We start from the raw sequence: 115343 nt of genomic DNA on the forward strand, positions 1-115343 counted from the left end.
GGTGAAGCTATAAATAACTATAGTAGTGCTCAGATCATAGCGACTAATGATTGGATGAATCACTATCCACGAGCTATGTTTAATGGACATTCGTCAATGGATATCTATCGTAAGGCCTTCTACCAAGAGATATCACAGCTCCATCAACCAATAATCAATTGGTCAGTATTATTTATTTGAGTCCAGTGGCTAACTTATTCTTGAAATTTAGGATTATTTTTCCTTATTTATTTCCCTTAAAATGATCATAATTAAGAGGACGAGATTTATTGATGAGGAGATTTACATTATGAATAAAGTTTCTAAGGGCCTTGTACTCACTCTTGCTAGTATTACTGTTGGAACTAGTACTGGACTTAGCACTACCCTTTTTCAATCAACCAGTGTTGCCTATGCTGCTGAGATGACAAAGGAAAAGAATGATTTAGCTAATCGTTATATTGCTGATTATTTAGGCAACTGTCAATAGTACGAGCAGAATGATAAAACATTCAAAGGCTTTTCTTCAATCAAGGATATTACCTATTCGCGGGACAATAAGATTAAAATTGACGTTAATGATGACATTTATCAATTATCTAAAGCCCGCCGTTCACTTTTGATTCAAGATTTGCAAAATGGTGTGTATGGCACATTAGCAGACAACGACCTTAAGAAGTTATCTGAAAAAGACATTCAAAAGGGCTGTCCAACTACTGTTTACTTGAATGGAAAAGTAATTGGCCACACTGCCAAGAATGATAACCACCACATTATTTGGGATAAATAACAAAATAAGAAATTTGGGACAAAGCTGGTGTTCCAAATCTCTTATTTTCATTTAAAGATCAATTTCTAGAATAATTGGTGTATGATCGCGGCGTACTCCACTATCGATCATTCCCGCTTCTGTAATCTTATCAGCAAGCCGATCACTGACTAACCAGTAATCAATCCGCCAGCCAGAGTTATTTTGTTTACTAGTAACCACCCGTTGTGCCCACCAGGAATAAACTCCCTTTTCGTCGGGGTGAAGGTGTCGGAAACTATCAGTAAAGCCAGCAGCTAATAGTTTTGAGAAATGCGTACGTTCTTCATCAGTAAATCCAGCTGAATGATGGTTGGTTGCTGGATGAGCTAAATCAATCTCTTCATGAGCCACATTAAAGTCACCACTAGCAATTACCGGTTTTTGCTGGTCAAGTTCATGCAGGTAGTCTCGGTAACAATCATCCCACGTTTTCCGCTCATCTAACCGTTTAAGCCCATTGCCGGAATTTGGTGTATACACTTCCGTAACATAGAAGTCCGGAAATTCAAGGGTAATGATTCTTCCTTCATCATCCATTGGTTCTGGCGCATTAATTTTAGGATAAGTTACTTTCGGCTCATATTGGGCTAAATAAAGGTACATGGTCCCAGCATACCCTTTCCGTGCTGGCTCAACGGAACTTCGCCATGCCACTTCATAATTGGGGAATAATTCTTGTAAAACCGTTAAATGCTTCTTAGTTGGCCCATTCTTTGACAACTTGGTCTCTTGAATGGCGATGACATCTGGCTTCATCGCTGCAATCTTTTTTAATACTTCCCGCGTTTCCCCTGCCCGTACGGAAGTTCCAGTTAGTGCTGCATTAATTGAATCAATGTTCCACGAAATAAATTTCACAGCTATTTCTCCTTTTTATTTCTTGATTTAAGGTCGCTTTCTTTGATGAATACCCCATCGGCAGTTGTCTTACCCGTTCGCTTTGCAATTTCTTGATAAGCTGCGGTAAGTGCTTGTTGATGGTCAACACCCACTAATTTACAAAAGATTAGCAATGCAATCTGTAAATCCCCGATGCTATCGATAAGCTTAGTCCGATTTTCCTTATTATACGCACTCGAAAGTTCGCCAAGCTCTTCAGCCATCTTCATAAATTCGACACGTGGATCCGCGTGGTCAATCCCACGTTCATGCGCCCACTTATCAATTTTTTGAAATAGCTCCTCGTAATTCATCAAATGTCACCTCATCAAGTGATAATTCTAGTCTTAACTATAAAATAAAAGAACTAGCTACGCAATAAGAAAATTTCACGCAAGCCTTCTTAACAGTATTTATCAATCACCGCTGTTATAATTATTGCTAAGGGAAGGAAGTGAAAGAAATGGACTTAACCAATTATCGAATCGATCCTGCTAAGTTTGCTTTAGCTTGCGTGCAAAGTTCACCTGATCTTACCACTGAAGACAAATTAAGGGTTTACAAGGAAGTATATGAAGAAGCGCTTACTTTCTATCACCAAATTCAAACAGCCGTTATTAATAAAGGTCGTTCAAAGGAAGATCGCAGCCTTAAGGAAATGGGAGACTTTTTCGATTTAAAGAACTAAACCAATCACCGAAATCACTACCTATCAAAATCTCCCGTACTACATTGATGAAAAATGTTTTTTAAAATTAATTTACTTTGACTAGGGACTGTGACATAAGTTAAGTTACTTTCATAAAAAGCAAATACGCAGTACAACAATGGCCTCTAACGTCCGGCAAAACCGAACGTTAAAGGCCTATTGTTGCTTACGGGGGCTCGAAAACGAAGTCACAAGTGACTTTTATCTCGCTCCCCTTTAATTTAAAACAAAAAAGAACCCTTGATACACAAGGGTTCTGCACTACTAGTTGTCGCGACGACGTTCAGCGATACGAGTAGCCTTACCAGTACGTTCACGTAAGTAGTAAAGCTTAGCACGACGTACACGACCGTAACGAAGAACATCAATCTTGTCAACACGTGGTGAGTGAACTGGGAAAGTACGTTCAACACCTACACCGTTACTGATCTTACGTACAGTGTAAGTAGCACTGATACCAGCACCGTGGCGCTTGATAACAACACCTTCGAACATCTGGATACGTTCACGTGAACCTTCAACAATCCGAGCGTGAACACGAATAGTATCACCGGCACGGAATTCTGGAATATCATCCCGTAATTGACTAGCAGTAATCTTTTCGATTAACTTGTTTTGACGCATAATATATTTCTTTCCTTTCGCCGACATTCATGTCCTGTATGACGGGCAGCGGAATACCGTTATTCACAGCTAAACAGCCAATAACTACTATACATTGTTTTCAGCTGTCTTTCAAGGGTAAATTAGTGGTTTTCTTTATTAATGATTGAATGACGAATTCCATAGATAAAGTAAATTAACAAACCGATCACGAACCAACCAACCATTAAAATTTTTGCATCAGTATTTAGGCCCCAGAAGATCACGGCCGAAAAGATCGCCGAAATTGCTGGAAGTACTGGATATAACGGTATCTTGAACTGAGCTTCAGGCAAATCTACCCCTTCCCGCGGACGCAAGGCATAAATTCCCAGAGAAACAAAGATAAATGCGACCAGGGTTCCCGCAGAAACAAGGGTTGCTAAGAACGTAAATGGGAAAACAGAACCCAAGATCATAGCCAAGAAAGTAATCATCCATAATGCGTGATTAGGGACGTGCTTATCATCGATTTGGCCGAGTGATTTTGGTAGTAACCCATCTCGTCCAAAAGCATAAATTAGTCGAGAGGAAGCTAAAAGGATTGCGATTAACGCAGAGAAAATACCAACAATCGCTACAACGGAAAGCAAGTTCGCCGTAATATAGTGTCCAGACTGTCTTAAAGCCCAGGCTGCTGGTTCTGCATTATTTGCATAACGGCTATATTTAAACATCCCCACTAATACGAGCGAAACCGCAATAAAAAAGCCTGTTCCTAGTAATAGTGTCCCGATCAATCCTCGTGGCATTGTCTTTTGCGGGTTAATCGTTTCAGCTGTATTAGCCGCAATCGCATCAAAGCCGACATAGGCAATAAAGATTTGTGCAGTCCCAGCTAATATTCCCTGCCAGCCCCCAAAAGTGGTACCTGGTTGATGAGCAGGGAGAAATGGGACATAGTTTTGCGGATGGATTGCAGTTACGCCCACAACAATAAACATTAAAATTACTAATAACTTTACACTAACAATAATATTTTCAATCCGGCTAACCTGATGGACGCCGCGGGAAATTAAAACTCCAACAATTAGAATTGCAAAGGCTGCCAGAATATCAATATAAGACCCTGTATGTGGATCAAACCCACCAGTTAAGGCATGCGGTAATTTAATCCCAAAACTCCCAAGAAATCCTTGCATATAGGCTGACCACCCAGACGCAACAAAAGCGACTGAAATAAAATACTCAGCTAAAAGGGCCCAGCCAGCAATCCAACCAAAGAATTCACCAAACAAAACATTGATCCAGGAAAAAGCGGAACCAGCAAAAGGCAGGACTGAGGATGTTTCTGCATAGGCTAATGCCGATAATCCTGCGCCAATTGCGGCTACAATGAAGGCTAATGGAACGGCAGGACCAGTATGCTCAGCTGCCACAATCCCTGGCAAAGTAAAGATAGCCGTTCCCACTACCATCCCAGTTCCTAATCCAATTAAGTCTCTTGTTCGCAAACTAGGGGTTAATTGTGCATCCTTTTCTTCATAAACGCGGGGGTTCTGCTTAAGAAATAATCGTTTAATTAATTTTTTCATTCGCGTCACCTTAGTCTGGAACAGTTGGATCTTCATCCAGCTTAATATCTTCTAAGATTAATTGCTGTTCCCGACTTAGCTTAGCAGTTTTTAAAAGATCTGGTCGGCGGTGAAGAGTCCGTCGTAGTGATTCACGCATCCGCCATTCTTTAATTTTCTGATGATTACCACTCGTAAGAACTTCCGGTACTTTCATCCCCCGAAAATCTGCTGGACGTGTATATTGAGGATATTCTAGTAAACCGTTACTAAATGAATCTCCCATTGGTGAAGACATGTTGCCAAGGACACCAGGAACAAAGCGGACAGTCGCATCAATCATCACCATCGCTGCTAATTCCCCGCCTGTTAACACATAGTCGCCAAGAGACGCTTCATCGGTAACTAAATTACGGATTCGTTCATCATATCCCTCATAATGACCGCAGATAAATGTTAAGTGGTCTTCCTGGGCTAACTCTTTGGCATAGGATTGATCAAACTTTCGACCAGCGGGATCCATTAAAATAACCCGTCCCTTTGAATACTGATCTTTAGTTTGTTCATGAATTGCATCCATAGCGTCAAAAATTGGTTGCGCTTGAAGGAGCATCCCCGCTCCCCCACCAAATGGCGCATCGTCAACATGGTTATGCTTATCGGTAGTATATTGACGAAAATCGGTCACATTAATATCGATAAATCCATTATCTTGCGCCTTACCGATAATGGATTCCCCCATTGTTGCTTGAAACATATTGGGGAATAAGCTTAAAATATCAATCCTCATTATTCAAGTCCTTCCATTAATTCGACTGTTACAAGATTTTTATCAAGGTCAACGTTTTTAACAACATCATCAATCACTGGTAATAATAAATCTCTTTTTTCTGGACGTTCAACAACCCACACATCATTCGCACCAGGAGATAAAATTTCCTTAATTTTCCCCAGATGACGACCATCTGTTGTTTCAACGTCTAATCCAATAATCTGGTGGTAGTAATATTGACCATCGTCTAATGGCTGTTGATCATCAGCACTGACCATTAATTCATGATCACGGAATTGTTCAACACCATTAATATTATCGTAGCCGACAAACTTAACAAGAACAAATCCCTTATGTTGCCGCGTACTTTCAATCGTCAATGGTAAAGGCTCGCCTGATTGTTGTAGGTACAAGGTATTTCCCTTGGCAAATCGTTCATCAATAAAATCAGTAGTTGCTAATACGCGCACTTCTCCGCGAACACCATGAGTATTTACAATTTTACCAACATTATAATATTCCATAAATTCCTCCTGAAAAGACAAAAACTCCCACAGATTAGTGTGGGAGTTTTAAATTTAGTGACGATGGTCATTAATTAATAACCGGACTCGCTTAGAGTTAGCCCGTCGAGATTGAGTACCCTCGACTATTGTTCGCAATGCTGCGGCAACGTGTCCCTGTCGACCAATTAGACGGCCAACATCATTGGGAGCAACATCAATTATATAACGATGGTAACGTCTATCATCTTTTTGGGTAATTGACAATGCCTGTGGCTGCTTCAATAGCGGAATAACTAAACTACGAATTAACGACTCAATATCTGTCTCAGCCATGACTGATTATCACTACTTCTTAGCGTACTTTGCTTCATGGTACTTCTTCATAACGCCAGCTGCTTGAAGCATGTTACGAACAGTATCTGAAGGTTGAGCACCCTTTTGTAACCATTCCATAACAGCGTCTTCATCAAACTTGACTTCCTTAGGAGTAGTCAATGGGTTGTAAGTACCTACTGAAGTAATAAAACGACCATCACGTGGGGCACGTGAGTCAGCTACAACGATCCGGTAGAATGGACGCTTCTTTGAACCCATGCGCTTTAAACGAATTTTAACAGACATTCTTTGCACCTCCCTGATTTCTTTTAACAGATAATAATATACCAGTGTTCAAATAGAATGTAAAGTATTTTTTCTTGACAGGCTTAAATTTTTTAAATTATTTTTTCTTTCGTAATTTACGAAGCTTTTTAATGCGTTTTTGCTTGTCTTTTTTCATTTTTCGCGCCATGCGGTTCATTGCCATTTGTCCCATCTTGCCACCTGGCATTTGTCCACCAAACATATTTTGCATTCCATTGAAATTACCGTTTGTAACCTGCTTCATCATCTTACGCATTTGATTAAATTGCTTAATCATCCGGTTAACTTCAACAATTGGCCGTCCCGCACCAGCTGCTAAACGACGACGACGACTAGGATTCATTAGATCAGGGTTTTCACGTTCTTCTGGCGTCATTGAAAGAACAATGGCCCGGATATGAGCAAATTGCTTGGGATCCAAATTAAGATTCTTCAAGGCAGGATTATTAGCCATCCCTGGCATCATCTTAATAATGTTTTCCAATGGTCCCATCTTGGTAACTTGATCCATTTGTGCCAAGAAATCATTGTAGTCAAATGTGTTTTCACGCATTTTATCCATTGTTTCTTGAGCTTGCTCTTCATCAAAATTCTTCTGGGCTTTTTCAATTAGGGTCATCATGTCCCCCATACCCAGAATCCGTGAAGCCATCCGGTCAGGGTGAAAGACATCAAGATCCTCCATCTTTTCCCCTTCACCGACAAACTTAATCGGCTTACCTGTGACTGCCCGGATTGACATGGCGGCCCCACCACGGGTATCACCATCTAACTTGGTTAAAACAACCCCAGTAATGTCAAGCTTATCATCGAAGCCTTGAGCTGTATTTACTGCGTTTTGACCAGTCATCGAATCAATAACAAGCAAAATTTCATTTGGATTTACTAGTTCTTTAATGTTTGCAAGCTCATCCATTAATTGTTTATCAATCTGAAGCCGACCAGCAGTATCAATAATGACATAATCATTATGATTTTTCTTGGCTACTTCCATCCCTTCGCGAACAATTTCCACCGGGTCAACATCTGTCCCCTTTTCAAAAACAGGAACATCGATCTGGTCAGCAACTTGTTGTAACTGAGTAATAGCGGCGGGACGGTAAACGTCGGCAGCAATAAACATTGGCCGCGCATGATTTTCATTCTTTAATCGTAATGCCAATTTACCGGCAGTGGTCGTCTTACCTGCCCCTTGAAGACCAACCATCATAATAACAGTTGGAATGTGCGGTGCTTTGTTAAGAGGAACCGCTTCTTCCCCCATCAGTTTTGTCAATTCATCATTAACAATTTTAACGATTTGTTGGGCTGGATTTAACCCTTTCAGTACTTCCGCTCCGGCTGCTTTTTCCCGAACGGTCTTTACAAAGTCTTTTACAACTTTAAAGTTAACATCGGCCTCTAAAAGGGCGAGCCGAATCTCACGCATCGTTTCCCGAAGATCAGCTTCCGTAACTTTGGGCTTGCGTCGTAATTTTTCCATCGCCTTTTGCAGACGATCTGTTAAACCTTCAAATGCCATTTTATTCTTCCTCCAAGCTTTCCAGATGATTTACTAAGTGATTGAGCGTTGCATCGTCTGGATAGTTTTCTCGGACGTATCGTTGAATTCGATCCGCCTGTTGATTACGAACTTGAAATTCAGCATACAAATGCAATTTGGCCTCGTAATCTTCTAATATGCTTTCTGTGCGCTTTATATTATCATATACGGCTTGACGACTAACATGGAAATTCTCGGCAATTTCGCCCAATGAGTAGTCATCCCCGTAATAAAGCTCTAAATAATCATTTTGTTTTTTGGTTAATAAGGGTTGGTAAAACTCAAATAATGAATTTATCCGATAATTCTTTTCAATTTCCATATCGTCATACCTGCCTAGTCAACTTCGACTAATCCCTTGAACAGGCCATAAACAAAGTCGCCAGCATCAAACTTCTGGAGGTCATCTACCTTTTCACCGAGCCCCACATACTTAACCGGTAAGTGGAGTTCATTACGGATAGCAAGGACAATTCCCCCACGAGCAGTTCCGTCTAGTTTTGTTAAAACAATCCCTGTTACATCGGTACTTTCCTTAAATAGTTTAGCCTGATTAAGAGCGTTTTGACCAGTTGTTGCATCCAAGACTAACAATACTTCATGAGGAGCATCTGGAATTTCACGAGTAAGAATGCGTTTCATCTTAGCTAACTCATTCATCAAGTTAACCTTGTTTTGGAGCCGACCAGCAGTATCAACGAACAAGATATCATAGTTTTCATCTTTTGCCCGTTTTACTGCATCAAAGACGACAGCCGCTGGATCACCGTTTTCTGGTCCGGTAACGATGTCAACACCATCACGTTTTGCCCATACATCTAATTGCTCAGTGGCCCCCGCCCGGAACGTATCAGCAGCCGCTAGAAGAACTTTCTTACCTTGCTTCTTAAAGAGGGCGGCCATCTTACCAATTGTTGTTGTCTTTCCGGCTCCATTAACACCGACAAACATAATAACAGTTGGTCCTTCTTTTGCCATGGTTAAGTCAGGATTTTCGTCTTGACCAGCTTCATCGTAAAGTTCGACCATTTTTTCAATAATGACGTTGGAAACATCCTGCTTGCTCTTAGCGTTTTGCAGTTTTACTTCTTCTCGCAATTCATCACTGAGCTTCATTGCCATATCATAGCCGACATCAGATTCAATTAACATATCTTCAAGATCATCAAAGAAGTCTTCATCAACATGCCGGAAATTAGCCAAGAACTTATTTAACCGTGCCCCGAAGCCTGTCCGGGACTTCTCAAGCCCGCGATCGTATTTCTTAACTGTTTCAGATTCTTGATCCTCTTCTGGTTCAGGAGAAGGTTGTTGTTCCTCATCACCATCATTTTCTTCAGAATTATCAGTCTCATTTGATTCTTCAGTAGCTGAGGAATCTTCTGCCACTTCTTCTTTAGTTGGCATTACTGGTTCTTCAACTGTTTTTTCTTCTTCTGCAACGGGTTCGGTTGGTTCAACGGCTGTTTCAGTTTCAGCAGAATTAGAAGATGGTTCTTCTGCAGAAATAGTTTCTTCCGGAGTACTAGACGACGGTACTTCTTCTTCAGAAACACTTGAGGCTGCTACCTCTTCTGAGTGACTTTTCTCGCTAGTATCCTCTTCTTTTTCTTCTTTAACCCTGTTATGAAGTATTTCGTGAGTTCCATCCGGGTTAATCTTTTCCTCATAGCTATCGGCAGGAGGAATATTTACCGGTTCCGGATGAATTGGTGCAGAAGCTGGTGTCGCACTCGTCGTATCTGCTGCTTCATCTTCATGCGCGGTTTCAGATTGAACAACTGCGCTTGAACTATCAGGCGTTTTTTCCTCTTCTTTTTTCTTATGCCGGCGAAAAATATCAAATAATCCCATACTCGAAGCCTCCTAAATTAGTTAATTGTCACTCTCTTGTAAAGTATCAACAACGTCCACTGATACCATCTTTGAAACTCCTGATTCTTGCATTGTAACCCCGTACAGTACATCAGCGTCCATCATTGTTCCCTTGCGGTGGGTAATGACGATAAATTGTGGACCTTCAGTACCAAATTTGCTGAGGTAGTGTGCAAAACGTTGTACATTGACCTCATCCAAGGCTGCCTCTGGTTCATCAAGAATTGCAAATGGAACTGGGCGGACTTTTAAAATAGCGAATAGTAAGGTAATCGCCGTTAATGCTCGCTCCCCACCGGATAACAATGAAAGATGTTGATTTTTCTTTCCCGGTGGCTGGGCCATAATATCGACTCCGGTTGTTAATAAGTCATGGGGATCGGTTAAGACGAGTTTAGCATGACCACCAGAGAAAATTTGTTGGAACGTCTCATCAAACTTTTGTGAAACCTGATTAAAGGTTGTAATAAACCGTTTCTTGACTTGGGCATCCATCTCACCCATCGTCTGATTAAGCTGAGCTCGAGAGGCGAACAAGTCGTCTTGTTGTCCCTTCAAGAAATCGTACCGTTCACGAACACGCTCATATTCTTCAATCGCTCCAACATTAACTTGACCAAGATCATCTAATCCCCGCTTTAATAGCTTCAATCGGGTCGCTAAGGTCTCTTCGTCCAAGTCACTCATCTGTTGGCGAGCTTCATCAATGGTCATGGAATATTGCTCAGATAATCGATTAAGAGCTTGCTCAACCATTGATTCATACTTCACGCGCTCTTCATTTAAGTTATTACGATCATCAAGGGCTGCCCGCTGAAGTTCTTGCAGACGATTATAATGTGCTTCGGCTTGTGACAGCTTTTGCTCAAGTTCTTCAAGAGCAACTGAATTATCTTCCAGTTGCACCTTAGCTTTTGCCTGCTCTTCTTTAGCATCTTTTAAGGCTGTCTGTGTCGATTTTTCACTTGTTGATTGACTAGCTGATTGAGTCGTTAACTCAGCGATTGCAACCGTGACCTTTTCTAAACTCTCCTCAACTTCTCGCCGTTGCCGGTTATACTCTTGACTTTGGCGTTGATATTGTTGAAGTCGTTCTTCGGCCACTGCAATTTTTTGTTGCATTTGTGATAATTGTCGTGCCTGAGTCGACTCATCATTCTGTAATTCATCGATCTGGGTAAGAATTTGCTTAATCTTTGCCACAACTTGCGTCAATTTCTGGTTTACTTTATCAGCTTGTTTATTATTTTGTTGAACTTGTGATTCGTAATCCTGATGTTGAGTGTCTTGCTGTTTATTTTGGGTTTCTAAAATCTGTACCCGATTAGTAAGCGTCTCATGCTTACTTGAAATCAACTGGCAATTACTTTCTTGCTCATGAAACTTATCTTGTAAAGTCTGAACTTGTTGCTGATAATCAGCTACTACTTGTTCGTTCGCTTTTTGCGCTTGTTGTAGTTTAGCAATTTCTTGCTCTAAGTTTGCTGCAAGCTGTTCCTGTTTTTTTAGCTCTTCTTCCAGTTGCTTAGCCATTTGCTTTTGACTTAAAAGTCCTGTTCGTTGACTACGGGTGGCTCCCCCAGTCATCGCTCCACTAGCATTGATCAACTGACCGTCAAGAGTTACCACCCGTACCATATGACGACCTGCACGAGCAATCTCAGTGGCATGATCAAGGTTGTCAGCAATAACCGTTGTTCCTAGTAAGTGATCAGCAATAATCTGAAACTTTTGATCAAACTTAATAAGTTCTGTTGCTCGACCCAAAAAGCCAGGGAGACCAGTTAGTTGTGGCCAAATGTTTAATGGTCGCCGGTGGCTAAGCGTATCAAGCGGCAAAATAGTTACCCGGCCAGCGCGAGTCTTAATCAAGAAGTTAATAATTGCTTTGGCAGTAGCTTGCCGGTCAACAACCAATTGCTGAAGCTGGCTTCCTAATACTGTTTCAACCGCTTGCGTGTACTTGGCAGGAACATCAAATAATTCACTGACTGCTCCCGCCAATCCAGGAAATTGCTGCCGTTGCCGAAGGACTTCTTGAACTCCCCGGTAATAGCCGCTATATTCATCGGCCATTGACTGATAAGCGTTAATTCGCGACTTAAGCGACCGCACATCTCCTAATGCTACATACCAATCACGTTGTTTTGTTTGGTACCCGTAATTAAGTTTTTCACGGTGATCTTGAGCTGCTTTTAGTTTTTCACTGACAGTCTGTAGGCTTCCCTTAGTAATGGCTGCTTCTTGTTGGTAGCGGTCATATTCTTGATTAATTTCTGCAAGCTGGTTCTTAGTAGCGTCAAGTTCCTCGACATTCTGACGTTGAAGACTCATCGCCTGTTCATGATTACGTGACAAGAAAGATTGCTGATTATGAATCGTTGTTCTTTCCTGCATCAAGCTAACTTGTTGGTTACGTAAATCCTCCACTTGCTGTTTTAGGGTCGCGATCCGCTCACTGCTACTCATCTTTCTGGCTGTTTCAAACTCAGCTTGCTGACCATTAATCAACGCTTTTTGTTCAGCCAATTGCTCGTCATTTGCCTGTTGGTTTGCCTTAACCTCTTTTAAACGTGCATTGAGTTCAGCCTGTTGGGTAGTTAACCGCCGTTGCTCATTTTCACGTTGTTCACGACGAACACTAGAAACAGATTGCTGATTCTCATACTTAGCAATTGCCTCCGTCTGATTTAAGATAATCGCTTGGAGACGATCTTTAGTTGCGTTTAGTTGTTGGCGCTTTCGCTTCAAATTATCAAGCTGTTGCTGATCACGGCCTGCTTGTCCTTGATAGTCCTTTACCATCGCTTCTGCTTGATCGAGCTTGGCACCTAATTTGGTTAACTTTTCATAGTACTCATCATAATGACGAACTGTTTGTGTCCGATCAAGCACATCAAATTGTTTCTTTTGTTCCAAGTAATCTTGGGCAATTGCACTTTGCTCTTCTAAAGGTTTGATCTGCTTTTCTAACTCACTAATAATGTCATTTACCCGGTTAAGGTTTTCCATCGTCGTAGTAAGTCGCTTTTCAGCTGTTTCTTTGTTCTTCTTATACTTAGCAACGCCAGCAACGGTTTCAATGATTCCCCGCCGATCAATTGGTTTGCCGTTAAAAATTTCTTCAATCCGTCCCTGGGAAATAATGGAAAAGGATTCTCGACCTAAACCAGAATCAATGAACAAGTCTGTAATGTCCTTTAAACGGACGTTTTGGTCATTGATTAAGTACTCACTATCACCATTGCGGTATATTTTACGAGTAATGGTAAGCTCAGTAAATTCACTAGCTAAGTAATGATCGCTATTATCTAGCGTAATCGAAACTAGGGCCCGGTTTAAAGGTTTTCGATCTGATGACCCATTAAAGATAACATCAGCCATCCGATCTCCCCGTAAATGATGAGCCGACTGTTCGCCCATTACCCATTGAATAGCTTCGATAATATTACTCTTTCCACTACCATTCGGACCAACAATCCCTGTCATTCCGGGCTCAAATTTAATTGTTGTTTTTTGGGCAAAGGATTTAAAGCCGTCCAAAGTTAAAGACAATAATTGCATCAGTTATTCCTACTTACTATTTATTTTTATTTCTCATATTATCAAGTGCCTGTTGTGCTGCTTGCATTTCAGCATGCTTCTTTGATGAGCCCTTTCCTTCACCGATAACGTCACCGTTAGCAGTAACATTTACTTTAAATTCAGGATCATTTTCTGTTCCGCTTTCCTCCACCAAATGATATTCAATGGCAATGTCACCGTCACGTTGGAGAATTTCCTGAAGACTAGTCTTGGCATCAACAGCATGATCAAACCAGCCCATATCAAGTTTAGGAAAGATAACCCGTTGGACAAATTTTTCGACTGCTGGTCGGCCTTGATCTAAATAGAGGGCACCAATAAATGATTCAAAAATATCACATAGCAAGCCTGGCCGTTCTCTTGCGCCGGCCATTTCCTCACCATGACCCAAGCGAATATATTGATCAAAATGACATTCCTTGGCAAATTTAGAAAAACTATCTTCACATACCATTGCCGCTCTTAAGCGAGTAAGTTTTCCCTGCGGCAATTCAGGGAAACGTTTATAAATATATTCTGAAACGATCAGTTCCAACACAGCATCGCCAAGAAATTCAATCCGTTCGTAATATTTTAATCCTTGGTTAGGATGTTCATTTACGTACGAAGCTTGAGTGAAAGCTTCTGCTAATAAAGCAGGATTATCAAAATGAATATTAAATTCCTTGGCCAGGTAGTCTTGTAATTCTTCGATCATAAAAAATTCCTTTCGTTTTTGACTTAAAATTATTAAAAATGTCTAAGGCCTATTATACTAAACAACCCGCTATTCCGCAGGTAATTTTAATAATATTCGAAAAAATTAAAGGCTGTGAAAAAACTTTCGCCTTTTCTCAGCCCCTTACTTTTCTACCTTAATAAAATAATTAAACGGTTTGATTAGTTGGCAGTATGTTCTGCAATGTAATCAACAACTTCACCGATTGTACTTAACTTTTCAGCATCTTCATCATTAATTTCTTCGCCAAACGTATCCTCTAATTCGAGAACAAATTCAACAAAGTCAATTGAATCAGCATCCAAATCTGTCTTTAAGTTCAAATCATCAGTAATCTTAGCCCGATCAACATCAAAATGGTCAGCAACAATCTCTGAAACCTTATTAAAGATTTCTGTTTTCTTATTATCAGCCATTATTATTAACCTCTCTTTACTAGTTCGCTACTTATTCTATTCGTTTTTCTTAGAATTGTCTAGATTTTCGGTGTTATCAAAAAATTCAACTGTTTTTTCAATCACACCCGTTTTGATCATCGTTCTGATTTGACTAATTGTATTTTTCACTGCTAAAGCATTAGCAGATCCATGAGTCTTAACAACGGGGGCCTTAAGTCCTAATAAGACTGCCCCACCATAAGTTGAAGCACTCATTTTTTGCCCGATTTGATGGAAAACGGGCTTTAGCATAAGATAACCTAACTTAGCACGGAGACCACCATGTAAGATTCCATCTTTAATTAACGTCATCATCATCTTAGCGGTTCCTTCAGTCGCTTTCAAGGCCGCATTTGCCGTCCACCCATCACTTACGACAACATCTGCCTTGCCAAACAGGAGGTCGCCAGACTCAATATTGCCGACAAAATTCAAATCGTCTTTGCTATTGAGGATTTGCCATACTTCTTTATGTAATTTGTCACCCTTATCTTCTTCTGCCCCATTGTTTAATAGCGCAATCCGAGGGTTCGCAACTCCCAATACATTTTCGGTATAGAATTTACCAAGGTAAGCATATTGTTCCAAATTTTTCTCTTTACTTTCAGCATTTGCACCAGTATCGAGGTAGACAAAATTATGTCGACTAGCACCCGGCTTGGCAATTGGCAAAATACTAGTGAGTCCCGGACGGTCAATTCCTTTAATACGGCCAACAATGAAAAGGCCGGCCGCCAAAATTGCCCCAGTGTTTCCCGCAGAAAAGAAGGCATCAGCTTTTCCTTCTTTAACTGCTGTTGCCGCGCGAACAATTGACGAATCTTTTTTTCGTCGAATCGCCCGGACTGGTTCTTCACCCATTGAAATCTCTTCACTGGTAGCAACAATATTAAGCCGCTCATTATTTTTTATTAAGGGTTTAACTTTGTCTGGATTTCCATAAAGGTCAAATTCTAGGTCGGGGTAAAGGTCTCGGGCCTCTTCTACCCCTTCAATGATTATTTGGGGAGCATTATCTCCACCCATTGCATCAACAGCAATTTTCATAAAATTTCCTCCTCATATTAGTCAAAGTGCGTTTCCAGTTCATGACGCTTTAAATATAAAACAAGTGGCTGATTTTCATCGACCTGATCCCAATTGGGCATCCCTAATAGGTTCCCAGCATCAGCACGGGCAATTTGCAGCATTTTCAAATCAGCAACCGGATCACCCACTTTAAATTCTGGCATCCCCGATTGCTTTTTTCCTAAAACATCTCCAGATCCCCGTAGTTTCAAGTCTTGTTCAGCTATCTTAAATCCATCATCGGTAGCAACCATCGTTTTCATCCGGGCTTTTCCTTCATCAGTTTTCGGATCGGCAATTAAGAGACAATAGCTTTGCCGGCTGCCTCGACCAACCCGACCACGTAATTGGTGAAGCTGTGCAAGCCCAAAACGATCAGCATCATATATAACTATTACCGTTGCATTAGGATTATCAACACCAACTTCAATAACCGTGGTTGCAACTAAAACTTGAAGCTCACCAGATTTAAACTGGCGCATCGCTTCATCTTTTTCTTCCGTCCCCATTCGTCCATGGAGTAAGCCCACTTTATAAGCTGGCTCAAGATCGGCCGATAGCTGATTATAAAGATCAGTCGCGTTTTGTACATCTAGAGCCGCTGATTCCTCAATCAAAGGACTCACAACATACGCCTGTGCTCCTTGCTTTAATTGTTCACGTAAGAAATGGATTGCTGCGGCATGTTGGTTAGACTGTAGCCACTTTGTTTGAATTGGTTTTCGCCCAGCCGGTAATTGGTCAATTATCGAAACATCCATTTCACCATAATTAGTAATCGCTAGTGTCCGTGGGATAGGGGTCGCTGTCATGGCTAATACATCAGGATGTTCGCCTTTTTCACGAAGTTGCTGACGCTGGTTGACCCCAAAACGGTGCTGTTCATCAGTAATTACCAGACCAAGATTAGCATACTCAACTCCATCTTGAATTAGCGCATGGGTTCCGACAATGAGGTTGACATCCCCCCGCTTCATCGCCGTCAATAGTTCCCGATGTTGCTTAGCAGTCAATGAACCAGTCAGAAGAGCAACCTGGACATGGGTTCCTTCAAAAATTTTCGCTAATTTCTCAGCATGTTGTCCTGCCAGAATTTCTGTCGGCGCCATTAAAGCTGCTTGATAACCGGCAGTAATAGCTGCATAAATGGCAATAGCAGCAACAATTGTTTTTCCAGAACCAACATCTCCCTGTAACAATCGATTCATCTGGTATGGTTGACGCATATCACGGCAAATTTCATTAACAACCCGTTTTTGGGCATCAGTTAATTCAAATGGGAGTCCGCCAATAAATTCTTTTAACTCGTCATTATGGTATAAAATCCGCTCGCCATCTTCTTGACGGTGGGCACGGCGAATTGCTTGCAGTCGTAACTGAAACAGGAAAAACTCTTCGTAAGCTGCTGTTCGGCGGGCGGCTTTTGCAGTTGCCTGAGTTTGTGGAAAGTGAATTTCCCTAATCATTTGTCGCCGATCCATTAACCGGTATCGTTGACGAATCGTTTCTGGCAAATACGTTGGAATGATATTGGCATATTCCTCGTAAGCTTGACGAATAAAACTTTGGAGGACATTTTGCCGGATATGCTTATTCACCGCATAGACCGCACCAAACTCATTTCGATCATCAGCTTTTTCCTTAAGAAGCTTGTTTCCTGTTACTTGACGGCGAGATGCATCCCATTTCCCCATTACAGTTACTTGCTGATTTAGTTCGATTTGCTTTTTAATATAGGGCTGATTAAAAAAAGTTGCGATCACCACTTCATTACCTACCTGCATTCGAAAGGTAAGCCGGTTGCGCCGATAACCATAGCGGACCAAGAGCGGTTCTGACACCACTACTCCTTGAAGAGTAATTTTCTGCTTATCCTTGGCGCTTTCAATGTCTGTAGGCGTAAAATCGTTATAGCGAGTGGGATAATACGTCAACAAATCTTCAATAGTATCTACTCCCAGAGTAGCTAGATCTGCTACCCGCTTAGGACCAACTCCTTTTAAATTGGCGACGGAATCCGTTAAACTCCGCAAATCTTTCACCTCTTTTTTAACACAACCAGTAACCAAAATAGGAGTGGGAATAAAAGTAGTCCTTTATTAACCCACCCCTATAGGAATTAATTTAATGTGCCGCTATTCAACCGAAATCAGGTATGGATAAACTGGCTGACCACCATCGTAAATCTGAATATCTAATTCATCATCTACTTCTTCAACTGCTGCTTTAATCTCTTCAGCAGTTTTTTGATCACCACCAGCTCCATATAAGATCGTTACAATTTCACTATCCTCGTCAAGCATGGCTTTAACCATCTTAATAGCGGCTTCTTTCAGCTCCAAATCAGTAGTGACGATTTTACCATCAACAATTCCCATGTAGTCGTCTTTCTTAATTTCACGACCATCAATTGTTGTATCACGAACAGCATTAGTAACCGCTCCACTGGCAACCGTATTTGTATTAGCTTCCATATTTGCTTGATTTTCGTCCAAAGATGCTTCTGGGTTGTACTCAAGCAACGCACTCATCGCTTGGGCAATCGTCTTACTGTGGACAATTTTTGTTGGAATATCAGCGACTTCAGCAGCTTGATCAGCAGTCATAAAGATGTTGCCGTTATTTGGCAGAACAATAGCTTGCTTGGCACCACTATTATTAATAGCATCAAGAATATCTTGAGTGCTTGGATTCATTGTTTGACCACCTGTAATGATATGGGTAACACCCAAGCTCTTTAATAATTTCGCTATTCCTTCTCCTGATGCGACGGCAATAACAGCTGTCTGGAGGTCCTTTTTAGCTTCTGCAGCTGCTTTTGCCTTCTCAATTGGTGACTCACTGTCAGCGTCTTCTTCATCTTTTTCCATGATCTCTTCTTGTTGCCAAACCATGTTATGAATTTCAATTGTCTGTAAATCACCGAATTGTTGACCCCAAGATAAAATTTTACCAGGATGCTCGGTATGAACATGGACCCGCACAACTTGATCATCGTTTAGAACAAGTAAACTGTCGCCTAAGTCAGCTAAGTAGTTATAGAAAGTATCATAGTCAAACTTTTGAGTCACTTGTTTACCCTTACCAAGTCGTACCAACATTTGAGTACAGTAAGTATACTTGATATCTTCAGGATTAAGCTTTCCTTGAACGCTTTGGTGATCCATGGCGTGAACCATCTCATCAACTTCAGCATTGTCAGGTTTATAGTCATCACTTTTATCTACGCGGCCACTCAAGGCTTCATCAAAGGCTTGAAGTACAAAGACGAGTCCTTGCCCACCAGAATCTACCACGCCAACTTCTTTCAGGACTGGCAATAAATCCGGCGTCTTTTTAAGCGCTTCTTCACCTGCTTCATAAATAGTATGCATAATCTCAACAAGATCATCAGTCTCTTTAATCTTATTGAGGCCTGCTTGAGCTGATTCACGAACAACAGTTAAAATGGTACCTTCTGTTGGCTTCATCACAGCCTTGTAAGCTGTCTTTGCACCATTAGCATAAGCATTAACAAAGTCAGCAGTAGATAAAACATCCATGCCTTCTGTTGCCTTTGCAAAGCCACGGAAAATCTGCGATAAAATAACCCCAGAATTTCCGCGTGCTCCCATCAAAAGGCCCTTTGCTAACGCTGCACTCAGGTCGCCAACCCTCTTACTGGTTTCGTTGCGTTCGTACTTGGCACCGCTTGCCATTGAAGAAGTCATGTTTGTCCCGGTGTCTCCATCTGGAACTGGAAAAACATTTAATGAATTAATAAATTCAGCGTTCTTACCAAGTTTATCGGCGGCCGCCTGGACCATTTTACCGAATTCAAGGTTTGTAATTTTTGTTACAGCCAATTCGAAATTCCTCCCCAATGCTCGCTTAATCTTCTAGTGTCCGCACACCTTGGACACATACATTAACTGAATTTGCCGTAATACCGAGCATTGTTTCAAGATTATACTTTACCTTTGCTTGGACACTTTTTGATACTTCTGAGATCTTTGTGCCATAGCCTACAATAATATTTACGTCAACAGCTACACCATTATCTTGCTGCCGAACAACAACGCCGCGCGCAAAATTTTCACGACGAAGAATTTGGTTAACCCCATCACGGAGGGGGTTTCGGCTTGCCATTCCAACAACACCGTAGTTATCAGTAGCAGCCCCACCAACAACTGATGAAATCACATCATTATCAATGTCAATTGTACCTGACTTAGTTTTGATTTTTACTGCCATCGTCATGGCCTCCTTATAAAATTACCAATTGATTTTAGAATCCTATGATACTAAAATTCACAATTAAATCAATACCATCATACCATAGCATATTTCACTAAAAAAGTAACTGATGGATATTTTTGCAGTCGATCAATGGGGTTAATCAATTATTGTAAAAAATAAGCCGCCCAAACTGGACGGCTTCATTTTAATTAAACCCGAGTCACTTTACCTGACTTCAGTGTACGTGCTGAAACGTATACCTTCTTAGGCTTACCATTAACTAAAATGGTTACCTTTTGCAAGTTAGGCTTCCAGCTACGCCGACTTGAGTTAAGGGCGTGAGAACGCTTATTACCAAATTGCGTCCGTTTACCGTTGATAAAATCTTTAGCCATTGGTGATACCCTCCTCTTTGCTTCATAATTTTTTCGTTTACGCAAAACTGCGATGTAACTCACCTAATTAATCTACCATAGGCATCGTAACAATGCAATAGTTTTCTTTCAAGTAATTTTCCTTGACAGGGTATTTTTCCATCAAAAACCTATTTTAATTGGTCGCTACACTGAATTACAGAAATAATTCCACTTTCAAATGAAAAATGGTTTTCTTCAGCTGTAAATTCATTGCTTGTCCACGAAAATGGAATTTGACTACTCCAGTTTTGCAGTGGATATTTTTCGTCTTTTAACGTAAGGCCTCGAACAGGAGTAAGATTGACAAAGGCCAGGTACTTCTTATGCGGCAGGCGAGAAATAGTGTAATCCCCTGGCAAGTAGTAAGAGACAACATTTTGACAGTCAATAATCTTAATCTTGGTTAAGTATGGTTTAAATTCACTCTGCAACGGAAGAAAGAGGTTAGCTAATAAATGATCTAAGCGTCCTCCCGTTGCACCAAAAATTTCAATTTCATCAGCCTGTTCTTGGATTGCAAATTTCACGCCCAATTGCGTATCAGTATAATCTTTTTCAGGAGGATAAGTTTTTATACGAGTAATTTTACCTTCTAAACCTTGCAATTCCTCCCCGGTAACGGAATCAAAGTCACCAATTGCTAAAACCGGCTTAATTCCCCACCTTAATAATCTTAAAGCCCCCCGGTCAACCCCAATCCATTTTTCATCTTTACGTTGCAAAATCAACTCGGTTGGAACCATTTCAAGCGGACCGCCAACTAGTATATTTACTCTCATTTTTTACTCCTAAAAAAATGGATCTTCAATATTCAGACAAATCCGAACTAGAAGATCCATTTTTGTTTTTTACTTAATGTGACTAATTACTTAGTAGCATCTTCAAGAGCCTTGATTCGTTCAGCAGGATCTTCAGCGTTAAAGACATATGAACCTGCAACTGCTACTGTAGCACCGGCTTTGTAGCAATCGACAACTGTCTTATCGTTAACTCCACCGTCTACTTCAATATCGAAATTATAGCCCTTTTCTTCTTTAATTGCGTTTAATTGGGCAATCTTGTCAACGGTTTCCGGTAAGAACTTTTGACCACCAAATCCAGGGTTAACAGTCATTACCAAGACTTGGTCAACCATGTGTAATACTGGTTCAATCATCGCTACTGGTGTACCTGGGTTAATAACAACTTCGGCTTTTACGCCACCGTTTTTGATAATTTGAAGAGCACGGTGAATGTGTTGAGTAGCTTCTACTTGAACACCAATAATATCAGCGCCAGCATCAATGAACATTGGTAAAATATGTTCTGGACTTTCAACCATCAAGTGCACATCCAATACCATGTTTGTAATTGGACGAATAGCCTTAACAAAACCTGGTCCGTAAGAAATACTTGGAACAAAGGTGCCATCCATAACATCAATGTGTAAGTATGGTGCACCGGCCTTTTCTACCTTTTCAATGTCCTTTTGTAAATTTACATAATCTGCACTTAAAATTGATGGTGCAACTTTAATCATCCTGATTCCCTCATTTCTTATAATTTGGTTTTTGATTAGCAATCAATTCATGGAACTGAAGATAATCATCATACCGACTCTTCATGATTATACCATTGTTTACCGCTTCCTTCACAGCACATTGTGGTTCTTTTATGTGAAGGCAACCCCGAAACTTACAATCAGCTGAAATTTTAGCCATTTCAGGGAATAAATGCGGCAAATCATTTACCGTCATATCAAATGTTTCGTACGATGAAAAACCTGGGGTATCGGCTATCAGAGCACCGTTAACATCTAGTAAACTTACTTTTCTTGTTGTATGCCGTCCTCGTTGAAGCGCTTGGGAAATTTCACCAGTCGCTAATTTTAATTGGGGAGCCAAATGATTAAGCAAGGTTGACTTCCCTGCTCCTGTCTGCCCCATCATTGTTACAATATTTCCCTTTAATTCTTCCATCAAACTTACTAATTGATCAGGGTTAAAGGGCTCACGGGCCGCATAAACATGGTAGCCAATTTTACGATAGCCCTCGATCGTTGGTAAAAGTTGTTGGTACTCATCATCTGTCAGTAAGTCAGTCTTTGAAAAATAAATTAAAGGAGTAACATCTTGGGCTTCTAAAGCAATCAATTGACGATCTAAAAGGTTAGCGGAAAATGCTGGTTCTTTAGCTGAGGTTACGACAACTGCCATATCAACATTAGCAACAGGTGGCCGCACCAACTGATTGCGACGAGGCAAGATTTTTAATAAATACCCTTCCTGTTGATTTTCAGCACTGAATTCAACATGATCGCCAACTACTGGCTTGATCTTTCGTTGACGAAAGTTTCCACGCGCCCTTGTCCGATAAATCTTTTCATCTGCAATTACATCATAAAAGCCACTTAATGATTGTTGGATTATTCCTATTTTCAAACTGCACCTCCATTATCCAGTAATATTTGTTGCACTCATAATCGTTCGTCCATTGCGAACAACACGGTATGCACCTGTTTGTCCTTGTTTAAGGGTAAATGGCACATTAATTGTTGTTTCCTGATTAATTGTAATATCTTGATACTCCATTGTTAAATTATGGTTGGCATCTCTGATATATACCTGTACACGGTTTTCACGCTGGCCACCATTTCCATCGAATGGAATGTTAATCTGAATATTCGTCGTCTTTGTTTGATTACCAGAATTAGCAATGGAAACCGTTAACGTATCACCATGATTTAATGTCGATCCGGCTCGCGGCGTCTGATTAATCACATGGTTAGTCGCGATTGTTTTTGATTTTTTCTCTTGAGTTGTCAATTGCAAATTATTTTTATTTGCAAACTGTTGCACAGCACTAATATCTTGATTCTTAAAGTTTGGAATCTTAATTGGTTCTTTCCCTGCGCTTACCCGAAAAATAATTGTGTTAGCAGCAGGCTTAACAATCGTACCTTTTTTGTGGTTTTGTCTGATAATCTGTCCCTTATCGATATCATCCGAATACACTGGTTCTTGATGAACTTGAAATCCCTTGCGACGAAGGTTAGCGGCTACTGAAGAATAGTCCTCACCAACATAATCAGCCATTTGCAATTGCTTAACTCCTGTACTAACCGTTAAATTAATTGGGGTACTAACACGGGTCTTATGGCTGACGTCAGGATTAGTTGAAACAATTCGGTTTTTATCAACCGCCTGACTATTTACTCGAGTAATCTTACCAATCCGTAAGTTTTGCTGGTGCAATCGTTGTTCTGCCTTTAGCACTGTCATTCCTTCTACATCGGGGATGATTACTTGACGGATCAAGAACCACCAACTACAGACTGCAATCAGCACAATCATGCCAAGCGTTCCACTAACAATCCCATATTTTTTCCACTTTTGCGGTTTAGTTGATGGATCAACGGTTGGTGAATCAGTTGACTTCTTTGGTTGGTAATCATCAGCTTTTAGGTGTTTAATATCTAACACCTTAGTTTCTCCATTATCATCTTGTTGGATCTTTAACCGCGGCTCATTAGCTCTTTGTGGATCAAGGACGGTTTTCAAATCAGCCGCCATTTCATCAACTGAACTATACCGCTCAGCTGGTTCCTTTGCTGTCGCTTTAATGATTACGTTTTCGAGTGCTTGAGGAATTTCTTTGTTCTGTTCACGAACAGAAGGTATTTCTTCGCGGAAATGCTTCAAGGCAATTGAGACAGCCGTTTCTCCTTCAAACGGAACCTTTCCTGTTAGAAGTTCAAACAAGATAATTCCTAGTGAATAAATATCTGATTGTTTAGTAGCAATGCTTCCTCGCGCTTGTTCCGGGGATAGGTAGTGAACTGACCCCATCAAGGTATTAGTCTGCGTTAATGAGTCTTGCGATACAGCAACCGCAATTCCAAAATCAGTAATTTTAACGTTTTTATTTTCATCAATTAAGATATTTTGTGGTTTTAAGTCCCGGTGAATAATCCCATGAGCATGGGCGGTCGCAACTGCTGAAAGCACCTGTTCCATAATATCAATAACTTGTGGAAGTGGAATCGGATAGTGCTTTTTTATATATGCTTTAAGGTCTGTCCCCTTTACATATTGCATTACCATGTATTGCAAGCCATGATCCTCATCAACGTCATAAATTCCAACAATATGAGGATCATTTAATTGCGTTGCGGCCATTGCCTCCCGGTGAAATCGCCGTTTAGTACTTGGATCGTCCCGTAAGTCAAGACGCAATAGTTTAACAGAAACGTCTCGATCAAGAACCATATCATGTGCCAAGTAGACATTAGCCATTCCACCTTCACCCAGTGACCGAATTATCCGATATCGGTGACCAATTTCATATCCAGGATTCATTTCCTATCCCTCCTGGTTACTATTAATCCCAATTAAAACGGTAATATTATCTGGTCCGCCGGCATCATTTGCCATTTTTATAAGTTGAGCACATTTCTCTTCAAGCGGTCTCGGCAATTCAAGCACCTTGATAATCCGCTCCTTAGAAACAGTCTTAAACAAGCCATCAGAACACATTAACAGTTGATCACCTTCATTTAATTCAAAGCGGTTTACATCAACTTGTGCATCCTGTGAGATTCCAATTGCCCTTGTAATTATATTGCTCTGGGGTAGCTTTAGTGCTTCATCTTCTGATATATCTCCCGTTTTTACCAATTCATTAACCAATGAATGGTCTACTGTAATCTGCGTTAATAGGTTTTGATGAAGGATATATCCTCGACTATCACCAATGTTAGCAACCACAACCGCATCCTTAAATGCAATAGCGGCAACCATTGTTGTTCCCATCCCCTGCAAGCGAAGATTACGTTTGGATTGCGCTAAGATTTTATTATTGATTAATTGGGTTTCACGAGCAAACCAGCGGATCCCTTCCATCGAAGTCTGCGGAGGCCTTTTTTTAAACTGACTCCCCAAAGTCGCAACTGTTTGCTCTGCAGCGATATCTCCGCTACGATTGCCACCAATTCCATCAGCAATAACCATTAATTGATTGCCTAGCTTGTTAGTAAACACAGCAACCCGGTCCTGGTTTTGCTTTCGTTGGTGGCCGATATCTGTTTGATAAGCAGCTTTCATTAATTTATTATATTCCCTTCTTAAGGCTACTGACGAAGAAGCCATCAGAATCAAAATCACTCGGTAATATAGTTAAGGTTGGTGAGTGACGATTATCCTTAACTTTTCGTGCAGTTGTTGTTTTTACTAACTCAAACTCCGGATGTTCAGCTAGAAACGCTTGAACAGTATCATCATTTTCTTGCTGTAAAATTGTGCACGTGCTGTATGTGATTATACCGCCTTTTTTAACTTTTGCAGCAACCGCATTTAAAATTGCTAACTGAATCTTATATAATTGCTTGCTATCATTTAGCGTTTTTGTATAACGAATTTCTGGCTTCCGGCGTAAAAGTCCAATTCCACTACAAGGTGCGTCAACTAAGACCTTGTCAAAACTTTCATCATCAAAAAGTTGATCAACTTCCCGTGCGTCAAGGGTATGAGCAGTAACTCGCTTTTCAACCCCCAGTCGACGAGCATTCTTTTCAATCAATCTAACCTTATGTTGGTGAATATCAAGTGCATCAACGTGGCCGTCTTCATTAGTGAGGGCTTCTGCTATTTGAACAGTCTTTCCACCCGGAGCTGCACAAGCGTCCAGGACTTTATCCCCTGGCTCAATATGCATGCTTTCCACGGCTAACATGGCACTTTCGTCTTGAATAGTAATTTCGCCATTTTTGAAGAGATCGGAACTGATAATTTCACCTTTAGTAATTACTAAAGCATTTTGCGCAACTTGACTTTCTTGATATTCAATTCCAGCAGCATCTAAAGTTTGTTTGACGGTCGGAAGGTCAGTTTTGACGATGTTAACTCTAATTACCTGATGAGCCGGCTCATTAATTGATTGAAGTACTTTTTCAGTATCTTCTTCGCCATATTCCCTAGTCAGCTCGTTGACTAGCCACCGTGGGACACTATTTTCGATACTTAACCGCAAATCGCGTTCATCAATTTGCCGCAGGTCAGGTAATCCTTTCCGCAAAATGGCATGTAAAACACCAGTGACAAACTTTCGAATACCTGGATTTCCTCGACGTTTAGCTATTTCAATACTTTCGTCAGTTACCGCCCAATCCGGAACTCGTTCTAAATAATGATACTGGTAAAGTGCAGACAAGAGAAGCGTCTTTACCCAAGGATCAAGCCGTTTTCCCTGCACAAACCCATTTAGCCAATATTCGAGGGTAAGTTTATGCTGCAAAACACCATAAATAATATTAGTTGCCAACCGGCGATCTTTATCTGCCAACGGGTACCTTTTTAATAACTGGTCAACCTGCAAGTTTGAGTATGCACCATTTTCGACAACTCCTTCAAGCGCCACTAAAGCTAATTCACGCGCATTTTGCGGTTGAAATTTAGTCTTCACTTACAACTTGGCCTCCCTCTGTAATATCTTTATGTCCATTAAGGTAAGAAGTAATATCCATCGCCTTTTTCCCTGCTGGCTTTAACTTATTAATCTGGTATGTCGTTCCATCTCCAGCAGCAATTACTAATTGATGCTTTGTAACCCGTACTACTTTTCCTGGTTCAAGGGCTGTTTTTTCTTCTAATGGGGTCACATCATAAATTTTTGTCCGTAATCCATCAATAATCATGTTACCAAGAGGAGCTGGCCGCAATCCCCGCACCTTCGCATCAATTAAACGTGCTGGAAGGCGGAAATCAATCTGTTCTTGTTCACTAGTAATATTGGGAGAAAAGACTACTTTATCAGGATCTTGAGCAACTGGATTAACATCCCCGCTAATAAGCTTAGGCAACGTTTCTAAAAGTAAGTCTCTTCCTAGCAAACTAAGCTTTTTAAACATAGTGCCACTATCATCAGTATCTTCAATCGGAATAGACCTTTGTGAAATAATATCTCCCGCATCCATTTTCTTAACCATGTACATAATGGAGACCCCGGTTTCTTTGTCACCATTAATAATGGAATATTGAATTGGAGCCCCTCCACGATACTTTGGCAGTAATGAACCGTGGACATTGATTGCTGCAATCTTAGCAGCTGCCAATAACTTTGTTGGAAGGAATTGCCCATAGGCAGCAGTAATCATTAAGTCAGGCTGTAAACTAATAATTTTCTCCATTTCAGGACTTTTGCTGAGTTTAGCTGGCTGTAAGACTTCGATATTATATTGTTCAGCTAATTCTTTAACTGGCGATTGATGAAGAGTACGTTTCCGGCCGATATGGTGGTCTGGCTGGGTAAGAACTGCTTGAATATCGTATTCTGGATTATCAATTAAACTTTGTAAAATCGGAACAGCAAACTCGGGGGTTCCCATAAAAACGACTGATGTTGACATTAATAACATCCTTTCTTTTACATAAAATACTGTGGATCTGGATCGATACTTACTTGGACATCCTTAAAACCGCGACTTTGCGTATCCTGAAGAATATCAAACAATAGCTGATGCAAGTAAGGATCCTTCTTATATTTGATGACAATTTGGTAATAGTAACGACGCTTCATCCGGGCAATTGCTCGCGGAGTGGGGCCAAGAATAACCGTCGAAGATAATAATCCCTGCTTTAGGCGACCATAGATATCTGCCATTGCCCTAGCTGCTTTGGCTTCTTCGGGATGACTGGCCATCAAACGAACGGTGTAATAGTATGGCGGATAACTTGCTTGTCTTCGTAGCATCATTTCCTGGTTAAAGAATTTTTCGTAATCGTGCATTTTGGCATCTTGAATAGCGTAATGGTCAGGGTTATATGTCTGGATAATAACTTCCCCCTGCTTATTTGCCCGACCAGCCCGACCGCTAACTTGACTTAGCAAATCAAAAGTCCGTTCACTAGCACGAAAATCTGGTAAGCCTAGACCAGTATCAGCATTTAAAACCCCTACTAAGGTAACATTAGGGAAATCAAGCCCTTTTGCAATCATCTGGGTTCCTAATAAAATATCCGCTTGGTGTTGACCGAACTGTCGCAATAATTTTGCATGCATTCCCTTCCGCCGAGTGGTATCAACATCCATGCGAATAATCCGGGCCTGGGGTAATAATTGATGCAATTCTTGCTCAACCTTCTCTGTTCCAGTCCCATAATAGCGAATCTGATGACTATGGCAATTGGGACATTCACGGGGGATTGGTTCTTCATGACCACAATAATGACATTTCATTGTCCGCGTATCCATATGGAGCGTCAAAGAAATATCACAATTAGGACATTTTAAAACATTTCCACAATCACGACACATCATAAAGGATGAAAATCCCCGTCGATTTAGCATTAAAATACTTTGCTCGTTCTTTTGCAGGCGGTCATTTAATTCGGTTAATAGTTTTTGAGAAAAGTTACTCTCCCCGTACTTTTTAATTTCATCTCGCATATCAACCACTTCGATTGGTGGCAGTTCCTGTTTATTTACCCGGTGAGGAAGACGCAACAAGTGATAAACGTTTTTTACTGCTCGCGCACGACTCTCCAGACTAGGAGTAGCAGAGCCAAGAACTACAGGCGCTTGATTATATTTTCCCCGCCATTTAGCTACTTCACGCGCCTGATAACGGGGTGATTCATCTTGTTTATAACTAGATTCATGTTCTTCATCAAGAATGATTAGCCCTAAATTAGTTAACGGAGCAAAGACTGCTGAACGGGCACCCACAACTACTTGCGCTTCTCCACGTTCAATCCTTCGCCATTCATCATATCGTTCACCATTCGATAAACTACTATGTAAAACAGCAACCTTAGAGCCAAATCGTCGCCGCACATGGTTAACAATCTGGGGCGTTAATGAAATCTCAGGTACAAGCATTAATGCTGTCTTTCCCTGTTGAAGAGCATTAGCAATCGATTGCAAGTATACTTCTGTCTTGCCACTCCCCGTAACTCCTTGTAAGAGGAAAACTTTAGGGTCATGATTGTCGATTGCTTGATTAATCTGGTTAACAGCATTTTGTTGATCGGCGTTGAGCTGCAGGGGGGCTGCTAAATGAGCATCATCAGGAGTGCCCTGCATAGCCAAGGGTTGTCGATATACTTCAACTGGTGTTTTTTCTAGCCATCCCTTCTGTTGTCCCTGATTGAAGGTGGCTGCTTTTAAACCAGTTTTATGTTCAGCATCCTTTTGCTTAACAACTTGACTACCAATTGATTGTAAATATGAAAGAAGACGGTTTTGAGCATGAGCATTAGCATGAAGGGATGCGCGCTCATCTTCCAGTTGTTCAAAATTAAGCAAAGAGCGAATACCAGTCACCGTTTTAGCTTTGGCTCGATCCTCCACTTGGTATTCAATCGTTATCTTTCCTTCCTTTTGCAGTTTGAACAATTTACTTAAGATTGCCGGTTTATCTTGTACCGCCGCCATTTCTAATTCATCTCGCCCATGAAAAATGTCAAAGGCAACATACTCATCTACTTCATCTACAATTCGAATAATTCTGGTAGTCTTAGCCTTCAATAAGTTAGGCAACATCGTATATAAGCAAGAAATCCAAAAAGAGTAAGTAGTATCAGCTAACCATTTGCTAAGATTCATTAATTCAGGATTAATTACCGGTTGAAGATCCATTATCGCCTGAATTGGTCTGAGTTCTCCCTCATATTGGGATGCATTGTCAAGGGCAACAACAAATCCTTGAACAGTCCGTTTTCCCTTTCCAAAAGGCACAATCACTCTTACTCCAACTTGAATTTGTTTTTCAATTTTTGGCGGAATCTGATAAGTATATGGTTGATTTGTTTGCATTGTTGGAACATCAACAACTACCTGTGCCAACTCTGGCATTTAATCACCTGACTTTAATTTTGCACTAATTAATTCAATAATCTCGTTTGCAATTTTAGCTTTAGATTGGCGGGCTAATTTAATTGGCGTTTGATCTTTTTGTAAGATGGTCACTTGATTCTGGTCACTGCCAAATGCTCCCATATCTCCCGCCACACTATTTGCAATAATCATATCCGCATTTTTGCTAGCAAGTTTACGATTAGCATTTTCTAGAAGATCATTTGTTTCTGCCGCAAACCCAACGATGTATTGACCGTTTTGCTTCATCTTCGCAATATTCTTTAAAATATCAATAGTTTCAGTAAGCGCAATGGTAAGATGCGGGTTACCATCTTTTTTCTTAATTTTATGATCAACTATCTCAACTGGGCGATAGTCAGCAACTGCGGCCGCCATGATTAAAATGTCTGCCTGCGCAAAACGTTCTTTTAAACTGGTATATAAATCTTCAGTTGTGATTCCGCGCACAACTTCAATCGCTGGTGATTGTGGAAGGGGGACGGTAACTTGACCGGCAATCAATGTTACCTTAGCTCCTGCTTGGACCGCGGCGTTAGCAAGTGCAATCCCCATTTTACCAGAGGACCGATTACCAATAAAACGAACAGGATCAATATTTTCACGTGTTCCACCAGCAGTAACAATCACGTGTTTGCCCTTTAATGCTTGACTGCTAGCTAAAAAATCTTCTATATATTGGCAAATTGCTGCTGGTTCTGGTAAACGCCCGTGACCAGCATATCCTTCAGCTAATCTTCCACTAACTGGCGGCATAATATTGACCCCATCTCGTTTAAGTTGAGTAATGTTTCGTTGAGTTGCGGGGGCCAACCACATATGGCTATTCATTGCCGGAACTACAATTTTAGGAGCATTAGTTGCTAATAAGGTAGTAGAAACAGCATCATCAGCCAGTCCCGTTGCCATTTTAGCGATTATATCTGCTGATGCTGGTACCACTATTGCTAGTTCTGACCAATCAGCTAACTCAATATGAGGAATAGGCGTTGAATGCTCATCCCATAGGTTAGTAAGAACTGGTGCTTTCGTCAAGGCAAAAGGAGTAGCAGGAGTGACTAACTTAGTAGCGGCGTCAGTCATTCCTACGCGAACCTCATGTCCCATTTTTTGCAGTCCACGTACTACTTCGATTCCCTTGTAAGCAGCGATACTGCCTGTAAGATACACTGCAATCCGTGTCATTATGTCACCTCAACTTATTTTTTCTTGATTGATTATAGCATTTTTAGAAGCAAAAAAGGGGCCAGTGACAATCCTGCCCTAGTCCCTTACTTTTGTTTATCCAGCTTATTTTAATCCTGTAAGTCTTCAGTATGATCAGGATCGATCGTAACTTTTCCAGCCAAAATCTCTTCAAGGGCCTTCCCAACTGACTTGCTTGAATCATAATGTTCAAGTAATGGGGCAGCTCCTGCATCTAATTCATTGGCACGCTTACTAGCAAGCATAACTAATGAATAACGAGAATCAATATGTTTTAATAATTCATCAACTGATGGAAAAAGGATCATTTTTCGGCATCTCCTAACATTTCAAGATAACGTGGCATTACACGGGTAACACGAAGCCGTTCAGTACGAATAATGTCTTTAATCTTTTCAACTGCATTTGGTACTTCGTCATTAACTACTGCATAATCATAGTTTTGCATCATTTGAATTTCACTAAATGCTTTATGAATTCGTTTATTAATGACTTCCATACTATCAGTTCCCCGGTGAATCAATCGTTGTTTTAATTCATCCAAATCAGGAGGGGTTAAGAAAATAAACACGCCATCTGGGCACTTAGACCGTACTTGCATTGCTCCGTTAACTTCAATCTCAAGGAAAACATCTTTTCCTGAATCTAAGGTCTCATTAACATATTTTAATGGGGTACCGTAATAGTTGTCAACATACTTAGCATATTCCAGCATCCCACCAGTTTGAATTTGGTGTTCAAACTCTTCTTTGCTTACGAAGAAATAATCAACACCATTAACTTCTCCAGGACGTGGTTTCCGAGTTGTCATCGAAATTGAATATTGAAAATCATTATCATTTGAATCAAAGATAGCTTTTCGAACAGTTCCCTTCCCAACCCCGGAAGGACCTGAAAGAACAATTAACATTCCACGATTTGCCATTATAACGCTCCTATTTATTTAATCGTATTAATACTATAATGCACTAGATTAGTACTGAAATCAAGCACCTGAATAACAAAAAATTATTGAGCTTTTTGCTTGCATTTCTGAATGTATGTTCGTATACTATAATCAAACGAATGTTCGGAGGCGCGATTATGCAAATTGAACAAAAGTCTATTTTTAAATTTACGCCACAAATTATTAGTGATAAGCTTCGTCATCTTTTTGAAGAAGCACCTGCTGACGATCAGCAAGCAGGGTTACTTACTCCCCAACCTGCTAAACAACGACAATTATTTTTAAAACGAGCCATTAAAGATAAAATTAAAGCAACGTTTCAGCTAATGCCAATCAACAACGATGGCTATCCCGTAAACGTTACCGGTAACATCGCCCAATTAGCGAATAGCAATCGATACCTTATTACGAATCAAAATGTAAGTTATGTTGTTAACTTTGATCAAATTAGATACATCGCGAATTTATAATATTGGATTTAAAGAGAGACTGGGAATTAGCTCAGTCTCTTTATTGTTTTAAAGATATTTATACAGTAGCTGCCTGGATTCCGATCGTTGATAAGGCACCCCAATAGGCTAGCTTCGCGTCGTAGCTATCCTCGTGGAGGAAGACGAAGTCGCAAGTGACTTCTTTCCCACTCCCTCTTTTTTATTTTGCCATATTAAGCAATTCTTGCGCATGCTCTTTTGTCAACTGAGTAATCTTTTCACCCGATAGCATTCGCGCAAGTTCTTCAACCCGGTCGTTTTCTTTCAATGGTGTAACTCGAGTAGTTGTCCGGTCATCATGGACAGATTTCTTAATAAGGAAATGATGTTGCGCAACGGCTGCTACTTGTGGCAGGTGCGTGATACATAAAACCTGTGAATGTTGAGCAATTAAGCGAATCTTATCAGCAATTGCTTGGGCAACCCGTCCGCTCACCCCAGTATCAACTTCATCAAAAATGATACTAGTAACGCCTTCCTTTTGCGCAAAAATTGTCTTTAGGGCCAACATTACCCGTGACAATTCACCACCAGAAGCAATTTTAGCTAACGGCCCCATTGATTCTCCCGGATTAGTCCGAATATAAAATTCAGCCTGGTCAATTCCCGTCGGTGTAAATTGTTCCCGACTTTGATTAGCAAAGTGAACTTCAAATTCTGCTTTTTCCATGTAAAGCTCTTTAAGCTGCTGGTGAACTTTTTTACCAAGCTCATGAGCAGCTTTTTGTCTTACCTGACTCAATTTACGACCGGTCTCTCGAATCTTATTTTCGGCTTCTCCTAACCGTTGCTCTAGGTCACTGCTAGAATCAGCCGCGGCCTCCATCGAATCGAGTTCTTTTTTGATCTTATCATAATACTTCAAAACATCTGCCAATGTATCGCCATACTTATGTTCAAGATCACCGATAGTAGTTAACCGTTGTTCAATCTGAGCTAACCGTTCATCATCAAATTCAAGCATGTCTAATTGTTGACTAGCTTCATTCGCTACATCTTGAAGAGCGTAATAAGCATCATTAAGAGCCTTACTAAGATTATCATAAGCATCATCAAATTCAGCAATTGCATTGATTGAGTCCATCACCGTGGCAACTTGATCTAAAACAGGCGCTTGCTCACCTTCATTAAAGGTCGTCACAGCTAGTTGAAGAGCATTATTAATTTGTTGAAAGTGTTCCAATCGATCACGTTCACTAATTAATTCATCTTCTTCATTTTCTTTTAGATTAGCTTCTGCAATTTCATTGACTTGGTACCGAAGCATATCCAATCGCTGCGCCCATTGTTGTTCATTTGCTTGTTTTTTATTTACAGCAGCTTTGAGTTTAGAATAAGCTTGATATTCTTCTTGATATTTTTTAAGTAAGGGCTGAACCTCTTTAGCCGCAAATTGGTCGAGCATTCCTAAATGAGTCTCAGGTTGCATTAATTGTTGATGTTCATTTTGCCCTTGAATATCAACTAATCCCGCACCAATTTGACGAAGAGTTGCCGTATTAATTAGTTGACCATTGACCCGGATAATATTGCGACCATTGCGATGAATTTCACGGGAGACAATTAAGATCCCATCTTCATGATCAATTCCTAGTGATTCAAGTAGTTTATCAAATTCAGGATCATCAGGAATTGCAAATTGTCCTTGAAGGCTTAATTTTTCTTCTCCACGGCGAATGAATTCCTGCGATCCACGACCACCAGCCAGCAAACCAACTGCATCAATAATAATTGACTTTCCGGCACCAGTTTCCCCAGTTAGAACAGTCATTTGGTCAGCAAAAGTTAAGGTTAAGTGCTTAATAATTGCTAAATTATCAATTGTCAATTCTTGTAACAAAAATTTTCACCTCGCCTAGTCGAGCATTGCGTTAAGCTTTTCTTCTAATTTAATTGCCGCTTCTGGAGACATACAAACTACAAGAACATTCCCATCATCACCAATTGTTGTGAAGACCGTTGGAAAATCCATCTTGCGAATTAAGGTAGCTACTACCGGCCCATTCCCCGGATGAACTGTTAACGCTAAGAAACAGTCATTGCGCTTTAATTGTTCCAAACTGTCTTGAAGGGTCTGAGCTAACTGATTTTCATGTCCTTGATGATGATATGCTGGCAAACCATAACGATAACCCCCATTATCCGCAGGAATCTTTATCAGTTGCATTTCTTTAATGTCACGCGAAATAGTCGCTTGAGTAACTGTCAATCCCATTTCACGCAGGCGTTCAACAAGATCTTCCTGCCGCTCAATGCTCTCATTAGTAATGATTTCACGAATTTTTTGTTGTCGTTCTGCTTTTTTCATGGATTAAGTCACCTTTATTTATTCCTTATGATTTAAATCATCATCAGCGGTTGCAATAACCTTATCGATATTTACTTCTTCGGCAACAATCCCCGGATTTTCACTTAGGCGGAGGTGAACTAAAAATTCCATATTTCCTTGTCCCCCTTTGATTGGTGAATAATCTAATCCAAGGATATCAAAATGATCTTCACGGGCAAAGGTCAGCACTTCTTCCAAAACTGCTCTGTGAACTTTATGATCATGAATGATCCCATTTTTGCCAACATGCTCTTTTCCTGCTTCGAATTGTGGTTTAATTAGGGCCACTACTTCACCACCCATTTTCAGTATCTGAGCCAAAGGTGGCAAGATCAAACGAAGGGAAATAAACGAAACATCAATCGAAGCAAATTCTGGTTGACCACTAGTAAAATCTGCTAACTTACTGTAACGAAAATTGGTCTGCTCCATAACAACTACCCGGGGATCTTCCCGCAATTGCCAAACCAACTGATTAGTCCCGACATCAAGAGCGTAACTTAACTTCGCCCCATTTTGTAACATTACATCAGTAAAGCCACCAGTTGATGATCCAATGTCTAAAACCGTCTTGTCCTTAACTGAAATATCAAAAACTTTTAATGCTTTCGCTAATTTCAAGCCGCCCCGACTAACATATGGCATTTTATGGCCTTTCATGTGAAGGGTGGTGGTAATCGGAATTTTTTGTCCCGGTTTATCTAATCGTTCATTATTTTTGCCAAGAATTTCTCCTGCCATTACCGCCCGCTTTGCTTGTTCGCGAGAGTCAAACAGCCCTTGTTGGACCAATAATACATCTACACGTTCTTTTTTCATAATCCCTTTCCTTATTTAAAATATGCTAAAAAGTCATCATAACCAGCAAATGACTTGCCAGTAAGCTTTTCAAGATTCTTTTGATTTTGATTAGCAGCAGTTAAAGCTATCTGTAGCTGCTCCTTTGCACCATCTATGCCAAGTAATCCTGGATAAGTATTTTTTTGCTCATCAGCATCTTTGTGAACAGCTTTTCCCATCTCTTCAGTAGTACTGAGGACATCCATTAAATCATCATAGATTTGAAATGCTAAACCGTAGTTTTCACCAAATGCTGCTAGCTCTTGTTTGATTTCAGCAGATTGATCCATCATAATCCCACCTGCCAAAACAGCATAGCGAATCAATTCCCCCGTTTTTTGACGGTGCAAGTATTTCAATTGGTTTAAATTTAAATGTTGGTGTTCGCCTTCAATATCCCGTGCTTGGCCCGCAACCATTCCAGATGGTCCCGCGGCTTTTGCAAGTTCAAGGGTCAACTGACTCCGAACATTAGCTGGAAGATGGTTATCGGCAACCCACTGAAAGGCCAATGTCAATAATCCATCTCCTGCTAAAGTTGCCATTCCTGCTCCAAATTTACAGTGATTAGTTGGTTTTCCGCGGCGTAGATCATCATTATCCATTGCTGGAAGGTCATCGTGAATTAATGAATATGTATGAAGCAATTCCAACGCAGAAGCTGCGCGTAGCAGATCATCATTAAGCGTGCCACCCAACATCTCAATCGTTGTAAGCGTCAATGCTGGACGCAGCCGCTTGCCCCCAGCCATTAGGGAATAAGCCATTGAGCTTTCTAACGTTGCTTGATCAATATCTGTGGCCAATGACTTGCTTAGATAATCTTCAATCTGTTCTTTTAAAATCGGCAATGGTGTACTCATCTTTTTCTGCTCCGTTGCTTATTGTTCATCAGTGCTACCAAATCCACGGTTACCACCGCCATTATTGCTTGGGTCATCGGTTTGTTTTTCGTAGACTTGCTCATCACCATTATCGTCAATTAAGTGCCCAAGCGTTTTTTCAGCATTTGTTAGCTTCGTTTGTAATTCCTTAGAAAGCTTGATTCCTTCTTGAAACTGTTGAAGGGCCTCTTCTAGTGGCACATTCCCCTGTTCAAGGTGATTAACGATCTGTTGTAATTGTGCTAATTGTTCTTCAAATGTTGGTTTTGCTGTTGCCATCTTAGTGCTCCTTTACCTTTTTTATTTCTGCTTGAACTTCCCCGTCATCAAAATGCAGGTGAACATTTTGCCCAACCGTTAATTGACTGGCATGATTAACAACTTTTTCATCACTCGTTACATATGTATACCCCCGACTCATAATTTTAAGGGGGCTCAGTGAATCTAATTGTTTAATAAGAGTTGTCACTTGTTGTTTCTTTTCATTTTGGTTGGCAAGTGAGGCTGTCACCAATTGTTTTTGTAATTGATTAACTAACTGTTCTTGTTGTTGAACCCGATGCAGTGGAGAAATAGCCGTTAGACGCCCACTTAATCTTTCTACGTTCATTCGCAGCTCTTGCATTTTATTTTGTGCTGCTTGACCTAGCTGTTGAGTTAATTGGTCAACCTTTTGTGCATAGTTTTCATATAATCTTGTCGGTTGCTGAAAAATATAGCTTTGCAGCTGTTTATTCAATTGTTGGCGGTCAAAATTAATTTTAGTCCGCATCGTATTTAATAAACGATTCTGATCATCTTTAAGTGTCATTAATACATCGTTTAATTTTACCGGTGTTGCTAATTCAGCAGCAGCAGTTGGGGTTGCTGCGCGTTGATCAGCTACGAGGTCGGCAATTGTTGTATCTGTCTCGTGACCAACTGATGAAATTACCGGAATTTTACTATTGGCAATTGCACGGGCAACTACTTCTTCATTAAAAGGCCATAAGTCTTCCATTGATCCCCCACCACGACCGATAATAAGGGTATCAAAGTCGCCGCGGTCATTGGCACGGTTAATTTGTCTAGCAATATCCGCCGCTGCTTTATCCCCTTGGACGACAGTGGGATATAGAACAACTTGAGCAATTGGATAACGTCGTCGAACAGTCGTATTAATATCCCGGATAACCGCCCCATCAATACTAGTAACAACTGCAATTCGTTTCGGAAACATTGGAATCTGTTTTTTAGGTAAATTAAATAGACCTTCAGCGCTCAATTTCTTTTTTAGTTGTTCAAACGCTAAGTATAAAGAGCCTAGACCATCTGGCTCCATCCGATCAATATAAATCTGATAGCGACCACTTTTTTCATATAAACTTACATGACCGACTACACAAACTTTCATCCCCTGTTCAGGAGTAAATTTAATTTTCCGGAATTGATGCTCAAACATTACAGCATCGATCACAGCATTATCGTCTTTTAAACTAAAATACTGATGCTTTTGCCGTAAACGAAAATTAGAAAGCTCACCGGTTAAATAAACCGTATGTAGGTATGGATCCCGGTCAAACTTCATTTTCAAATACTTAGTTAGTTCACTAACTGTTAAATACTGGCTTCTATCCATGATGCCTCCACCGCGCTAAATCAACTGTTTGTTCCATTAAAGTTGCAATTGTCATTGGTCCTACGCCACCTGGAACAGGAGTGATTGCCTGAGCTTTTGTCTTTACCGCTTCAAAATCAACATCCCCTGTCAATTTACCATTGCTTAAACGATTAATTCCCACATCAATTACCACTGCTCCTGGTTTTACATCTGTCTCCTTGATAAGGTTAGGCACACCAGTAGCAACAATTAAAATATCCGCTGTTTTCGTTAAAGCAGAAAGGTCGCCAGTACTTCTTCCAGCCATTGTTACAGTTGCGTTAGCATTATTTAAAAGAGCTAAAAGAGGTTTACCAACTAAAATACTCCGACCAACGATAACTGCATTTTTCCCTTGTAAATCAATATTATATTCTGCCAACATCCGCATAATTCCGCGAGGTGTACAGGCCACTGGATAATTACCATGTTGATTGGCAAACAGTTTTCCTAAGTTTAGGGGATTAAGGCCATCAACATCCTTAGTTGGCAATATAGCATTGGTAATTACTTCTGAATCCAATTGAGGAGGAAGGGGTTGTTGAACAAGAATGGCATCAATTGTGTCATCATGATTCAGCTTTTCAATTTCGGCAAGAAGCTCATCTTGACTAACATCAGCAGGAAATTTTTTTAAAATTGAATTGATTCCTAACCTAGTAGCCTTATTATGCTTATTTCGGGTATAGATTAAGCTCGCTGCATCATCACCAGCAATCACGACTGCAATTCCCGGAGTTATATTTTGTTTTTCTTTTAACTGTGCCACCAGTTTTTGGGTCTGGGCATTGATTTTTTTAGCAAGGGTCTTGCCATCAATAATTGTCGTCACAGTGATTCCTCCTCGTTAAATTTCCATTTTATATTCTACCATAATAATATTGCGCTTAAGCAAAAAAGGAGTGGAATCAGAAGTTTATCACTTCATTTTTCCACCCCATAATTATTGTTAACAGTAATATTAGTTATTCGTGTTGACTTGTTTTTCAAATTTGCCAAGGGCTCCATTGATAAATTTACGTGACTTATCACTGCTGAATGTTTTCGTAAGTTCTAGTGCTTCATTAATTGCTACTACTGTTGGAACATTTTCAGCATATTGAATTTCAAATAAAGCAAGCCGTAAAATAACTAAATCCGGCTTTGCTAAACGATTGATGGTCCATCTGCTTGCGAGAAGGTCATTGATTTGTTCGTCGAGCTGATCTTGATGTTCTCGCACCCCATTTACTAAAGTCAGTAAATAAGGGGGAATTTGCTTTTCATCATGATGAGGAATTGCCTCATACACAGTTTGAATATCGGCTTCAGGATCTGATTGCAAAGCAAAGAGAACTTGAAAAGCCTCCTCACGAATCATGTGTCGGTTTAAACTCATTTTATTCACCAGCCTCGTCATTAAGATGTTCGCCAAACAAGTCATTAGGGTCTACTTGTTGGTCTTCTTTAGATGTTACGATTCCCTTAATATGAACATTAACTTCTTTTACTTTTAAATCAGTCATTAATGTGATTTGTTGTTTGACCTTATCTTGAATCATTGCCGCTACTTTAGGAACAGAGACACCATATTCAACATAAACATCCACATCAAGTGATAATTTTTCATCATTGCTGGAAAGCTTTACCCCACGCCGGCGATCAGAGCGTCCCAAAAGTTCACTTACGCTATTTGCAAATGAACCATACATCTTTGAAACACCATCGATTTCACTTGCGGCAATCCCCGCAATAATTTCTAAAACTCGTGGCGAAATTTGAATTGTCCCGAGTGACTTGTCTTCACTACTTAAAACAATCTTTGATTCTTCAGCCATCGTCAGCCCTCCAATTTATTTCTTCTCTTAATTATAGTAATCATTTCTATTCTGCACTATGTTCGAACAAATTGCAACAACTTGGTCAATTAGGAACATAGCGCCAGTTTAGAAATTAACCGCAAATTATGATTATACCAATCATGAACGACTAAATCGAGACTAGATGTGGTAAATTGTCCGAAATTAATTGATTTAAATTCTTCTAACGTTTTCAAGAATTGGTCTGCCTGCTGAAGCGGACTAGTATACCGTGCAACCGTCACATGTCCTGAGATTGTTGGATATCGTTCTTTTAGCAATAAGTCATGTAACGGCAGTTCTTTCCTAAGTACATTCCGTAAAGTTGATAATTCTGCTGAATAATACCCTTTTACAAGAAGTGCTCCTGAACTAGTGATCATTCCTGCTAAACGCCAATGAATCGGTCCAATTTGTGAAATAATCTGCCCTACTACGTTTTTATATTTTTCCTCTTCAAATGTTGAGAGCGAAAAGTATGAACTAGCTGCAATAAGGTCAATAATCGTAATATGCAGGTCAGCAGGAGGATAGAAGTATTGGTTAGGCTCAATTGCAGCCAACTTTTGCAAGCAAAACATAATGTTCCGACTAACGTGCGCAGGCAGTGAAGCAGTAAGCGTCAGTCCTCGACGCATATCTTTATCAGGATTTAGCAAGTTACGATCTAGCTGTTCTTGATGATTTCTAATTGCCGACATTCCCTGTTGATTAATATTATTATACAGAGTAGTAAGTTGCATACTATTTTCCTACGATTATTAGATCAGTTGGCGCCTTTGTCAGCACTTCAACTCCACCGTGAGTAACCAGAATATCATCTTCTATCCGGACCCCGCCGATTTCAGGAATATAGATACCAGGTTCAACAGTGATAACTTCATTGTTCCGCAATTTAATATTTTGAGCACTGGGTCCATAGCTAGCAGGCAATTCATGAACCGATAAGCCTATTCCATGCCCCATTCCATGGTTGAATTCATCCCCATAACCTGCTATTTCAATTAATTGCCGTCCCGCAAAGTCAAGTTGGTCTCCTCGTTGCCCAACATGAGCAGCTTGAATTACAGCTTCACGGGCCTCATTGACGATTTGATAAACATCACGTAATTCTGGATCAATTGAACCAACGGCAAATGTTCTGGTCATGTCTGCCGTATAGCCATTGAAGTAGTAGCCAAAATCAACAGTAACAATATCGCCGTCTTCAATCACCTTTTTTGAAGCCGTCGCATGCGGTTTGGCCGCATTTTTGCCACTAGCGATAATTGTCGGAAAAGAGGACCCGCTTGCTCCATGTTCTTTCATCCAAAAATCAAGCAAGTTCGCAACATGGCGCTCGGTCATCCCAGCGTGGACATTTTCTAAAAGATACCGGTATCCCGCTGAATGCAAGTCTGCAGAAGCACGCAGGGTATTTACTTCATCACTATCCTTAATCATTCGCATCCGTTCAATTTGTTGGTGGAAAGGAACAAGGTCTGTCGCCATCTGCTCATCAAGCATATCAAATAAGGCATAAGTAACTGTATCTTCATATCCCAGAACATTCACTTTCATCCCCTGACATATTTTATTAAGCGAACCGTAATAGTCACGGGTAATCATTCCCACAACCTCATCGTTTTCAAATTCTTCTAATGCAAGCTGGTACCGGTCATCAGTAATAATAATTGCATTATCTTTTGTTATTAAAAGGCATCCATCGCCTTCAATAAGATTAAAGCCAGTGAGGTAATAAATGTTTTTTTCATCCGTTACTAAAAATGCATCGATATATAATTTTTCAAATTTCTTCTGTAGACGTTTAATTCTAGACATAGTACATTTCCTTTAATACTGCCGGTTAGAGTAATCACGAGGGCCAAAGATAGCCGTCCCAACCCGCACACAGGTTGACCCTTCTTCTACCGCTATTTCATAATCATGGGTCATCCCCATACTAAGAACATCTAATTTTAATTGATCATTTTGGTTGTTCATTTCATCGCGCAATTCACGTAGGCGGCGAAAAATCGGCCGCGTTTTTTCCGGATCATCATAATAAGGAGCGCTTGTCATTAATCCCCGTAACTTTACATGTGGCAATTGAAGACTGGCCTTAGCTAATTCCATGCAATCTTGCAAAGTTGGCTTAACCCCAAATTTACTCTCTTCTTCTCCAACATTAACTTCAATTAAAATCGGGATTATTCGATTATGCTTTCTTCCTTCTTTTTCAATCGCCTTCATTAGCTTAAGGGAATCAACTGATTGAATCATTGTAACGTAATCAGCAATGTATTTAACCTTATTACGCTGAAGGTGGCCAATCATATACCAGTTAATGTCGGCTGGTAATTCATCATGCTTTTTATCTAATTCTTGAACATAATTTTCACCGAAACTGTTCCATCCAGCTTTATAAAGCTCTGCAATATCTGCCGCCGGATGATTTTTGCTAACCGGTAACAGTTGAACATCTTGAGGATCGCGACCGCTGCGCTTACATGCAGCAATAATTTTTTCTTGGACATCTTTAGCTTTATCAACAATCGTCATTAAACAGTTTGCTCCCTTCAATTGTGGGTTAACTATATTCTTACATTATAGATTAACATATAATTGAAAAATATTTAAAAATAAAAAGACTACTATTTCATGTAGAAAAGTAGTCTTTTTATTACTATTCAGCGATTGGGTAAACCGATACCTTACGCTTACTGCGACCCATGCGTTCAAATTTAACAACACCGGCTACCTTAGCGTATAATGTATCGTCTCCACCACGACCCACGTTTTCACCTGGGTTGATGTGAGTACCACGTTGACGGTAGATGATTGATCCAGCAGTTACGATTGAACCATCAGCAGCCTTAGTACCAAGACGACGACCAGCTGAGTTCCGACCGTTAGCAGTGGAACCACCCCCCTTGTGGTGGGAGAAGAATTGTAAATTCATAATCATAGTTGTTCACCTCCAGCAATGAACTTTAATCAAACATTTTTACTTCAATGTTTTGTGGATAGCTTTCTTGGATATCACATAATCCATTTAAAAAGGTTTTAAGAAGGATCTGACTATCATGACCAAGGTCTAATCCTGTAACTTCCAGAAAGCCACCATTATCATTATCTTGTTTAAGGTGAGGCTTTGTATGAACAACTTGTTCAAGGCCGTTCACCGTTGAAATAGATAATGCAGAAACCGCGGCACAAACAATATCTTGCCCATATGGACCAGATTCAGCATGCCCAGTCATTTTAAAAGAAGTGATCCGCTGATTCGAATCTAAATTAAACTGTGCTCGAATCATGATCTCACCTCCGCATTAAGCGTTGATCTTGTTGATAGTAACCTTAGTGTAAGGTTGACGGTGACCTTGCTTAGTGTGAGTGTGCTTCTTAGGCTTGTACTTAAAGGTAACAACCTTCTTTTCCTTACCTTGCTTGTCAACAGTACCTTCAACAGAAGCACCGTCAACTACAGGAGTACCGATCTTAGTGTCGTCTCCACCGACAAAGATAACTTGATCAAAAGTTACCTTGTCACCTTCCTTAGCATCAAGCTTTTCAACATAGATAGAAGCACCTTCTTCTACCTTGTATTGCTTACCACCAGTAACGATAATTGCGTACATACTTTGTGCACCTCCTTAATATCTCAGACTCGCCGTACTAAGCAGCTAAATAAGCTTTAGACTTAATAACGCGCGGTTGTAGTTGTTGGTTCACAAATACAACGTTTGTATAATATCAAATATTATTCTCTTCGTCAACCGTAATCTCTACTTTTATAACGAAAAAAGGACTGTGACATAAGTTAAGTTACTTTCATAAAAAGGAAATACGCAGTACAACAATGGCCTCCAACGTCCGGCAAAAAAGCCGAACGTTGGAGGACTATTGTTGCTTGCGGGGGGCTCAAAAACGAAGTCACGAGTGACTTCTGTCTCGCTCCCTCTTGTAGTAGCTATTAAATCTTTTCTAAAGTTCCTTCTAGTTCACCATCAAAAAAACTAACCAAAGAAATATTCTCGCTACTAAACTGATTCAACATTTTTGCCACGCTTTGTGTCATATAACGTGGAGTATAAATCATGCCATCTTCTAGCCACCGACTTACTAAGCCCAGAAATGCTGAATCAACAAAGGAAATCTGCAAATTAAGTGGGACCTTCAACTGTTGGTTCTTATTCACTTGCTCATTAAAGTGTGTCATTTCATTTGCTAACCGATTGTAAAGTTGTTCATAAAAGAAGTTATTCTTTTCATTATTTAATAGAACATCAAAAATATCGGCGTTATTTTCGATATACTGAAACGCTTTGCGGAGTGAAAACACCTTTACCGTCCGTTCTTTCGAAAAATTACTATCGATCATTACTTGGTTAAAGAAATCGTCAATAATCTCTTGGATTGCTGACTGAATAAAATCTTGTTTATCCTTATAGTGAAGATAGAAAGTTCCCCGAGTGATGTTGGCAGTTTCAGTAATCTTTTGGACGCTAATATCTTCAAGCTTTTCACGTCTCATCAGATATACAAGAGCTTTGCGCAGACTATTACGTGTTTTAATTACACGTGGGTCTGTCTTATTAGCAGCCATTTAATCATCATCCTTCCATCATACAGCTTAAGTCCTTTCTACTTTCGTACTTCTACTGTTTTAAAGTATAGTTGTCATGAAAGCGGTTTGTCAACGAAAGTGCAGATTTTATCTTAACAAAATAATTATATTAGATTATTACCATTGACAACTTTGTAGTGAAAATTATATACTTAAATCTGTTTGGAGCGGTAGCTCAACTGGATAGAGCATCGGTCTTCTAAACCGAGGGTTGCGAGTTCAAGTCTCGCTCGCTCCATATAAACGTTATTTACAAAAAGAGGATAGAGAAACGTTTTTGTTTCCTATCCTCTTTTTCAGTTACTCTCATCTAAACTTACAGATAATTTTCTAATTTTTCACTTTCATTTTTTAAGTATTTCTTAAATGCACTCTCATATGTTACAATTTTGTTGCAAAAATGAACATTTTTCATAATAATGAATATAGAGATTGCTTTTTGAGGTGATTATTATGCTACTACCATTTCTTATTATTGTTTTAATTTTGGTTGCGTCGGTAATTGGTGAATTTATGTTTGGCAGTCTTAGTAACCAAGAAACTGGAAAACATAGTGCAACTACCAATCGCTTACGAGATCGAAAAGCTTAATCTTATATTCCGTTCAACACAAGAGGCCGAGGAAATTCCTCGGCCTCTTGTGTTTTATCTTAATGTTGGTCAATCATTGCTTGGTAAGCATCGGAAATTTGATCAGGTGTTAACTGCCAATCACTAATTCCCATTTTTAGCAAAAGATGCCAAGCATGCCGAAAGCTTTCTTGTTGATGATTAAAATAGGCATCACTTAAGAAGTGTTTAATTGCTAGATACGATTTATTAAGGTCTGCTAACTTTGTAGATCTTCTTGCATCTGTAATTCGTTGCCAGGCTTGATTATCTAGCACAACCAGATGCGTCCACTTCATCTTTGCACTATACAACAAAAGTAAAGCTACTGATTCAACATACGATTTTAGCAAATCTTCTTTGTCTACTTTACTAGGATTAACTACCTTATACCACCCTGCTGCTTCAGCCATATTTGATAAAGAAATGTCAAGGTCAACAAAAATCGTTTGCTTTCTTGTTTCTGGCCCAATCATTAATTCCTTTTCATCATCAATCTTTAATTCTAAATCGATAATTTGGTGAAGCATTTTAGTAATATCTAACATTGCTATGCCTCCACAATAAAATCTACTGCTTATTCTTCCTCATTAGAAGTTGGATCTTCTGATGGTTCTGCCGAAGATACTTCATCTGAAGATTCGTCTTCTGCTACTTCTGTCGTTGCTGGTGATTCTTCATCAACAATCTCCATATGATCTGTTCTCACGGCTAGAGCGGAACGGTTTGCCAAATACCACTCGCGAACCAGGTCGTAATGAAGCAATACATCAAAGAACGAAACTTGCTCATCCGAATCTTTAACTAAGAAGGCCCACTCTTGACTATAATCGTCCGGGTCAAAAGCAATGTCAAGTTTGGTACCTTGATCTAATAGTAACTCAGCCCCATTATTTCGTGGTAAATTCATCAACATGTAATCTTCATCAGCAGTCGCAACAAATAAACGATCAATTACTGTCAGTGGAAGTTCAGGCTTATTCAACATAAAGCGGCGATCATTTGCAGTTGCTAAAATGCCTAGATCAATCGTGAAATCAAGATCTTTTTGCAAGTATTTAGCAAAATCAATCAGAGGTTTAACCGCATCCCGTAACTCAAGGTCAGTATGCTGTTTAAGCGCATAAACGATAAAATAATTTACTAATGCGCGGTTATTAAATTGCATTAATTTATCTTCTAAGCTTAGATAGAAAAGTGGTTCATGCTGACTTTGCTCTGTAAAAGCCGCTTCTCCCCGACTATCGACCTCAAATTTAAAAATAGCTTCACCGCCAATAGCCGCAACAGTCGCTTCAAATTCATGGTTTAATTCATTTTCTGCAACATTAACTGCTGTATCTCCATGCATTTTTAATAGGTGATCCATAAAAATCAGATAATAGTCAGCCGCCTTATAGTGTGGCGGAAAATTAATAAACGCGTTTGCCAAATCCATTTTGGTTAGTTTATTAGCGGCTGATAATAGATTCTTAGCATCCTTAGTCTGGGCTAACTGGTCTAAAAGGTCAACATATTTTTGTCCAAGGCTTAAAACATCTTTAAAGGAATCAGAAAGAGCCTGGACCCGTTCACTAGGAGAAGTCACGATTCGATTATTGCTCATCGTCGTCCACCTGCTTTCCTTCTGATCCATTTAAACTGGCTAAATAATTAGCATATAAATTGCGATTAGCTAATTCGAAATCTTCAAAGCTGCCAAAAGTATCGATAATGCTCTTTTGCTCATAACTTAAAATCGTATTTTCTTTTGATAAGGATAGGACAACGCGTTCATTATCCTTAATAGTTTGGGCTGCATTACGAGCTTCTTCTTCTTGGTCCTCTAACTTTTGCAGCTGCTCAACCAGTTCCTGGCGACTCTCCTTGTTACGACTTGATTCCCAAATGCCAGATCGTGAACTAATTTCTTTTAATTGTTCTTGAAGGGCTTCTTTACGTTCCTCACGTTCTCGTTGATGATCAATCAAATCTTGGAGACGGTCATTTTCACTAGAGATTTTACTAATCCGGTCACTATTGTAACGTTTATTGTCACGCGCTAATTCAAAAGCCGTCCGTAATTTATCATATTCTGTTTGGTCAAAAGAAAAACGAACATTCAAAACGTCTAATTCACCAAATTGACGGCGATTCCACCAGTTACCAAAATAAATCCGGTAGTGACCAGTTTGATATTCTTCATAATAAAAGAAGGGATAGGTTTTACCCAAATATTTAATTAAGTTTTCACTAAGGTAATTACTTAATTGATCAGCCAAATCATCGACTAGGTTCATTACACCTTTATCATTTGGTTGTTGTTCCCGATGTTCAATCTCTTTAGCATAGCGTTGGTTATCTAGTAATTGGTAGATTTCCCGATCACGATGGTTTGAAATTGCATCATTAAAGCGTCGCAAATACTTTATCTTTGTAATAATTTGTTGATTGATGACTTGAGTAACATCAAGTGAATCACTATTAGTTTCTACACTCGCCATAAGCATGCTCCTTGTCTAAATAACTACCTATTATAATAAATAACTTTACTACCTTTTTTCCACTCTTTTTAAATTTTTTTCAAAAACTTTATATTTTTAGCACAGATCTGTTTTTTGAAGGTAAAAATAAAAGACTTTCCATAATGAAAAGCCTTTATTCCCTTATCCAATTATTCAAATATCAATGAACCCCTAACGATAATTTAGCAAAACGGCTCATCCGATCAATCGTCCAAGCTGGTTCCCAGACAAATTCCACATCAACGTTTTTTACCTCTGGAACCTCTTTTACCGCTTTAGTCACCATATCAGCCAATACATTTGTTAATGGGCATCCCATTGTCGTTAGCGTCATTTCAATCAAACATATTCCATCATTATCGAGATCAATTGTATAAACGAGTCCCAAATTAACAATATCGATATGAAGTTCAGGATCAATAACTGTTGCTAATCGTTGAACAATATCGTCCTTAATTGATTGTTTGTCTCTCATAATTAATTATTTTTCCAATACTTCTCAATAAATTGTTGTCGGCCACCAGCTTCTTCTAAGGCAAAACGCTGCGGATCTTTCTTATAAAAGCCCTGATGATAGTCTTCTGCGGGATAGAATGGCTGCGCATCCTCAATTGTTGTTACAATCTTTGCATCACCAAAACGGCCGCTTTCCTGTAAAGCCTTTTTTGACTCTTCTGCAGTTTTACGTTGTTCATCATTTTTAACGAAAATTACAGGACGATAATTGTCTCCCCGATCTTGGAATTGGCCACTTGCATCAGTCGGATCAGTTTGGTGCCAATAAATCTCTACTAAGTCTTTGTATGAAATTTTATCGGGGTCAAAAGTAATCTTTACTGCTTCTGTATGGCCTGTCGTTCCAGAACATACCTGCTCATAGGTTGGGTTGGCAACATGGCCACCCGTATAACCTGATTCAACTTTGTCAATTCCCGGATAAGTATCAAACGGCTGAACCATGCACCAAAAGCACCCGCCTGCAAATATTGCTGTGTCTAAATTCATATGTAGCAACTCTTTTCTTTTTTTAATACTTGTAATTAATTAGGATATCTGGATTATTTTTATTTTATCAAGAAAATCAGAAAAAACAATTTCAGTTTGCCCCCTCCATGCCCCCCATTTATTTAAGCGATCATGTTCATAATTGCATTTTTTATAGACTGAACTATAATATTAGTAACAGTTATTTTACTTTTGTTAATAACTGTTATTGTTGAAGCGTTTCAGAAAAAGAGGCGAAGTTATTATGGCACTTAGTAAGCAAGAACGTAAGGAAATGGCTCGTAAAGCTATGGAAAAGCGTGGCAGCAAGAAGCCAGATGGTTCTGGTTTTGCAAAGATTGATGCTGACGCCAAGAAACTGAGCGAATAACTCTTTTGAAGCAATTCACTTATATATTAAAGAGACAGAGATGTGTTAACACCGCTGTCTCTTTTCTTTTAAGCATTATTTTGTTCTTTTTCACAAAATTCCGCAAGACGATCCATTCCCTTTTTAATCTGCTCAATACTTGTAGCATAACTAAAGCGAAGATATCCTTCCCCACCTTTACCAAAGTTTGATCCAGCCGTTACGGCAACTTTGGCCTCATTAGCAAGTTGATAAATTAGCTTATTGTCATCCTGATCAAGGAATGGTGGAATCTTGGCAAAAATATAAAATGCGCCCATTGGTTGACTACATTCAAAGCCCATCTCTGTAAGCCGCTTATACATATAGTCACGCCGTTTAATATATTAGGCGTCCATTTCCTTTGTTGCCTCGTCCCCAGCCTTTAAAGCGGCTTCTGCAGCATCCTGGACAAATGTTGCGATATCCGTCACAGCAAATGCATGAACCTTGAACAGCAGATCGGTTACTTTAGCTGGTGCGCAAAGGTATCCAATCCGCCACCCGATCATTGCATAGGACTTCGAAAAATCATTAGCCAAAATTGTCTGGTCTGGAATGATCTTAGCCATGCTTGAGTATTCACCGTCATAGTTTAATTCACTATAAATTTCATCACAGATTGCAAAGATTGGCTTACCCTTAATTAAGGCTGCTAATTCATTTCTGCTTGAGTATAGGCAATTCCAGTCGGGTTAGAAGGGTTAACGAAAATACCTCCTTTTACTCGATCATCATATTTATCTAGATACTGTTTAAGAAGAGCAGGCGTTAGTTTAAACCCAGTCTTGGATGTATCTACTTCTACTGGCGTCCCTCCAGCAATCATTACATCAGGCGTGTAGATTGAGAAAGTAGGCGTTGGAACTAAAATTATATCTCCCGGATTAGTAATTGCAGTAATTGCAACAGAAATCCCTTCTGTTACTCCTTTTGTAACAAGAATCTCTGTTGCAGGATCGTACTGAAGGCCATATTTATTAGCCAACGTATCGGCAATCGCTTGACGCAATCCCACTGTTCCACGTTGGGGAGCATAGTGAGTTCGATTGTTTTCAATGCTCTCAATTCCGGCCCTTTTAACATATTCTGGTGTGTCAAAATCAGGTTCACCAATTGTAAACTTAATAATTCCTGAAATTTTTGAAACGTATTGGGAAAAATCAAATACTTTTAACGTTGGAACATCATTTAAGATCTTCCGCATATGTTCACTCATTTCAACTATTTTACTTAAGATCCCCTTTTTACTAACTACATATTTTAATTATATGACAGTTTAAAATAAAAAGCATAGAACAACATCGATTAGCTGTTGTCCTATGCTTAACTTTATAAAATTAGTTTTCAAATGCTTTGATCATCCGGTCAAGCAATTCAATATCTGTATCACGTGAATAAATATCCATAATTTCATAGATTTGTGGTGCAGAAGTTGAACCAGTAAAGGCAAGGTTTAATGGGAAGTATAAACCACGACCCTTAATACCAGTGTCCTTACCCACTTCCTTAATAGCTTGACTGTAATCAAGGTCATCGCCACCGTTTTCAAGTTTAGCCTTTAAGCCCTTAAGAACAGCTAAAACATCTTCATTAGCGAAGTCTTCGTTGTCCTTAAGCAAATCATAGTTGAATGATTGGTCAAGAACCGTGTAGTATGACCATGCATATTGAATAACTTCAAGAAGCTTATTAATATCCCGTTGGTGAACTTTAATTGTCTTCTTAAGCAATTCAGTCAATTGATCTTCTGGAATACTTTGAAGGCGCTTAGCTTCTTCAGTTTCGCCTTCCTTAATTAATTCCATTGTCCGATCAGTTAATTTATCGATCGACATACTCTTAATGTATTGAGCATTCATCCAATCAAGTTTCTTTTGATCGAAGTATGCTGGTGCCTTTGACATCCGTTTTGGATCGTACACCTTAATCAACTCTTCTTTAGAGTAGATTTCACGTTCGCCAACTGGAGACCAACCTAGGAATGCAATAAAGTTAAAGATTGCTTCGTGAAGGTAACCGTGCTTCTTGTATTCACTAATGAATTGAAGGGTATCTTTATCACGCTTACTTAACTTCTTACGAGTCTTTGGATTAAAGATCAATGGAATGTGGCAGAAAGTTGGGTGATCCCAGCCTAATGCTTCATAAATAGCAATTTGCTTTGGCGTATTTGAAATGTGATCAGCGCCACGCAAAACATGGGTAATGTCCATGGTGTGGTCATCAACTACTACGGCAAAGTTATATGTTGGCATTCCATCACTCTTTTCAATGATGAAATCACCACCAAGGTTGTCAGAGTTAAATGAAACATGACCACGTGCAATATCGTCCCATTCGTAATCATGGTCTTTAGGGAAGTGGAAACGAATAGTTGGCTTCAATCCCTTTGCTTCAGCAGCCTTTTGTTCTTCTTCACTCTTGCCATACCAACGACCATCATAATGAGGAGGTTCATTGTTAGCCTTTTGCCGTTCACGCATTTCAGCTAATTCTTCCTCTGTTGAGTAATCCTTGTATGCAATGCCCTTGTCTAATAATTCTTGAATGTATTTGTGGTAAATACCTTCTTTATTCCGTTCACTTTGACGGTAAGGGGCATACTTTGGATTTGGCTTATTTGGACCTTCATCCCAGTCAATTCCTAACCAGTGAAGATTTTCACGTTGGCTAGCTTCACCATCTTCAACGTTCCGCTTGGTATCGGTATCTTCAATCCGTAATACCATCGTTCCATCGAAGTGACGTGCAAATAAATAATTAAATAATGCTGATTGAGCATTTCCGATATGTAAGAAACCTGTTGGGCTAGGTGCATATCGAACTCTGACCTTTTGATCCATTATCTAAGACTCTCCTTTAGTAACTAATCGAAATATAATTCCGATTTAAAATTGGTTGCTAGTTTAACTAGCAGTCCTTAAAAACGTACTATCCACATTATAATAACACGCTTTTATTGCAACAAATATAATTGTATATGAAACAACATATTTGTCAATTAACTAGTTGATTTCGCATGAAAAACACTTAGCAAGTAATCCTGCATAAGTGTTTTTTCATTGCTTATTAACTTATTGTCATTAATTAGTATTGTTCCATATAGTGTTGCCGTTCCCAGTCAGAAACGTGTTGACGATATGAAGCATATTCACGAGTCTTGGCTTCCATAAAGCTGTTATAGAGGTGTTCACCCATTGAACTCTTGATAACCTCATCGTTAGCCAAAGACTTTAATGCGTTGTGTAAAGTATCTGGTAAATCATGAATATCTTTTTCAGCTCGTTCTGCTTTCGTCATCGTATAGATGTTTTCATCAACGTTATGAATTGGTGGTAAGTTGTTGCGTAAACCATCTAAACCAGCTTCAAGAACAGCAGCGATTGCAAGATATGGGTTAGCTGATGGATCTGCTGACCGTAACTCAAGTCGTGTTCCCATTCCACGATCACTCGGAATTCGCACAAGTGGTGACCGATTAGAAGTTGACCAAGCAACATAAACCGGTGCTTCATAACCTGGAACCAATCGCTTATAAGAGTTGACGATTGGGTTGCAAATTGCAGTGTAGCTTCGTGCATGCTTCATCAAACCGCCCAAGAAATGGTAAGCAGTTGCGGAAAGCTTATCTTTATCATTTTCATCAAAGAAGGCGTTAGTGCCATCTTGACTAAACAATGACATGTTGAGGTGCATTCCTGAACCATTAATACCAGAAAGCGGCTTAGGCATAAAGGTGGCATGGAAACCATACTTCTTAGCAATTGTTTTAACAACGAACTTAAATGTTTGGATGTTATCAGCGGCTTCTAAAGCATCTGAGTACTTGAAGTCAACTTCATGCTGACCAGGAGCAACTTCATGGTGAGCAGCTTCAACATCAAAGCCCATCTTTTCAAGAGCTAAGACGATGTCACGACGGCAATCTTCACCAGGATCTGCTGGTTCCATGTCAAAGTAATTTTCCTTATCGTTAAGATTGGTAGTTGGGTTACCCTTTTCATCAGTCTTGAAGAGGAAGAACTCTGGCTCAGGTCCAATGTTAAAGTCTTTGAAGCCCATCTTCCGCATATCTTCAAGAACCCGCTTTAAATTGTTACGGGGGTCACCTTCAAATGGAGTACCATCAGTCTTGTAAACACTGCAGATTACCCGCGCAACCTTCCCGTGTTCAGCACCCCAAGGGAATGCAAGCCAAGTGGACATATCTGGGTAAAGATACATGTCACTTTCTTCAATCCGAACAAATCCATCAATTGAAGAACCATCAAACATAATTTTGTTATCCATCAATTTATCTAACTGACTAACTGGTAAGTCAACGCTCTTAATCGTTCCTAATAAGTCAGTAAACATAACTCGTAAGAAATGAATATCTTCATCCTTTACCATTTGGCGAACTTCATCTTTTGTAAATACGTGTTTACCCATAAAATTTCATTCCCTTTCATACAATCTCCACAGAAATAATAGATGACCATACCAATCTATCTAACATCTGCTTCTCTCCTTAACACTGTGACTTAGAATAACAATAGACAGGGCATAAGTCAATTCTATTTAAGAGCTTTATTTTAATAAAAAAAATCTTTCCTTCCGTACTTTATTTTTTTAACCAATCATTTATAAACTGCTTAATTTGATTAATATCATCGGGATGACGCAAAATATCAAACCAGTGAGTATCAGCCTTATTTCTAAACCACGTTAACTGTCGTTTGGCATAATGGCGAGAATCCTGCTTAATTTTTTCAATCGCTTCGTCAAGACTAATCTCGCCATGAAAATAAGGAAATAATTCATGGTACCCAATCCCCTTACCTGCCGGCAGATCTTCCCCTCCTTGATCAAATAACCATTTTGCTTCTTCTAACAAGCCGTTTTGAATCATCAAATCAACTCGCTTATTGATCCGGTCATATAAAACAGGGCGTTCAGTAGTCAGGCCAATTAAGAGAAAATCATTTGTTGCTTTGAACTGGGGTTGGTTGGAAAATAATTGACCCGTTTTCTTAATTACCTCTAAAGCCCGGATAACCCGGCGAGTATTAGACTTGGGGATCCGAGTACTAGCTACTGGATCCAAGTCGTTTAATTGCTCCCAAACGTACTCGGCTCCCTTTTCTTCAGCAACCTCTTTCCAATGGTTACGAATGTCGAGCGTTTGTTGATCAAACTGGTCACTTCCCAATGCTAGATTATCTGTTAAGGTTTGAAGATAAAATCCAGTTCCGCCTGCAATAATCGGTAAATGATTACGTTGAGCTATTTCGTCTATTTTTTGGTCAGCAAGTTTCTTAAAACGGGCTGCAGAAAAACGCTCTTCAATATTGCAGATATCAATGAGGTGGTGCGGCACATCCCCCATTTCTTCGGGAGTAACTTTTGCCGTTCCAATATCAAGGCGGCGATAAACTTGCATCGAATCACCAGAAATTACTTCCCCATCAAATTCATGTGCCAGTTTTATTGATAGTGCAGTTTTTCCTACAGCGGTTGGACCGACAATTGCGATTACTTTATTCATCTTAACTCTCCAATTTTTATAAATTTTATGCTAAAACCTGTCCTTCTCACTGGTAAAACGCCATTAATTCTTGCATAATGGAGGTAACCTATAAATTCGAGGAGGTTTTATGTTATGAAACAATTAGCAAAAGGTATTTTAGTTGGTAGTTTAGCAACAGTTGCTGCCATTGCTAGCGGGGTTCTTACTTTCCATAAAACTGTCATTAAACCAGCGGAAGAAGAAGAAAAGTTTGATCAAAACCGTCGAGCTGCTATCCGTAAGGGCCGCTCAGCACACCAACTTTAATTTTATTTAAGATTCAAAACAAGAAGCCATGTAGCGACGCGAAGCTAGTTTCATATTATCTTGCTATTGTTCGTGAAAGCAGTTGAGGCTGGAAGAAAACTTTGTTTTCTTCCAGCCTCTTTTATTGGTTAAATTTTACAAGAGGCTAAATTCCAAACGTTAGCAAATGATTGTTTAGAATCCTCAACCATCCTGATAAAAAGCATACAAGATACTTTTTTAATACTTGGACTTCTTAGTTTTACCGTCCCACGCACGATAACCATCTTTTAAGATATAAAGGTGGTTATACTCATGCTTACCTAAAAATGCAGCGGCCTGGGTACTTAATGTCATTCCTTCATCATATAAGTAAACCGGCAAGTCCTTCCGCAATTCGCCATATTGTTGACGAAGATATGGATAAGGCAAGTTACGTGCACCAAGAATGTGACCTTGTTTAAAGTCATTTTCTTGTCGCAAGTCAATAACCTGTGCTTTTCGCATTCCTTGCTTAAAGTCATCTTGACTAAGGACAGTTGCATATCTCTTTCGACGGTAAGTCTGAAATGCCCAGCTAAAAATCCATACTAACAAGATGATTATAATGACTGCATTAAGAATCATCAAGCCAGAGCTAACTCCAAGTACCACGATCATTTCCCCTTACAAATTAATCTGCGTTTACAAACTGACGAGCTAATGAAGCAGCACCGATAACACCAGCATCATTACCTAATTCAGCCAACTTCAATTGAGTTGAAGTCCGAACTGTTGGGAAGGCAAATTTTTCAAAGTTTTGCTTTACCCGCTTCAAAAGGAATTCACCAGCTGCGGAAACTCCACCACCGATAACAAGGTATTCAGGGTTCAATGCGTTACTTAAGTTGGCAGTTGCTAAACCGAGGTAGAAGCAAACTTCATCAACAACAGTATTAGCAAGATAATCATTTTCCTTAGCAAGGTCAAAAACAATCTTGGCTGTAATTTCGTCACCGTTATCAATCATTGCCTTCAAACGACTGTTACCTTCATATTCTTCCGCCTTATCTTGAGCGATATGAACAATTCCAGTAGCGGATGCGTATTGTTCAAGACATCCATGGTTTCCACAAGTACAAAGGTATCCATCTGGCTTAACAATCATGTGACCAACTTCACCACCAGCACCAACGACACCGTGGATAAGCTTACCATTGGAGATAAGTCCACCACCAACACCGGTACCTAAAGTAATAAATGCAACATCGTCACCTTCATTACCAGCGCCCTTCCAACGTTCACCAAGTGCAGCAACGTTAGCATCGTTATCAAGAGCAAATTGCATCCCAGTGCCTTGTTCAATCTCTTCTTTAACATTTTGAGTTGTCTTCCAGTTTAAGTTGTAGGCACCAATAACGGTTCCCTTTTCACGGTCAATTGTTCCGGGAGTTCCCATTCCGATTCCAATAAATTGGTCTCGAGACATTTTATATAAATCAAGGTGGTGATTAATTGAGTTAATGATGTCTGGCACAATGTGTGAACCATCATCTAAAATGTTAGTCCGCAAAGACCACTTTTGTTGAATCTCACCGTTCTCCGTTAAAATTGCAAACTTGATAGTAGTACCACCAAGGTCAACACCAATTAATTTCTTAGCCATAATGATTCCTTTCCTGGGTAAGGTTTAATACAGTTTACCCCTTTTAATTCTCGTTTGTTCTTCACGATGTTCTTTACGCAAGACAATCTTTGCTTTTGTATAAGTTGAGTTATCTACAACTCCTGATTGATAGAGGTTATCGAGCTCAATAGCCATTAACTCAATATCATACAGTCGTTTACCCACATATACAAACACGTTGAATTCTTTTAATAGTTGCTGAACATCGTATAGTGTGCGGTAGTTTCTTGAGGCGATTGCCATAAATTATCACTTCAATTCTAGAGTCAAAATTACCAAACTTACCGTTAATACAGCTCCACTTAACAACCGTTTCAGGTAATCAACAGTTCCTAACATGGGAGCACCAACAATAAATACAATGAAAAAGCCACCAAATAGGCCGCCAATGTGTCCTACCAAGTCAACTCCTGACAGGAAAAAATCCATCACAATATTAATAATAATAAATAACACAAAAAAGTACGACTTAAGACGCGAACAATAACATTATGGTGAAAGCAAACACCCAACATTAAAAATGCGCCAAATAATCCAAAAATAGCAGTACTAGCACCAGCTGAAACTGTCGATGGCATGAAGACCGCGCTGGTAAGATTACCAAAAAACGCGCTGACAAAGTATATAATTACCATTCGCCAATGACCGAAAAACTCTTCAATGTAACGGCCAATATATAAAAGCGTAACGCTATTGACTACTAAGTGTGATAAACCAACATGAAGGAACACAGGTGATACTAAACGCCACCATTCACCTTCCCTGATTAAGGGCGTACTACGAGCACCCATATTCAGGAAGGTTACTGTATTAGTTGAGCCACCTGCATAAACTAACCAGCAATAAACTAATACCTGAAAAATTATTAAGGTAAGCGTCACGGGCGCCAATCTTAGTCCCTGTGTCCGCATCTTCTATATCCCCGGTAAATACAACACTTTATCTATTCGCTGATCGAATTCTTCTGGTTCCCATTCGTTTTCTTCAGCCAGTTGCGTTGTCAATGCCATTGAAACTTTAGGGCCCTTATAGTTTTTTAGGTAACGATCATAATAACCGCCGCCAAAGCCCAACCTGTTACCAGATGCGGTAAAGGCTACTCCAGGAACAACCATCAAATCAATCTCATCTGGAGAATAAACTTTGCCATCATGTGGCTCTAAAATACCAAAAGACGTCTCGTCGAAATCGGTATCCTCATTTAATTCAACAAATTCCATTTGACGATGGGGCAACGTCCGTGGAACAACAATCTGTTGGCCCTTATGACGCGCATGAAGGATAATAGGTTCAGTATCAATTTCAAAAGATTGACTTAAAGTAACAGCAATTGTTTTAGCCCCTGTCCATTCAGGTTGATCATATAGCAAAGATGCTAACTTTCGCTCTTCGTAAAGACGGGTGTTTAAATCTAATTGTTGAAGGCGCGCAATATATGCTTGTCGTAACTCTTTCTTTGAATAAGCCATTATGTTATGACCGCTCCTTTATAGTGAAGTAACAAACGGTATCAGATTTTATTATCACCGCTTGAGTGAATTTATGCAAGCGTTTTTTTATAAAAATAAATAAAAAGAGCCGGTCTCCCAGCTCCTTTATATGGTCATTACTTAGTTTCCCGATGTAATGTAACCTTTTGTTCCCGTGGACAGTACTTGTTTAATTCAAGACGATCTGGGTTGTGACGACGGTTCTTGCTAGTTAAGTAAGTCCGTTCGTGGCATGAAGTACATTCAAGTGTAATGTTGACACGCATTATTTTGACCTCCAAACTATTTCTTTTATTTAACGTGGTTATTTATCGTAACCCTAACTCGTACAACTATATCATTTATTCTTCTATTTGGCTAGTAATTTATCAAAGTTTGTTAAGGAAATTTCCTTGACAGTTTAATTAGTCACCGAAACCCTTGGGACTCTGAACAGTCTTCCAGTAGGCTTCAAAAATTTGTTTTGCCATTGTCAGGTTGGCACCACCATCGGAATTTGAAGCTCCTGGAATAGCCAAAGCAACTACAACTTGTGGATTATCAGATGGCGCAAATCCAGCAAAACTTAGCGTAGTTGTTGAGTGCGACTTGTAGTAGGTTTCGGCAGTCCCTGTCTTACCAGATACTGATGGTTTAACAGATGCCAACGCTTTACCAGTAACATAACGGTTAGAACCATGAACCACTTGATAAAGCCCTTGTTTAACGACATCAAAGTCAGCTTTAGAAGCAGGAATGGTTAATTGAACTTGGGGCTTTGTTGTATATTCAACGGCACCAAGTTGACCATTGGCTTTCGTACCACGGATTTCTTTAACAATGTATGGGCGCATCCGGTTACCACCGTTAGCAATAGTAGACATATATTGGGCAAGTTGAATCAAAGTATAACCATCATAGTTACCATATGACAAGTCAAGTGCTGAACCGATATGCTTTTGGTCAGCAGGTCCTGTATAACCGCTTGTTTCACCAGGCAAGTCGATTCCAGTTTTAACCCCTAGTCCAAACATGTTGAAGTAACCCCGCGCTTTAGCAAAAATACTTGGCTTCATCGTAATTTGCGCATTTGGTGTATATTTCATTCCTGCTTCTTTCATGAGTAGTTGCATCATATAAGAGTTGGAAGAAACTTCGAGCGCCGTTGCTGCATTAATTGCCATATTTGCTGATCCACCATGGTTAAACCATGATCCCTTAGATGAAGTTCCGGCAAGCTTAATTGGCATATCGGTTAAGGTATTATTTGTTGGCGTAATTACACCATCCATTAATGCCCCCATGACCATCGCCGGCTTTACAACTGAACCCATCGTAATTGGGTGGTTGATAGCACCAATTTCATCAGGGGTTTCTTTACCTGTTGCTGGGTCACGGTCAATTCCTGCCATCGCATAAATTGCACCGGTATTTGGATTCATTACTACTGCATATACCCCAGTAGAATACTGGTTTCCGGCAGCTGAGTAATTGTTTTTCAAAATCGATTGAACTTGCTTTTGGAATTTTGAATTAATCGTTAATACAAGGTTATCACCCTTCTTACCAGGGTACTTAGTCTTTTCTTTAGTTACATCATCTCCGTTAGTAGTAACTTCAGTTTGTGACTTCGAACCAGCTAAAGTTGATTGGAACTGTTTTTCCAGATAACTTTGTCCAACGCTATCATTTCGAGAATATCCTTGAGCAAGCAATGAGTTAACTTCATCACTTGGTAAACCAGTAGTTGAGACAGTTCCTGTTAACGATTGAATATCTGTACCTTGGGGGTAATTACGAGTCCAAGACGTTCCAATCTTTACCCCTGGTATTTCATTCAAGTGTTCTCCAACTGCTGCAAGCTCTTTAGCACTAACACCCGTTTCTTTAATATAAGTTGTCGAAAGGGAATATGCTCCACTCATTGCCGCATAAATTCGGGCATTATTCTTTTGCTGATCTGTAAGTTCCCATGAATCAGGATGCTTGCTCAAATATTCGAGAGCTTTATTATATTTAGTATCTTCAGAATCGGCATCTGAAGTCTTGACATGTTTCAAAACACTCTTAAGCCGCTCTTTATCAGCAAGGTAATAATCCTCTTCATTTCGATCAGTTAAGCGCGAATTTTTATTAGAAACAGACACATATTTTCCTAAACGATTAGCAATCTGATAGAGCTGATCAGTAGTTACATTAGCCCCTTTAGTATAGGTAATGGCTTGATGAGTTTGATTACCAACAAGAACATTCCCTTGTGAATCATAAACCATCCCCCGTTGTACATTATTCGTCTGCGTTGTTGTATCTGATCGCTTTACTTCCGCTTTAAATGATGTTCCTTGCAGAACTTGAAGATAAAACAGTCGAATAGTTAACGCTAATAACAAGATACCAACAATCCATAATAGCATGTTCAGCCGGAATGGAATAATTGACTGCGCATTTTGACGCTTTTTGGCACGTGAACCAAACAAGTTCATTATTCGATCAAAGAATTTCACAGTTTTATAATTCTCCTTCATCGTAGTGAATCTATTTTAACAAAAATTACCTGCTTTAACAGATAGTTACCACTACTAACGTGAAAATAATACTCTTTATTTTATAAGAAATGAAGAATTTATTCCAATGATTTAATGAAATTTAATGAACAATAGTAATGAATATCATTTTAAAAAAGGATATGATAATGTGGATGTGTCTATTTAATTGAGAGAAGGAGAATTTTGCTGTGTTTTTATATCAACATCATCGTTTATATCGACGCAAAATTTTGATTGCAAGTTTCCTATTACCAGTTATTTTGATGGCTTGCTATTTTGCATACCGTCAAATGACTCCCTTTGGCAAAAGCAGCTTATTAACCGTTGATCTCGGTCAACAATATGTCGATTTTTTCAGTTACCTTCGAAATACTATTCTCCACCATCCCAGCAGTTTCTTTTATTCGTTTAGCAAAGGACTTGGTGGCGAAATGTTTGGAACTAATGCGTATTACTTGCTAAGTCCATTAAACTTAATTTTGTTATTCTTCCCTGCTCAACACCTTGCAACTGGGATAACCATCGTTACACTCGTTCGATACGGTCTAGCGGGATTGAGTTTTGCTTGGCTAATGCAAAAAACGGATCTACAACAGGGGTGGCGAATTTTAGCATTCAGTACAGTCTACTCAATGAATGGCTGGATGATTGCCAACCAATTAAATATGATTTGGCAAGATGCTTTAATACTTTTGCCGTTAATTATTTGGGGACTCCTCAAACTTATTTATCAAAACCGTGTTGGAACTTATATCGCTTGGCTAGCCGTAATGCTGATTGATAATTATTATATGGGCTGGATGATTGCCATCTTTACTTTTCTATTTTTCCTCTGGCAAACACCAGCGTTAGCCTCATGGCGACAACGGGGAGTAATTTTTCTCCGCTATCTCGGCAGTTCGCTGCTTGCGGTGGGTATTTCAGCAGTCATTTTATTGCCAACTTTCTATGCCTTAATGCAAAGTAAAGGGATCTACACTGAAACCAAGATTCACAGCCGTTTTGAGTACTTTGCTCCTAAAATGCTTGGGAAACTTGTCCCCGGATCATTTAATTTTAATCAAATGCCAAGTGGTCAGCCTAACATTTATATCGGAATGCTATTAATGCTCGGTGCTTGTCTCTACTTCTTCAATAATCGCTTTGACCTTCGTCGTCGTTTGATTGGGGCAGCCATTTCTATTTTCTTTATTTTCTCATTCTGTTACGAACCATTAGATCTTTTATGGCATGCCGGCCAGTTTCCAGTTTGGTACCCTTATCGTTTTTCCTACCTTTTCTCTTTCTGGTGCATCTATCTTGCAGCTAAAGTGCTTCAACCTGATTTCAAAATAAAAAAGCGCAGTGCACTTATCCTGACGTTGCTTATTATCGCAATTTACTGGTATGTTGGTACGCTTAACTTATCGTATATTAATAGCAATCAACGGAATATCGGCTTATGCTTTTCGCTGATCGCTGTTAGTTGCCTTTGTATTCCCCGAACAAATTCACCGCGCTTATACGACGCGCTTCTTGTTCTCCTTGCTGTCTGTGATATTTCTATGAGTGGGTACACGGCGCTTAATAAGATCTCTTACGTTTCACAGCCTGAATTTGGCAGCTACACTATTGCTCTTGATAAAAGTGTAAAAAAACTAAAGAAGCATGATCCGAGTTTCTACCGCGTTGCCAAAACTTTTATGCGAACAAAGGATGATCCCTTCCAAGCAGACTTTAATTCTGGTGACCATTTTGGTTCGACCTTAGAGCCGCCAATTCCAGCCTTCATGGGTGCAATTGGGCAGCCAGATGGGGATGGTTTTGTTACGTATACTAATGGAACTCAAGTGAGTGATGCGCTTCTTGGTTACAAATACACTATGAATGCTCGGAACACGTCAGCCGGACAGGCATTACCCCTATCAGGTTTCCGTCCTGATTGGTACAGTTACCCATTAGTAGGATCAACTTCGGCAGTCAATCTCCGTGAGAATCCACATGCTCTTCCGATCGCATTTGGAGCTAATGCCGCCATCCTTCACCTTCAACGGACAACAATGGATCCGTTAAACTATCAGTCACAGATTTTCCAAACGCTTGCCGGTCGTCCAACACTTCATTCATTATTTGCCGTTCAAAACTTTAATTCCGTCAAATTCAATAATGTTCAAAGTGCTAAGCAAATTACTGGCACGATCTTTAGAAAGCAAAACCTGCTTAAACCAGCATCAGTTCAGCTAGAATTTATTCCGCCAACCAACGATTCTTACTACTTAACACTCGGACCAAACGTTGAGGATAATGCCACAATTACGATGAATAACAAAAAATTCACCCAATATGACACCTTTCGTAATACGGTAGTAATCAACGTTGCTCATGATCAAAAAGGGCAAAAAGTCCTTGTCAATTTGCAACTAAAGAAAGCTACACTTTGGATGCAAAACGTTAGTATCTATCAACTAAAGCAACGGCCATTTATGGCAAGCTTAAAGACTCTCCAAGAATCTCCCTTAAAGATTAGTTCATACCGTAGTAATCAGATCGTTGGTACAGTCAATCTCCAGCGAAATCAGCGAGTATTGATGACTACTATCCCTGCTGCCAAAGGTTGGCACGTTAAAGTAGATGGTAAGTCTACTACTCCACAAACCGTGCTTAATACGTTTATGGCTATTCCAATGAGTCCCGGAAAGCATCGGGTTGAATTTTATTATCGGCCACCGTTTCTCATTCTCGGGCTTATAATTACAGTTATAAGTCTCGGTTTAACTGGTTGGTGGGTTAAGAAAGAACATCAAACAAGGACAATGTTTGATTAACAATAAAGCTCTTTAGCATACTATCATTAGAATAGTTTATGCTAAAGAGCTTTTTCACTATATAAAAAATTAATGCTGAGATGCTCCAGTAGAGGCATCAGCCTTATTATCGGAATGGTCATCAGCGTCATTAACAAATCCAGCTACGTCAGGTGTATCGCCATCTTCATGTTGAAAATGAAAAACCGGTCCGTCGGCTTGCGGATCATAGTCAACAGTAGTTATAAGATCCTTAAAGAACCACTCATCTAGCGAATCAATGTGATAGTTAATACCATCCTTTTTAACCTCTAAAATTGGATCAACTGGTTTATCTTCACGAGTGAATCCTTGCGAAAAGCCATGATGGACTTCGGTTTGGCCATAGGTTTTACCGTAAAACTTTATTCCATTTCCTAATTCTAATCCCATTTCGTCACGAAACCATTGACTTGCAGCATCAGTAATAATCAATTTCATTTTTCTTCCCTCCAACGTTCAGTGATATCGCTTTCATATATCCTACTATAGCATAGTAGAAAAATAATACCAATAAGAAAAGCGAGATTGAGAAATCAACAATATTCCTCGATCTCGCTTAAATCATTTTAATTAATCAACCTTGATAATCTTTAACTTGATTGTCCCATTTGGAACGTCAACATCGACAACTTCACCGACTTTGTGTCCTAAGAGACCCTTTGCCATTGGAGATTCATTAGAAATCTTACCATTGAATGGATCAGATTCTGATTCACCAACAATTTGGTATTCTTCTGGTTCTTCATCTGGCAATTCTTGAATAGTAATTGTCCGACCCATAGATACTTCATCCTTATCGACATCTTCATTATCGATAATTTCAGCATATTGAAGCATGTTTTCAATTTGAGCAATCCGGCTTTCAACCATTGCTTGTTCGTCTTTTGCTGATTCATATTCTGAGTTTTCAGATAAATCACCATAACTACGAGCAATCTTTATCCGCTTAATAACTTCTGGTCGACGCTTCAAGCGATATTCTTCAAGTTCATCTTCAAGCTTTTTCTTCCCTTCAAGGGTCATTGGAAAAGTTTTTTCTTCAGCCATTATAAACACTCCTCATAATTTATCCAGTGCAACATTACCATTTCTACTTCAGCTTGTAAACACCTATTGTAATTCCGTATGTCCACGTTTTACCAAAATATCACGGATCTTTGTAGACAATAGGTCAATTGCAACTTGGTTTTCGCCACCTTCTGGCACAATAATGTCAGCGTAGCGTTTAGTTGGTTCAACAAATTGATGGTACATTGGCTTAACCGTAGCTAAATATTGCGTAATAATTGAATCAAGAGACCGTCCACGCTCTACCATATCACGTTGAATCCGGCGAATAATCCGAATGTCATCATCTGTATCAACGTAAACCTTAATATCCATTAAATCACGTAAACGCTCATCATCAAGAATTAAGATTCCTTCCAAAATAATAACATCGGTTGGTTCTACATGAACGGTTTTGGCTGAACGTGTATATTGTGCATAGTCATATACCGGCATCTCAATAGCCTTATTACTTCGCAAATCCGTTAGTTGCTTAATTAAAAAATCGGTATCAAATGCAAGTGGATGATCATAATTTACTGCTTTACGTTCATCCATTGTCATATCTGACTGATCATTATAGTAAGTATCTTGGTTAATAATCTGGATCGCTTGCCCATGCAATTGGTCATAGATTTTATTACTTACCGTTGTCTTTCCACTACCGGAACCACCTGTAACACCAATAACTACTGGACGCTTATTCTGTTGAATACTCATCAATTTGTCTCCCTCATAAAACTTTCTAATCTGAAATAGTATATAGCACTCTTTTGTGATGCGCAAGATAATTACTAATTTAAATTATTAAAGGTGGGGTGAAAGGGAATATTAATGCATCACAACATAGTAATTTCCAGGGAAGTATTGTTGGTCAGTAATTTTAACTGTTTCATTTTCATTTGGTGCTTGAATAATCCGACCATCTCCAAGTGAAATGGCAACGTGATATGGCGCATCATCAGAACCGTAGAAAACAAGGGCCCCATATGGCGCGTTTAAAACATTATCGTGAATATGTGGTCCTAAAGCTTGTTGTTCATACGTCGTCCGTTGTGGAATACCGTAACAATATTGAACCAACCCAGAACAATCAAATCCACCTGGCTTATTACCACCCCATACATAAGGGGTTCCTAAATAAGACATTGCCTTGTTAACAGAATCTTGTAGACTTTGACTGTTCTTGCTGGCTTGATCCTTTTTCTCAGCATTATTAGCAGGTGTTTCATTTTTATCTTTGATTGGAATTGTCAACTTTTGTCCCACAAAAATCAACTCTTTATTTTGCAAGTGATTAGCGGTTGCAATATCATTCGCACTAACATTATACTTTTGAGCAATCCCATTCAAACTATCACCAGCATTGACCGTGACAGTCGTATCAGCCTTTGCAGTTACAGTGCCCATTGCCATTGCGCCAGCTACCCCTAACGACGATGCAAGAATTTTCTTTGTTGTTGATTTCATTATTTCGTTTATCCCTCTTTATATTAAATATCATTATTTTATTATCAAACTATTAATAAAATAGCAGAAAATTTTCAGCGCTTCAACCACTAATTATTAGTTTAGTGATTAGCCCTATAATATAAATACGTAAAAAATAATTATTTGCACTAAAAAAGAGTCTGGGAGAAAACTTTTGTTTTCTCCCAGACTCTTTTTTATGAACAATAGAAAGGTAACGTGGAACTAGCTTCGCGTCGCCACAAGGCTCGAGTCTAAGTACGGGCGATAATCAGCCCGTGCCGTGCTAATCATCGTCCTAGCTTAGCCAACCGCCTTGTCGAGGAGGTTATTTCCCACTCTCTTTAACTTTTAACGAATTTCTGCATCAACTTTATCTTGCAAGTAAGCAGTAACCTTATCAAAGGCCGTGTTTACTTGGTCTTCAGTTAACGTTCCTTTATCATCTTGATAAGTTAAAGTATAAGCTAATGACTTCTTGCCAGCAGGAAGGTGAGAACCAGCATAAACATCAAATAGGTGAATGTCCTTAAGGTAAGCACCACCCTTTTGCCTAATTGCCTCTACAATTGTTGCATTTTCAACATCATCATCAACCAAGAGAGCAATATCGCGAGTGATTGAAGGATACTTACTAATAGGTGTATATTCATTTTCAATCTTTGGTACAGCCAGTAATAATTCTAGATTTAATTCAAATACATATGTTTCTGGAATCTTATATTCCTTAGCAGTTTGTGGATGAACTTGACCGATGAAGCCGACTAATTGGTCATCAACCATAATATCAGCTGTTCGTCCTGGGTGCATTTCTTGACGATCACTAGTTGGAACATAAGTAATCTTCCCAGCAATCCCCATATTCTTAAGGTAACGTTCAACGATCCCCTTTAATTGGAAGAAATCAGCCGGTTGATCCTTCTTATTCCAACTATTAGCTACCATTTGGCCAGTAACCGCAGCTGCAAGGTGTTCTTGTTCTACTGGACGTTCATCCCCCATTGGCAGGAATACTCGGCCTTCTTCATATAATGCTACGTTATCAACATTCCGCGCCACGTTATAAGCAATATCATTAAGCAAGCCACTAACAATATTCATCCGGGTAGCTACATGGTCAGAACTCATTGGGAAGTCGAGTTTCATCGGTTCAGCAAGTGGCTTAATTTGGAACTGCTTAGCCTTCTCAACAGTTGTTAAGGAATAACTAATTGCTTGAGTTAAGCCCATTCCTTCGAGATCATGACGACTTGCCCGAATAAACCGTTGACGTGGAGTAAGTCCTCCCCGGTTACGCGTCATCGTTGGTAAAGTAGACGGTAAGTTATCATAACCATAAATCCGCGCAATTTCTTCATAAAGATCAGCTGCCAGGCTAATATCCCACCGTCGTGCTGGAGCAATCACTGTTAATTGATCGTCATCATCAACAGTGTAAGCAAATGCCAAGCGATCAAAAATGTCAGTAACTTGTTCCATGGTTAATGAAGTTCCCAGAACATGATTAATCTTCGCAAGGGATAGTTTGATTGGGGTATCAACTGCTAGCGCTTCACTACCAGTAACAATTCCAGCAGTAATCGTTCCCCCAGCAAGCTCCTTAATCATTTCGGCTGCTTCATTCAATGCGGTTTCAACGGTTGCTGGATTGATTCCACGTTCAAACCGCATTGAAGATTCACTATGAAGATCTAAGCGCCGGGCTTGCTTCCGGACCATTACTGGATCAAAAATGGCTGCTTCAAGGGCAACAGTTGTCGTATCATCACTTACTGCAGTTCCTTCTCCACCCATCGTTCCCGCAAGCGCAACTGGCTGATCATCGACAGTTACAACAATATCATTTGCTTTTAAGGTTTGTTCATCCCCGTCTAATGTAATAAACTTTTCACCTTCATTAGCGTGGCGAACCCCAAAGTTTTTACCAGATAATTGATCATAATCATAACTGTGGAGTGGTTGACCATATTTAAGAAGGACATAGTTAGTCACATCCACAACATTATTTACAGGACGAATACCACTGTTCCATAAGCGAATTTGAAGCCATAGTGGACTTTCGGCAATTTTAACGCCCTTGATTACCCGTAATTTATAAGTTGGTGCAATCTTAGTATCATTAATTTCTGCTTGGAGAAGGTCCGCTGTCTTTTCAGTGCCTTCTTCTTTAATCGTAATTTCTTTAAAATGTGGCTTTAATCCATAAAAGGCAGCGATATCATTAACATTTCCATAAATACTAAGCATATCTCCACGGTTAGGAGTTACGTCTGTATCGATGATCGTATCGTCCATTCCTAAGTACTTAAATACAGGATCACCATTTTTAGCATCATCTGGTAAGAAGTAGATACCATCTTCGTAATCTTTAGGCGCAATCTTGTCGCTAAAGCCAATTTCTTGAAGAGCACAAAGCATTCCATTTGACTCAACACCGCGGATCTTGCCACGCTTAATCTTTTGGTTATCAGCAATTCGCGCACCGTGAAGGGCAACGATTACCTTTTTACCTTCTTGGACGTTCGGGGCACCACAAACAATTTGAATCGGTTCTTCTTCGCCAACATCAACTTGACAAACATGGAGATGGTCTGAGTCAGGGTGATTTTCACATTTTACTACTTCCCCAACAACAATCTTTTTTAATCCGTCGCTCAGTGAGTAAACGTCATTAATGTCCACAGAGGTACGAGCAATCTTTTCAGCTAAATCTTGAGGGGCAACATCTAAATCAAGGTATTCTTGAAGCCATTGATATGATACTTTCATTTCACATTATCCTTTCTGGTCAAATTGGTTAAGGAAGCGGACATCATTTTGGTAGAAGTTACGGATATCATCAACACCGTACTTCAGCATGGCAAAACGATCTGGTCCAAGTCCAAAGGCAAAACCGCCGTATTCTTCTGGATCAACGCCTGACATCTTAAGCACATTTGGATGAACCATTCCGGCACCAAGAACTTCAATCCAACCAGTTTGTTTACAAATTGCACAACCCTTGCCAAGGCAGTTGAAACAAGTAATATCTGCCTCAACTGATGGTTCAGTAAATGGGAAGTAACTTGGTCGCAAGCGAACCTTTAACTTGTCACCGAAAAGGTTTTGAGCAACGGCCTCAAGAGTTCCCTTCAAATCAGCCATGGTAATATTTTTACCAACAACCATCCCTTCAATTTGGTGGAATTGGTGACTGTGGGTTGCATCATCAGTATCACGCCGGTAAACCTTACCTGGTGAAATCATCTTTAGTGGGCCTTGACTAAAATCATGTTTTTCGAGCATCCGTGCTTGCATTGGTGACGTTTGGGTCCGCATCAAAACAGATGGCGTAACATAAAATGTATCTTGCATATCACGAGCTGGGTGATCCTTTGGCAAGTTTAACTTTTCAAAGTTATAAACTTCTTGTTCAACTTCATCCCCAACTGCTACTTCATACCCCATTGATACAAACAAGTCCACAACTTGGTCAATGATTTGTTGAATAACATGGGGTTGCCCTTGTGCTACTGGTGTTCCAGGAAGAGTAACATCAATTGTTTGGGCTGCTAACTTAGCATTCATGGCGGCCTGTTCTAGCTCAGCACGCTTTTCTTCAATCGCAGCTGATAATTCATCCCGCACCTTGTTAGCAAATTGCCCTACTTTAGGACGTTCTTCAGCACTAAGATCACGCATGCCCCGAAGAACTGAAGTAATCGGTCCCTTCTTTCCCAGCATCTTGACGCGGATTTCATTAATTCGCTTTAAATCCTCTGATTGTTTAATATCTTGCAATCCTTCTTCACGAAGTTCGGCTAATTTCTCTCTTAGTCCCATATTTTCACTCCTTAATTCAAAAAAGCCTCATCCCAATATAGGGACGAGGCTTCGCGGTACCACCCTAGTTTGTAGGAACAAATCCTACACACTCAAATAATCAATAACGGTGATTGGCCGGAATACCATTACGTATCAGCTCCGAAAGTGAAATTCGCCTTAGATCACTGATTGCAATTCTCAGCTCATGGTTGCAACTCTCTAACAGGATCGTCTAGCTACTAGCTCTCATCATCGCTTTTAATTCAATTACATATTCTAGACAATCATCTGTAAGGCGTCAAGCGTTATTTTTAAATCCACTTGTCACTCCATGCGTGAACAGCTTCCATGACTGGACGCAATTCTTGACCACGTTCAGTTAGCGAATAGTCTACCCGACTAGAACCTTCGTAAGTGTTGCGAATAACAATTTGTTCGTCTTCAAGTTCTTTTAATCGTTCGCATAAGACCCGATCACTGCACTTTGCAATGCTACTGGCAATATCTTTAAACCGCATGTTGCCATTTTTAAGCAGCACCTCAATGATTAACCCGTTCCATTTCTTTCCCAAGATCATAAATGTACGTGTAAATTTTGGACAAAGTTTACAGTCTTCATCAAGTGCCTTTTCTGCTACTAATTGTTCCATAATTTAACTCTCCTTCTCCTCTACCAAGTTGTTTGCATCCGACGTTTCTTAATCTTCCGACGCATTTTTGCACGTAGCGGTCCAAAGAACTCATGCTCTGCTTCGAAATCGTCAACTAGCGATACAATTAAGCTCTCTGGATAGCGTGGTACTGCCAACGTTGCGCCAAACATATGTTTAAGGATAATATCCTTTTCTTTTTTATTTAATGGGGTTAGCTTTTCAGCATTGCGTAATGCAACTCGGGGATGAATAAAAGCATGAGTCCCTAGATTAAACTTAGTCGTCCGCCAATCATAATAAAAGAGATCATGCAAGAGACCTGCCCGCGCAGTACTGCGATAATCAAGATGCATTTTTTTAGCAATTTTGTAGCTATCATACGAAACCGCAATAGAATGTTGCAGGCGGGTAGAGTGATGATGCTGAGTATAGTTCGCTAGCTTTTGGACAGCTGGCTGGGCTAAAAGATCGGCAACAATTGAAACATACTCTTTATCGGTGCGCCATTCATTTTTTGATTTCATGTAATACCCCTTTTCTATATTATTGCAATTATCATACACGATTTTAACGAGAAAATAAATTAATTTAATCTAGATTTTGATTAAGCTGAAACATTAAGATTCCTGCAGAGATAGCGACGTTAAGCGATTCGGCTTCACCACGCATTGGGATATAGAGGTTATCAGTTGTCTGTGAAAGAAGATCATCGCTCATCCCCTGTCCTTCATTGCCCATGATTAAGGCAAAAGTATCACCGGGATCAACAGTCCGGAAGTTTTTGGCTTGGGGATTCAGTTGTGTTCCATACGCCGGAGCATTGATTGATTTAAAATCATCAATCCACTTTCTTAAGTCACCCTCAAACATTTGAAGGTGGAATTGGCTTCCTTGCATTGAACGAACAACTTTAGGACCAAATAAGTCTGCTGAGCGTTGTCCAACTACTACTCCAGTAAATCCTGCGGCATCTGCTGTCCGCACCATTGTCCCCACGTTTCCTGGATCTTGAACCCGGTCGAGGAAAAGCCATGCCCCATGCAATGGCCCTGCTGGTAAACGATGAGAATCTGGTAAAGCAACAACCGCGGCAATTCCCTGGGGCGTTACCGTATCAGTAATATGCTTCATGATCTCTTCAGTAACTTCATAGGTTGCATTAGCCATGCCTTCCAGTTCTGGATGAGCAGCTAATTGTTCAGTTGTCCCCACTACTTCTAAAAGCTCGATTCCAGCTTTAGACGCTTCTTGAACTAAGTGCCAGCCATCTAACAGGTAAGTACCAGTCTGGCGTCGTGCTTTTTTGGTTTGTAGCTTTTTCCAATCTTTAACGTGCTGATTGTGAATTGATGTTAATTGTTCCATATAATTTACATGCTCCTTCTTGTTAATTAAATTATACCATGTTCCTGTTGTACAATTGTTATTAACTAATAATAAGTTTTCATTAAGGAGTTTCAATTATGGTTAATTATCATCTTACCATTACTGGCCGCGTCCAAGGAGTTGGCTTCCGCTGGAACGTCTATCAGTTGGCACAACAAGCAGGAATAGAGGGGATTGTTATGAATAAGCATGATGGGAGCGTTTATTGCGAATTGCAGGGTCCCATTGAGATTGTTAAACAATTAATCTCTAAAATTAAAGCTGGGCCGACCCCCTACGCTCGAATTAATAAGGTTAAAATCATCGAGGGAAGCCTGCAAAACTACCATCATTCATTTCAAATTACGCATTAGTTCGCGATTAGCGGTAGAATTCAATTCCTGAATAGAGTAAAATACGTACTATTAACGTAATTAATATACAAAGAAATAAGGGAGTTTGATTCATTAATATGAAACGAAAACGAATAACGATCGCTGGTGGCCTCTTTACCCTCCTGCTTCTTCTTAGCGGATGTGTACGGACTACCAAGAGCGGTCGGCCATACGGGTTTGTTTATGATTATATGGCTAAACCAATGCAACACTTGATGGAATGGCTAGCTAGCCACATGGGCAATAACTACGGTTGGGCAATTATTGTCATTGTGGTAGTTGTGCGAACAATTCTTTTACCAGTGATGTTCTCACAAATGAAAAAATCAACCATTATGCAAGAAAAGATGTCCAAGGTTCAACCATTGATTAAAGAACTAACAGAAAAGCAAAAAGCAGCCAAGACTCCTGAAGAACAGGCTGCGGTTAGTCAACAAATGATGGCTCTGTACCGGGATAACAACATTAGCTTAACTGGCGGTATTGGCTGTCTCCCATTGTTAATTCAGCTGCCAATTTTTGCCGCCTTATATGCTGCTATCCGTTATTCTCCAGACCTTTACCACGCAACTTTCTTTGGGATTCCACTTGGTAAGCCAAGTATTATCTTAGCGGTTTTATCTTTTATTGCCTATGCTGCCCAGAGTTATCTTGGTCTTGTCGGTGTTCCTGAAGCCCAGAAGAAGCAAATGAAGGCTGCTATTTGGATGAGTCCTTTCATGACCTTCTTCATTTCTATCACTTCTTCTGCTGGATTAGGTCTTTACTTCTTCATTGGTGGATTATTTGCCATCTTACAAACCTTGATGGTCAATGCATACCGTCCGCGGATTCGTCGCCAAATTGAGGAAGAGAGCAAGAAGAATCCAATTAAAATGCCAGAAGCACCAGTAATTAACACCCCTAGTTCTTCAACTAAACCGACTGATGCAATTGACCAATTACGTAAAGGCGATGCCAAGCCAAGCGATCAAGCAAACCGTAATCATCAACGTAATGCTGGCAAACAGCAACATCATAAAAAATAATTATTAAGAAGCTGGGAGAAAGCAAAAGTTTTTTCTCAGCTTTGTTTTTTCGGAGGAAGACACATGATTAAACCAATTATTAAAGACCAACAATTACTTGCTAAAAAAGCAACCCTAACTACTAAAGCTGATTTGCCCCTTGCAAACGATCTTATCGATACTCTTAATGCTCACCAAGCTGAATGTGTTGGAATGGCTGCCAATATGATTGGTGTAAATAAGAATGCAATTATTGCACGAATCGGGCCCTTTAATGTCGTAATGTTTAATCCGCAAATTGTCGCTAAAAGTCATCCTTATCAAACTACAGAAGGATGTCTTTCATTGAGCGGAACGCGTCCTACTAAACGTTATAAGCAAATTACCGTTAAATTTCGTAATCAGAGCTGGCAAGTGCAAACATTAGAACTTACGGATTTTGCTGCTGAGATTATTCAACATGAAATTGACCATTGTAATGGAATTATAATATAAGCAATGAGAATATTTGCTAAAATATCAATAAATGAAATAAGGAAAGTAGAATCGCCGGGTTCTGCAACAAATTAATTTATGCTTCTCAAACAGGCGTCCAACAGGGAGGATGGGAGCAAGTTTTGTGGAGGTTTTAATATGGATTTACCAATGTCAATTACGAAGGAAGTACGGCATTATGTTGTTCGTAATGTTGTCGCCACCCTTGGGATGTCAATGTATGTTATTATTGACACCCTTTTTATTTCAATCGCGGCGGGAGCTTTAGGCTTAACTACTCTTAACCTGGTGCTGCCCCTGTTCAACGTTTTTAATGGAACTGGACTATTATTGGGAGTCGGTGGCGCCACAATCTTTTCGTTAAATAAAGTTATGCATCCTGAGAGAATAAAATCATTATTTAGTCAACTGATGATTTTTGCTTTTACTTTCGGTCTTATCCTAGCAATCCTATTAAACATTTTTGCGACTCCAGTAGTTAATTTCCTTGGGGCAGATGATGCCACTCGTCAGATGGCAATCATTTATTTACGAATAATTTCATGGAGCGGACCTCTCTATATGGCTAACTACATTGCCATTAATTTCATTCGTAATGATGGCAATCCCACGTTAACCATGAAGGCCACCTTAACTGAAACATTATCTGTTATTCTCATCGACTGGTTCTTTATCTTTGGAATGGGTCTTAAATTGGAAGGAGCAGCATTGGCAGTGTTATTTTCGCCAGCAATTAGCTTGATGGTTTTAAGTTTTCATCGGAAGTTTGCCGGACGACAATTACAATGGCACTGGGTTGTCCCTCACCTAAGAAACATTTGGCGCTCAGCACATTTAGGGGTTGCTTCAGCATTAAACGAATTAAGTACTGGTGTTAGTATCTATTTCTTTAACCATGTTTTATTGCAACTAGCTAATAACTATGCCGTTGCCGCATATGGCGTTATTTCCAACATTGCCATCGTTGTGCTAGCAATTGCTAATGGAGTAGCGCTCGGTGTTCAACCGCTTGCTAGTCGGGAATTTGGTAAACACGAATACAAGAATGTATCGATGACATTAAAAAATGGGATTATCATTACCCTCTTTCTAGCAACAATCAGCTTTATTATCCTAATTACCTTTAAGCATCCAATTATTGAAGTTTTTAACACTTCTCATTCTGGTCAACTTCTCGCCTATGCTAGTGTTGGCCTCCCGATTTACTTTACAAGTGTATTCTTCAGCGCGTTAAATCTATTGTTCATTCTTTTCTTAACAGCAATTGGATCAGCGCGGGCATCATTCTCTTTATCGATTCTTCGTGGTTATATTATCCTTCTCCCCGCAATCTTTATTCTGGCAAAAGTTGCCGGAATTAATGGGGTCTGGGCAGCAGTTCCTTTTACTGAATTTGTTATTACTTGCATCGGTGGAATTATCATTTACCAGCGACTTAAAAAATTGAATAAAGAGTAAGTGGAAAATAACCTTCTCGACAAGGCGGTGGGCTAAGGATAGAACGGTGATTAGCACGGCACGGGCTGATTATCGTTCGTACTTAGACTCGAGCCTTGTGGCGACGCGAAGCTAGTTCCACGTTATCTTACTATTATTCATAAAAGTAGTTGAGGCTGAGAGAAAACAAAAGTTTTCTCCCAGCCTCCTCTTTTATCTACTTTGTAATCTTCTTTGATGCGTGATTGTAGAAAATCCAAGCAACAATCCCAAAGAAGACCGGACCAAATGCCGTCCAGAATGCAGTTTGAAAATCATGCTCAATAATTGGTTGGATGCATGTAAAGATGATTCCTAGGCAAACAATTATCTCAACAAAGACAACTAATACATTTGTCCAAAAATGATTCTTAAATACTACAAAATCATGTGGGATATCCTTCTTTTGAAAGAATGGGAATGCACCAACAAGGAAGATATACGGGGCACAGGTTGAAACATTAACCATATCTGTCAAGATTTGGTAAAAACTAGCAGCTGCTGAACCCCCAAATGCAACTAAGAAAATAATACACGAAACAAAAATTGCCTGAATCCACATTGCATATGCTGGCATCCCGTGTTTGTTCAATGTCACAATTTTTTTAGGCCATAACTCAGGATTAGCTCCCATGATAAAGGACTTAATCGGGGAGTAAACTAACAAGAACATTGCTCCTAACATCCCCATCAGGCCAGCTAACGCAATCATTCGCGTAAAGAGAACACCAAGAAAAATATTAGTAGCATGACTTAACCCTAGTGACACACCTAGTTGGTATCCTAATTGATTAAAGACAACATAAGTAACATTACCTAAGTTAACGCTTGATTTTGCAATAACATGATTGTAATTAACACTAAAGCCAGTCATTAAAATCATTAGCACATAACTGCCAATCGTTAAGAGCGAACCAATAACTAAGCCTCTTGGAAATGTCTTCGCTGGATTCTTCATACTATCAGTAACTCCACCAAGATTTTCCATTCCACCATATGCAAAGATTGCGTAAACAACGAATGAAATAATCGCAATTGGCGTCTTAAAAGCAGGATTAGGCGACTCAATAAAACTGCTAGTACCATGAATAGGCTGGGCAGTAACCCCCTTGTTAGCAATAATCGTTACTAAACTTGCAATAATAAAAATTGCATTCATTCCAATCATAAACGCTCCACCAAATGAGCTGACTTTCGTAATCCCATTAATTCCCTGGGAACTCAGTAAGGTTACAAGTAAGACAAAAAGAATGGCCAAGATACCAATTAACTGATTAGAATTAAAGATCCAAAAATGCCATTGTTGGGTAGTATCATGGCCAAATAATAGTGCCGACAATGTTATCCAAAGTCGAGAAGCACTTGATACTAGCCACAGAACCCAACTCGCTAACCAAATAAAGGTTCCGATAAAGGCCAGCCGTTCCCCTATCGAACCAGCTAACCAGGAATAGATTCCCCCTTTGGCGTCCTTAAATGCCGAACCATATTCAGCCATCATCAAACAACAGGGGAAGAAGAAACAAACTCCAGCAAGGATGTACCAAAACATCCCCGCATATGCCATTTGATCATAGGCTATTGAAACATTACCAAACCCATATATTGTCGAAATAATCATTAACACCAATGTTGGCGTTGTGATTAATTTTTTCTGCTCTTTCGTAGCCACTCCTATTCAACTCCTCAATAAAAATCCTCATATTTTAGTATCCGTTTTCATTATACCGCCCTTAGTTGAAAACATCGCTTATTTTGTCGGCCATTGAGAAAACAATTAAATAAAAATGTTTTGTAATAAAAAAGTGAGGATAGGAGCAAAAGTTTCTCATCCTGCTTCTATTCTCACATCTTAAATATTTATTTTTTTGTCTCTGGATCTTCAATAATCGGTAAAATGATTCTAAACAATGATCCAGCACCGACTGAACTTTCTAGGGTAATTGAACCATGGTAACCTTCAATTAGTCGTTTGGCAATTGAAAGACCTAATCCATTGCCGCCTTTCTTACGACTACGAGCCTTATCTACTCGATAGAAGCGATCAAAGACCCGTTTTACATTTTCCGGTGAGATCCCTTCACCAAAGTCTTGAATACCAATCTCAACAGTATTCATTCCCCGCGAAAGAATAATATGGATCTCTTTATGATCATCAGTGGAATATTTGACAGCATTGTCACATAAAATCACAAGGACCTGTTCAAGATGATCGCGATAAATATCAACCATGATTGGTTCTTTCAGATCGTCGTCCAAACGGAAAGTAAAGTCTGGATATAGCATCTTAAAGTTATTGTAGACCTGGTGAACCACATCATTAACAATCGTATGCTGGTTGCGGAAATTAATCTCTACTTGCTCTGCTCGGCTCAAATCAAGCATTTCTTGAACCAAGTTTTTCATCCGGCGCGTTTCAATTAATGTTGCCTTAATTGAGTCATCCAGCACTTTTGGATCATCCTTGCCCCATCGCTGAAGCATCTCTAAGTGTCCTTGAATAATCGCAACAGGGGTTCGGAGTTCATGACTAACATCACTGACAAATTGTGACTGCTGGTCGATATACCGCTGCATTCGATCAAGCATTTCATTAAACATTGTTATCAATTCTGCTAGTTCATCGTTACGATTGGTAGTCGGTACCCGGACATCTTTAGTAGGATCTGCACTAATCTCCTTAACTGTGTCATGAATTCCATCCAATGGTCGAAGGAGAAAGAGGGAAAGAAAGTATCCCAATAGCCCACTCGCAATCAAAACCAGGCAGAGAGCCAAGATACATACTAATGCCAACTGATGATAACTTTGCATATAAGCGTCAAGGTTATTTTCAACTTGTAAGTACCCAATCAACTGCCGATTATTCTGACCATAAATTGGCATCTGCCCGACCAACACATCATGATCAGGCCCAGCAGCAATATGAATATTGCGATTAGTCGTAAACTGCGGCTTTTTAATATAACGACCAGTACTCAAAATATTCTTTCCATCAGGATTATAAATATTAATAACCAAGTGTCCATCACTTAACTCTTTAATTACCGGTCGTTTATATTCCTCTCCAGAAATAATATTCGACCGGTTTCTGTCTGGATCAATAAGGTGACTAACATTCTTTTTAGTTAAGGGCTTATCAACAGTACTTAATTGTGTACTAATATTAGTCATCCCTTGATTCAATAATTGTCTTTCTTGATGAAATAAATTTTGCGTAAACGCGCTAAACAATGCCATCGCAACGATACAAAAGATGATTAATGACCCTAATGCCGTTCCAGCTGCCCACTTAATTTTTAGTGAAACAAACCGTCTTTCATCTTTTTGCTTCATAATTGATCATTCCTAGGAGCGAATCACATATCCAGTACCACGAACCGTTTGGATGTAGCTCTTTTCACCAGGACGGTCAATCTTATTCCGCAAGTACCGAATATAAACATCAACAACATTGGTTTCAACCTTGGAATCATAACCCCATACCTTACTCAAAAGGTCTTTTCGTGACATAACAACATTGATATTTTCCATTAAGATCAACAGTAATTCGTATTCCCGCTTGGTAAGGTTAATTACTTCATCGCCGCGACGAACAACCCGGTTCTCTTTTTCAATGGTAAGATCCTTGTAATTGACCGTTGTTTGATGTTCCTTATTATTACCATCTTCAATACTGATTCGCCGCAATAACGCCCGGACCCGTGCAAGGAGTTCTTCAATCGCAAATGGCTTAACAATATAATCATCTGCCCCATGATCTAAACCAGAGACACGGTCAATAACAGAATCACGAGCGGTCATGATAATAATTGGTGTATCTTTTATTTCACGAACCCGCCGTGCAACTTCAATCCCATTTAACTCTGGGAGCATCAAGTCTAGCAAAATCACATCAAAATCTTGATTTAAAGCTGCTTCTAATCCAGCACGACCATCAAGTTCAACATCTGTATCGTAACCTTCATGCTTTAATTCAAGTTCTACAAAATTTGCTAAATTTTCCTCATCCTCAATAATTAAAATTCGACTCATTAATAACTCACCTACTATAATAATCTTTTTTTACTTGTTATACGTATTAATAAAACACAATAATTTTATCACAATTTTTTAATAAACCCCAGTATTCTCTATACTAAAAATCTCGATTTATCAAGGAATTAGATTATATCATTTTTCACTTGTAAATTCTTAGAAAATTTTAAAATAAAAAAACTATCCTAGGTCCGGCGCCTAAAGGATAGCTTTTATATTAATTAGTTGTTAGTGTTAACAACTTGCTTGCCGTCGTAGTAACCACAACTTGGGCATACCATGTGGGACTTGCGAAGTTCACCACAGTTTGGGCAAGGGGTAAGGCCAGGTACATTTAACTTGATGTGACCCCGACGCATACGCTTCTTAGTCTTTGAAGTCTTCCGTGCTGGAACAGCCATGTTTGACACCTCCTAAGAAATTAGAATTATCCACAAATGGTTTTTAACCGTCCGCTATTTTTTGTTATCCTGATCAGGAAAAAGGTTTTGCAACTTAGCGAGACGTGGATCAACTTTGTCATCTTTCTGCTGCTGGGCCTTGTAGTCATCTTCAGAGATAACACTCCAACCTTTTCCATTTGGCATTGGTTTGCCAGATTTTTCTTCGGCAGAAAGAACCCGTAGCGGTACCTGTTCAACGATGTTTTCCGCTAATGCAGTATCAAAATCAATTGAATCACCCTTTTTAATAAGGAAAACAACCTCATCTTCATCCTCATAGCGGGCAAAGTGTGAACGATCATCGATATACGTCTCTGAGAACGTAAAATCGAGCGGTAATTGAACGGGTGTTAACGAGCGACTAGATGGAACGGTTAACGTCGTTGTAACATGAGCGCTAATCGTTGCATCACCATCGTCATAAGTAACGTAACCATCAACTTTAACTGGTTGAACAGCTAAAATAATATCTGGAAACAGCTTCGTTAATGATGCGTTCAGATCAAAAGTACTTTGAATATGAAGTGGTTCATCTTGGTAACGATGTAATTCAGCTAACGACCATTTCAACGTACTAACCTCCTAATGCAACATGTGCAATTATACTAGTCCCCTTATACGTTGTCAATGTTTTTTCCTTGACAACCTTTTAGGGAACCAAATCTACTTAGAATATTTTACCAAACTTTATCAAAGACGTTAATTAATAATTATCGGCGGGTGCTTTAAATCTTGTTCAGCCGGCGTAAATAACTGATATAGTTTTCCTGCTCGGTAATCAAGGTTAAGCAATTGATCCCGCATTTCTTGGTCGACTTTTGTAATCAGCGGTAGATCAAGCTGTTTTTTTACCTCATGAAGGTATTCACGGCCTTGCTTATTAAAGGCCAAGACATGAAGATAAGGATGTTTACTATGCTCAGCTACTTCCTCTTGGGTAATCTGCAAGATAGTGTATAAACAAACTCGCAATAAGTGGGCATAAGTATACCGTTTAGTCTTGGTGAATTTCATAAACGAATTAAAGTCAAGACTCCGCTGGGCAGCTTCCTTCATCCGATATTCTAATCCTTCCGCCATTAGATAAGTTGACTGAAGGGTTGAAACAGGCGTTTGAATAAGCTGATTACGTAATAAAGGATAAAGGTCTGTCCATGAAGGAATACTCTTTATTGCCGCCAATATATCTCCCATCACTTGTGGAACAGCTTGCCGGTAATCGCCCTTTTCATTGATTGCCTGACGAATTGCACTCGCACTCGCAATCTTTCCTTTGATTTGCTGGTCGTGATAGTTACTCCCTTGTCGCTTGATAGGCAGCAATTCAAAATGATAACCCTGGTTGATTTTAGCTTTGGTATAAGCAAAAGCTAAAATATCATTGGGATCAATCAGGGTGACACCAGTTTGTTCCTTCAATTGCTCGTTAAATTGGGTGGCATAGGTTGCATTATACTTATTAAAACTTTCCTGGTTAAAAGCTTCTTCAGCCTTCACCAAACGGGCAAAATCCCATTCTGGATGCTCGCTCCCAAAGACAATCGAGTCAACGCCAAGAGCATTTAAGAGACTCAGCGCTCCTCCGGCAAACCGGTGTGCTGGTTGGACAGCATAAAAAACCGGTAGTTCAATTACAAGGTCCACGCCATTCATCACTGCAGCCCTAGCCCGCGACCATTTATCAACGATTGTCGGTTCACCACGCTGGGTAAAATTACCACTCATTACCGCTACCGTTACATCTGCCCCGGAAATTTTTTTCGCTTGCTGAAGGTGGTAGCGATGCCCATTGTGAAATGGATTATATTCAACAACCATCCCTACTGCTTTCATGTGAACTCTCCTTATTTATGACACTTAAAGAACCATCGTGTTGGTTTTTCTTCTTTGATAGAAGTCGAAAAATTTGATCCCACTTCAACAGAATTAAAACCAGCTTGAGATAACATCTGCTTTAATAAAGGCAATTCATAAGCACGTTCATAATGGGTTTCTCCAACACGATCATAACGTCCATCATTATCTCGAGTGAAAAAAGCTAATTCGTGAATTACGCCATGCTCAACATCATCATCTTTGAAAGACTGCCACATGAACGCTCGCTGATGATCCTTATCCTCATAGTTGAACATATACCCCGGATAAATGACATCAGTTTGATAAGGAGAAATGACATCAAATAAAAAGACACCATTATCTTTCAAATGATCAGCAATTTCATTGAAGGTCTTTTGCACGGCCGCTGCATCGTCTAAATAACAAAAAGAGTCCGCATAACAAGTGATCGCATCATACTGCGGTAAAGCACTGAGGTCCCGCATATCAGCTTGCAAGAGATTCATACTAACTCCTGCTTCCGTGGCATGTTGATCGGCAATACTGAGCATCTCAGCAGAAAAGTCAGCAACCGTTACATCAAATCCACGAGCAGCCAGCATTACTCCTAACCGTCCACTACCGCCAGCTAAATCTAAAATGCTCTTAGTATTAGCAGGAAGGTTTTTAATTGTGAACTTTTCCCACTTCTGGTACATTTCAGGATCAAAAAGCTGGTCATATAACTGGGCAAAACTTTGATAAATCATTAATCATTAATCCAGTCGTTAATATTGACAAGGGGTGCGTCGGCCCATAATTTTTCAAGGTTATAGAATTGACGGGTTTCTTCACGGAAAACATGGACAACCACGTCACCAAGGTCAACCAATACCCATTGAGCATGATTTTTACCTTCAACGCTACCAATTTTGACATTTTCTTCATGCGCTTTTTCAACAATGGCATTCGTAATCGCCTGTACTTGACGGTCTGAGCCTCCCGTCATAATAACGAAATAATCAGCCATTGGACTAATTTCATCAACTTTAAGAGCGACGATATCTTCTGCGCGCCGACCATCGGCAGCCTTGACAACCATTTCTAATAATTGTTTACTATCCATTAATCTATCTCTCCTTCATATTGCGGAACCCATGCATTATAGGTATCTATTGTCTTTGGATATACCGGCTTTCCATTTTCAATCAAATAAGCCAGCGTATGTTTTGTTTGGTAAGCAACTCCTGCTTGAAGGTTTGCTGCTGTAATTACTCGTGCCTTTTTTACGCCGGCAAAGTCACGACCCGGCTCAATATAGTCAGCCATGTAAATAACCTGCTCGAGCTTCGTCATTACTGGCGCTCCAGTAGTATGGTGGCGAACTGCATTTAGGATATCTTCATCCCAAATCCCTAATTCATCCTTAATTAGCTCTGCGCCAACCACTCCATGCCAAATTGCATTACCATAATCTAAGAGCAGCGGATTAAGCCCTTTTTTCTTAATTTCGGCAATAAAATCTTCGTCAGGACGCTGTTTAGCATAATCATGACACAGGCCAGCGATACTTGCTTTTTCAATATCAACACCGTATTGAGCAGCTAACTCAATCGCTGTTTTTTCAACACGTAATACATGCTGAAATCGTTTATTCTTTAACGCCTTTTTGAGACGGTCGATAAGTTCAGACCGTGTCATTGGGATATAACTTTTATTATAAACTAATTCTTCATTCACGATATAATTGATGCTCCTCAATAAACTTGCTTACGGCATCTGGGACCATATACTTGATTGATTGGCCACGTTGCACCCGTTGTCGAATATCGGTTGAACTAAAATCAACTGTTGGGACATCTACCCAAATCACTGGATATCGTGTCTCATTCTTCGCTCCTTGACGGTGAACACCGACAAAATGGAAATGGGGTAAGCGGATTAAATCATTGATCCGATACCACTTGTCAAGGTAATCGACCATATCCCCACCAATAATAAAGTAATAATCCACATTAGGGTGCTTATCTAACAAATACTTAATAGTATCGTAAGTATAGCTGACTCCTCCCCGCTCTAACTCGGTATACTCAATCCCTAAAAAGGGGTTATCAGCAACTGCTAATTCGAGCATCTGTAACCGCAATTGCGGATCAAGCGAATCTTTATGATCAACATGGGGAGGTTTAGCATCTGGTAAAAAATCAACTCGATCAAGACAAAGGGCATGACCAACCTGATCCGCCATAAATAGGTGAGCATTGTGAATAGGATTAAATGTTCCCCCATAGAGGCCGATCCGCTTACGGTGTCCACTAACTTTAGTCTCCGGTTGCGCCTGGGTTTGCACCTTGTCTACTACACTACAGCTTTGCAAAACCGTCACTCCTACTTTTACTTAGATTTCAGCTACTCGTGATGATAATTCACGGGCATCCTTATTTGCTGAAACTTTAAATAAAACTAATACCCGACCAATAACTTGAACTACCTGAATAGAAGTTTTTTCTTCAATTAATTCGCGAACTTCATCAGTTGTAACATCTGAGTTTTGCAAAATGCTAACCTTAATTAATTCTCGACGGTCAAGTGCGCCGTCTAATTGAGCAAGCCAATTGTCCGTCAGACCATCTTTACCCACAGAAAATAGTGGTTGAAGATGGTTTGCTTGTGCTCGTAAAAATCGTTTTTGTTTTCCTCTTAATTGCATAAGTCTTTCCTTTCAAATACTAATTAAATCATTGCGCGCCGTACAAGAGCCCCGACACCTTTCGGAACCCATGCAGCAACAGTCGTTTTCGCAGGAACAGTAATCCATCCTAGACCTTCAAAGACAATATCGCTTTTTTCGGTAATGTGGAACTCATAACGTTCTAATGGTGGGAACCCATCCTTTTCATCGCTAGTCGGTGGGGTAAGCAAATCTCCTAAGTGTTTAGCATAAAAATTATCAGCATTGCTTAGCTTTGTACGGTGAATTGGTAAATTATTATCAAAGTAAGCAACCATTCCCGCACGTTCACCATGAAGATAATCAAATCGCGCAACGCCGCCTAAAAATAATGTTTGACCATCATTTAATTGGTAAGTCTTTGGTTTAATCTCTTTTTGAGGCGCCACAATCTTCAAGTCTTTTGGCGATAAGACATGGGCCATTTGTTCTTGATGGATAATTCCAGGAGTATCAACTAAAACATGCCCATCATCAAGCGGAATTTCAATCTTATCAAGAGTAGTTCCTGGGAAGCGTGAAGTAGTGATCAATTCTTTTACTCCCGTTCGTTGCTTGATAATTTGGTTTATTAACGTTGATTTTCCAACATTTGTAACACCTACAACATAAACATCTCGATTGTGCCGGTATTTTTCAATCACATCAAGCAAGTGGTCAATCTGATGGTTCTTTTTAGCTGAAACAAGAACCGTATCAATTGGACGCAATCCGGCAATATTTGCCTGTTGACGAATCCAGTCAGTTAACTTGGGCCGCCGTAGAGAACGTGGCAACAAGTCTTCCTTATTTCCAACTAATAATACTGGATTATCACCAACAAAACGATGTAAGCCCGGAATTAGACTTCCATTAAAGTCAAAAACATCAACAACATACACAATTAAAGCATTGGCATCCCGAATCTGATTTAATAGGCGCAAAAAGTCATCATCCGTTAATGATACCGGAGCAATTTCATTGTAGTGCCGCAAGCGGAAACAACGCTGACAGTATAATTCTCCTGTCTCCTTTCCCTTCTCAAGGGCTGACTTAGGCGTATAACCCAAGCCATTAGGATCTTCCGTTTGGATAATACTCCCACAACCTATACAACGTAATTCTTCAGTTTGTTGTTCTTGTTCAGTCATTCAAATCCTCCTGCCATTTTAAATCTGGATATTTTTTGTTTAAGCTCTTCCAAACACGGCGTTCAAAGAAGCGGTTAATACGGGTATCCCACTTATCTGTATTTAATAGGGGGCGTACTAAAATGCTTCGAATGCCCGCTTGGTTAGCCGCAGCAACATCAGTCAATAACTGGTCACCAACCATAACCACTTCATCTTTTGCTAAATTAAGTTTTTTCCGTGCACGATCAATCCCAAAACTTAAGGGCTTTAATGATCGCGAAACAAATGGAAGGTCAAGGCTATTAACAGCTTTCCCAACTCGTTCCTTACTATTATTAGAAATAACAATTAGCGGAATATGGGCTTCTCGTAAAGAATCCATCCATTCCTTTAATTCTGGAGTTCCATCTGGATTGTTCCAAGCAATCAAGGTATTATCCAGGTCACTAAAAACAGCTCGCACTCCCTGCTCTTTTAATTGGGCAGGAGAAACAGAATATATTGTATTAACCATCCATGTTGGTTTAAATATCTCTAACAAAGTTGCACCTCATCAAATTTAATATTCCAATCGGTTAACCCGATTAAATGTTCTAGTATTTAATTATATCGTGTGCTTTACTCGGAAAGCAACTAATTAAAAAAAGCCGCTTATCATGCATACGCATCATAAGCGACCGAAGATTATTTAGGCTTAGTTAAGAGCTTTCTTAGCTTCGTCAACGAGTGCCTTAAATGCATCTGCATCGTTAACAGCTAAATCAGCTAACATCTTACGGTTAATGTCAATGTTAGCAACCTTTAAGCCGTGCATTAACTTGCTGTAACTAATGTCGTTCATACGTGCAGCAGCGTTAATCCGAGCAATCCAAAGTTCACGGAACTTACGCTTGTTGACCTTACGATCACGGAAAGCGTAAGTGTAACTCTTCATTACTTGGTCTTTAGCAGTCTTGAAAAGACGGTGCTTTGAACCACGGTAACCCTTTGCTAACTTCATAATGCGCTTGCGACGTGCACGCGTAACAGTTCCACCTTTAACTCGCATGTTGAAATCCTCCTACGTATATTAAATAGTTATTTTTGTGAAGTTTACTTAAATGGTAATAACTTCTTGTAACGCTTTACGTTGGTCTTGTCCATCATGCTCAAACCACGTAATTGACGACGTTGCTTCTTAGTCTTACCGTGGAAACGGTGACTAGTGAATGAGTTTCCACTCTTGAATCCACCATTAGCTGTACGCTTGAAACGCTTGGCAGCAGCACGGTTACTCTTCATCTTTGGCATAACTAATTCCTACCTTCTTAAATTAATTCTTTGCTTTATCAGCAGCCGGAGCAAGAGTTAAGAAAATACTCCGCCCTTCCATCTTCGGACGTTGAACAACAGTAGCGATGTCTGAAGTTTCTTCAGCCATTCGTTCAATCATGTCACGACCGATATCCTTATGGGTAATAGCACGACCACGGAACCGTAATGAAATCCGTACCTTATCGCCCTTTTCAATGAACTTACGAACACGCTTTAACTTAACATTAAAGTCATTAGTATCAATTGATGGACTAAGGCGAATTTCCTTAACCGTTATCGTCTTTTGCTTCTTACGAGCTTCACGCTCTTTCTTTTGCATCTCGAAACGGTACTTCCCGTAATCCATAATGCGGGCAACAGCTGGGCGTGCCTTTGGTGCAACTAATACTAGATCTAAGTTAGCTTCTTCAGCTAATTGTAGCGCTTCACGCTTAGACTTAATGCCCAATTGTTCACCATCTTGACCGATTAACCGCACTTCCCGTGCACGAATACCGTTATTGACAATCATATCTTGTGCTATGGCAACGCACCTCCAATTTTTTTAGCGAAAGATCAAGCAAAAAAGCGAGGTACAAAAGTACCCCGCTTCATAACAACGACCTTATCATAGTGGTCGATTATCATTCATCTCGTCAGCCCGGCGATCAATATCACCTAGGCGAGAAGCGGGTGCTTCTGCTTTTTCTTTCAACGTTTATTAGCTTACTAAATTCAAAGTTTAATGTCAAGAACTTTATCCCTTATCACGCAAATTTTTTCCTTCCATTTCAATCTCACGTGATAAGTACTTGATTCTTTCCATAATGCGAGCCGCTTTGAGGGGCTCATTATCGCCTTGCGCATTGATAGCAAGGTGGTTATTTTGCAACTCATCCATTGAAAAATTAGAACTAAAGAAAGTTGGTAATTCTTCTTGCATCCGATATTCTAAAATTACTCCTAAAATATCATCTCTTACCCATGTTGTCATTGCACCGGCCCCAACATCATCAAGCATTAAAATCGGCGCCCGTTTAATAGCATCCAACTTTTCGCCAGTATTATTTTGCTTAATTGAATTCCGCATTTCAACAGCAAAACTAGGGAAATGAACCATCGTTGTTGCAACTCCCTTACTCTTAGCGAGTTCATTAGCGATTGCTCCAAGGAGGTATGTTTTTCCGACTCCGAATTTTCCATATAGGTAAAGTCCTGGTTGAAAATTATCTTTTTGGTAATTATCTGTAAAGTCCATGGCTGCTTGAATTGCCTTTGTGCGTGTATCAGTTTGGGTATCTTCATTTAAATAATAATCATCATATGACGCATTTTTAATGAACTTAGGCATATTAATCGAGTTAACTAGTCGTTGAATATAACGTTGTCGTTGGCGTTCTAATAACTGTTTAGTTGGAACGTAGGTTACGTCAATTTGGCCTGCACTGATAACCAATTGCGGAGAATATCCCGGGGCAACAGTTGGCACGCCTTTTTCAATTAATTGCTTTTCATGAAAAAACTCATAAAGCTTTGATTGTCCCCGTTTAATTGCTTCTTTACTAAGACGGTCACGATTTTCGTTTAAGAATGCTTGAACATCTTTATCCGCATAAACTTGCTTCATCGTTTGTTGGATATTGTTTGCGATGTTTTGACCGCGCATTAACTCTTGTAAAGTTTTGTTTAGTGACTGCATGCTGCCACCTCCTTTAGCTGCTACTTCTTCTTACGATTAGCGATCCGTTCACGCAGTTTGGCAATTTCTTGTGAGGAAGCCTTTTTCATCAACTCACTCGTGTCTTTCTTGCTCCATGCTGGCATCGGTTCCTTAATCATTTTGCGCCACTTATTTTTCTTTGGCGTCTTTGTTTCCTTTTTCTTTTCTTGCGACTGCTTGTTAAAAGTCTTTAATTGGACAATGGCTTGCTCCCCATTAATTACGCCATGTTGGAGCCAGTTATTGGCAATTGCATCGACAAAATTAGCTGTCAAAGTAGAATTCCCCCGGTCACTAATCACATACCAAGTTAAGATATTAATGGCATCTTGGGTAAGTTTTTCTTGCGCTACTAAACCTGTCAGAATATGACGTTCACCTGAAGTTACGTAGCCACCCGTTTGACCTTTAAGAACCTGAAGAAATTCGACTGGGGAGTAATCCTTAGCTGTCGCCAATAACTCCTGATCTTTACTAGTCAGTTCACTATTTCTATTTGTCACCGGCGCTTCTTTTTCCGCTACTTTTGTCGTTGAAGAATAGACAATATTATAGGTAGACGCAACAATTTGCTTAAATTTTTTCGGATTGAAATGATTGGTTTGCAGATCAATCGACCGCAAAACCAATGTCTTCATCGTTGGCACATCAATCCCATATAATTGATGTTCTAACAATATTAGGTCTCGATTATTTTCCAGGTCTGCACTGACAATTGGCTGATTAGCCAGCAAGTGAATGAGAGTTGACCAATCAAAGTCATCGCTCATCCCCGCAGTTAACTGGGGTTGCTTTTCTACTGGTGCCTGTTTTCGCGCCGTTAAAATCGCTTGTGGTGTTTCAGTAATTGACTGCGAGTTAATATGAAATTCTTCAAAAAAGTTGTGACTCACATTAGTTAGTGAAGTGTTAGAAGAAGCAAGCTTGTATTGCCGACTTTGCTTAGTCAAACGTCCAAACGCATCTTCTCCTACTTCCTCTAAAAGTAAAATACTCAGCAAGTTATCAGCTAAAAATTTTTCTGGAGTAAGGGTCGGCTGCAATTCATAAACGTATACGTCCCCGATCTCATCGTGCTGGAAATAAGTTTGCACTAAGCCAACTGCCTCTAAACGATGAAGAGCCTCCAGTACTTGTCGGCCCCCAGCATTTACCTGGGCTAACAGGTCACTTTGCAAGGTCCGGTTAGCAATCGTAGGATTAGGCAACAAGCGCGCTTTTAACGCATAAAAAAAGCTAAACGCAACTGGTCCTAAAATTGGCTGATAAAATGTTGCAAAAGTCTGGTCATTAAAACTAATAAATGCAGTGCTGGCCGTAACAACATAACCGGCTTGCGGGTCAAAAGCTGCTGCAGTCATTTTACAGCCCTCCTAAGTTATTTTTTATGTTCTGCCTTCATCATGGTTTCAAGTTCGCTCATAAAGGCATCAACGTCCTTAAATTGGCGGTAAACACTTGCAAACCGAATATAAGCAATCTCATCGACGCCTTTTAATTCGTTCATCACAAATTTACCAATAATTTGACTGGAGACTTCGCTTTCACCAATACTCCGGATTTGTTTTTCCACTTTATCTGCAATCTTGGTCAATCGCTCCATACTAACCGGTCGTTTTTCTGCCGAGCGCACAACCCCATTGAGGATCTTTTGGCGACTGAATTCTTGGCGCGTGCCATCTTTTTTAATTACTAGTAGTGGCGTTTCCTCGTACCGTTCAAAGGTTGTAAAACGAAAGCCACAATGAATGCACTCACGACGACGACGAATAAAGCTTCCGTCTTCGCTTGGCCGACTATCGACAACCCGTGATCCATTTTTGTGACAATGTGGACAGCGCAATGTGTCCCCCTCCTTTATAGTATAAGTACTTTATTTTACCACATTTTACTCTGCTTTTAGCTGATTTATTAGGGATGCGACTCGTTTTTGCAGGGCAGCCTGGTCACCATTATTATTTATTTTAAAATCCGCCCGCGCTTCTTTATCTGATAATGGCATTTGGGCAGCAATTCGCGCTTGCGCTTCCTCTTTAGAACAATGATCACGAGCCATTAACCGTTTAAGCTGCGTTTGTGGATCAGTATAAACAACTACCACATAATCACAATCTCCATCATAATATTGCTCGAATAATAATGGTACATCTAACACCACGAGCGGAATACCCTGTTTTTTTAAAGTATTAACCTGCGCAAAGATAGCATCGTAAATTAATGGCTGAAGAATCTCATTGAGTTTTTTCAACGCTTCTTTATCATTAAAGACAATTTTTGCTAAGGCTTGCCGATTGAGCTCCCCAGTTGGCAAAAGTACTTTTGGACCAAATACTTTGACAATCCGTGTTAACCCAACCGAGTCTGGTGCCTGGACTTGCCGCGCTACTTGGTCAGCATCAATCACCGGAATCCCAGCCTGGCGCAAAATAGTGCTTACCGTTGTCTTGCCGGTTGCGATTCCACCTGTTAATCCAACTATTTTTGTCATTTCTTATTCCTTCAATACTTGACAGTGTGGACAAAATGTCGTTCCACGTTCAGCAACCTTAATTTTAACCATTTTCGTGCCACAACGCGGACATTCATCCCCCGCATGACCATAAGCTTTTAAGCGATCTTGGAAAGCGCCGGCATCACCAAATGCATTCGTAAAACTATGCACAGTGGTTCCCTTGTACTTAATCGCTGTCGCCAATTCTTTGATAATATTTTTCCGTAATTCAGTAATTTGGCTAGCCGTTAAAGTATTGGCTGGTTGCTCCGGGTTTATCCCCGTCATCCATAGCACCTCATCAACGTAAATGTTACCCAGACCGGCGACATGACGCTGATTAAGCAAGAATGGCTTAATTTTTCCCCGACTCTTTTTTAATTCAGCTGTAAAGTATGGCAACGTAAAGGCGTCTTCTGTCGGTTCAGGGCCAATCGTCTTCAATCCGCCGACATTCATCTCATCACCGGTTTTTACCAGTGTCATCCGCCCAAATTTACGGGCATCTTGATAACATAATTCCGTGCCGTCCGTAAATTCAAAGACAACATGGGTATGTTTATCAATTGGTCCGCCAATCGGTTGGTTGTAATATTTTCCTTCCATGCGAAGGTGTGAAATCATCGTCAAATCATTAGTAAAACGAAAAAGAAGATATTTCCCTCGCCGATCAACATTTTCAATCGTCTGTCCAATCAACGCCTGCCGAAAATCTTCAACGTCATTGGTAATCGTTTTACCATAATAAACATCGATCGCGTTAATTTTACGCTTAGCGGCAATCTTCAGCAAACCGCGGCGAACAGTTTCAACTTCTGGTAATTCAGGCATTTAATTTCCTCCGATCTATTTTTTAAGGTCATACCAGGTATCCCCATACTTACTATCTACTTTAAGCGGCACATCCAACTTAACGGCCGAATCCATTACTTTTGGCACCAATTCCGATAGAACCGGGATTTCTTCCTTTGGAGCCTCAAAGACTAATTCATCATGAATCTGCAAGAGCATTTTTGCCTTTAGATGACGTTTCTCAAGCTCATCTTGCATCCGGATCATCGCAATCTTAATGATATCAGCAGCGCTCCCCTGAATTGGCGTATTCATTGCAGTCCGCTCTGCAAATGATCGCTTGCTAAAACTTTTGGCATGAATATCTGGTAAGTAACGACGACGGTGAGTAATCGTCTCAACATAACCATTTTCTTTAGCAAACGCAATCGTGTCATTGATGTATTTCTTTACACCGGGGAATTCATGGAAATAATTTTGAATAAATTCATGAGCTTCTGCACGACTAACATGAATCCGTTGTGCCAGTCCGTAATCACTAATCCCGTAAACAATTCCAAAATTAACTGCTTTTGCCCGACGCCGCATATTACGGTCAATCTCGGCATCAGGGGCTAGATGGAAAATTCGGCGAGCTGTACTAGCATGAATATCTTCACCATTCTTAAAGTCTTCCTGAAGGTTCTTGTCACCAGTGATGTGAGCAAGAACCCGTAATTCAACTTGCGAATAATCTGAAGAGAAGATTTGCCAACCTTCATGACTAGGAACAAATGCCTTTCTGATTAAGCGCCCTTCCGGCAACCGTACTGGAATATTTTGCAGATTAGGATCAACAGAAGACAAGCGACCAGTCTGCGTTAATGTCTGTAAGTAGCGCGTATGGATCTTCTGGTCATTTGAATGGATAACTTTCAGCAAACCAGTGATATAGGTAGATTGAAGCTTAGCAATTTGACGATATTCCAAAATTTGCTCAACAATCGGTGACTTATCAGCTAACTTCTCCAGCACATCAACTGCAGTGGAATAACCGGTCTTGGTCTTTTTGATCACTGGTAATTTCAATTTTTCAAACAGAATATGGCCTAGTTGCTTAGTAGAGTTAATGTTAAATTCCTCGCCAGCTTCTTGATAGATCTGACTTTCAATTTCTGATAGCCGTTCAGTTAATTTACTACCCATATCTTTCAAAGTTTGTGCATCTACATGGACACCCGCAATTTCCATTTTTGCAAGAACCCGGGTTAGCGGTAATTCAATATCAGTATATAGTGGCGTTTGCTTATTTTCGTCTAATTTGGCAAAAAGATCCTTGCGCAGCTGTTCAATTGCCCGCGCCTTCGTAGCCAGGTGACTAAAGAAGGTCTTATCATCATCAGGCACAGCGCGCTTAGCACCTTTACCATAAACTTCCTCATCTGTTCGGACATCATCGTAACCGTGTTCCTGAGCTACTTGTCCCAGGTCGTTACTATTATCATTAGTATTTAGAAGGTAAGATGCCAAAAGTAGATCAAAATTAATGTTTTCAAGCGGAATACCGAGGCGATGAAGCCCAACGATTTGTGCCTTGGCATTAAAGACATTCTTCTCAACACTATCACTCTGGAGTAAATCCTTGAGAGGCGCCTCTTTAAGCAGGTCCACATCTCGACTCGTAAACCAGTGTCCTTCATTGCCGATCACAAAACCAGCGAATGGTGACGTGTGGTAATTTTCTTCTGACATTTCAAGGTAAAAACTTACTTCACCCGTTAATTGTCCTAGGTCATCTAAGTTATCTTTAGTTAAAACTGTGTAGTCAATTGGAGCAATCTCAGCTTCGTCTTCCTCTCCAGCCCCATCGATATCCATCTTTTTCAAGAAAGATTTAAAGCCCATCTCTTTGTAAAACTTAATCAAGTCATCCGTTTGTGGGCCCTGATATTGCAGATCATCTAAGCCAATCTTGATCGGAGCATCCCGAAGAATTGTTGCTAATGTCTTACATTGGCGAGCAACCTCTTCATCCTCAATCAAATGTTCTTTCATCTTACTCTTTTTGAGGTCATCGATATGGTCATAAAGCTCTTCAACTGAACCAAACTGTTTTACAAGCTTGATTGCAGTCTTTTCCCCGATTTTAGTTACACCAGGATAATTATCGGAAGAATCACCCATCAGTGCCTTCATATCAATTATTTGGCGCGGCGTAATTCCTAATTTTTCTTCGACATGCGCTGGCGTGTAGTGCTCCGTATCAGTAACTCCTTTGTGGGTAACAGCAACGGTCGTATTCTCACTTGCTAACTGGGTAAGGTCTCGATCTCCAGTTACGATCAACGTCTTGTAGCCAGCATCATCCGCTTGCTTAGCCAAAGTACCGATAATATCATCAGCTTCATAGTTAGCTAATTCATAACTATGTAATCCAGAGTCTTTGATCAATTCGCGCACATAAGGGATCTGCTCGGTCAATTCATTAGGCGTCTTGTTTCGACCACCCTTATAGTCATCATACATCTTCGTCCGGAAGGTTACTTTTCCTGCATCAAAGGCTACTAAAGCCGCATCCGGTTTAAAGTTTTGCAACACATGGTCAAGCATCAACTTAAAGCCATAAATTGCAGCTGTATGCAAGCCGTCCTTATTTGTAAATTTGTCCATTTGATTATGCATAGCAAAAAATGCCCGGAAAACAATACTATTTCCGTCAATTAACAATAATTGTTTTGTCATTTAATCCCCGCCCTTCTATCGCTAATAGTAATTGTACCAGAGAATATAGTAATGGTTTAGTTTCTTGACCAAAGATTTAAGCTATAATTAAAATGAAAAAACATTAGATGTGAGATGAAATTCATGGATAAACTCATTAACTATCAAAAGCCTGCAGAAGCACGTCTCTTTGCCCTGCTCCTCACTTTTAGCGGTGGCTTCATCGATGCTTTTACATATATCAAATGTGGGCGCACAATGGCAGCAGCCTAAACTGGCAATATTATTTTTCTTAGTGCTGCTTTAGCAAACCATAATTTTCTCGGCGTCGTTGATCGGCTTGACTCATTGATTACATTTATTCTTGGATTAGCAATGGTCAGCAGCCTGCATGCCCATTTAAGAACTGATTATTGGCGAGTAGTTTGTTTATTGCCGATTTTATTAGTAGGAGCAATTATCGGTTTTCTCCCCGATAGCTTCCCTGACTATTTGATGGTACCAGCTGTTTCATTTGGGCTTGCAATGCAAAGTGCCACTTTTAGCAAAATCGAGGGGCTCGGCTATAACAGTGTCTTTACAAGCGGCAGTGTCAAAAAAGCTGCGGTTGCCTGGAGCGAATATTATTTTTATCATGATCGCTCGCAACGATCAGCTGCCTTTAGTTATTTAATGATCGTGATCTGTTTTACGCTCGGCGCGATCATTTCTGCGCAGTTGCTTCCCTTTTTCCGAATGAAAACTATCTGGATTGCCACTTTTTTGATTCTCGTAACTGATAGTTCTTATTATTTAACTAAAAGGAAAAACGTTAATAAGTAGTTTTTAAATATAGTAAAGAGGCTGAGAAAAACTTTTGTTTTTCAACAGCCTCTTACTATTTTGCAATATAATAACAAGATAACGTGCAAAACACTCACTTTTAATTAATTTCGGTCACTCATTCCAAAAATTTGGAGAAGTGAGATAAAGAGATTTACAAAGTCTAAGTACAATTGAAGGGCACCTAGAACAGCTAAACCGTTTGTTGATACTTCGCCACCATAGTTGATGTAGATCTGCTTCATCTTTTGTGCATCCCAAGCTGTTAAAACAGTAAAGATAATAACAGCGATAAAGGAGAAGATGTAAGCAATGGCCGGACTTTGTAAGAACATGTTGATAAGGTAAGCAATCATTAAAGCAATCAAGGCAGCCATCGCGTGAGCACCAAACTTGCTTAAGTCGCGCTTAGTAATGGTCCCATACAAAGCCATCGTGACAAAAACAGCCGCGGATGATACGAAAGCTGAGGCAATGCTTGCTCCTGAATAAACACCAGCAATAATTGCAAACTCGACACCATAGATTATTGCCGTCAGCATCAGCATAACAAATGCTCCAACTGGGTTCCGGGTAGCACTAAAGCTTACCCCCATTGACAAAGCAATCGGTAGCAATAAGATAACCCAAACCATTCCAGGGTGAGCACTAAAGAAACCGAAAACCGCACTCCGGAATACCCCCATGGTCAAGTAAGCACTAAATGCAGAAACAAGAACTGCCAGCGTCATATTTCCATACATTCGGGTCAAGAAACTATTCAAACCAGCTGCGTCAGTAACAACCCGACGCCCTGGCTCTTGAGAAAAGTTATTCATCAAGACTCCCTCTTTCTATTTAATTTGACTTTATTTGACTAATTATAAAAATGGTAGCAGAGGCCACCATTTCATTCAAGTAAATCTTTAATTATTTTAACAATTCTTTGTACTTTTCTTCGTACTTTTCAACGTCACCGGCACCCATGAAAACAACTACCGCATTGTGGTATTGCAAAAGTTTGTCCATGGTATCCATGTCGATACCTTCACTACCGTCAATCCGTTGCTCCAAATCAGCACTAGAAACATTTCCAGCATTTTCACGAATTGAGCCAAAGATTGGGGTAACAAAAGTCTTATCTGCTCGGCTAAGCGATTCTGCAAAACCATCAATGTAAGCGGCCAATCGTGAATATGTGTGAGGCTGGAAAACAGCGATAACTTCACGATCTGGGTACTTTTGCCGTGCCGCATCAATTGTTGCTTTAATTTCGCTTGGATGGTGAGCATAGTCATCAATAATGGTCGTATCCGCAATGTCAGTTTCGCTGAAACGACGCTTTACCCCACTAAAGTTGGCTAGTTCCTGTTGGATCTCATCCATGTTCATGTGCTCCATGTATGCAACCGCTAGTACCGCCAAGCTATTAAGAACACTGTGTTCACCGTATAAGTGAATGGTAAATGTGCCAAGCTTTTGGTTGCGGAAGTAAGCATCATATGTTGAGCCTTCTGGTGTCCGTTGAATGCTTTCTGCCCGGAAATCATCATCTGGATTAGTTCCATAGTAGTAAACCGGAACATCAACATTTAAGTCACGAAGACTAGGATCGTCTCCCCAAGCAAAAATTGCCCGTTGAACTTGCTTACCGTATGTTTCAAATGAATCACGGACATCTGCCAAATCATTGAAGTAATCAGGGTGATCAAAGTCAACGTTTGTCATAATTGCATAGTCTGGATGGTAGGCAAGGAAGTGATCACGGTATTCATCGGCTTCAAAAACAAAGAAGCGTGCATCCGCATTTCCTTTACCTACTCCATCACCGATCAAGTAGCTAGTTGGTTCAACTGCCGCTAATACGTGTGATAACAATGCAGTCGTACTGGTCTTACCGTGTGCTCCGGCAATCCCAATACTAGTATGATTCTTAACCTCATTTTCAACAGCCTCAGGGTAACTTAAAATTTTAAGGCCTAATTCATGTGCTCGTTTAATCTCTGGGTGATCATCATCAAAAGCGTTTCCTTGGATAACAATCATCCCTGGTTTCAAATTGGCTGGATCAAATGGCAAAATTTTAATTCCCGCCGCTAATAATGGCGCTTGTGTAAATGTTTCCTTTTCAATATCTGAACCTAGTACTTGGTGTCCTTTGTCATGAAGGATACGTGCTAAAGCGGCCATCCCGGTCCCTTTAATACCAACAAAGTAATATGTATTTTGTTCCATCAATCCAATTCCTTTCAACAATTCAATTTAAAATAAATGCGAGGGGTAGATCAGTAACTATGATCCATCCCTCACTAAATAATAAAGCATTATAAAATTTTGGCAATAGTAATCAGCTGTTTTTTGTTAGTTTTCTGGGTAAAACGTATCGGCCTTAGCAAAATCAACCGGTTCACCGACTTCTTGCCAGCCATCAGGGATAATGAATAGGCCCTTTTCATCGGGAGCATTCTTAATCCGTAGTTCACGGAAACCACAGAGCATTCCGTCACTATCAACACCCATCAATTGACCAGGCCAAATGATCTTACCGTCTGGCATCATCGCACCAGGCCGAGCAACTACGACTTTAATACCTTCTGCAACATTAGGAGATCCACATACGATTTGGACAGTCTTATCATCAGCAATCCGTGTTTGCGTTACTTTTAAGTGGTCAGACTTAGGATGGTCAGTGATCTTTTCAACATAACCGACCACAAATTTAGGATCTTCGTCAGCCGTTAAGAGCTTATCAAAGCCCGCTTCTTGTAACTTTGCATTTAATTTTTCAACTTGGGCTGCATCTAAAAATACTTGCCCGTTTTCACTTGTTAATTCTGGTAAGACCTTGCTGGCGTTCATAAAGTTATAGCCAAGTAATGCACCATCTTTTTCAGCGGTGATCTGAGCTACATCATCAGCAATCTTAGTAATTTGATTATCCGCATCTGGAGCGGTAATAACGACTAAAATGTCGCCTAATTCATTGGGATTGTAACTTGAAATTAACATCAAATATTCCTCTCTCTAATATAATCTACCATTTTATATTATTACATAAAAAGAAGACTATGAAAATCTAATTTAAAACTAAAGAAGGCTGAATAATTCAGTCCCTTTATTTTCACAGCCTTCTTAATTTTACTTCAAATTGTTTAAAAAATCTTCAACTTGTTGCTTAGTTTTACGATCTTTATTGACAAATCGACCAATTTCTTTACCATTATCATATACAATGAAACTTGGAATTCCAAATATATTTAATTCAGCAGCGAGGTCGATGTTTTCATCGCGATCAACTTCATAGAAAGTATAATCACTGAAGTCTTGTTCGATCTCAGGCATTGCCGGCTTAATAAAACGACAATCTGGGCACCAACCAGCTGTAAAGAAAAGGACAACCTTGCTATTGCTAATAGTTTCAATTAATTGATCTTCTTTTAATTGTGGTAATCTTTCCATAATCCTCATCCTTATATCATTTTAGCAATATTATACCATGCTTCTTATCTATTGTAAGTAATCTGCTTGTAAGGACTAGATATTTGGATTTTAATAATTAAAAATGATAGAATAAATGAGAAGTTAAGAACGGATTAAATTTAAATAGTGAAGGAAGCAATCATATGAATGCAAACAATAACTCCCTCAACCCCTGGTTGATTCCAGTCACATTAGGTGCGTCTGGAATCGCCGGTTTTATCGCTGGTAAACTTTTTGGTAACCGCCAAATATCTGCTGAGCGGATCTTAAAATTAGTCAAGAACGATTTTGCAAGTGAAGGTTCTCTAACCGGTAGCTGGATCAATAATAAAGCAGTACCTTTCCAACGATTTGCGGTTAAAACCCATGCTTATGAAGGCGGCGTTTCTCGTCTAGAAGATGGCGAAGAAGTAGATTACGAGTTTATTGCTGACGCGTATACTGGTAGTCTATTGGAATTAAAACGAATTGAGAATAACTAAAGTAAAGGCTGGGGACAAATTTTCCCAGCTTTTTTAATTAAAGGAGAACTATCATGAATCTTAATGACGCAATTCAAGAATGTTGGAGCAAAATTGACGAAGGACAGGTAGCGACATATATTCCCGCTTTAGCAAAAGTTGATCCTTATTAACTTGGCATTTACCTTTTCGACGTCACAAATGATAAAAAAGTAGAAGCAGGAGCATCGCAAGTTCGGTTTGCCATCGAAAGCGTCTCGAAAGTAATTACCCTCCTCTACGCCATTGAACGTTTAGGCTTGTCAGCAGTTGAAGAGCAAGTGGGAACACGCCAAACCGGCTTCCCGTTCGATACGATCCTTAACATGGAAATCACTAAAGAGGCACATCCTCTCAATGCTTTTATTAATAGTGGTGCCATCCTCATCAGTTCATTAATTGAAGAACAAGATGGGCTTTCTCCCTTTGACCAAATCCTTGAATTTAGTCGTAAAATCTGCAATGATCCCGATATCACCCTTAATGAAGAGATTTACCAATCAGAGTTGCGAACCGGGGATATGAATCGGTCATTAGCTTACTATCTCAAAGCCAAAGAAGTCCTCACCAATGACGTAACTTTTAGCCTTGGTACCTATTTTAAGCAGTGTTTAATGATGGTCACTTGCCCATCAGTATTGATAGTCTTTGTACGCGTAAACTCAAGAGCTTGGCGGCCACCATAATGCTGCTTAGTTACATGATCGGTGTTAATCCCTTCATCATTTTCATCGGTCATCCCGTAGTAGAAGTAACGATATACTGTCTCGTGCGTCCCGTCAGCTGATACTTCGGCATCTGCTGTATTAAAATACACTTGATTATTTGGAACGTAATCGCCAATTTTTATTTTTGTATAGTCTACCGTATAAACTACTGATTGATTATCAAAAGCACTTCCATTGGCTAATGAATTCCAATGATCAAGATCAAGTAATTTATCAAATGATTCCGTTGTTTCAACTGCTTGAGACTTCCACTGATGTGACACGTCCGGTGACATGAGACGATAATGAATATTTCGAATAAGAGTAATTGGAGCATATTTTTTGCTGTGTTTGGTGTTTTAAATGAATTTGAAAGCTCATTTCAGGGCTAGTAAATTCTTTTGGAGCTTGATATGCACCAGCTGGTTCATAATACCCAATATCTAAGATATCAAGCATCCTTTTAATACTCATCGTACCGTTATTTATTGTATGCTTTCGGACTAACCTTATCGCCAACTTTACCGTATGCATAATGATGACCATTATCTTCGCTTGGCAAATATTCTGAATAATCTACTATCTTTCCGTTATCGTCATCATCAACAAACGTTAAATCAATTCTTGCATTCTGTTCGGTAGCAGATTGAGAAACCTTACTTTCTTCAACTGGAGTATTTTGTGTATTGACGTTATTTTTGTTTAAATTAGTAATCGATTCATACTCGTTATCCTTTACTAGTTCTTGATTCTTTTTATTATTCAGTTGATCTGTGCTCTCATCACTTGTTTTATTTACTAATTGTTGTTCCTTTTGTGAATTACTACTAGTATTTTCGGCTGCGTTTTGTTCCTCATTAGTTTGTTTATCAGCTTGTACAACAGAAGTAGAAACCAGCTGCGTAATATCGGTATTTGCTGTTGTTGCTTCTTCCATAGTAGGTGTGCTATGTAGGTATGCTATCAGCGTGTGCTACTGTACCTCCGACCATAAAAGTAGTTCCTAGTAACACAGACGCAACACCAACACTGAGTTTTCTTAACCCAAATCGTTGCCGTTGTTGCTCCATTTTGCGTACATATTCTTGTGCATTGTTCTTCGACATTCAATATCCCCCATATATCTGTACGTCATAACTTGTTATTTATATTTTGAAAATATTCGAGCACATATTTATCGAACCATAAACACAAAATTATTATTTTATTAATGGTGGGATTACTTTTAAATACACTTTTTCACTTGGTGTTGCTATAAAGAAATCGATTTCTCACCCCAGCAAAAAAGTAAAAAAATACTAGTCAGCAAGCATTCGTCTACTTACTGACTAGTATTTTACTTAAAATTAGCAATTAGCTTATAGATTGGTTGGCCTTTCGCCGCAAATTTTTGTTCATATTCCGTCTCAACATTATGTTCATTTTCTTCGCTGTGGTGCAGGTCTAACCAGACGCCATCAAAGATCATCCCATAGTTATTCATGCTTTCCAAGGAGAATTCAAAGAGACCCATGTTATCAGTCTTCAGTTCAATTACCCCTTGATCTTGGAGGATCTGCTGATAGGTTGCTAAGAAGGTCTTGTAGGTCAGACGCCGCTTAGCATGGCGTTTCTTCGGCCATGGATCAGAGAAGTTAAGGTACATCTTCGCAACTTCCCCATCTTCAAAGTATTCTTGCAAGTCTTCTCCATCCCCACAAATCAATTGCAAGTTTGGCAAGTCTTCCTCAAGTGCTTTTTTGAGGGCAATTGCCGCAACAGTCCGCTGAATCTCTAATCCGATAAAGTTGATTTCTGGATGAGCCTTCGCCATGCCAATGATAAATTGACCTTTCCCCATCCCAACTTCTAAGTGGAGGGGTTGTTCTTTTGCAAACCGTGATTGCCACTTACCCTTAAATTGAGTGGCATTATCAATCATTAGTTCTGGATGGGCAGCAATTAATGGATCAGCCCACTTTTTATGTTTCACACGCATAAATTAAAATCCTCATTTCATTAGTTTTTTGACTCTGACATTGAAGTAGAAACGGCTTAATAAGACCACTTCCACTGCCGCAATAATAAGATTAATTACCATCTGGCCGACATTCAACTGCCAACCGATACTAGCAAGGGCGATCAATAGTGCCTCAAGCGCCGTTACCTTGGCCAACAGCTGCTTAAAGTCCGCCTGTTGCTGACTAGCAGGGATTGGATAGATGTGAGTAAAGACATTTGATTCATACTGGTCATAGAGTGGCATCAGTTGGGTCGCAATCAAGTAAATAAAGAGTACGACCACCAGAGTACTCAGCCAACCTGCTGGCAATAAGAAGACAATCACCATTCCTAGCAGGGTCAACCGACTGACAATCCCGCTCACTTCGGTACTCCGGACAAATGCGCGGGCGTATAAGTAAGACCAGGGTTGACCATCCTTGCTCAGCCAGCGGATCAGGCCATCTGCCCACTTCCGCCGTTTGGTATTTCCTTGAACACTTGGCACATCAGTAAAGAGGTTAAAGAAACGGTAGACACTGTACATCCGATCCTGTTCTGCTTTAACGGCAATCCGCCAATTAACAGCGAGATCACGATAGTAAACAATTACTGCTAAGTACAAAAGCACCGCTACTACAAGACCGACGTAGGGATTAACCAGCCACATTGCGATTGAAGCGAGCAGCGGGTTTACCCAGTATTCTAGCCGGGTTCGCCACTGTTGATCACCCCAGCGCAAACTCAATGATTTACGAGCTACGTGCATCCAATCGGCCTTATTAACAATGGCGACTAAAAAAATGGTCACAATCTCGGCACTGTTGAGTTTTTCCGTTGTCAACGCGAACGGCAAGGCGATAAAGGCACCAGCCACCGTCATTATTTCCGCTAAGATCAGACTATACCAGGTCGCCTGATTAAGGTAACGATGGATTCCTTCAACTTGTGGCAAGAGAAAGACTGGGTCCGGCTTTTTGATTAGGGTAGCAAGACGACCGATTTGGGCGATGACCGTAAACCAGCCGATCAAGATCAACCGGGTCCACCATTCATGCGGTCCCAAGGTTGGCAGCCATTGGGAGTAGCCATACGCCAAGGCTCCGAACAGGAAAAATAAGGCGATAACAAAGTGGTCATTGAAGACTAACCGCCAGTAACGCAGTAGGAGCATAAAGTGTTGACTGCGACGCTTGCTAAATAACTTATTCATTACGATCACCCTTTGCAAGATGCAAGTAAATCTCATCTAAGGATTCGCCGGCATGATTCCCAGCAGCTCGCAATTCATCGAGGGTTCCATGTGCCCGGACTTTTCCATCTGCCAATAGGACAAAGCGGTCACAATACCGTTGCGCCGTATCAAGGACGTGGGTCGACATCAAAACCGCAACGCCCTCCTTCTTCTTTTGCTCAATCAGGTCTAGCAAGTCATGAACTGCCAAAGGGTCCAACCCATAGAATGGTTCATCGATAATCAGCAGCTTAGCCTTCGTCATAAAGGCACAGCAGATCATTACCTTTTGCTTCATCCCCTTAGAGAAGTTAGCGGGGAACCAATCGAGCTTATTATCCAGCCGAAAAAGTTTTAATAGTTTTGTCGCCCGTTGCCATGCTTCATCGTGGTCCAACTCGTACGCCATAATCGTTAAATCAATATGCTCACGGAGGGTCAATTCATCATAAAGAATTGGCGTTTCGGGAACATAGGCGATCTCCTTTTTATATTCTTCCGGGTTAGCCTGAATAGTAAGACCATTAATTTTAATCGATCCTGAAAATGGTCGCAGCAAGCCAATAACGTGGTTTAGCGTTGTTGACTTTCCGGCACCATTTAGTCCAATCAAACCAACTAATTCACCTGGTTGGACATCAAAGCTGACATCCTTCAACACAGGAATCTGGGAATATCCACCAACAAGTTTATTTATCTCTAAAGCCATTATTCATCCCTTCTTAATTATTGCTTAGTCATATTTTTTTATTATATCATAGGTTATTTCTTCTACTAAATCATGCACGAACGCGATTTTTTCGGTATACTTAGGATAAGTTTAATCTTCAAAAGGAGCGATTAATATGGACAATAATTGTATTTTCTGCAAAATCATTAACGGTGAGATTCCTAGCTACACAGTCTATGAAGATGACGTTGTAAAGGCCTTTCTTGATATTTCGCAAGGAACTCCTGGTCACACCCTCGTCATTCCTAAGAAGCACGTTCCCGATTTATTTGTCTACGATGCTGATCTCGCTGCCCAAGTATTTTCCCGTATCCCCAAGATTGCACGGGCAGTCAAGGCTTCTAACCCAGCTATCAAGGGAATGAACGTGGTTAACAATAACGGTGAAGTCGCTTATCAATCTGTCTTCCATTCCCACTTCCACTTGGTTCCACGGTACACTAGCGATGATGATTTTAAGATGATTTTTAAGGACAATTCTGGTAACTACAACGATGAAAAGTACAAAGAAATCCAACAATCAATCATCGATCAAATGAAAGAAGACTAGTTATGCAACGGCTAAAAGAAATTCAAGAGGAATTCAAACGGCTCAGCAGCGAAGTTTCACAGTTGAAGAACAGCATCGATGAACTACAAGCTGCCATCCCTGGTGTGCAAAAATTTATTAACGATGTTGAACGTGATGTTAAGAAGTGGAAATTCAAGACTGAACCCCGGCTGAACCGCATTCAGATTATTCTGGATGTGCTCAAGATTGATCAAAAGGAACAGCAGAAGTAATAAAAAATAAGGTTACGAAAATTTTCCGTAGCCTTATTTTTATACCCTATTTTACTTATTTGAGCTAGTACTGCTGCTGTTATTGCTGGAGCTGCTTGTAGTGGCGCTTGAGTTAAGGTAGTCATCAAGGATATTCTTAACATCGTTTTCCTTGATTGAAACGTTACCCTTCTTCAAGACGTTTGAAACAACCTTCCGCATGAAGTTTTGGTTGTTCATGTTTTCTTGAACGATTTGGTTCTTCAAGTCATTGATGTGTTGACTCTTCTTACCCTTAGCTGGGTGTTCGATCATGTAAATTACTTGGTAGCCGTCATCAGTCTTAACTGGGGTCGTAGTATATTCACCCGTCTTCAACTTAAAGGCAGCCTTCTTGTAAGCTGAGTCAAGTTGGTTATCAGTATTATCAAAGGCTGGAAGCTTACCACCGTTGTTCTTGGTTTGACTATCAGTTGACTTGGACTTAGCAAGCTTCTTGAAAGTCTTGTACTTGTTGCTGGAGTCATTTAATTGGTTAATGATATCTTCAGCATCAGACTTACTACCAACAAGGATCGTCGCAGTTTGAACTTTAGGTTGGTACTTGGTCCATTGCTTATTGATTTGCTTGTTAGTAATGTGGGAGTAATGACGAGCAGCTGCAGTCAAGAGTAAGTTTGACCGAATTTGTTGCTTCAATGACTTTTCAGTTAAGTTTTGACTTTGAAGATAAGCATTAAAGTCTGAACCGTACTCGTTCTTGTAGGTATTATATTGCGCGTTAACTTGCTTATCACTGACTTCTTTACCGTATTGCTTCTCCAAAACCTTATCTAAGATCATTTGTTGAAGCACTTGCTTACCAGCACTGGTTTGCTTCATGCTGCTGTAGTATTCGCTCTCAGTGATTTTACCGCCGCTAGTAGTAGCGACTGCTTTATTTCCACAGGCAGCAAGCGGCATCATCAATGCGGCCCCCGCAATGATAGCAATTAACTTTTTGGATTTCATGTAAGAAACACATCCTTAAACAAAATATTTTTTCGATAACTTCACTCATCCAATATACCACACTTATTTTTTCGTGCCAGTCTCCTAAATAAATGTTTATATCATCTTCATAATTTATTCACGGTTTAATGCTTGCAGGTCAAGAATTTTAACGTCAAGGTCCTTAATCCGATCATCAGCAGTAAAATAGATAACCTGATTCTTCTCAGCAATTTTTTCTAGCAAGGCCAGCATTCGTTGCCGCCGAACGTTATCAAAATTAACAAACCCATCATCAATAATTACTGGGAAGTTAGCTTGATCACTCATCACGGTGACAAAGCCAAGCCGGAGCGCAATATACAATTGTTCAGCCGTTCCCTGCGACAATTCTTCCACTAAAAAGACTTCTTGATCCCTTCGTACCACTTTGACTCCATCGGCCGTTAAACGGATCCGGGAATAGCGATGAGCGGTTAACAAGGCAAAATATTGTTCTGCCTGGCGAATGATTGCAGGGTAACGATCAGCTGAAGCTCCTATCAGGGCCTTATTAATCCACTGAATTGCCAATTGGTACCTTAACCATTCCTGTACTTCATGCCAAATCTTAGCGGCTAGGTTAGCCCGTTCTTGTTCCAGATTGCTGAGGGTTCCATCTTTAACTAAACTATCAATTTCGACTTTATCTTTTTGAATCTCTTCGTGGGTATGAGAGATTGTTAGGTTGAGCTGATCAAGCTGGTACCGAGTCTTCGCTAAAGCCGTCATTAGCTCATCTCTATTTGCGTATGCAGCAAGGGCTTGGCGGTCTTCTGCGGTCAATTGTTGTCCATAGGCATCTGATGCCAAGGCTTGTGATTGTGCTGCAGAACGATTTGCTAAGTACTGGGTAAACTGGTTATCATCGTGCACCCCTGCTTGCTGATAAATCGCCAGTTTTTGCTGATGAATTTTACTGTAGTCTTGATTGAGCTGGGCTAAATTGTTAGCAATCGTTGCTTTTTCCCGGGTATTCGCTTGGATATCCTGGCGCGCTTGTTGCCCTTGTTCCAGCAAATCATCCAATTTAGTCCTAACAGCCGCCAAAGTTAGACTTTGCAAAGCTGGTGGCAATTGTTGGTTAAAGATAGCAAGTTGGTGGTCATATCTTTGCTGATCTTGTTTGGCAGTTTGGAGCTGGGCAGCTAATTCGGCATTTCGTTGTAAATCTCCCTGGATTAATAGCCATTGATCAGGCGGAAAATCCTGTAAGCCATGTTTTTGGCCAAACGCCATGATTGCTTGGGAATCTGTCGTTACTGGAGCAGAATGACTTCCTTGGCGTTGATAATAAAGATACATAACTGTCGCAAAGGCCGCAATTGCTCCGATAGCGGTAATAAAAGTGGCATTCGCTAATAATCCAATGATAAAAAGGACAAAGCCGCCGATGATTCCGATCATTGCGGCGCGAGAAGGATCGCCATTTGACTGGTTCGTATTTGCCCGAGAAAGCGGTTGGACATTAAGAAGGCGGGCAAGTTCTGCTTTTTCTTGAGGAGTTAAGGGCACCGGCAAGGGCTGGTGGTAGCGTGTTTTAATTGCAGTTAATTCCTGCTGCCACTGATTAGCTTGCGTTTGTTGACGGTGCTGTAAAGCCTCCTCCGCTTGTAACTCAACCGCTTGCTCCTTGAGGCGTTGAAGTTCCGGGATGCTTTGTGGCGAATGCTTAGTTGCTTGTGGAGACTGATGATCGATCCTTGCCAAGCGCTGTTGATAAACCTGTTGTTGGCGGCGAAGTTCCTTTTCCCTAACTTGTAGTTCTTGAGCCGTCGTAACTTGCTGATCAGTTAAATAGTCAGCAATTGGTCGAGTTTGGTGGCTATGTTGCCATTCATGGTAAACCGGCCACAACTGCTGTAAATGTGCTAATTTTTGCAAAAGTGGCTGTTGTTTTTGCAATTCTGCCTGTGCTTGCCGCAATTTTTCTTTGTTTGTCTTCAAATCTGCCTGCAGGTCCTGATAACGGTGAAATTTACCACGCGCTTGGTTAATTTTATCTGTCAAATTTGCATATTGATGAAGATCTTGATTGAGCGGCCATTTCCGTCCGCGCGGTTTATAGAGATGGTCAGCTTGTTTCTGGTACTGATCAATTAACTGGTCCCACTGTGCACTGCCAACAGCCCCTAGTTGCTGCAGATGTTGTTGCCATTCATCCCGATTAAGCTCGTCCACAGCTGTTAAGTCTCGTTGACCAAAACTAAAAAGGGCTTGATAGAGCGACCGATCCATTGAGCCAAGCAGTTGCTTTAATTCTTGCTCACCACCTTGACGTCCTTGTGAATCAGTCACACTAACCTTACCGCCATTCCGACCGCGTTGCCGTTTAATCACGTAATCATGGCCGTTGATCTCAACTAATAAACTTCCACCATAACTAGAAGTAGTTTTCGGAATATACTGAGCAAACCGATTCTTTCCCCGCCCATCCGCAAAGCCAAATAAAACACTAACAAGAAAGGCCATTAGAGTTGTCTTTCCGGCTTCATTAGGGCCATAAATTATTTGGGGGTTAGCTGTAAAGTCAAAATCTTGATCATGCCATTTGCCAAAGCCATCGATATGAACTTTCTTTATTTTCATATGTTAATCCTCCCGCCGCAATAATTGAGTCGTCGCTTGCTTCAGTTGCTGAAGATCAAGGTTTGTCAACTTAGCGGCTAAATCAGCATCCCGTGCTAAACTTTTTGTTAATTCTGTAATATTAGCAGGGGTAAATACTTCTTGGGCGGCTTGTTGCCAATACTGTTCATCTAGATCAGTCATTGATGGCAACAAATTTTGCTGGTGGAGCAAGAGGTCATAGATCCACCATTTACCATTATCTGCATTTTGGTCCTGCAGGTGTTCAAGGACATCCCCATTTGCAAGCAGGTGCCGAATCGTTGGTGAAAGTTGTTCAATGTTAGCAATCGTAAGCTCTACCAGTTGGAATGGTGCATTTTTTAGTTTGTCATCAATTGCTTGCGACAGGGATCGCTCTACTTCAGCAAGACTACTAGTTGGTAAAGCATTAACGGTTAGACTTGTCCATTCAATTTCCGCAACTGGTTTAAATTGCGGCACAAGTTTATTGCCCTGACTTTCCACCAAATAATAGCCGTGCTGTCCGGCTTCATTTTTATGCCGTCCCTGTGGATTACCGCTGTAAATAATTGGCGGCTTCTCATTCAAGATTTGGTGCTTGTGAATATGACCAAGTGCCCAATAATCATAATTTTTATCGATTAATTCATCGGTCGTAAACGGAGCATAGTGGTTATCTTGACTTTGCCGAACTGCTCCATGAAGCATCCCGATGTGCCAGGTTTCGTTTCGTTTTGGTGGATATTTTTTCACTTGATCTTCTTGAATCCAGCGTTGATCATAACTAAAGCCGGAGATAGCAACACTGTCATGATTTGCCAAAGTAAGGGTGGTAGTCGTTACGCGATTGCCAAAAACATGAACGTTTGCTGGCAGTTCGCCTGCATCTTGGACAATTTGATAATCATGGTTACCATAAAGTAGATAAACGGGGATGCGGGCCTGTTTAAGTCGTTCGCATTGCTTGATGAAAAAATCGGTAGCGGCAATGCTTTGCTGATCACGGTCATAAATATCCCCGCTAATTAAAACAAAATCAACTTTTAAGGCAATCGCATCGTCAACAATCTTTTGAAAAGCAGTAAACGTCGATGAGTGGACGCGTTCCCATAACGGCTTGGGCATCGAAGTCAACCCTAAAAAAGGACTATCAAGGTGTAAATCGGCTGTATGAATAAATCTCATAATTTTTCCTCTTAACAATAAAGGAGCTGAGAAAAATTTTGCTTTCTCCCAGCCCCTTACTTGGATCGTAATAAATTAACTATTCTTGTCCTGGCATCTTTGGCATTACTTCACTGTAAAGATCTTGAATTGGACTTGTAATTGTCTTATTCAATTGTTGAAGCATGCTATCAACTTGCCGTTCTTGGTTCATCAAGTCTTGAACAACCTTCTTGCCACTTACTTTCTTAGCAAGGTTTTGGATGTTTTTAATTTCATCATCAGTTGGTTGTTGACCAGTCATTTGCTTGTGTTGAGCATCTGCTTGAGCTTGTTGGAACTTCTTGAAAGTGTCAAAGGTGTCACTGTCAGCCTTTAATGCTTCAAAAGCCTTTTGTAATCCTTGATATTCTTGAGTTTCGCGCAATTGGCGACTAAGTTCATTTGCAGTATCATAAATATTTACAACCATGTAAAAGTCTCCTTTATCTCGTTCTTAGATTAATTGTATCATATTATCCTAGAAAAGCGATCGAACATTGCTCCACCATTGACTTGCCTTATTACCAAAGTTATTTACTGATTGGTTGAAGTTATTTACAAAGTCGCCCCCATCTTTGAGGAATGATCCCCATCCTTTAGAGGAACCCTTTGTCTTTTCTTTTGCCCGTGTTTGAGCATCTTCAACCGTGAATTTGGTTCCAGCAGTATTTGGCAAAATCGCACTCATTTCATTCTTGTAAAGGTAGTTAATGCTCCGTTCAGAAATATCGTTTAGGGTGTGGCTTTGGTTTGTATCATCATAGCCTTCCCATGTTGCAACCACTACATCGGGCGTATAACCTACGATCCACTTATCACGATCATTGGAATCATCGCCTTTTACCCCTGAGTTTGTGGTCCCCGTTTTACCGGCAAGCGTATAGCCACTTGGTTTGGCCGTTTCACCAGTTCCGTGATCAAATACGCCAATTAGCATACTAGTCATTTCTTTGGCTGTCTTACCAGAAATGATCCGCTTATTCTTGCTACCATCATTTTTGGCGATCACCTTTCCAGAGGCATCTTCAATCTTGGTAATGTAGTGCGGTGATGGCATCAAACCATCATTGGCAAAGACTGCATAGGCACGAGCCATTTGTTGCGGTGATACTCCGCGGGTCATACCACCGAGGGCCAAGGCAAGGTTCTTATCACCCTTTTCAACTGGCAAACCAAACTTCTTTGCCATATCATAACCACGATTGACCCCGATCTTATTTAATAACCAGACTGCTGGAGCGTTAAGACTCTCATAAAGAGCCTTATACATCGGTACCGTCCCGCTATAGGTATCATCATAGTTCTTTGGCGTGTAATTATTAGTTCCATACGATTGTTTCTTATCTTGAAGCGTTGAATCATAGAAATATCCATGCTCTAGGGCTGGTGTATATACAACAATCGGCTTAATCGTTGACCCGGGCTGCCGCCGCATCTGCGTAGAACGGTTAAATCCACGGAAGACATGTTTTCCACGCCCACCAACGACCGCGGTAATTCCCCCATTTTTCGGATTCATCGCAATCGAGGCTGATTGAACCATTGTGCCATCAGCCGAGTTCTGTGGGAAGTTATCGTCATCGTCATAAGTTTGCTGCATTGACCGCTGCTGATCTTGGTCCAGCGTCGTATAAATCCGATAACCATTATTCATGATATCTTTTTCCGAAATATGATAACGGCTTTCTGCTTCGGCAATGACCGCATCAAAGAAGTACGGGTACTTATAACTATCATTTGGCACGTAGCCGTTGGTAATATTCAACGGTGTTTGCTTATATTGATCCGCCGCACTTTGACTCAGCTTATGATTTTCAACCATCAGCTGAAGAACCATATTCCGTCGTTGCTTCGTTGCTGTTGGATGTTCTACTGGGTCGTACATCCCTGGCGACGTCAGCATTCCAGCCAGGGTGGCTGCTTGGGGTACTGTTAGCTGACTGGCGTTTTCATTAAAGTAACGCTTTGCCGCATCTTGAACTCCCCATACCCCATGACCAAAGTAGGCATTATTGAGGTACATTGTTAAAATCTCATTTTTGCTGTATTGGTTTTCTACCTCAACCGCAATAAAAATTTCCCGAGCCTTTCGGGAGAAGGTCTGTTGTTGAGTTAAAAAGGCATTCTTAACCAGTTGTTGCGTTAAAGTACTACCCCCACCGGAGATATAGTCACGGTGAAGAAGTTTATTTTTCACTAGTAAGACGCCAGCCCGGCCTAACCCTTTGACTGAAAAGCCGTGTTCATGATAGAAATTCCGGTCTTCAGTCGAAAGAACTGCGTTAGGAACATTTGATGAAATATCTTTTAATTCCACATAAGTTCCCTTTTGAGCATAGAGGCTCCCGGCTGATTGATTGCTACGGTCATAAATCATTGTTGGCCGTTGCAACCTGTTCTTAAGATTTTTAACATCTGCAGTTTTAGCAACAAATGTCAAATGGATACTGGTAATTAAGAAAATTCCTAGAAAAATAACAATGATCCATCGCGTTAATTGATAACGATGCCAGAACTTTTTCAGCATCGCAACAAAGAGCTGCCAATAGTGCTTAAACCAAACTCGGAACGACGCCCAAGTCTTTTTTAACCACTTCATGATTCGCTCTTTCAAATCTGAATTAGATTGTGGTTCACGATTCATTAACAAATCTCCATTTTCATTTCAAAAAGCTGACAATTATTTTATCACATTTTGGTAAATGGTAAGCTATTTTCTCCGCCAGCTTTACCAGAAATTAAAAATGAAGAGACTGGAGAAAAACTTATTCTCTCAAGTCTCTTCACAATAATATTTAGTAGTTATAACGATTACATCTCATCTGGTGCCTTGATATCAAGTAAGTTAAGGGCTGACTTGAGCACATCACTAACTGCTTGAGTAAGAGCTAACCGTGCTGGTTGAGCTTCGTCCTTATCAAGAATCCGAGTGTGAGCGTAGTATTGGTTAAACTTTTTAGCCAATTCAAGGGCATATTTAGCGATTACTGATGGATCGTAGTTTAATGCAGCCCGTTTGATTGCTTCACTGTATTGACCAAGGAAGCTGATTAATTCCCAAGCTTCAGCACCGGCATTTGTCAAGTCAACATCGCTAAAGTCCCGGATACCACCCTTACGTAAGATACTCTCGGCACGAGCACGAGCATATTGAACGTAAGGACCAGTTTCACCTTCAAACTTAACAACATCTTCAAGCTTGAAGTTAACGGCATTCCGACGGTAGTTCTTTAAATCATGGAAGATAACGGCACCAACGCCGACTTCTTTAGCAACTTCATCAGCGTTTTCAAGGTCAGGGTTCTTTTCGGCAATTTGCTTCCGTGCTAAATCAATAGAATCATTCAATACGTCTTCAAGGGAAACAACATTACCCTTCCGCGTAGACATCTTCTTACCGTTTAAGTTCATTAAACCAAAGGAGATGTGTTCAATTTGATCCCACCAGTTGAAGCCCATTTCCTTTAAGGCCGCACGTAATTGCTTAAAGTAAGTTTCTTGTTCGGCACCGACAACGTAAAGGGACTTAGCATGACCATACATCCGCTTCCGGAAAAGTGCAGTTGCCAAATCACGAGTGATGTAAGTTGTCGTTCCATTACTCTTGATGATGAGTAATGGTGGTAAGTTATATTCATCAAGGTCAACAATTTCTGCACCTCGACTAGGCTTCAATAAGTTCTTATCCCGTAACAATTGGATAGGTTCTTCCATCTTTTGAGCAGAGAAAGCTTCCCCATTAAATGAGTCAAAGTTAACATCTAGCATCTTGTAAACACGTTGGAACCGTTCAAGAGAAACTTCACGGAACCAGTGCCAAAGCCGCCATGCTTCTTCGTCACCATGTTCGAGCTTAGCAAACCAGTCACGACCTGCTTCAGTATATTCTGGATGTTCGTCAGCTTCATTATTGATCCGCACATAGTACTTAAGCAAAGTATTAATTGGATCCTTCTTAACTTCCGCTTCGTCTCCCCACATCTCATAAGCAGCCATTAACTTACCAAATTGAGTACCCCAATCACCAAGGTAATCAATCCGAATTAAGTTGTAGTTAACTTTTTCAAGAATCCGGGCAACAGCTTCACCAATCATGGTTGAACGAAGGTGACCCATTCCCATAGGCTTAGCAATGTTTGGTGATGAATAATCAATCGTAACATTTGATTGGTGACCAAGATCAATCTCACCATAATGTTCAGGATCCGCTAAGATAGTTTGCAAAATCTTAGCACCAACTTGGGCTTTGTCGAGGAAGAAGTTGATATATGGACCAGCAACAACTACCTTTTCAAAACCGTCTTGGTCAACCTTTTCAACTAATTCACTTGCAATCATTTGCGGTGCCTTATGTAAGGTCTTAGCTAAAAAGAATGTTGGGAAGGCATAATCCCCATTACTAGAATCTTTTGGCCGTTCAATCTTAGCTTCAATTTCTTTAACATCCATCTCTGGCAATGCTTGTGCCAATGCAGCTGCAACTTGTTGCTTATCGCTCATATATATTCCTCCTTATACTTATAAAAAAACGCCCCTAATAAGCATTATGCTTACTAGAGACGAGATTTACCCGCGGTACCACTCTAATTGAATTAGAATTCCACTCATTAATTGATTTAATTGAAATATCCGAGGCACGCCTTCACAAATCGAAAAGCCCCTAACTCTCATCAACAAAGGGTCGCTGTAGATTTCAAAATGCTACTACTCCTCAAATCCTATTTTCATACTCAATCATTATAACAAATTTAGATTTAAAAACAAGGACCTATCTACGGGGAACGAGTTATTGCTTTTTTCTTACTTATTATATGTTACAATTATTATCATTAAATAATAATGAAAGGTTGATGAGTTATTTATGACAAACCCTACAATTCAAGCTGTCACAATTGCAGGTCATGATTCGGATGGGAGTGCTGGAATGCCCGCGGACCTTCATGCCTTTTTTGCGGATGGCGTATATGGTCACGGTATTTTAACTGCCGCTGTTTCCGGAAATTCTTATGGGATCACCTCTTCTCAAGTAATGCCGCAAGAATTTATTGCTGAACAGTTTAAGGTGTTAAGTGAAGATTTTGACATCAAAGCAGCCAAAACTGGAATGCTTGCTAATGATGATGTAATTAATGTCGTTGCTGATAACTATTCGCCTGAACATTTTGGCCCGTTAGTTGTTGACCCTGTGATTATTACTAAGCACGGAGCAATGTTGCTTGAACAATCCGCCTATGAACTATTTCGTGAACGAATTATTCCCCTTGCAACTGTTATTACCCCTAATTTCTATGAAGCTCAAAAGTTAACAGGAATCGAAATGAGTACAGATGAAGAACGGGTTAAAGCAGCCCATTATCTCCAAGATTTAGGGGCAAAAAATGTGGTGATTAAGGGCGCGCATAATGATGATAGCCAAACAACTGTTGATGACTTTGTTCTTCTTGAAGACGGTGATAGCTTCTGGCTCAAAAAACCTTTTGTTAAGACTGATCGATTGAATGGAACCGGGGATAGCTTCTCCGCGATCATTGCTGCCGAGCTTGCGAAGGGAAATAATGTTAAAATAGCAGTAACAAAGGCTAAAGATGCCGTTTACGCAGCAATCGCAAATCCATTAACGGTTGGTCATAAATTTGGTCCAATCAACCATTGGGATGCGCAAAAGGAGCTGCATTAGGAGGAATTTTTGATGCTTGATACGTATAGGCATAAAGTTGTATT

General features: G+C 40.1%; 124 protein-coding genes, 1 tRNA gene, 5 pseudogenes and 3 other annotated features (1 of these 133 running past the window's edge). Of the genes and pseudogenes, 21 read left to right on the plus strand and 109 right to left on the minus strand.

All coding sequences use genetic code 11. The annotated features are described in order from the left end of the window. From QOS06_RS02295 to QOS06_RS02305, 3 genes and pseudogenes are all read left to right on the plus strand, one after another. Nucleotides 1–180: pseudogene (locus tag QOS06_RS02295) on the plus strand (IS30 family transposase); the annotation flags it as partial. Between the two features lie 109 nt (nt 181–289). After that, nucleotides 290–469: a hypothetical protein gene (locus QOS06_RS02300; RefSeq protein ID WP_283595451.1), complete on the plus strand. Its 180-nt coding sequence runs from the start codon at nt 290–292 to the stop codon at nt 467–469. A gap of 129 nt (nt 470–598) precedes the next feature. Next, nucleotides 599–769 (plus strand): hypothetical protein, encoded by a 171-nt coding sequence (locus tag QOS06_RS02305; RefSeq protein ID WP_003671553.1) that lies wholly within the window; start codon nt 599–601, stop codon nt 767–769. Nucleotides 770–820: 51 nt separating this feature from the next. Here the strand turns inward: QOS06_RS02305 and QOS06_RS02310 are convergent, their stop codons facing one another. Beyond that, nucleotides 821–1648, minus strand: coding sequence for an exodeoxyribonuclease III (locus QOS06_RS02310; RefSeq protein ID WP_283595452.1), 828 nt, complete (start codon nt 1646–1648; stop codon nt 821–823). 2 nt (nt 1649–1650) lie between these two features. Next, entirely contained in the window at nt 1651–1983 is a 333-nt protein-coding gene (locus QOS06_RS02315; RefSeq protein WP_003671551.1) for a MazG-like family protein, read from the minus strand. Between the two features lie 149 nt (nt 1984–2132). On the opposite strand from QOS06_RS02315, the gene QOS06_RS02320 reads away from it, so the two are divergent. Next, nucleotides 2133–2357, plus strand: coding sequence for a hypothetical protein (locus QOS06_RS02320; RefSeq protein WP_003671550.1), 225 nt, complete (start codon nt 2133–2135; stop codon nt 2355–2357). Nucleotides 2358–2642: 285 nt separating this feature from the next. Here the strand turns inward: QOS06_RS02320 and rplS are convergent, their stop codons facing one another. The 28 genes from rplS to gmk all read right to left on the minus strand — a co-directional run bounded on the left by rplS (nt 2643) and on the right by gmk (nt 32294). Beyond that, on the minus strand, nt 2643–3002 hold the full coding sequence (gene rplS / locus QOS06_RS02325) for a 50S ribosomal protein L19 (RefSeq protein ID WP_035160263.1): 360 nt from the start codon (nt 3000–3002) through the stop codon (nt 2643–2645). Between the two features lie 122 nt (nt 3003–3124). Then, a complete protein-coding gene (locus QOS06_RS02330; RefSeq protein ID WP_283595453.1) occupies nt 3125–4555 on the minus strand; it encodes an APC family permease in 1431 nt (476 codons plus the stop codon). Nucleotides 4556–4565: 10 nt separating this feature from the next. Continuing rightward, nucleotides 4566–5324, minus strand: coding sequence for a tRNA (guanosine(37)-N1)-methyltransferase TrmD (gene trmD / locus QOS06_RS02335; RefSeq protein WP_283595454.1), 759 nt, complete (start codon nt 5322–5324; stop codon nt 4566–4568). After that, nucleotides 5324–5830, minus strand: coding sequence for a ribosome maturation factor RimM (gene rimM / locus QOS06_RS02340; RefSeq protein WP_168240506.1), 507 nt, complete (start codon nt 5828–5830; stop codon nt 5324–5326). The genes trmD and rimM overlap by 1 nt, the downstream gene beginning before the upstream one ends. 54 nt (nt 5831–5884) lie before the next feature. Next, the gene (locus QOS06_RS02345) at nt 5885–6145 is read right to left on the minus strand and encodes a KH domain-containing protein (protein ID WP_283595455.1); all 261 of its coding nucleotides are present in this window, start codon (nt 6143–6145) and stop codon (nt 5885–5887) included. Nucleotides 6146–6157: 12 nt separating this feature from the next. Beyond that, nucleotides 6158–6433: a 30S ribosomal protein S16 gene (gene rpsP, locus QOS06_RS02350; RefSeq protein ID WP_003663816.1), complete on the minus strand. Its 276-nt coding sequence runs from the start codon at nt 6431–6433 to the stop codon at nt 6158–6160. 97 nt (nt 6434–6530) lie between these two features. After that, nucleotides 6531–7976: a signal recognition particle protein gene (gene ffh, locus QOS06_RS02355; RefSeq protein ID WP_283595456.1), complete on the minus strand. Its 1446-nt coding sequence runs from the start codon at nt 7974–7976 to the stop codon at nt 6531–6533. A 1-nt stretch (nt 7977) separates the two neighbouring features. After that, the gene (locus tag QOS06_RS02360; RefSeq protein WP_003663818.1) at nt 7978–8319 is read right to left on the minus strand and encodes a putative DNA-binding protein; all 342 of its coding nucleotides are present in this window, start codon (nt 8317–8319) and stop codon (nt 7978–7980) included. Between the two features lie 14 nt (nt 8320–8333). Then, nucleotides 8334–9851, minus strand: coding sequence for a signal recognition particle-docking protein FtsY (gene ftsY / locus QOS06_RS02365; protein WP_085678747.1), 1518 nt, complete (start codon nt 9849–9851; stop codon nt 8334–8336). A gap of 21 nt (nt 9852–9872) precedes the next feature. Further along, nucleotides 9873–13436, minus strand: a complete 3564-nt coding sequence (smc, locus tag QOS06_RS02370) for a chromosome segregation protein SMC (protein ID WP_283595457.1) — start codon at nt 13434–13436, stop codon at nt 9873–9875. Between the two features lie 16 nt (nt 13437–13452). Further along, the gene (gene rnc / locus QOS06_RS02375) at nt 13453–14154 is read right to left on the minus strand and encodes a ribonuclease III (RefSeq protein ID WP_229411996.1); all 702 of its coding nucleotides are present in this window, start codon (nt 14152–14154) and stop codon (nt 13453–13455) included. Between the two features lie 182 nt (nt 14155–14336). Further along, nucleotides 14337–14591 (minus strand): acyl carrier protein, encoded by a 255-nt coding sequence (gene acpP, locus QOS06_RS02380; protein WP_003663823.1) that lies wholly within the window; start codon nt 14589–14591, stop codon nt 14337–14339. A 36-nt stretch (nt 14592–14627) separates the two neighbouring features. Next, nucleotides 14628–15659: a phosphate acyltransferase PlsX gene (gene plsX / locus QOS06_RS02385; RefSeq protein WP_283595458.1), complete on the minus strand. Its 1032-nt coding sequence runs from the start codon at nt 15657–15659 to the stop codon at nt 14628–14630. 17 nt (nt 15660–15676) lie between these two features. Then, entirely contained in the window at nt 15677–17749 is a 2073-nt protein-coding gene (gene recG / locus QOS06_RS02390; RefSeq protein WP_267865366.1) for an ATP-dependent DNA helicase RecG, read from the minus strand. 66 nt (nt 17750–17815) lie between these two features. Continuing rightward, nucleotides 17816–19525: a DAK2 domain-containing protein gene (locus QOS06_RS02395; protein WP_229412000.1), complete on the minus strand. Its 1710-nt coding sequence runs from the start codon at nt 19523–19525 to the stop codon at nt 17816–17818. Between the two features lie 25 nt (nt 19526–19550). After that, entirely contained in the window at nt 19551–19913 is a 363-nt protein-coding gene (locus QOS06_RS02400; RefSeq protein ID WP_003663831.1) for an Asp23/Gls24 family envelope stress response protein, read from the minus strand. Between the two features lie 194 nt (nt 19914–20107). Then, the gene (gene rpmB / locus QOS06_RS02405; RefSeq protein WP_003663833.1) at nt 20108–20293 is read right to left on the minus strand and encodes a 50S ribosomal protein L28; all 186 of its coding nucleotides are present in this window, start codon (nt 20291–20293) and stop codon (nt 20108–20110) included. Between the two features lie 149 nt (nt 20294–20442). Continuing rightward, complete coding sequence (locus QOS06_RS02410) at nt 20443–21093, minus strand: thiamine diphosphokinase (protein ID WP_078009330.1); 651 nt, start codon at nt 21091–21093, stop codon at nt 20443–20445. An 86-nt stretch (nt 21094–21179) separates the two neighbouring features. Beyond that, on the minus strand, nt 21180–21833 hold the full coding sequence (gene rpe, locus QOS06_RS02415) for a ribulose-phosphate 3-epimerase (RefSeq protein WP_035153182.1): 654 nt from the start codon (nt 21831–21833) through the stop codon (nt 21180–21182). Nucleotides 21834–21843: 10 nt separating this feature from the next. Further along, a complete protein-coding gene (gene rsgA, locus QOS06_RS02420; protein WP_098046310.1) occupies nt 21844–22734 on the minus strand; it encodes a ribosome small subunit-dependent GTPase A in 891 nt (296 codons plus the stop codon). A 12-nt stretch (nt 22735–22746) separates the two neighbouring features. Continuing rightward, nucleotides 22747–24651: a Stk1 family PASTA domain-containing Ser/Thr kinase gene (gene pknB / locus QOS06_RS02425; protein ID WP_098035183.1), complete on the minus strand. Its 1905-nt coding sequence runs from the start codon at nt 24649–24651 to the stop codon at nt 22747–22749. A gap of 3 nt (nt 24652–24654) precedes the next feature. Further along, nucleotides 24655–25395, minus strand: coding sequence for a Stp1/IreP family PP2C-type Ser/Thr phosphatase (locus tag QOS06_RS02430; protein WP_078009326.1), 741 nt, complete (start codon nt 25393–25395; stop codon nt 24655–24657). 7 nt (nt 25396–25402) lie between these two features. Beyond that, nucleotides 25403–26752, minus strand: a complete 1350-nt coding sequence (gene rsmB, locus QOS06_RS02435; RefSeq protein WP_078009325.1) for a 16S rRNA (cytosine(967)-C(5))-methyltransferase RsmB — start codon at nt 26750–26752, stop codon at nt 25403–25405. After that, nucleotides 26742–27695, minus strand: coding sequence for a methionyl-tRNA formyltransferase (gene fmt, locus QOS06_RS02440; protein ID WP_078009324.1), 954 nt, complete (start codon nt 27693–27695; stop codon nt 26742–26744). The genes rsmB and fmt overlap by 11 nt, the downstream gene beginning before the upstream one ends. 17 nt (nt 27696–27712) lie before the next feature. After that, on the minus strand, nt 27713–30142 hold the full coding sequence (priA, locus tag QOS06_RS02445; protein WP_152744334.1) for a primosomal protein N': 2430 nt from the start codon (nt 30140–30142) through the stop codon (nt 27713–27715). Continuing rightward, the gene (gene coaBC / locus QOS06_RS02450; protein ID WP_152738195.1) at nt 30143–31348 is read right to left on the minus strand and encodes a bifunctional phosphopantothenoylcysteine decarboxylase/phosphopantothenate--cysteine ligase CoaBC; all 1206 of its coding nucleotides are present in this window, start codon (nt 31346–31348) and stop codon (nt 30143–30145) included. It lies immediately after the preceding gene. A gap of 110 nt (nt 31349–31458) precedes the next feature. Beyond that, on the minus strand, nt 31459–31677 hold the full coding sequence (gene rpoZ / locus QOS06_RS02455) for a DNA-directed RNA polymerase subunit omega (protein WP_003663855.1): 219 nt from the start codon (nt 31675–31677) through the stop codon (nt 31459–31461). Beyond that, the gene (gmk, locus tag QOS06_RS02460) at nt 31674–32294 is read right to left on the minus strand and encodes a guanylate kinase (RefSeq protein ID WP_003672217.1); all 621 of its coding nucleotides are present in this window, start codon (nt 32292–32294) and stop codon (nt 31674–31676) included. Before gmk ends, rpoZ begins: the two co-directional genes overlap by 4 nt. Nucleotides 32295–32434: 140 nt before the next feature. Between gmk and QOS06_RS02465 the strand changes: the two genes are divergently transcribed. Next, nucleotides 32435–32785, plus strand: coding sequence for a hypothetical protein (locus QOS06_RS02465; protein ID WP_019253997.1), 351 nt, complete (start codon nt 32435–32437; stop codon nt 32783–32785). 181 nt (nt 32786–32966) lie between these two features. On the opposite strand, the gene recN is transcribed toward QOS06_RS02465, so the two are convergent. From recN to QOS06_RS02545, 16 genes are all read right to left on the minus strand, one after another. Further along, on the minus strand, nt 32967–34646 hold the full coding sequence (gene recN / locus QOS06_RS02470; protein WP_098035179.1) for a DNA repair protein RecN: 1680 nt from the start codon (nt 34644–34646) through the stop codon (nt 32967–32969). A gap of 15 nt (nt 34647–34661) precedes the next feature. After that, nucleotides 34662–35114 carry an arginine repressor gene (locus tag QOS06_RS02475; protein ID WP_078009319.1) on the minus strand — a complete coding sequence of 151 codons (453 nt, stop codon included), beginning with the start codon at nt 35112–35114 and terminating at the stop codon, nt 34662–34664. Nucleotides 35115–35132: 18 nt separating this feature from the next. Beyond that, nucleotides 35133–35954: a TlyA family RNA methyltransferase gene (locus QOS06_RS02480; protein ID WP_078009318.1), complete on the minus strand. Its 822-nt coding sequence runs from the start codon at nt 35952–35954 to the stop codon at nt 35133–35135. 11 nt (nt 35955–35965) lie between these two features. Beyond that, nucleotides 35966–36838 carry a polyprenyl synthetase family protein gene (locus tag QOS06_RS02485; protein WP_098035178.1) on the minus strand — a complete coding sequence of 291 codons (873 nt, stop codon included), beginning with the start codon at nt 36836–36838 and terminating at the stop codon, nt 35966–35968. A gap of 18 nt (nt 36839–36856) precedes the next feature. Then, a complete protein-coding gene (locus tag QOS06_RS02490; RefSeq protein ID WP_003672224.1) occupies nt 36857–37138 on the minus strand; it encodes an exodeoxyribonuclease VII small subunit in 282 nt (93 codons plus the stop codon). A gap of 1 nt (nt 37139) precedes the next feature. Then, nucleotides 37140–38477, minus strand: a complete 1338-nt coding sequence (gene xseA, locus QOS06_RS02495) for an exodeoxyribonuclease VII large subunit (protein WP_098035177.1) — start codon at nt 38475–38477, stop codon at nt 37140–37142. Continuing rightward, a complete protein-coding gene (locus QOS06_RS02500; RefSeq protein ID WP_098035176.1) occupies nt 38470–39330 on the minus strand; it encodes a bifunctional 5,10-methylenetetrahydrofolate dehydrogenase/5,10-methenyltetrahydrofolate cyclohydrolase in 861 nt (286 codons plus the stop codon). The genes xseA and QOS06_RS02500 overlap by 8 nt, the downstream gene beginning before the upstream one ends. Before the next feature lie 129 nt (nt 39331–39459). After that, complete coding sequence (nusB, locus tag QOS06_RS02505) at nt 39460–39876, minus strand: transcription antitermination factor NusB (protein ID WP_098035175.1); 417 nt, start codon at nt 39874–39876, stop codon at nt 39460–39462. Nucleotide 39877: 1 nt separating this feature from the next. Then, the gene (locus QOS06_RS02510) at nt 39878–40315 is read right to left on the minus strand and encodes an Asp23/Gls24 family envelope stress response protein (protein ID WP_003663867.1); all 438 of its coding nucleotides are present in this window, start codon (nt 40313–40315) and stop codon (nt 39878–39880) included. A gap of 89 nt (nt 40316–40404) precedes the next feature. Continuing rightward, nucleotides 40405–41079 carry a 2'-5' RNA ligase family protein gene (locus tag QOS06_RS02515; RefSeq protein ID WP_078009312.1) on the minus strand — a complete coding sequence of 225 codons (675 nt, stop codon included), beginning with the start codon at nt 41077–41079 and terminating at the stop codon, nt 40405–40407. 1 nt (nt 41080) lies between these two features. Next, entirely contained in the window at nt 41081–42157 is a 1077-nt protein-coding gene (locus QOS06_RS02520) for a M24 family metallopeptidase (RefSeq protein ID WP_283595459.1), read from the minus strand. Between the two features lie 12 nt (nt 42158–42169). Next, complete coding sequence (locus QOS06_RS02525) at nt 42170–42877, minus strand: YggS family pyridoxal phosphate-dependent enzyme (protein WP_098035173.1); 708 nt, start codon at nt 42875–42877, stop codon at nt 42170–42172. A gap of 124 nt (nt 42878–43001) precedes the next feature. Then, entirely contained in the window at nt 43002–43283 is a 282-nt protein-coding gene (gene rpmA, locus QOS06_RS02530; RefSeq protein WP_003672232.1) for a 50S ribosomal protein L27, read from the minus strand. A 25-nt stretch (nt 43284–43308) separates the two neighbouring features. Then, complete coding sequence (locus tag QOS06_RS02535; protein WP_078009309.1) at nt 43309–43632, minus strand: ribosomal-processing cysteine protease Prp; 324 nt, start codon at nt 43630–43632, stop codon at nt 43309–43311. A 15-nt stretch (nt 43633–43647) separates the two neighbouring features. Further along, nucleotides 43648–43956, minus strand: coding sequence for a 50S ribosomal protein L21 (gene rplU, locus QOS06_RS02540; protein WP_003664009.1), 309 nt, complete (start codon nt 43954–43956; stop codon nt 43648–43650). Between the two features lie 15 nt (nt 43957–43971). Further along, nucleotides 43972–44044 (minus strand) — a sequence feature (ribosomal protein L21 leader region). Nucleotides 44045–44291: 247 nt separating this feature from the next. Next, nucleotides 44292–44924 carry a TetR/AcrR family transcriptional regulator gene (locus QOS06_RS02545; protein ID WP_085678796.1) on the minus strand — a complete coding sequence of 211 codons (633 nt, stop codon included), beginning with the start codon at nt 44922–44924 and terminating at the stop codon, nt 44292–44294. 185 nt (nt 44925–45109) lie between these two features. Here QOS06_RS02545 and QOS06_RS02550 point away from each other — a divergent pair. Beyond that, nucleotides 45110–45183, plus strand: a tRNA-Arg gene (locus QOS06_RS02550). Between the two features lie 215 nt (nt 45184–45398). Further along, nucleotides 45399–45536: a hypothetical protein gene (locus QOS06_RS02555; RefSeq protein WP_283595460.1), complete on the plus strand. Its 138-nt coding sequence runs from the start codon at nt 45399–45401 to the stop codon at nt 45534–45536. A 59-nt stretch (nt 45537–45595) separates the two neighbouring features. Here the strand turns inward: QOS06_RS02555 and QOS06_RS02560 are convergent, their stop codons facing one another. From QOS06_RS02560 to msrA, 5 genes are all read right to left on the minus strand, one after another. Further along, nucleotides 45596–46102: a hypothetical protein gene (locus tag QOS06_RS02560; protein ID WP_098035621.1), complete on the minus strand. Its 507-nt coding sequence runs from the start codon at nt 46100–46102 to the stop codon at nt 45596–45598. Between the two features lie 29 nt (nt 46103–46131). Further along, nucleotides 46132–47160, minus strand: a complete 1029-nt coding sequence (locus QOS06_RS02565) for a hypothetical protein (RefSeq protein ID WP_098035622.1) — start codon at nt 47158–47160, stop codon at nt 46132–46134. Then, nucleotides 47150–48043: an exonuclease SbcC gene (locus QOS06_RS02570; RefSeq protein WP_392391003.1), complete on the minus strand. Its 894-nt coding sequence runs from the start codon at nt 48041–48043 to the stop codon at nt 47150–47152. Before QOS06_RS02570 ends, QOS06_RS02565 begins: the two co-directional genes overlap by 11 nt. Before the next feature lie 175 nt (nt 48044–48218). After that, a complete protein-coding gene (locus QOS06_RS02575) occupies nt 48219–48533 on the minus strand; it encodes a metal-sulfur cluster assembly factor (RefSeq protein WP_003672498.1) in 315 nt (104 codons plus the stop codon). 2 nt (nt 48534–48535) lie between these two features. Beyond that, the gene (msrA, locus tag QOS06_RS02580; RefSeq protein ID WP_098035633.1) at nt 48536–49063 is read right to left on the minus strand and encodes a peptide-methionine (S)-S-oxide reductase MsrA; all 528 of its coding nucleotides are present in this window, start codon (nt 49061–49063) and stop codon (nt 48536–48538) included. A 244-nt stretch (nt 49064–49307) separates the two neighbouring features. Between msrA and QOS06_RS02585 the strand changes: the two genes are divergently transcribed. Then, nucleotides 49308–49433, plus strand: coding sequence for a hypothetical protein (locus tag QOS06_RS02585; RefSeq protein WP_003664033.1), 126 nt, complete (start codon nt 49308–49310; stop codon nt 49431–49433). A gap of 68 nt (nt 49434–49501) precedes the next feature. Here QOS06_RS02585 and QOS06_RS02590 read toward each other — a convergent pair. From QOS06_RS02590 to miaA, 4 genes and pseudogenes are all read right to left on the minus strand, one after another. Beyond that, nucleotides 49502–50679, minus strand: a pseudogene (locus QOS06_RS02590) (aminotransferase class I/II-fold pyridoxal phosphate-dependent enzyme). 112 nt (nt 50680–50791) lie between these two features. After that, the gene (gene gltX, locus QOS06_RS02595; protein ID WP_003672488.1) at nt 50792–52297 is read right to left on the minus strand and encodes a glutamate--tRNA ligase; all 1506 of its coding nucleotides are present in this window, start codon (nt 52295–52297) and stop codon (nt 50792–50794) included. A gap of 244 nt (nt 52298–52541) precedes the next feature. Beyond that, entirely contained in the window at nt 52542–53885 is a 1344-nt protein-coding gene (gene glnA / locus QOS06_RS02600; RefSeq protein WP_003668435.1) for a type I glutamate--ammonia ligase, read from the minus strand. A 172-nt stretch (nt 53886–54057) separates the two neighbouring features. Beyond that, entirely contained in the window at nt 54058–54981 is a 924-nt protein-coding gene (gene miaA / locus QOS06_RS02605; protein ID WP_098035293.1) for a tRNA (adenosine(37)-N6)-dimethylallyltransferase MiaA, read from the minus strand. A 114-nt stretch (nt 54982–55095) separates the two neighbouring features. On the opposite strand from miaA, the gene QOS06_RS02610 reads away from it, so the two are divergent. Then, entirely contained in the window at nt 55096–55269 is a 174-nt protein-coding gene (locus QOS06_RS02610; protein ID WP_134989201.1) for a DUF3042 family protein, read from the plus strand. A 219-nt stretch (nt 55270–55488) separates the two neighbouring features. Here QOS06_RS02610 and QOS06_RS02615 read toward each other — a convergent pair whose 3' ends face one another. The 7 genes and pseudogenes from QOS06_RS02615 to QOS06_RS02650 form a co-directional block, all read right to left on the minus strand. After that, nucleotides 55489–55908, minus strand: coding sequence for a rhodanese-like domain-containing protein (locus tag QOS06_RS02615; protein WP_098035292.1), 420 nt, complete (start codon nt 55906–55908; stop codon nt 55489–55491). A 13-nt stretch (nt 55909–55921) separates the two neighbouring features. Further along, nucleotides 55922–56893 carry an ROK family glucokinase gene (locus QOS06_RS02620; protein WP_003675699.1) on the minus strand — a complete coding sequence of 324 codons (972 nt, stop codon included), beginning with the start codon at nt 56891–56893 and terminating at the stop codon, nt 55922–55924. Nucleotides 56894–56917: 24 nt separating this feature from the next. Next, nucleotides 56918–57157, minus strand: coding sequence for a YqgQ family protein (locus QOS06_RS02625; protein ID WP_003668441.1), 240 nt, complete (start codon nt 57155–57157; stop codon nt 56918–56920). A gap of 6 nt (nt 57158–57163) precedes the next feature. Next, nucleotides 57164–57825: pseudogene (locus QOS06_RS02635) on the minus strand (rhomboid family intramembrane serine protease). A gap of 3 nt (nt 57826–57828) precedes the next feature. Continuing rightward, nucleotides 57829–58383, minus strand: coding sequence for a 5-formyltetrahydrofolate cyclo-ligase (locus QOS06_RS02640; protein ID WP_087214960.1), 555 nt, complete (start codon nt 58381–58383; stop codon nt 57829–57831). Between the two features lie 137 nt (nt 58384–58520). After that, the gene (rpmG, locus tag QOS06_RS02645; RefSeq protein WP_003664049.1) at nt 58521–58670 is read right to left on the minus strand and encodes a 50S ribosomal protein L33; all 150 of its coding nucleotides are present in this window, start codon (nt 58668–58670) and stop codon (nt 58521–58523) included. A gap of 138 nt (nt 58671–58808) precedes the next feature. Further along, complete coding sequence (locus QOS06_RS02650) at nt 58809–60908, minus strand: peptidoglycan D,D-transpeptidase FtsI family protein (RefSeq protein ID WP_283595461.1); 2100 nt, start codon at nt 60906–60908, stop codon at nt 58809–58811. Nucleotides 60909–61117: 209 nt separating this feature from the next. Between QOS06_RS02650 and QOS06_RS02655 the strand changes: the two genes are divergently transcribed. After that, the gene (locus QOS06_RS02655) at nt 61118–63733 is read left to right on the plus strand and encodes a YfhO family protein (RefSeq protein WP_139561347.1); all 2616 of its coding nucleotides are present in this window, start codon (nt 61118–61120) and stop codon (nt 63731–63733) included. 69 nt (nt 63734–63802) lie between these two features. On the opposite strand, the gene QOS06_RS02660 is transcribed toward QOS06_RS02655, so the two are convergent. The 9 genes from QOS06_RS02660 to QOS06_RS02700 form a co-directional block, all read right to left on the minus strand. Continuing rightward, complete coding sequence (locus QOS06_RS02660; protein ID WP_098035290.1) at nt 63803–64192, minus strand: HesB/YadR/YfhF family protein; 390 nt, start codon at nt 64190–64192, stop codon at nt 63803–63805. 132 nt (nt 64193–64324) lie between these two features. Then, complete coding sequence (greA, locus tag QOS06_RS02665; protein ID WP_085678820.1) at nt 64325–64801, minus strand: transcription elongation factor GreA; 477 nt, start codon at nt 64799–64801, stop codon at nt 64325–64327. A 63-nt stretch (nt 64802–64864) separates the two neighbouring features. Next, nucleotides 64865–65521: a uridine kinase gene (gene udk, locus QOS06_RS02670; protein ID WP_078009297.1), complete on the minus strand. Its 657-nt coding sequence runs from the start codon at nt 65519–65521 to the stop codon at nt 64865–64867. Nucleotides 65522–65632: 111 nt separating this feature from the next. After that, nucleotides 65633–66271, minus strand: a complete 639-nt coding sequence (locus QOS06_RS02675) for a C40 family peptidase (protein ID WP_085678826.1) — start codon at nt 66269–66271, stop codon at nt 65633–65635. A gap of 351 nt (nt 66272–66622) precedes the next feature. After that, on the minus strand, nt 66623–69040 hold the full coding sequence (pheT, locus tag QOS06_RS02680; RefSeq protein WP_139561349.1) for a phenylalanine--tRNA ligase subunit beta: 2418 nt from the start codon (nt 69038–69040) through the stop codon (nt 66623–66625). 6 nt (nt 69041–69046) lie between these two features. Continuing rightward, a complete protein-coding gene (gene pheS, locus QOS06_RS02685) occupies nt 69047–70093 on the minus strand; it encodes a phenylalanine--tRNA ligase subunit alpha (protein WP_003668455.1) in 1047 nt (348 codons plus the stop codon). A gap of 36 nt (nt 70094–70129) precedes the next feature. Further along, nucleotides 70130–70337 (minus strand) — a binding site (T-box leader). A gap of 49 nt (nt 70338–70386) precedes the next feature. Then, nucleotides 70387–70725 carry a winged helix-turn-helix transcriptional regulator gene (locus QOS06_RS02690; protein WP_003664081.1) on the minus strand — a complete coding sequence of 113 codons (339 nt, stop codon included), beginning with the start codon at nt 70723–70725 and terminating at the stop codon, nt 70387–70389. 20 nt (nt 70726–70745) lie between these two features. Further along, a complete protein-coding gene (locus QOS06_RS02695) occupies nt 70746–71252 on the minus strand; it encodes an HD domain-containing protein (protein WP_078009294.1) in 507 nt (168 codons plus the stop codon). 64 nt (nt 71253–71316) lie between these two features. Beyond that, nucleotides 71317–72093: a TrmH family RNA methyltransferase gene (locus QOS06_RS02700; RefSeq protein ID WP_085649678.1), complete on the minus strand. Its 777-nt coding sequence runs from the start codon at nt 72091–72093 to the stop codon at nt 71317–71319. A 98-nt stretch (nt 72094–72191) separates the two neighbouring features. Between QOS06_RS02700 and QOS06_RS02705 the strand changes: the two genes are divergently transcribed. The 4 genes from QOS06_RS02705 to QOS06_RS02720 all read left to right on the plus strand — a co-directional run bounded on the left by QOS06_RS02705 (nt 72192) and on the right by QOS06_RS02720 (nt 75448). Further along, a complete protein-coding gene (locus QOS06_RS02705) occupies nt 72192–72467 on the plus strand; it encodes an acylphosphatase (RefSeq protein WP_003670880.1) in 276 nt (91 codons plus the stop codon). A 98-nt stretch (nt 72468–72565) separates the two neighbouring features. Next, nucleotides 72566–73516 (plus strand): membrane protein insertase YidC, encoded by a 951-nt coding sequence (gene yidC, locus QOS06_RS02710; RefSeq protein ID WP_003670878.1) that lies wholly within the window; start codon nt 72566–72568, stop codon nt 73514–73516. Between the two features lie 63 nt (nt 73517–73579). Further along, a complete protein-coding gene (locus QOS06_RS02715; protein WP_078009290.1) occupies nt 73580–73990 on the plus strand; it encodes a peptide deformylase in 411 nt (136 codons plus the stop codon). Nucleotides 73991–74128: 138 nt separating this feature from the next. Next, a complete protein-coding gene (locus tag QOS06_RS02720; RefSeq protein ID WP_498365839.1) occupies nt 74129–75448 on the plus strand; it encodes an MATE family efflux transporter in 1320 nt (439 codons plus the stop codon). A 196-nt stretch (nt 75449–75644) separates the two neighbouring features. On the opposite strand, the gene yjeM is transcribed toward QOS06_RS02720, so the two are convergent. The 22 genes from yjeM to polA all read right to left on the minus strand — a co-directional run bounded on the left by yjeM (nt 75645) and on the right by polA (nt 94622). Then, the gene (gene yjeM / locus QOS06_RS02725) at nt 75645–77138 is read right to left on the minus strand and encodes a glutamate/gamma-aminobutyrate family transporter YjeM (protein WP_139561351.1); all 1494 of its coding nucleotides are present in this window, start codon (nt 77136–77138) and stop codon (nt 75645–75647) included. A gap of 188 nt (nt 77139–77326) precedes the next feature. Next, a complete protein-coding gene (locus tag QOS06_RS02730; RefSeq protein ID WP_085678848.1) occupies nt 77327–78802 on the minus strand; it encodes a HAMP domain-containing sensor histidine kinase in 1476 nt (491 codons plus the stop codon). A gap of 12 nt (nt 78803–78814) precedes the next feature. After that, nucleotides 78815–79501, minus strand: a complete 687-nt coding sequence (locus tag QOS06_RS02735) for a response regulator transcription factor (protein WP_003668474.1) — start codon at nt 79499–79501, stop codon at nt 78815–78817. Between the two features lie 224 nt (nt 79502–79725). Beyond that, nucleotides 79726–79905: a 50S ribosomal protein L32 gene (gene rpmF, locus QOS06_RS02740; protein WP_003664092.1), complete on the minus strand. Its 180-nt coding sequence runs from the start codon at nt 79903–79905 to the stop codon at nt 79726–79728. A 54-nt stretch (nt 79906–79959) separates the two neighbouring features. After that, complete coding sequence (locus QOS06_RS02745; RefSeq protein ID WP_003664093.1) at nt 79960–80517, minus strand: DUF177 domain-containing protein; 558 nt, start codon at nt 80515–80517, stop codon at nt 79960–79962. Nucleotides 80518–80646: 129 nt separating this feature from the next. Beyond that, a complete protein-coding gene (locus QOS06_RS02750; RefSeq protein ID WP_139561353.1) occupies nt 80647–81780 on the minus strand; it encodes a nucleotidyltransferase in 1134 nt (377 codons plus the stop codon). Between the two features lie 11 nt (nt 81781–81791). Beyond that, nucleotides 81792–82532 carry a class I SAM-dependent DNA methyltransferase gene (locus tag QOS06_RS02755; RefSeq protein WP_085719323.1) on the minus strand — a complete coding sequence of 247 codons (741 nt, stop codon included), beginning with the start codon at nt 82530–82532 and terminating at the stop codon, nt 81792–81794. Then, nucleotides 82532–82888, minus strand: coding sequence for a ribosome silencing factor (rsfS, locus tag QOS06_RS02760; protein ID WP_003670865.1), 357 nt, complete (start codon nt 82886–82888; stop codon nt 82532–82534). Before rsfS ends, QOS06_RS02755 begins: the two co-directional genes overlap by 1 nt. Further along, a complete protein-coding gene (gene yqeK, locus QOS06_RS02765; protein WP_078009283.1) occupies nt 82888–83502 on the minus strand; it encodes a bis(5'-nucleosyl)-tetraphosphatase (symmetrical) YqeK in 615 nt (204 codons plus the stop codon). Before yqeK ends, rsfS begins: the two co-directional genes overlap by 1 nt. Then, nucleotides 83495–84148: a nicotinate-nucleotide adenylyltransferase gene (locus tag QOS06_RS02770; RefSeq protein WP_396427713.1), complete on the minus strand. Its 654-nt coding sequence runs from the start codon at nt 84146–84148 to the stop codon at nt 83495–83497. Before QOS06_RS02770 ends, yqeK begins: the two co-directional genes overlap by 8 nt. 12 nt (nt 84149–84160) lie before the next feature. Further along, nucleotides 84161–84472 carry a ribosome assembly RNA-binding protein YhbY gene (gene yhbY, locus QOS06_RS02775; protein WP_003664099.1) on the minus strand — a complete coding sequence of 104 codons (312 nt, stop codon included), beginning with the start codon at nt 84470–84472 and terminating at the stop codon, nt 84161–84163. A gap of 23 nt (nt 84473–84495) precedes the next feature. Beyond that, nucleotides 84496–85623, minus strand: a complete 1128-nt coding sequence (gene yqeH, locus QOS06_RS02780) for a ribosome biogenesis GTPase YqeH (protein WP_019253098.1) — start codon at nt 85621–85623, stop codon at nt 84496–84498. Continuing rightward, nucleotides 85616–86146 (minus strand): YqeG family HAD IIIA-type phosphatase, encoded by a 531-nt coding sequence (locus QOS06_RS02785; protein ID WP_065533117.1) that lies wholly within the window; start codon nt 86144–86146, stop codon nt 85616–85618. The genes yqeH and QOS06_RS02785 overlap by 8 nt, the downstream gene beginning before the upstream one ends. Nucleotides 86147–86299: 153 nt before the next feature. Next, the gene (gene rplT, locus QOS06_RS02790) at nt 86300–86653 is read right to left on the minus strand and encodes a 50S ribosomal protein L20 (RefSeq protein ID WP_003664105.1); all 354 of its coding nucleotides are present in this window, start codon (nt 86651–86653) and stop codon (nt 86300–86302) included. A gap of 44 nt (nt 86654–86697) precedes the next feature. Continuing rightward, a complete protein-coding gene (gene rpmI / locus QOS06_RS02795; protein ID WP_003664106.1) occupies nt 86698–86895 on the minus strand; it encodes a 50S ribosomal protein L35 in 198 nt (65 codons plus the stop codon). A gap of 22 nt (nt 86896–86917) precedes the next feature. Beyond that, a complete protein-coding gene (gene infC / locus QOS06_RS02800; RefSeq protein ID WP_003664107.1) occupies nt 86918–87430 on the minus strand; it encodes a translation initiation factor IF-3 in 513 nt (170 codons plus the stop codon). Nucleotides 87431–87472: 42 nt separating this feature from the next. Beyond that, nucleotides 87473–87609: a sequence feature (ribosomal protein L20 leader region), on the minus strand. Between the two features lie 46 nt (nt 87610–87655). Then, nucleotides 87656–88597 carry a primosomal protein DnaI gene (dnaI, locus tag QOS06_RS02805; RefSeq protein WP_003670857.1) on the minus strand — a complete coding sequence of 314 codons (942 nt, stop codon included), beginning with the start codon at nt 88595–88597 and terminating at the stop codon, nt 87656–87658. Between the two features lie 20 nt (nt 88598–88617). Further along, complete coding sequence (locus tag QOS06_RS02810) at nt 88618–89979, minus strand: replication initiation and membrane attachment family protein (protein ID WP_085678866.1); 1362 nt, start codon at nt 89977–89979, stop codon at nt 88618–88620. A gap of 17 nt (nt 89980–89996) precedes the next feature. Then, a complete protein-coding gene (nrdR, locus tag QOS06_RS02815) occupies nt 89997–90461 on the minus strand; it encodes a transcriptional regulator NrdR (protein ID WP_085678869.1) in 465 nt (154 codons plus the stop codon). Between the two features lie 45 nt (nt 90462–90506). Further along, nucleotides 90507–91106: a dephospho-CoA kinase gene (gene coaE, locus QOS06_RS02820; RefSeq protein WP_085678872.1), complete on the minus strand. Its 600-nt coding sequence runs from the start codon at nt 91104–91106 to the stop codon at nt 90507–90509. A gap of 3 nt (nt 91107–91109) precedes the next feature. After that, nucleotides 91110–91940, minus strand: a complete 831-nt coding sequence (gene mutM, locus QOS06_RS02825; protein ID WP_085678876.1) for a bifunctional DNA-formamidopyrimidine glycosylase/DNA-(apurinic or apyrimidinic site) lyase — start codon at nt 91938–91940, stop codon at nt 91110–91112. Nucleotides 91941–91955: 15 nt separating this feature from the next. Next, a complete protein-coding gene (gene polA / locus QOS06_RS02830; protein WP_085678879.1) occupies nt 91956–94622 on the minus strand; it encodes a DNA polymerase I in 2667 nt (888 codons plus the stop codon). A 123-nt stretch (nt 94623–94745) separates the two neighbouring features. Between polA and QOS06_RS02835 the strand changes: the two are divergent. After that, nucleotides 94746–95423 (plus strand): annotated as a pseudogene (locus QOS06_RS02835) (YoaK family protein). A 104-nt stretch (nt 95424–95527) separates the two neighbouring features. On the opposite strand, the gene QOS06_RS02840 reads toward QOS06_RS02835, so the two are convergent. From QOS06_RS02840 to QOS06_RS02855, 4 genes are all read right to left on the minus strand, one after another. Further along, entirely contained in the window at nt 95528–96241 is a 714-nt protein-coding gene (locus QOS06_RS02840) for a Bax inhibitor-1/YccA family protein (protein ID WP_003668494.1), read from the minus strand. 91 nt (nt 96242–96332) lie between these two features. After that, nucleotides 96333–97637, minus strand: coding sequence for a UDP-N-acetylmuramate--L-alanine ligase (gene murC, locus QOS06_RS02845; protein ID WP_139561355.1), 1305 nt, complete (start codon nt 97635–97637; stop codon nt 96333–96335). Nucleotides 97638–97763: 126 nt separating this feature from the next. Continuing rightward, a complete protein-coding gene (gene ytpR / locus QOS06_RS02850) occupies nt 97764–98411 on the minus strand; it encodes a YtpR family tRNA-binding protein (protein WP_283595465.1) in 648 nt (215 codons plus the stop codon). A 129-nt stretch (nt 98412–98540) separates the two neighbouring features. Continuing rightward, nucleotides 98541–98861 (minus strand): thioredoxin family protein, encoded by a 321-nt coding sequence (locus QOS06_RS02855; protein ID WP_085678888.1) that lies wholly within the window; start codon nt 98859–98861, stop codon nt 98541–98543. A gap of 164 nt (nt 98862–99025) precedes the next feature. Between QOS06_RS02855 and QOS06_RS02860 the strand changes: the two genes are divergently transcribed. Both QOS06_RS02860 and QOS06_RS02865 read left to right on the plus strand, forming a co-directional pair. Next, a complete protein-coding gene (locus QOS06_RS02860) occupies nt 99026–99364 on the plus strand; it encodes a PepSY domain-containing protein (protein ID WP_078009437.1) in 339 nt (112 codons plus the stop codon). Nucleotides 99365–99417: 53 nt separating this feature from the next. After that, nucleotides 99418–100020: pseudogene (locus tag QOS06_RS02865) on the plus strand (glutaminase); the annotation flags it as partial. On the opposite strand, the gene QOS06_RS02870 reads toward QOS06_RS02865, so the two are convergent. The 6 genes from QOS06_RS02870 to QOS06_RS02895 all read right to left on the minus strand — a co-directional run bounded on the left by QOS06_RS02870 (nt 99978) and on the right by QOS06_RS02895 (nt 104012). Next, entirely contained in the window at nt 99978–100373 is a 396-nt protein-coding gene (locus QOS06_RS02870) for a hypothetical protein (RefSeq protein ID WP_098035275.1), read from the minus strand. The pseudogene QOS06_RS02865 and the gene QOS06_RS02870 overlap by 43 nt on opposite strands. 197 nt (nt 100374–100570) lie before the next feature. Next, nucleotides 100571–101026 (minus strand): hypothetical protein, encoded by a 456-nt coding sequence (locus QOS06_RS02875; RefSeq protein ID WP_169470908.1) that lies wholly within the window; start codon nt 101024–101026, stop codon nt 100571–100573. 10 nt (nt 101027–101036) lie between these two features. After that, nucleotides 101037–101195, minus strand: coding sequence for a YSIRK-type signal peptide-containing protein (locus QOS06_RS02880; RefSeq protein WP_224758104.1), 159 nt, complete (start codon nt 101193–101195; stop codon nt 101037–101039). Nucleotides 101196–101425: 230 nt separating this feature from the next. Beyond that, nucleotides 101426–102067 (minus strand): tRNA (guanosine(46)-N7)-methyltransferase TrmB, encoded by a 642-nt coding sequence (gene trmB / locus QOS06_RS02885; protein ID WP_003670841.1) that lies wholly within the window; start codon nt 102065–102067, stop codon nt 101426–101428. A 12-nt stretch (nt 102068–102079) separates the two neighbouring features. Beyond that, nucleotides 102080–103282, minus strand: a complete 1203-nt coding sequence (locus QOS06_RS02890; RefSeq protein ID WP_098035276.1) for an ABC transporter permease — start codon at nt 103280–103282, stop codon at nt 102080–102082. After that, nucleotides 103275–104012 carry an ABC transporter ATP-binding protein gene (locus tag QOS06_RS02895; RefSeq protein ID WP_078009441.1) on the minus strand — a complete coding sequence of 246 codons (738 nt, stop codon included), beginning with the start codon at nt 104010–104012 and terminating at the stop codon, nt 103275–103277. The genes QOS06_RS02890 and QOS06_RS02895 overlap by 8 nt, the downstream gene beginning before the upstream one ends. A 136-nt stretch (nt 104013–104148) precedes the next feature. Here QOS06_RS02895 and QOS06_RS02900 point away from each other — a divergent pair, with 136 nt between their 5' ends. Together QOS06_RS02900 and QOS06_RS02905 are read left to right on the plus strand one after the other, a co-directional pair. Beyond that, nucleotides 104149–104583, plus strand: a complete 435-nt coding sequence (locus QOS06_RS02900) for an HIT family protein (RefSeq protein WP_085678897.1) — start codon at nt 104149–104151, stop codon at nt 104581–104583. A 2-nt stretch (nt 104584–104585) separates the two neighbouring features. After that, nucleotides 104586–104816 carry a hypothetical protein gene (locus QOS06_RS02905; RefSeq protein WP_003668512.1) on the plus strand — a complete coding sequence of 77 codons (231 nt, stop codon included), beginning with the start codon at nt 104586–104588 and terminating at the stop codon, nt 104814–104816. A 51-nt stretch (nt 104817–104867) separates the two neighbouring features. Here the strand turns inward: QOS06_RS02905 and QOS06_RS02910 are convergent, their stop codons facing one another. From QOS06_RS02910 to argS, 6 genes are all read right to left on the minus strand, one after another. Next, the gene (locus tag QOS06_RS02910) at nt 104868–105806 is read right to left on the minus strand and encodes a peptidylprolyl isomerase (protein WP_003670836.1); all 939 of its coding nucleotides are present in this window, start codon (nt 105804–105806) and stop codon (nt 104868–104870) included. A gap of 114 nt (nt 105807–105920) precedes the next feature. Beyond that, on the minus strand, nt 105921–108413 hold the full coding sequence (locus QOS06_RS02915; RefSeq protein ID WP_139561356.1) for an ATP-binding protein: 2493 nt from the start codon (nt 108411–108413) through the stop codon (nt 105921–105923). Between the two features lie 3 nt (nt 108414–108416). Next, complete coding sequence (locus tag QOS06_RS02920) at nt 108417–109601, minus strand: metallophosphoesterase family protein (protein WP_139561357.1); 1185 nt, start codon at nt 109599–109601, stop codon at nt 108417–108419. 79 nt (nt 109602–109680) lie between these two features. Then, nucleotides 109681–110052, minus strand: a complete 372-nt coding sequence (locus tag QOS06_RS02925) for a YlbF family regulator (RefSeq protein ID WP_139561358.1) — start codon at nt 110050–110052, stop codon at nt 109681–109683. A 48-nt stretch (nt 110053–110100) separates the two neighbouring features. After that, the gene (locus QOS06_RS02930) at nt 110101–112266 is read right to left on the minus strand and encodes a PBP1A family penicillin-binding protein (RefSeq protein WP_003670830.1); all 2166 of its coding nucleotides are present in this window, start codon (nt 112264–112266) and stop codon (nt 110101–110103) included. Nucleotides 112267–112433: 167 nt separating this feature from the next. After that, on the minus strand, nt 112434–114122 hold the full coding sequence (argS, locus tag QOS06_RS02935) for an arginine--tRNA ligase (RefSeq protein ID WP_085680587.1): 1689 nt from the start codon (nt 114120–114122) through the stop codon (nt 112434–112436). Between the two features lie 361 nt (nt 114123–114483). On the opposite strand from argS, the gene thiD reads away from it, so the two are divergent. After that, the gene (thiD, locus tag QOS06_RS02940) at nt 114484–115299 is read left to right on the plus strand and encodes a bifunctional hydroxymethylpyrimidine kinase/phosphomethylpyrimidine kinase (protein ID WP_003670827.1); all 816 of its coding nucleotides are present in this window, start codon (nt 114484–114486) and stop codon (nt 115297–115299) included. A 12-nt stretch (nt 115300–115311) separates the two neighbouring features. Then, on the plus strand, nt 115312–115343 hold the beginning of the coding sequence (locus QOS06_RS02945; protein ID WP_085719674.1) for an L-lactate dehydrogenase. The gene runs 907 nt beyond the window's last position; only the first 32 of its 939 coding nucleotides appear in the window; it begins with the start codon at nt 115312–115314; its stop codon lies beyond the right edge, outside the window.

The organism is Limosilactobacillus sp. DJ3M12 (assembly GCF_947381695.1).
GTDB lineage: Bacteria > Bacillota > Bacilli > Lactobacillales > Lactobacillaceae > Limosilactobacillus > Limosilactobacillus kinnaridis.

Bases quoted from the DNA above. Each gene is read 5' to 3' on its own strand.
- QOS06_RS02510 (WP_003663867.1), bottom strand. From the start codon at position 40,315: ATGGCTGAAGAATCAAAGATTGTTTTAAGTAGTGAAGACAAGTCACTC.
- pknB (WP_098035183.1), bottom strand. From the start codon at position 24,651: ATGAATCCTGGATATGAAATTGGTCACCGATATCGGATAATTCGGTCA.
- ffh (WP_283595456.1), bottom strand. From the start codon at position 7,976: ATGGCATTTGAAGGTTTAACAGATCGTCTGCAAAAGGCGATGGAAAAA.
- QOS06_RS02535 (WP_078009309.1), bottom strand. From the start codon at position 43,632: ATGATTCGAGCACAGTTTAATTTAGATTCGAATCAGCGGATCACTTCT.
- QOS06_RS02875 (WP_169470908.1), bottom strand. From the start codon at position 101,026: ATGGAAGAAGCAACAACAGCAAATACCGATATTACGCAGCTGGTTTCT.
- QOS06_RS02715 (WP_078009290.1), top strand. From the start codon at position 73,580: ATGATTAAACCAATTATTAAAGACCAACAATTACTTGCTAAAAAAGCA.
- polA (WP_085678879.1), bottom strand. From the start codon at position 94,622: ATGACAAAACAATTATTGTTAATTGACGGAAATAGTATTGTTTTCCGG.
- yqeH (WP_019253098.1), bottom strand. From the start codon at position 85,623: ATGACTGAACAAGAACAACAAACTGAAGAATTACGTTGTATAGGTTGT.
- QOS06_RS02545 (WP_085678796.1), bottom strand. From the start codon at position 44,924: ATGGCTGCTAATAAGACAGACCCACGTGTAATTAAAACACGTAATAGT.
- QOS06_RS02320 (WP_003671550.1), top strand. From the start codon at position 2,133: ATGGACTTAACCAATTATCGAATCGATCCTGCTAAGTTTGCTTTAGCT.
- xseA (WP_098035177.1), bottom strand. From the start codon at position 38,477: ATGGATAGAAGCCAGTATTTAACAGTTAGTGAACTAACTAAGTATTTG.
- QOS06_RS02555 (WP_283595460.1), top strand. From the start codon at position 45,399: ATGCTACTACCATTTCTTATTATTGTTTTAATTTTGGTTGCGTCGGTA.
- rnc (WP_229411996.1), bottom strand. From the start codon at position 14,154: ATGATCGAAGAATTACAAGACTACCTGGCCAAGGAATTTAATATTCAT.
- QOS06_RS02690 (WP_003664081.1), bottom strand. From the start codon at position 70,725: ATGGAACAATTAGTAGCAGAAAAGGCACTTGATGAAGACTGTAAACTT.
- QOS06_RS02620 (WP_003675699.1), bottom strand. From the start codon at position 56,893: ATGGCTAAGAAATTAATTGGTGTTGACCTTGGTGGTACTACTATCAAG.
- QOS06_RS02465 (WP_019253997.1), top strand. From the start codon at position 32,435: ATGTTCGGAGGCGCGATTATGCAAATTGAACAAAAGTCTATTTTTAAA.
- QOS06_RS02330 (WP_283595453.1), bottom strand. From the start codon at position 4,555: ATGAAAAAATTAATTAAACGATTATTTCTTAAGCAGAACCCCCGCGTT.
- rpe (WP_035153182.1), bottom strand. From the start codon at position 21,833: ATGATTAAAGTTGCACCATCAATTTTAAGTGCAGATTATGTAAATTTA.
- rplU (WP_003664009.1), bottom strand. From the start codon at position 43,956: ATGTACGCAATTATCGTTACTGGTGGTAAGCAATACAAGGTAGAAGAA.
- gltX (WP_003672488.1), bottom strand. From the start codon at position 52,297: ATGGATCAAAAGGTCAGAGTTCGATATGCACCTAGCCCAACAGGTTTC.
- QOS06_RS02920 (WP_139561357.1), bottom strand. From the start codon at position 109,601: ATGAGATTTATTCATACAGCCGATTTACACCTTGATAGTCCTTTTTTA.
- QOS06_RS02855 (WP_085678888.1), bottom strand. From the start codon at position 98,861: ATGGAAAGATTACCACAATTAAAAGAAGATCAATTAATTGAAACTATT.
- QOS06_RS02640 (WP_087214960.1), bottom strand. From the start codon at position 58,383: ATGGCTTATTCAAAGAAAGAGTTACGACAAGCATATATTGCGCGCCTT.
- ftsY (WP_085678747.1), bottom strand. From the start codon at position 9,851: ATGGGATTATTTGATATTTTTCGCCGGCATAAGAAAAAAGAAGAGGAA.
- argS (WP_085680587.1), bottom strand. From the start codon at position 114,122: ATGAGCGATAAGCAACAAGTTGCAGCTGCATTGGCACAAGCATTGCCA.
- QOS06_RS02700 (WP_085649678.1), bottom strand. From the start codon at position 72,093: ATGGAACAATTAACATCAATTCACAATCAGCACGTTAAAGATTGGAAA.
- QOS06_RS02930 (WP_003670830.1), bottom strand. From the start codon at position 112,266: ATGAATCGTGAACCACAATCTAATTCAGATTTGAAAGAGCGAATCATG.
- QOS06_RS02610 (WP_134989201.1), top strand. From the start codon at position 55,096: ATGAAACAATTAGCAAAAGGTATTTTAGTTGGTAGTTTAGCAACAGTT.
- QOS06_RS02650 (WP_283595461.1), bottom strand. From the start codon at position 60,908: ATGAAGGAGAATTATAAAACTGTGAAATTCTTTGATCGAATAATGAAC.
- QOS06_RS02430 (WP_078009326.1), bottom strand. From the start codon at position 25,395: ATGAAAGCTGCTTATCAAACAGATATCGGCCACCAACGAAAGCAAAAC.
- QOS06_RS02925 (WP_139561358.1), bottom strand. From the start codon at position 110,052: ATGGTTGTAAATATTTATGATACTGCAAATGAACTTAGTCGCCAATTG.
- QOS06_RS02730 (WP_085678848.1), bottom strand. From the start codon at position 78,802: ATGAAGCAAAAAGATGAAAGACGGTTTGTTTCACTAAAAATTAAGTGG.
- QOS06_RS02890 (WP_098035276.1), bottom strand. From the start codon at position 103,282: ATGAATAAGTTATTTAGCAAGCGTCGCAGTCAACACTTTATGCTCCTA.
- infC (WP_003664107.1), bottom strand. From the start codon at position 87,430: ATGATTGTCAATAACGGTATTCGTGCACGGGAAGTGCGGTTAATCGGT.
- QOS06_RS02560 (WP_098035621.1), bottom strand. From the start codon at position 46,102: ATGTTAGATATTACTAAAATGCTTCACCAAATTATCGATTTAGAATTA.
- QOS06_RS02575 (WP_003672498.1), bottom strand. From the start codon at position 48,533: ATGAGAGACAAACAATCAATTAAGGACGATATTGTTCAACGATTAGCA.
- msrA (WP_098035633.1), bottom strand. From the start codon at position 49,063: ATGAATTTAGACACAGCAATATTTGCAGGCGGGTGCTTTTGGTGCATG.
- rpmG (WP_003664049.1), bottom strand. From the start codon at position 58,670: ATGCGTGTCAACATTACACTTGAATGTACTTCATGCCACGAACGGACT.
- QOS06_RS02695 (WP_078009294.1), bottom strand. From the start codon at position 71,252: ATGAAATCAAAAAATGAATGGCGCACCGATAAAGAGTATGTTTCAATT.
- acpP (WP_003663823.1), bottom strand. From the start codon at position 14,591: ATGGCTGATAATAAGAAAACAGAAATCTTTAATAAGGTTTCAGAGATT.
- ytpR (WP_283595465.1), bottom strand. From the start codon at position 98,411: ATGTTAATTTCAAGTTACAATCCCAATGAATTAGGCGACATTTTAGTC.
- QOS06_RS02585 (WP_003664033.1), top strand. From the start codon at position 49,308: ATGGCACTTAGTAAGCAAGAACGTAAGGAAATGGCTCGTAAAGCTATG.
- rsfS (WP_003670865.1), bottom strand. From the start codon at position 82,888: ATGGATAGTAAACAATTATTAGAAATGGTTGTCAAGGCTGCCGATGGT.
- QOS06_RS02360 (WP_003663818.1), bottom strand. From the start codon at position 8,319: ATGGAAATTGAAAAGAATTATCGGATAAATTCATTATTTGAGTTTTAC.
- QOS06_RS02840 (WP_003668494.1), bottom strand. From the start codon at position 96,241: ATGAATAACTTTTCTCAAGAGCCAGGGCGTCGGGTTGTTACTGACGCA.
- QOS06_RS02705 (WP_003670880.1), top strand. From the start codon at position 72,192: ATGGTTAATTATCATCTTACCATTACTGGCCGCGTCCAAGGAGTTGGC.
- QOS06_RS02625 (WP_003668441.1), bottom strand. From the start codon at position 57,157: ATGGCAATCGCCTCAAGAAACTACCGCACACTATACGATGTTCAGCAA.
- QOS06_RS02345 (WP_283595455.1), bottom strand. From the start codon at position 6,145: ATGGCTGAGACAGATATTGAGTCGTTAATTCGTAGTTTAGTTATTCCG.
- rplT (WP_003664105.1), bottom strand. From the start codon at position 86,653: ATGCGAGTTAAAGGTGGAACTGTTACGCGTGCACGTCGCAAGCGCATT.
- QOS06_RS02475 (WP_078009319.1), bottom strand. From the start codon at position 35,114: ATGAAAAAAGCAGAACGACAACAAAAAATTCGTGAAATCATTACTAAT.
- trmD (WP_283595454.1), bottom strand. From the start codon at position 5,324: ATGAGGATTGATATTTTAAGCTTATTCCCCAATATGTTTCAAGCAACA.
- pheT (WP_139561349.1), bottom strand. From the start codon at position 69,040: ATGAAAGTATCATATCAATGGCTTCAAGAATACCTTGATTTAGATGTT.
- pheS (WP_003668455.1), bottom strand. From the start codon at position 70,093: ATGGGACTAAGAGAGAAATTAGCCGAACTTCGTGAAGAAGGATTGCAA.
- QOS06_RS02570 (WP_392391003.1), bottom strand. From the start codon at position 48,043: ATGCTTATGGCGAGTGTAGAAACTAATAGTGATTCACTTGATGTTACT.
- rpoZ (WP_003663855.1), bottom strand. From the start codon at position 31,677: ATGATCCTTTTTCCATCAGTTGATGAATTATTAAAACATATTGATTCT.
- QOS06_RS02910 (WP_003670836.1), bottom strand. From the start codon at position 105,806: ATGAAATCCAAAAAGTTAATTGCTATCATTGCGGGGGCCGCATTGATG.
- QOS06_RS02525 (WP_098035173.1), bottom strand. From the start codon at position 42,877: ATGACGATTGTTGATAAAGCTAAAGATGTCCAAGAAAAAATTATTGCT.
- QOS06_RS02300 (WP_283595451.1), top strand. From the start codon at position 290: ATGAATAAAGTTTCTAAGGGCCTTGTACTCACTCTTGCTAGTATTACT.
- QOS06_RS02915 (WP_139561356.1), bottom strand. From the start codon at position 108,413: ATGAAAATAAAGAAAGTTCATATCGATGGCTTTGGCAAATGGCATGAT.
- QOS06_RS02520 (WP_283595459.1), bottom strand. From the start codon at position 42,157: ATGTCTAGAATTAAACGTCTACAGAAGAAATTTGAAAAATTATATATC.
- QOS06_RS02565 (WP_098035622.1), bottom strand. From the start codon at position 47,160: ATGAGCAATAATCGAATCGTGACTTCTCCTAGTGAACGGGTCCAGGCT.
- QOS06_RS02400 (WP_003663831.1), bottom strand. From the start codon at position 19,913: ATGGCAGTAAAAATCAAAACTAAGTCAGGTACAATTGACATTGATAAT.
- gmk (WP_003672217.1), bottom strand. From the start codon at position 32,294: ATGGCAAATCGTGGAATGTTAATTGTTCTTTCAGGTCCTTCCGGGGTT.
- QOS06_RS02315 (WP_003671551.1), bottom strand. From the start codon at position 1,983: ATGAATTACGAGGAGCTATTTCAAAAAATTGATAAGTGGGCGCATGAA.
- QOS06_RS02810 (WP_085678866.1), bottom strand. From the start codon at position 89,979: ATGACTGCAGCAGCTTTTGACCCGCAAGCCGGTTATGTTGTTACGGCC.
- udk (WP_078009297.1), bottom strand. From the start codon at position 65,521: ATGAGTATTCAACAGAATAAGCGTCCAGTAGTTATTGGTGTTACAGGT.
- QOS06_RS02485 (WP_098035178.1), bottom strand. From the start codon at position 36,838: ATGAGTACACCATTGCCGATTTTAAAAGAACAGATTGAAGATTATCTA.
- priA (WP_152744334.1), bottom strand. From the start codon at position 30,142: ATGCCAGAGTTGGCACAGGTAGTTGTTGATGTTCCAACAATGCAAACA.
- thiD (WP_003670827.1), top strand. From the start codon at position 114,484: ATGACAAACCCTACAATTCAAGCTGTCACAATTGCAGGTCATGATTCG.
- QOS06_RS02660 (WP_098035290.1), bottom strand. From the start codon at position 64,192: ATGAAATTGATTATTACTGATGCTGCAAGTCAATGGTTTCGTGACGAA.
- trmB (WP_003670841.1), bottom strand. From the start codon at position 102,067: ATGCGTGTGAAACATAAAAAGTGGGCTGATCCATTAATTGCTGCCCAT.
- QOS06_RS02880 (WP_224758104.1), bottom strand. From the start codon at position 101,195: ATGTCGAAGAACAATGCACAAGAATATGTACGCAAAATGGAGCAACAA.
- QOS06_RS02615 (WP_098035292.1), bottom strand. From the start codon at position 55,908: ATGATCGTGGTACTTGGAGTTAGCTCTGGCTTGATGATTCTTAATGCA.
- murC (WP_139561355.1), bottom strand. From the start codon at position 97,637: ATGGAACAAAATACATATTACTTTGTTGGTATTAAAGGGACCGGGATG.
- QOS06_RS02480 (WP_078009318.1), bottom strand. From the start codon at position 35,954: ATGAAAAAAGAACGTGTAGATGTATTATTGGTCCAACAAGGGCTGTTT.
- QOS06_RS02755 (WP_085719323.1), bottom strand. From the start codon at position 82,532: ATGATTTATCAAAGTTTTGCCCAGTTATATGACCAGCTTTTTGATCCT.
- nusB (WP_098035175.1), bottom strand. From the start codon at position 39,876: ATGAGTTTAAACCGACACATGATTCGTGAGGAGGCTTTTCAAGTTCTC.
- coaBC (WP_152738195.1), bottom strand. From the start codon at position 31,348: ATGACACGGATTGCAGTGTATCTTACAGGCAGTATCGCTGCTTACAAG.
- rplS (WP_035160263.1), bottom strand. From the start codon at position 3,002: ATGCGTCAAAACAAGTTAATCGAAAAGATTACTGCTAGTCAATTACGG.
- miaA (WP_098035293.1), bottom strand. From the start codon at position 54,981: ATGAATAAAGTAATCGCAATTGTCGGTCCAACCGCTGTAGGAAAAACT.
- coaE (WP_085678872.1), bottom strand. From the start codon at position 91,106: ATGACAAAAATAGTTGGATTAACAGGTGGAATCGCAACCGGCAAGACA.
- QOS06_RS02490 (WP_003672224.1), bottom strand. From the start codon at position 37,138: ATGGCAACAGCAAAACCAACATTTGAAGAACAATTAGCACAATTACAA.
- QOS06_RS02900 (WP_085678897.1), top strand. From the start codon at position 104,149: ATGGACAATAATTGTATTTTCTGCAAAATCATTAACGGTGAGATTCCT.
- QOS06_RS02895 (WP_078009441.1), bottom strand. From the start codon at position 104,012: ATGGCTTTAGAGATAAATAAACTTGTTGGTGGATATTCCCAGATTCCT.
- rpmB (WP_003663833.1), bottom strand. From the start codon at position 20,293: ATGGCTAAAGATTTTATCAACGGTAAACGGACGCAATTTGGTAATAAG.
- yidC (WP_003670878.1), top strand. From the start codon at position 72,566: ATGAAACGAAAACGAATAACGATCGCTGGTGGCCTCTTTACCCTCCTG.
- dnaI (WP_003670857.1), bottom strand. From the start codon at position 88,597: ATGCAGTCACTAAACAAAACTTTACAAGAGTTAATGCGCGGTCAAAAC.
- QOS06_RS02860 (WP_078009437.1), top strand. From the start codon at position 99,026: ATGAATGCAAACAATAACTCCCTCAACCCCTGGTTGATTCCAGTCACA.
- plsX (WP_283595458.1), bottom strand. From the start codon at position 15,659: ATGAAAATTGCTGTTGATGCAATGGGTGGAGATAATGCTCCCCAAATA.
- smc (WP_283595457.1), bottom strand. From the start codon at position 13,436: ATGCAATTATTGTCTTTAACTTTGGACGGCTTTAAATCCTTTGCCCAA.
- QOS06_RS02675 (WP_085678826.1), bottom strand. From the start codon at position 66,271: ATGAAATCAACAACAAAGAAAATTCTTGCATCGTCGTTAGGGGTAGCT.
- fmt (WP_078009324.1), bottom strand. From the start codon at position 27,695: ATGTCAACATCAGTCGTTTTTATGGGAACCCCCGAGTTTGCTGTTCCG.
- rpsP (WP_003663816.1), bottom strand. From the start codon at position 6,433: ATGTCTGTTAAAATTCGTTTAAAGCGCATGGGTTCAAAGAAGCGTCCA.
- mutM (WP_085678876.1), bottom strand. From the start codon at position 91,940: ATGCCTGAATTACCAGAAGTTGAAACTGTTCGCCGCGGTTTGCTGAAG.
- QOS06_RS02735 (WP_003668474.1), bottom strand. From the start codon at position 79,501: ATGAGTCGAATTTTAATTATTGAGGATGAGGAAAATTTAGCAAATTTT.
- QOS06_RS02750 (WP_139561353.1), bottom strand. From the start codon at position 81,780: ATGAAAGCAGTAGGGATGGTTGTTGAATATAATCCATTTCACAATGGG.
- QOS06_RS02515 (WP_078009312.1), bottom strand. From the start codon at position 41,079: ATGCAACTTACTACTCTGTATAATAATATTAATCAACAGGGAATGTCG.
- QOS06_RS02410 (WP_078009330.1), bottom strand. From the start codon at position 21,093: ATGAGAGTAAATATACTAGTTGGCGGTCCGCTTGAAATGGTTCCAACC.
- rpmF (WP_003664092.1), bottom strand. From the start codon at position 79,905: ATGGCTGTTCCAGCACGGAAGACTTCAAAGACTAAGAAGCGTATGCGT.
- glnA (WP_003668435.1), bottom strand. From the start codon at position 53,885: ATGGGTAAACACGTATTTACAAAAGATGAAGTTCGCCAAATGGTAAAG.
- QOS06_RS02720 (WP_498365839.1), top strand. From the start codon at position 74,129: ATGGATTTACCAATGTCAATTACGAAGGAAGTACGGCATTATGTTGTT.
- rimM (WP_168240506.1), bottom strand. From the start codon at position 5,830: ATGGAATATTATAATGTTGGTAAAATTGTAAATACTCATGGTGTTCGC.
- rpmA (WP_003672232.1), bottom strand. From the start codon at position 43,283: ATGATTATGAATTTACAATTCTTCTCCCACCACAAGGGGGGTGGTTCC.
- QOS06_RS02905 (WP_003668512.1), top strand. From the start codon at position 104,586: ATGCAACGGCTAAAAGAAATTCAAGAGGAATTCAAACGGCTCAGCAGC.
- greA (WP_085678820.1), bottom strand. From the start codon at position 64,801: ATGGCTGAAGAAAAAACTTTTCCAATGACCCTTGAAGGGAAGAAAAAG.
- rpmI (WP_003664106.1), bottom strand. From the start codon at position 86,895: ATGCCAAAGATGAAGAGTAACCGTGCTGCTGCCAAGCGTTTCAAGCGT.
- yhbY (WP_003664099.1), bottom strand. From the start codon at position 84,472: ATGCAATTAAGAGGAAAACAAAAACGATTTTTACGAGCACAAGCAAAC.